Raw genomic sequence first — 96302 nt, 5'->3', positions numbered from 1 at the left:
TTCTACAAGTTGATTGGAAACATTGACCGTCTCCTTGCCTTTGATGGCCTCTACATCCTGCGCAAAAGCTGTCATTTTTCAGCTGTTCCTCGATTGTTGCCCTGCTGGAAAAAATCCAAGAAAAATGTGTCGATACTTGGGCGCAGACAAGCCCCGCCCCGACTCGTTGCACACGAAATGAAAAACGCCGCGATGCGTGTGACATCGCGGCGCGCATAAAATGATGGAAGAGCCTTCAGCCCTGCTTGGTCACCTGGGTAAAGTCCAGCTCGACCGGGGTTTCGCGACCGAAGATCGAGACCGAAACCTTCAGCTTCTGGTTCTCTTCGTCCACGCCTTCGACCATGCCGTCGAAATCCTCGAACGGGCCGTCGTTGACCTTGACCTTCTCGCCCACCTCGAAGCTGATGAGGGTGCGCGGCGCTTCTTCGCCTTCCTGCACGCGGTTGAGGATCTGGTTCACCTCGGCGTCGCGCATCGGCATCGGGCGGCCCTGCGGGCCCAGAAAACCCGTGACCCGGTTGATCGAGTTGATCAGGTGATAGCCCTTGTCCGACATTTCCATGTGGACCAGAACGTAACCGGGCATGAAGCGGCGCTCGGTCGTGACCTTCTTGCCGCGGCGCACCTCGATCACCTCTTCGGTGGGAACCAGAACCTCGTCGATCTCGTCCTCAAGGCCCTGTTCGGCCACAGCCGTGCGGATCTGCTCTGCGATCTTCTTTTCGAAATTCGAAAGAACGCTGACCGAGTACCACCGTTTCGCCATGAACCTGCCGTCCTTGTTTGCCTTTGGCGCGCCGCGTCAAAGGGCGCACCGGAATTGAAATTCTGTCGCGGCCCCGCCGCGTGATCCGGAATAAAAAGCGGCGCGCAGCCCGAATCGCCGCACGCCCATCCCGTAAGGTACCGCGTCACCTAAACCGACATCGCACGCTGTGCAAGAGGGCAGTGCGCCAAGAGGGCGTTATGACGGGATCTCCTGCGCGGCCCCACCCGCGTGGTCAGACCTAGTTGAACGCACCCAGGATCAGTTGCAGCCCGCCGCGGATGCCCAGATCGACCAGCGCGAAGAACACCGCGGTCAGCGCCGCCATGATGAACACCATGACCGTGGTCAGCAGCACCTCGCGCCGGGTCGGCCAGACGACCTTCGAGACTTCGGCACGGACTTGCTGAATGAACTGGATGGGGTTTGTGGTGGCCATGAGGCATGATCTCTCTGCTAGCGAATGGGCCGGACATAGCCGGGCATTGCGGCAATTTCAAGGGCCGCCGACGGGACCGTCACGGCTTGGGGTGATCATCCCACTGGTTGCTCAGGATGCGGCGGGCGTCGCCCTCGGGGTCATCATACTGGTTGGTGCGCACGGTATAGATGAAGGCCACAAGGCCAACGCCGCCCAGAAACAAGGAAATCGGAATCAGATAAGCCAGCACTTCCATTCAGGTCACCTCAGGCGCAGGGCGTTCAGGGATACGGTAATCGACGAGGTCGACATCGCCAAGGCCGCGATCAGGGGCGTTGCCAGGCCGGCCACCGCCAGCGGCACGGCGATCACGTTGTAGATGGTCGCGATCCGGAAGTTTTCGCGAATCCGCTTCGTTGCCTTTTCAGCAGTCCGACAGGCATCGGCGATCGGCGACAGATCGGTGCCCAGCAGCACGATATCCGAGGCCACACGCGCCGCGTCCAGTGCCGAGGCTGGCGAGATCGACACATGCGCCGCCGCCAGCGCCGCCGTGTCATTCAGCCCGTCACCCACCATCAGAACGCGATGGCCCTGATCAGTCAGCTTCTGGATGTGGGCCGCCTTGTCCTGCGGCAGGGCCCGGGCGATCCAGCTCTCGATACCCAGCTTCTCGGCCAAAGCCTGCACGGCACTCGACGTATCGCCCGAGATCAGGATGACATTCTTGCCGCCGTCGCGCAGGGCGCGCACTGCCTCGGCCGCTCCGGGGCGCAGACTGTCGACAAACCGGAAGGCAACGGGCGCGCGGCCCCCCACCGCCAGCCACGCCGTGGTCTCAGCGCTGTCCGGTGCACCCACCCATTCTGCCCGGCCCAAACGCACCCGTTGTCCGGCATGCTGACCCTCGGCGCCAAAACCCGGAACCTCGGCGATCTCGGAGATATCCGCCGGGGTGATCCCCGCATCCCGCGCCGCGCGCGCCAAGGCAACCGACAAGGGGTGCGCCGACGCCTCGGCCAGCGCCAACGCAATGGCCAAATCGTTCCGGGCGATTTCAGGCAGGTTCACCAGATCCGGCGTACCTGCGGTCAGAGTGCCGGTTTTGTCGAACACGACCGTGTCGACCTCGGCCAGACGTTCCAGCGCCGTGGCGTGCTTGATCAGCATCCCCTTGCGGAACAGGCGCCCTGATGCCGCCGTCGTCACCGCCGGAACCGCCAGCCCCAGCGCACAGGGACAGGTGATGATCAGCACTGCGGCGGCGATGTTGAGCGCCGTACGGATATCGCCGGAATAGAGGTACCAGCCCACGAAGCTGAGCGCCGACAGAATATGCACGCCGGGCGCGTAAAGCTTGGCCGCCTTGTCAGCCAGCGAGGTATAGCGCGACCGCCCGGATTCGGCGATGGCCACCAGATCGGCCATCCGGTGCAGCGAGGTGTCCTCGCCCACCGCCGTGGCGCGGATGGTCAACGGGCCGGTCAGGTTCACCTCGCCGGCGCTGACCTGCGTGCCGGGTTGCGCGAATACCGGCAGCGTCTCGCCGGTCAGCAACGACCGGTCCAGCTCGGACCGGCCCGACACGATCTGGCCGTCCACGGGCATGCGGGCGCCGGGGCGCACCAGTATCAGGTCGCCCACCTTCAGCGCCGCGACGGCGACCTCCTCCTCGGCCCCGTTGCGCAGGCGAATGGCGCGGGGGACCTCGAGCGCCGTCAATTCCTCGGCCGCCGAGCGGGCGGCGGCACGGGTGCGGTAATCCAGATACCGCCCCGCCAGCAGAAAGAAGGTGAGCGTCAGCGCCGCATCGAAATAGGCATGCTTACCGCTCAGCGCGGTTTCCCACAGCGAAGTGACCAGCGCCAGCAGGATTGCCAGCACGATCGGCACGTCCATGTTCAGGCGGCGCACGCGCAGCGCGCTCCAGGCGTTTTCGAAAAAGGGCTGGGCCGAGAAGGCGATCGCCGGCAGTGTGATCGCCGCCGAGATCCAGTGGAACATGTCGCGTGTCGCGTCCGTGGCCCCGGACCAGACCGACACCGACAGCAACATCACGTTCATCGAGGCAAAGCCGGCAACCGCCAACCGCATCAGCAGATCTCGCCCGGCCTTGTCGGTCTGGGTGGCGGACAGCGCGCCGGCGTCCAACTCGTGCGCCTCGTATCCAACCCGTTCGAGCACCGGGATCAGATCGGCGGCACGCAGATTCGGTGCGGCCTTGATCAGCGCCCGCTTCAGCGTCAGGTTCACGCGCGCGTCCTGCACGCCGGGCACGGCGTTCAGGGCCTGCTCGACATTCGCCATACAGGCTGAGCAGTGAATGCCGGGCAGCGACAACGCGATCTGTGCATCCGGCGGAACCGGACGGGCCGCATCAGCCGGGGCGGCAATGCACCCGGGACAGGCTGCAGCAGTCGGCGTGATCTGCCCGCTCATCGGATTACCCCTTCACATACAGCGGAATGCGGCGGGAAAACTCGGCTCCGTCATTGTCACGCGCCACCAGCCGGATGTTCCAATTGCCCGTGGCCAGAGTCGCCGGGGCGGAATAGGCCACACCGTCAAAGGTGAAATCCGGCGTGAAATCGTCGCGCACATGGGTGGCACGCCCCACGACGGCCTGCAATTCGGCCACGCGCACCGGATCGCCCTGCGCGTCGGTGATGCGGAGGATCAACAGCCCGCCCTTGGTCTCAGCCGTGGCGTCCCAACCCAGCGCCTGCTGTTCGCGCAGACGTTCGTTGAACTCCTGGCTGGCCACGTACGAGTTCTTGACCTCGAGTCCCGGGAACGTCTTGACCGCGCTGTAGGCCAGAACGAGGTTGACCGCGATGATGACGCCAAACGCCCCCACGAATACGGCCAGAGCATGTTTGCCGGTGAATTGCCGTTCGCTCATGTCTCAGTTCCCCCGCCCATTGAAAGTGGTGTCCTTGTAGGCCCGCTCGCCGCTGGCCAAATCCTCGACCCAGATGCGGACTGGTGTCGTGTCCGCCGCCGCCGGAGCCGAATCCTTGTCGGCGACAATATACACGCGCGTCAAATGCGCGGTATCGGCCGGGACGTTCACGGTATCCAGCGGCGTACCTTCGATCTGCAGCTTCATCGCGGGATCGCCCACCAGCGACAGCTTGAACAACCGGTCCTCGCCGTGCTTGTTGCGCAGCCGCACGTCATAGGTATTGCGGATTGAGCCGTCGGACATGGTCACGAAGGTCGGGTTGCGCACCGGCGCCACCGTCAGGTCGATGTCCGAACGGATGAACAGGGCGAACAGCAGGGCAACCCCCACCGCCGACCACAGCGACGAATACAGGATCGTGCGCGGACGGAAGATATGCTTCCAGATGCTCTTGGGCGGATGCCCTGCGCGTTCGCGCTGCTCGTCGCTGAGCGCCATGTAGTCGATCAGGCCGCGTGGCTTGCCGACCTTTTCCATCACTTCGTCGCAGGCATCGATGCACAGGGCGCAGGTGATGCATTCCAGCTGCTGCCCGTCGCGGATGTCGATCCCCATCGGGCAGACGTTGACGCAGGCATAACAGTCGATGCAGTCGCCCAGGCCTTCGCGGTTCTTGCCCTTGCCGCGGGGTTCACCCCGCCACTCGCGATAGCCCACGACCAGCGTGTCCTCGTCCATCATCGCTGCCTGGATGCGCGGCCAGGGGCAGGCATAGATGCAGATCTGTTCGCGTGCGAATCCACCGAAGAAAAAGGTCGTGCCGGTCAGGATCAGCATCGTTGTATAGGCGATCGGGTGGGCATTGCCAGTGATCAGATCGCGCGCCAGCGTCGGCGCATCGGCAAAATAGAAAACCCAAGCCCCACCCGTGGCCAGACCGATCAGAAACCAGGCCGTCCATTTCGACAGGCGCAGCCGCGCCTTGTGGAAGTCCAGCTTTTTCTGCCTGTGCAGACGCAGGCGGGCGTTGCGGTCGCCCTCGATCCAGCGCTCGACCAGGATGAACAGATCGGTCCAGACCGTTTGCGGGCAGGCATAGCCGCACCACACGCGCCCAAGCGCCGAGGTGAACAGAAACAGCCCGAGACCAGCCATGATGAGCAGACCCGCGACGAAATAGAATTCGTGCGGCCAGATCTCGATCCAGAAGAAATAGAACCGCCGGTTCGCCAGGTCCAAAAGTACCGCTTGGTCCGGCAGGCTGGGGCCACGGTCCCAGCGGATCCACGGCGTCACATAATAAATGCCGAGCGTGACTGCCATGATGATCCATTTGAGGTCGCGGAACTTTCCTGACACGCGTCTGGGAAAGATCGGCTCTCGGGCGGCATAAAGGCTGGGGGCGGGATTGGAATCGCTCACGGGCTGGCTCCGGATCAGGCTGTTTTCTGGCGACTTGTTCCAGATCATGAACGCGTTAACTTTGACATGGGTCAAAAGCGCATCGTACAGACATCTTTTGTCACACCTGAACCCGACACTATCGCATTGCCGCCGTTTCGGCGAAACCTTACTGCCGGGCAGAGTCATAAACGCGCCGGATCTGGCATGTCTCAAAATAGGCGCCAACCGGTCGTGTATCATCATCGACGAAATGCCGCAGGCAGCCGGGGCGATGCGCGCAACTGCCGCGCCAAATTCTGGACCGGCGCCGCGACACGCACTAGGTTTGGAAAAATGGTGCCGGCTGTTCAGGAAACGCGCGAACAGATGGAACAGCCGGCACCTAGGCCTTCGGGCGGCGAACCGCCCGAAGGTTTTCTTGTGTCTACTGACCGCCACCCAATTGGTGGACGTAGAGCGAAACCGCGCGAATCTGCGCTTCGCTGAGACGGTTTTGCCAACCGGGCATGACGCCGAAGCGGCTGTTGGTCACGGTGTCGGTCAGGGTGTCGTAGTCGCCGCCATAGAGCCAGATCGCGTCCGCTAGGTTCGGCGCGCCCTGGTCGCGGTCGCCTTCGGCGTTTTCGCCGTGGCAGGAGGCGCAGTTGTCGGCATAGACGACGGATCCGGCCTCGACCAGCGCGGGATCGTTCGGCTCTCCGGAAAGCGACATGACATAGTTGACGACTTGCGAGATCTCCTCGGTCGTCAACAGCTCGTCGCGACCGAAGGCGGGCATCTCGGAATAGCGCGCCTCGTCATATTCCTCGTTGCGGATGCCGGCGGCGACGGTGTGATAGATCGATTCCAGATCTCCACCCCAGAGCCACGAGTCGTCCAGGAGGTTCGGATAACCGACGGCGCCCGCCGCGCCCGAACCGTGGCACTGAGCGCACCAAGTCCGGAACACCGCCGCGCCAGAGGATACCGCGAAACTGCTGAGGTCGGGATCGGCAGCGATGTCGATCAGTTCGGCCTGCTCAAGGCGTGCGGTGATCGGTGCATTCGCCTCCTCCACCGCGGCGATTTCCGCATCCACGTTGGCGCGCGACGACCATCCCAGAACACCGGCCGTCGCGTGGTTCACCAGCGGCCAAGCCGGATAGAGGATCGTGTAGATGACGCCCCAGAAGATCGTGACGTAGAAGGTCCACAGCCACCAGCGCGGAAGCGGGTTGTTGAACTCTTCGATGCCGTCCCATTCGTGGCCGGTCGTACCGGGATCGCCCGGCTTCTTTTCGGGTGCTTTGCTCATTTCCGCGCCTCCTCGGATGTGGCGGGTTTGTCTTCATGCCGAAACGGTATGCCGGCAGTATCCTCGTATTGCTTGCTGGCACCGGGCCGAAACACCCAGATCACCACGCCGATGAAGAAGGCGAAGAGGGCCAGCAGCATCCAACTGTCGGCGAATTGCCGAAGGATCGTGTATTGCTCCATGACAGCCCCCTTACCGGTTCGCGTCCGGGGTGAAGGTCGAGAAATCGACCAGCGTCCCCAGCATCTGCAGATAGGCGATCAGCGCATCCGCTTCAGTCAGCTCGGGCTGGCCGTCAAAGTTGCGCACGTTCACCTTGTCGCCATAGCGCTCCAGCAGACCGTCATAGTCGCTGTCGGGATCGGCCTGAGCGCGGAAATCCGCCTCCGCGTTCTCCAGCATCTCGTCGGTATAGGGCGTTCCGACCGCGGCGTTCGCCGCCATGATGTCGCCGATATACTTTCCGTCCAGCTTGCGCCGTTCGAGGAAGCCGTACTTCGGCATCACCGATTCCGGCACCACCGATTGCGGATCACGCAGATGGTCCACGTGCCATTCGTCCGAGTAGCGGCCGCCGACGCGGGCCAGGTCCGGCCCGGTGCGCTTGGAGCCCCACTGGAACGGGTGGTCGTACATCGACTCGGCCGCCAGCGAGTAGTGGCCATAGCGTTCGACCTCGTCCCGCATCGGGCGGATCATCTGGCTGTGGCAGACATAGCAGCCTTCGCGGAGGTAGATTTCCCGTCCCGCCATTTCGAGAGGGGTGTAGGGGCGCATGCCCTCCACCTTCTCGATGGTGTTCTCAAGGTAGAACAGGGGCGTGATCTGCACGATGCCACCGATGGTCACGACCAGGAAGCTGAAGATCAGCAGGAGGGACGCGTTGGTCTCGAGGATCTTGTGTTTGTCAAGAATTGCCATTGCTCCGGCCCTCCTTATTCAGCCGGGACCGCGACGGTCAGGCTGGCCTCTTTGGCCGGCGCCTTCCGGACGGTCATCCACAGGTTGTAGCACATGATCACTGCACCCGCGACGTACAGCACGCCGCCCAAGGCACGCACCACGTACATTGGGAACTTGGCCGCCACAGTGTCGGCGAACGAGTTCACCAGGAAGCCGTTGGCATCCACTTCACGCCACATCAGGCCTTCCATGATGCCGGTCACCCACATCGACGCGGCGTAGAGCACGATGCCGATGGTGGCGAGCCAGAAGTGCCAGCTGACCATCTGCAGCGAGTACAGGCGCTCACGTTTCCAAAGAACCGGCACCAGGAAGTACAGCGCACCAAAGGTGATCATGCCGTTCCAGCCCAGCGCACCCGAGTGCACGTGGCCGATGGTCCAGTCGGTGTAGTGCGACAGCGAGTTTACCGCACGGATCGACATCATCGGGCCTTCGAAGGTGGACATGCCGTAGAAACCGACCGAGATGACCATCATGCGGATGACCGGGTCGGTGCGCAGCTTGTCCCATGCGCCCGAGAGCGTCATCAGACCGTTGATCATGCCACCCCACGAAGGCATCCACAGCACGACCGAGAACACCATGCCCAGCGTCGAGGCCCAGTCAGGCAGCGCGGTGTAGTGCAGGTGGTGAGGACCGGCCCAGATATAGATGAAGATCAGCGCCCAGAAGTGGATGATCGACAGCTTATAGCTGAAGACCGGGCGTTCGGCCTGTTTCGGGATGAAATAGTACATCATGCCCAGAAAGCCTGCGGTCAGGAAGAAGCCCACGGCGTTGTGGCCGTACCACCACTGGATCATCGCATCCTGCACGCCCGACCAGACGATCACGGATTTCGAGCCCCAGATGCTGACCGGCAGGGTCATGTTGTTGACCAGGTGCAGCATCGCGACGGTCACGATGAAGGACAGATAGAACCAGTTGGCCACGTAGATATGCGGCTCTTTCCGTTTCACGATCGTGCCCAGGAACACGGCCAGATAGGCCACCCAGACGATGGTCAACCACAGATCGACATACCATTCCGGCTCGGCATATTCCTTGGACTGGGTGCCGCCCAGCACATAGCCGGTCGCGGCCAGCACGATGAACAGCTGATAGCCCCAGAACACGAACCAGGCGAGGTTTCCGCCCCATAGACGTGCCGCGCTGGTGCGTTGCACCACGTAGAAGGACGTGGCGATCAGCGCGTTGCCGCCAAAGGCGAAGATCACGGCCGAGGTGTGCAGCGGACGCAGACGGCCAAAGTTCAGGTATCCTTGGGCCCATTCGAAATTGAGCACCGGGAAAGCCAGTTGAAATGCGATGAACGTACCCGCGAGGAATCCGACGACGCCCCAAAAGGCGGTTGCGATCACGCCATAGCGGATCACGCCGTCCATGTATTCCCCCGAGCGATCGACAAGAATGTCGGGCTCGTCGGTGTTGCGAAGCGTCCAGATGAACAGGCCACCGGCGATCAGCATCACCAGTATCGCATGCACCTGATACGCCAAATCCCGCGCATAGTTGGCCCCGATCGCTGCGAACAGCGTGACCAGGCCAAGCGCGATCAGCTTGATGTAATTCGACATATTGCGTCCCTTTGCCATGCCGCACGCGATTCTCTTGCCGCGCGCGGCTTTTTTGACTGCCTGCTGTATCGGCCAACCGCGGGCCCTACTGCTTTGATCTGTATCAAGACAATAGAGTGAAAACTGTGACACGCATAACCAAATGAATGACCTGCTCGAAACCGCCGCACCGAGCAATGGAACAATGAGGTCAAGATGGCTTACAAATCGCTTCTCTCAGTCGTGACGGAAACAAAATTCGCAAAAAAGGCGCTGGAGCAGATGGCTGCTTTGGCCGAAGCTCAGGATGCCCATGCCGAAGCGCTGTGTCTGGGCGTCGATCGCAGCCAGACCGGATACTACTATGCCGGGGCCAATGCGCTGATCTTGCAGGAAACCCTGAACCGGGCCAATGCCGAGGCTGAGGAGAACCTGAAATTCGCCGAAGAATTCCTGGGCAAGTCCGGCGTGCGCTGGTCGGCCGAAAGCGGCGTCGCGCAGATCGCAGATCTGGGCCGGCATGTCGCCCACAGGGCCCGATTCTCGGATCTGGTGGTGCTGCCGCAACCCTATGGCGAAGGCCGGGGCGCCGAGGCCGAGCCCATCATCGAGGCCGCGATGTTCGACGGCCACGCCCCGGTTCTGGTGGTGCCGGATAACGCGGAAATCGTGTCTCGGCCGCGCACCGTTCTGATCGGGTGGAACGAAAGTGTCGAGGCGATGCGCGCTATCCGGTTCGCCCTGCCGTTCCTGATGGCGGCGGATCTGACCCGGATCGTCGTGATCGATCCGCCGACCCACGGCCCTGATCGGTCGGACCCGGGCGGGCTGTTGTCGCAAATGCTGGCCCGGCACGGGGTGAGATGCGAAATCGACGTGCTCAGCAAGACGATGACCCGCGTGTCGGACATTCTGAACCGCCATGCCGAGGACACCGCGGCCGACATGATCGTAATGGGGGCCTACGGACATTCCCGCTTCCGCGAGGCCATTCTGGGCGGCGCCACGCGGAACATGCTGGAAAAATCCGCCGTGCCGGTTTTCATGGCGCATTGACGGGAAACAGGGTCGGCCGCCTCGGGTTGGGGCGGCCCACTGGCTCAGACCTTCTTGACCAGCCCGATCAGGAACAAAAGGATCACCGCCCCGATCGTGGCGAAGAAGATCGACGAGAAAATCCCGCCGCCTACGGAAAATCCAAGCGCCGGAAAGATCGTCCCCGCCAGAAACGCCCCGACGACACCGACGATGATGTTGCCGACCAGGCCAAACCCGCGGCCGGACATGATCTTGCCCGACAGCCACCCGGCAATCGCGCCGATGAACAACATCGCTAATATACTGCTGAATTCCATGACCGCTCCCTGACTTGGGTTGATGCGCCCTTAGTTAGAGCACGGACGCGCCTTGGCGTCACGCATCAAGATCGCCGGGCACTGTGCTGTCAGATATGCCCTCAGACCAGAAAGCCGCCATCAGCGTCGTCGCCGGCTTCTTCCATCAGGCGCCCGATATCCGGCACGGTGACGTGGCGCTTGCCTTCCAGCAGGATCACCTCGTCCTTTTTCAGGGCCGATATCTGACGGCTGACCGTTTCCAGCGTCAGGCCCAGATAGTCGGCCATCGCCTCGCGCGTCAGCGGCAGATCGAACACGATCGGTCCCGAAAGCCCCTTTTGGCTGACCGAGGCGTCCCGACGGGCGATGATCGACAGCAGGCTGGCGATCTTCTCGCGCGCGGTCTTGCGGCCCAGGACCAACATCCATTCACGCGCGGCGTCGAGTTCGTCCAGCGTCATCTGCAGCAGACGCTGCGCGATATGCGGCGTTCTGTTCATCAAGTCTTCGAACGGTTTCTTGCGGAAACAGCACATGACCACGTCGGTCGTGGCCACCACGTCATAAGGCGCCGACTCGCGCCCCGGGCGGCCGACGAAATCGCTGGGCAGCAGCAAGCCCACCATCTGGGTGCGCCCGTCCTCCATGGTTTGCGTCAACGATGCAATTCCAGACACCACCGAGCCGACGAAATTCATCTGGTCGCCCGACCAGATGATCGTCTGCCCCGCCTCGAAGCTGCGATAATACTTGATCTCTTCCAACGCGACCAACTCGTCCGCGTCACAGCGCGCGCACACCGCTCGGTGACGAATTGGACAGTCTTCGCAGTTCGAATGGTCAACGAGTGTAGTCAGGGTCATGCGCGCGTCCACTTGATCTCGGTCAAGGTCTTCTGGTTTCCGAGCCTATACCGGTGTCGCCATGATAGTAAAACCTCAATTGGCAAAGCTTGGACTATTTGACGCGAAGGTACCGCGTTATACCAGCTATCCGACCGCCCCCCACTTCAGCAATGACGTGGGGCCCGACATGTTCAGCGACTGGATTTCCGCCATCCGGCCGGGCAGTTCGATCTCGCTCTATGTTCATGTGCCGTTCTGCCGCCGGCTGTGCTGGTTCTGCGCCTGCCGCACCCAGGGCACCCAGACCGACAACCCGGTCATCGCCTATGTCGATGTCCTCAAGGCCGAACTGGACCTGCTGGCCGCGCGCCTGCCCAGCGGGGTGACCCTGTCGCGCCTGCATTGGGGCGGGGGCACGCCCACGCTGCTGAACCCCGACCTGATGCGCGAACTGGCCGCGCATATTCTGGGCATCGTCCCACTTGGACCCAACGCGGAATTCTCGGTCGAGATCGACCCCAACGAGGTGGATGCCGCCCGTCTGGATGCGCTGGCCGAGGCCGGGATGAACCGCGCCTCGATCGGGGTTCAGGATTTCGACGACGAGATCCAGAAGACGATCGGGCGCATCCAGAGCTATGACACCACCCGCGAAGCGATCGACATGATCCGCGAGCGCGGTGTGCCCAGCCTGAACGCCGACATCCTGTACGGACTGCCGCACCAGACCAAGGCGCGGATGACCGAAAGCGTGCAAAAGCTGCTGTCGCTAAGCCCCGACAGGGTGGCATTGTATGGCTATGCGCATGTACCGTGGATGGCGAAACGCCAGCAGCTGATCCCGTCCGACGCCCTGCCGACGCCGGAACAGCGGCTTGAGCTGTTCGACACCGCCCGCCGTCTGTTCCTGTGGGACAATTACGAAGAAATCGGCATTGACCATTTCGCCACCAAGGATGATGGGCTGACCCACGCGCTGAAAGCCGGACGGCTCAAGCGGAACTTCCAGGGCTATACCGACGATCAGGCCGAGGTTCTGATCGGCGTCGGCGCCAGCTCGATCTCGCGCTTCCCACAGGGTTATGCGCAGAACGCACCGGCCACTTCGGCCCATACCAACGCGGTGCGCGAAGGCCAATTCTCGACCTCGCGCGGGCATCTGTTCAAGGGTCAGGACATCCTGCGCGCCCGCCTGATCGAGGCCCTGATGTGCGAATTCCGCATCGACACGGCCGAGATCCTGCGCGACCACGACATCTCGGCGGCCGAGCTGACGGCGATGTACCAGCGCGCCAATGACGCCTTCGACGGGTTGTTGCAGATCACCGATGACGGGCTGTTGATCCCGCCCGAAGCGCGCGCCCTGACCCGGATGATCGCCCGGACCTTCGACGCCTATGACCTGAGCAAGGCGGGCCACAGCTCGGCGATCTGACGACAGGCGGCAGGCCGCAAGCCGGCCAGTCGCCACAACGCAAAAAAGCGGGGGGTTGACGCGCGCGGTGGGTTTTCCCCACACTCGGAAGGCGGGCGGCAGGCCGCCCGACGCCGAGGCAGGCCATCATTCAGACAGACTCGCCGGCGCATCCGCGTTCGACAGCTCCTTTCGTGCAACCACTCTGCAACTTGACGAAGGGACAGCACCCATGCGCGTTTTTACCGTCCTCGGCCCCAGCCAATCGGGCAAGACAACACTGGTCGAGGCCATCAGTCGCCTTGATGGCCGGCCCACCACATTCGACCTGTCCGGAACCGTGCATCTGCACGGTTTTTCTTATCTGGACGAACCGTGGTGCGCGATCGACGTGGATGGCGGGGGCGATGCGCTGGCCTATGCCGGACCCGCCATGGCCATTTCCGACGCGGCCGTGGTAGCGGTTCCGCCGGACCCGGACGCGGCGGTTCTGTGCGCCCCTTATCTGCGGCTGGTCGAGGAGGCGGGCATTCCCTGCTTTCTGTTCATCAACCGGATGGACAACCCCAACGGCCGCATCCGCGACATCATCGCCGCGCTGCAGACCTATTGCAGCCATCACATCACCCTGCGACAGGTGCCGATCCGTGAAGGCGAAACCATCGTCGGCGCCGTCGACCTGATCTCGGAGCGCGCGTGGAAATATCAGGAAGGTCAGCCCTCGGCGCTGATCGAACTGCCGCAATCGGTGGCCGATCGCGAGGCCGAAGCCCGCACCGAACTGCTCGAAACCCTGTCGGATTTCGACGATCACCTGCTTGAGCAGCTGATCGAGGACAAGCAGCCGCCAAGCGCCGAGATCTATGACCTGGCCGCGCAGGTGTTGCAGAACCACCAGCTGATCCCGGCCTGTCTGGGCGCGGCCAGCCATGGCAACGGGCTGACCCGCCTGATGAAGGCCCTGCGGCACGAGGCGCCCGAATTCGACATCGCCGCCGACCGGGACGCGGCGCCCGAGGCCGCCCGCGCCATCGCCGGGTTTGCCGACGTCAAGAAGCACATCGGCAAGATCACCGTCCTGCGGGGGCTGGGCGACGGGATCAAGGCGCATGACCCGCTGGGCGGCGAAACCGTTGGCAACCTGACCGCGCTGGACGCAAAGACCCAAATCGACGGGCTGAAGGCCGGCGAGATCGGGCTGGCGGTGAAATCCGATCACCTCAACCCCGGCAATATCTATGACAGCAGCGGCTCCACGCAGCTGCCGGATTGGGCCACGGCTCATCCGGTCGCCTATCGGCAGGTGGTGTCGCCGGCCCATGAACGCGACGACGTGCGCCTCTCCAACGCGCTGTCCCGGCTGGTCGAGATCGACCCGGGCCTGACGCTGGAACAGGACGAGCTGAGCGGCCACGCCGTTCTTGGTTCCCAAGGGCCGCAGCACATGCGGCGGGTGGTCGCCAAGCTGGCCGAGGATTTCGGAATCGAGATCGAGACCTCTCCGGTCGAGACTGCCTATCGCGAGACCATTCGCGCCACGGTCGAACACCGGCACCGCCACCGCAAGCAATCCGGCGGCGCGGGGCAGTTCGCCGATGTGGTGATCTCGGTCGCGCCGCTGCCGCGCGGATCAGGTTTTCAATTCGACGAGGTGGTCAAGGGCGGCGCGGTGCCCAAGAACTATATCCCTTCGGTCGAACAAGGCGCGGTCGATGCGTTGGCGCAGGGCCCCGAGGGCTTTCCGGTGGTGGATGTGAAGGTCACCCTGCATGACGGCAAGCATCACAACGTGGACAGTTCCGATTTTGCCTTCCGGACGGCAGGCAAGAACGCCGTGCGCGAGGCCTTGCCACAGGCCAAACCCGTCGTGTTGCAGCCGATCCTGAACGCCGAGATCCACGTTCCGTCGGCCTTCGTGGGCGATCTGGTACCCACGATCAGCTCGCTTCAAGGGCAGGTTCTGGGGTTCGAGGGCAACCCGAACGCGCCGGGCTGGGAGATCTTCAACGCCCAGCTGCCCGCCGTGGCCGAGGACGAACTGCACCGCACGCTGGCCAGCGCCACGCGCGGCACCGGCTGGGTCAAGCTGCAGTTCGACCACTATGAAGAGCTGCGCGGCCCGGTGCCGAAATCGGCGGCGCGCGAAGCGGCCAACGCCTAACCCGCCGCAGCGATCAGTTCGCGGGTATAGTCATCACGGGCGTTGACGAACAGGTCTTCGGCAGCGCCCATTTCAACCACGTCTCCGTTGCGCATGACGATCACCTTGTGCGACATCGCCCGCACCACCTTCAGGTCGTGGCTGATGAACAGGTAGGCCAACCCGTATTTCTTCTGCAGGTCGCGCAGCAATTCGACGATCTGCACCTGCACCGTCATGTCCAGCGCACTGGTGGGTTCATCCAGCACCAGCAGCTTGGGCCGCAGCACCATGGCGCGGGCGATCGCGATGCGCTGGCGTTGCCCGCCCGAGAATTCGTGCGGGTAGCGGTCCATGGCCGCCGGGTCCAGGCCCACCTCGGTCATCACCTCGGCCACCAACTCGCGCGGGGCACGGTGCGGATCGACCTTGTGGATCGCCAGACCCTCGGCGATGATCTGCTGGCAGGTCATACGCGGGCTGAGGCTGCCGAACGGGTCCTGGAACACGATCTGCATGTCCTTCCGCAGGCGGCGCAGTTCACGCGTGGACCAGCGGCGCACATCCTGCCCACGGAAGGTGATCCCGCCCTCGGAAGCGATCAGACGCATGATCGCAAGCGCAAGCGTGGTCTTGCCCGAGCCGCTTTCGCCCACGATCCCTAAGGTCTCGCCTGCCCGCACGCTGAGCGTAGCGTCGTTCACCGCCTTCACATAGCCGACCGTGCGTTTCAGGAACCCGCGCTGGATCGGGAACCAGACCTTCAGATGCTCGGTCCGGGCCACTTCTTCGGCCGCGGGGTCTATCGGATCGGGAATGCCTTTGGGTTCGGCCGCCAGCAGCTTGCGGGTATAGGGGTGCTGAGGGTTGTCGAAGATCTCGGCCACCGGGCCGGTCTCGACGATCTCGCCATCCTTCATCACGCAGACCCGGTCGGCGATGCGCCGCACGATGCCCAGATCATGGGTGATGAACAACATCCCCATGTTTTCCGATTTCTGCAGCTCGACCAGCAGCTCGAGGATCTGCGCCTGAATGGTCACGTCCAGCGCAGTGGTCGGCTCGTCAGCGATCAGGATATCGGGCTGATTGGCCAGCGCCATGGCGATCATCACCCGCTGCCGCTGTCCGCCGGACAGCTGATGGGGATAGGCGTCCAGCCGTTCCTCGGGGTCGCGGATGCCGACCTTGTTCAACAATTCGACGATCCGGGCGCGCGCCGCGTCGCCCGTCAGACCCTGGTGCAGGGCCAGCGATTCCGCCATCTGCTTCTGGATCGTGTGCAGCGGGTTCAGCGAGGTCATCGGCTCCTGAAAGATGAAGCTGATGTCATTGCCGCGCACCTCCATCAGGCGCTGCTCCGAGGCGCCGATCATCTCTTGACCGTCATAGGTGACCGACCCTTCGACGATCGCGCTGTCGCCCAGCAACGACACGGTAGACAGCGCGGTGACCGATTTGCCCGAGCCGGATTCGCCCACCAGCGCCACGGTTTCCCCGCGATCGACATGGAACGACACGCCCCGAACCGCCGTGGTCACCTGCCCGTCCTGGCGGAACGAGACCCTGAGGTTTTTCACATCCAGCAAGCTCATGAGAAGGTCTTTCGCGGGTCGAACGCGTCACGCACGCCTTCGAAGATGAAGACCAGCAGCGACAGCATGATGGCAAAGGTGAAAAAGGCGGTGAAGGCCAGCCACGGGGCCTGCAGGTTTTGCTTGGCCTGCAGGGTCAGCTCACCCAGAGACGGGGCCGAGGACGGCAGCCCGAAGCCAAGGAAATCGAGGCTGGCCAGCCCCCCGATCGTGCCGGTCACGATGAAGGGCATGAAGGTCAGCGTGGCCACCATCGCGTTGGGCAGCATGTGGCGGAACATGATCGTCAGGTTGCCCACGCCCAGCGCCTTGGCCGCGCGCACATATTCCAGGTTGCGGGCGCGCAGGAACTCGGCCCGCACCACGCCCACCAGCCCCGTCCAGGAAAACAGGATCATCAGGAACACCAGCAGCCAGAAACTTCGCCCCAGCACCGCGAACATGATGATGATGACGTAAAGCGAAGGCGTCGCTGACCAGATCTCGATGATGCGTTGGAAGATCAGGTCCAGCCAGCCGCCGAAAAAGCCCTGCAGCGCGCCGGCGAATATACCGATCAGGCTGGCCGCACCGGTGACGATCAGGGTGAACAGGATCGACAGGCGGAAGCCATAGATGACACGCGCCAGAACGTCGCGCTTGGTGTCGTCAGTGCCCAGCAGGTTCTGCCCGTTAGGCGGCAGGGGTGCTGCGCCGGGGCGGTCGACGCTGGTGTTGTAGGAATAGGGGATCGGCGGCCAAATCGCCCAGCCCCGCTCGAAACCTTCGGCCTGGAATGTTCCCGCTTCGATCTGCTCGATGATGCCTTCGGGGTCGTCGAAACACTCCTCCAGCCCGCCGCTGTCGATCAGGCACTGAACCTCGGGGTCGCGGTAAATCGCCTCGGTCTCGAAATCGCCGCCGAACTCGGTCTCGGCGTAGAAATTGAAGATGGGCGTGTAGAACTCGCCCCGGTACTTCACCAGGATCGGTTTGTCATTGGCGATGAATTCCGCAAACAGTGACAGGCCGAACAGCACCGAGAAGATGATCAGCGACCAAAAGGCCCGGCGGTTGCGGCAGAAATTGCGCCAGCGGCGCTGGTTCAGAGGAGAAAGCGCCATTTACCCCTCGCGTTTCTCGAAATCGATGCGCGGATCGACCAGCACATACATCAAGTCGCTGATGATGCCGACGACCAGCCCGAGCAGACCGAAGATGAACAGCGTCCCGAAGATCACCGGATAATCGCGCGCCACCGCGGCCTCAAAGCCCAGACGGCCCAAACCATCCAGCGAGAATATCGTCTCGATGATGATCGACCCGCCGAAGAACACGCCGATGAACACCGCCGGAAAGCCGGCGATCACGATCAGCATCGCATTGCGGAATACGTGGCCGTACAAAACCCGCCGTTCACTCAGGCCCTTGGCGCGGGCAGTCATGACGTATTGCTTCTTGATCTCGTCCAGAAACGAATTCTTGGTCAGCAGCGTCAGCGTGGCAAAGGCCGAGATTGTCAGCGCGATGGTCGGCAGGGCGATGTGCCAGAAATAGTCGGCCACTTTGCCCAGCAGGCTGAGGTCTTCCCAATTATCCGAGGTCAGCCCTCTGAGCGGGAAGATCTGCCAGTAGGACCCGCCCGCAAACAGAACCAGCAGCAGGATCGCGAACAGGAAGCCCGGAATGGCATAGGCCACGATGATGGCAGCGCTGGTCCAGGTGTCAAAGCGTGAACCATCCTTGACCGCCTTGCGGATGCCCAGCGGGATCGAGACCAGATAAGCAATCAGCGTCGACCAAAGGCCCAGCGAGATCGAGACCGGCATCTTTTCCAGCACGAGGTCAATCACCGAAACCGAGCGGAAGTAGCTTTCGCCGAAATCCAGCGTCAGATAGTTGCCCATCATGTTCAGGAACCGCTCGATCGGCGGTTTGTCGAACCCGAACTCTTTCTCCAGTTCGGCGATGAATTCCGGCGGCAACCCGCGGGCGCCCACGTATTTGTCATCGAAGACGCCGCCGCCGGGTTCGGCACCGGCCCCGGCATCGCCCGATCCGGCAAAACCCGCGAACACATCGCCCTGCCCTTCGATCTGGGCGATAATCTGTTCGATTGGCCCGCCAGGCACGAACTGCACCAGCGTGAAGTTGACGATCATGATGCCCAGAAGGGTCGGAATGACCAGCAACAGGCGTCTAAGGATATAGGCGCCCATGTTACCGCAACGCGCCTGCCGCTTTCAGGGCCGCTTCCTTTTCCGGGTTGATCCACCACAGATCCAGATAACCCAGCGAATAGGGCGGCAGCTGTTCGGGATATTCATACATGTCGTAGTAGGCCGTCCAGTATTCCGCGATATACCCGTCGGGGATGATGAAGAACTCGTACCGCAGGGCCCGGTCAAGCGCCATCAGCGCCGCGTCCTGCTCGGTCTGGTTGGTCGTGGCGAAAGACGCCTCGATGATGGCGTCCACCAGGGGGCTGGCAAGTCCGGCCGGGTTGAACAGGCTGAACGCGGCCTCTTTCGAGCCGTACATCTGGCTCAGCCCGCCGCCGGTGGACAGGAAAGCGCTGTAGCGGGTGGAATACACCATGTCGTAGTCACGTTCGCGGCTGCGCAGCGTATATTGCGCCGGGTCGACCTTTTCCGCCGTCGCGTCCACGCCGATGGCCTGTAGGTTCTGCACGAAGGTCTCGATCATCGTGGCCGTCGAGGTCGGCAGGTTGGAGGGGTACGGGATGTTCACCCGCAAGGTTTGACTCTGGGCGTTGCGGCGCACGTTGCCCTCGCCCACGGGCCATCCGGCCTCGTCCAGCAGCTTCGCGGCCTTGCGCAAGTTGCGCCGGTCGTTCAGCCGTGCCGGGTTCGATTGATGCACCGTTTCCACCGGCTGGATGAGCAGTTCCGGCGGCACCACGCCGCCCAGCGACTTCAGAAACTCCAACTCGGGACCCTGCGGGACATCCTTCGCCTCGAGCGGGGTGCCTTCGATGAAGGAATCACGCGGCGAGTTCAGACCGTACAGGAGCGATTCATTGGCCCATTCGAAATTGAACGCCAGCGCCAGCGCCTTGCGCACATTCTTGTCGGCGAATTGCGGGCGCGCCAGATTGAACACGAAACCGGACGGATTCGGCGGACTGCCGTCGGGGATCGCATCCTTCACCACATAGCCCTGCGCGACCTTGGGAAAATCATACCCGGTCGCCCACAGCTTGGGGTCGCTTTCGATGCGGAACGTGTATTCGCCGGCCTTGAACGCCTCGAAGGCCGCGGTCTGATCCGCAAAATACTCGACCCGGATGCTGTCATAGTTGAACCGCCCCTTGTTGAACGGCAGGTCCTTGCCCCAATAGTCGTCGCGCCGCTTGTAGACGATGCGCCGGTTGATGTCGTAGCTGTCCAGTTTGTAGGGTCCCGACCCCACGGCGACCTCAAGCCGCGGCTCGTCCAGGCGACGCGACGGGTCGGCCTCGAACCAGGCCTTCGAAAACACCGGGGTGGACCCCACCGTCTCGATCCGGCTGCGGGCGGTCAATTCAGGATTGAAGGTGAATTTCACCGTGTGGGTGTCCAGAGCTTCGGCGCCAGTGACCATGCGGCCCACGGCCTGCGCATAGGATGGCAGGCCCTGCTCGATGAACAGGCGGTGGCTGTAGACGACGTCCTCGGCCGTGACCGGTGTGCCGTCCCAGAAGGTCGCCTCGGGGCGCAGATGGAAGATGACCCAGTTGCGGTCGGCGTCATATTCCAGGCTTTCGGCCAGCACGCCGTAATACTGGCCAATGCTGTCATCCGAACTGTCGATCAACCGGTCGTATTGCAACGTGGTCAAAGCACCGGCCCGCCCCTTGCGGGAATAGGGGTTGAGCGAATCAAACGTCCCCGACGCCGCCAGCGACAGCTCGCCCCCCTTGGGCGCATCGGGGTTCACATAGTTCAGATGCGCATAGTCGGCCGGATAGTCCAGGTTGCCGAAATACGAATACCCGTGGCTGCGGATGATGTCGCCCTCATCTGCCACGCCCGGCACTGTCTGCAGCGCCATGATCGCCGCCGAAAGCCCCAACGCTGACGCCCAATGCCCAATACTCAGTACACGCGCGCCAGGTAAAACGGGTTTCATGCAGGTCATCCTTCGCGTTCGTCTCGGTTCCATGTCTGTCCACGCTAGCTAACGGGCCAGCGATGGCAGTTGCAAGTTTAGACTGCGTGAGCGCTTTGTGAAGATTTGTTGATACGAAAAAGCCGCTGCACATCGGCAGCGGCTTTCGCAAGTCACGGACCCTGACCAATCAGCCGCCGATCGTCTGCAGATAGGCGATCAGATCGGCACGGTCTTCAGGTTTTTTCAGGCCCGCAAAGCTCATCGAAGTGCCTTGGATATAGCCTTTCGGATTGGCCAGGAAGGCATCCAGTTCCTCGGGCGTCCAGTTGCCGCCATGCGACTGCATCGCGGCGGAATACCCGCCGAACCCTTCGGCCGATGCGATCGGACGGTTCACGACGGCGTACAGGTACGGGCCGGTGCCGTTCGCGCCCTTCTCGAGCTTGTGGCAGGCCGAGCACTTGCGGAACACCTTGGCTCCCTTTTCAGGATCGGCCGCGGCCAGCAGATCGGCAAAGACCACTTCTTCGCCGTCAGCGCTTTCGCCGGCGCTTTCCGTTTCGATCACATAGGCGGCCATTTCACCATGCGCGTCCGTGCTATACAGAACGTCAGCCCCCCATTTCGCCAGGAGGAAGAAAAGAAAGGCACCGAACAGGCCGGCTGCGGCCTTGGTAACTGTCATCGTGTCAAACATTGATCGCGAGTCCATTTCAGCTGTCTGCGGGGTGTCTAAGGCTTCCCCTTGCAAGAGGCAAGGTATAGACACCGCGACCAAACGCCCAATTCTGTAACTTGTTGCACGGAATCGACCAAATGACCAATCGCATCGCATTTCAGGGCGAACCCGGCGCCTACAGCCACGAAGCCTGCCGCATGGCCCGCCCCGACATGGAGCCCCTGCCCTGCCGCACCTTCGAGGACGTGATCGAATCGGTCCGGTCGGGCCAGGCCGATCTGGCGATGCTGCCGGTCGAGAACACCACCTATGGCCGCGTCGCCGACATCCACCGTTTGCTGCCGCACAGCGGGCTGCACATTATCGACGAAGCCTTCGTGCGTGTGCACATCAACCTTCTGGCGGTCCCCGGCGCAACGCTTGAAGACATTACCGAGGCGCATTCACACCTGGTCCTGCTGCCGCAATGCGCGGGCTTTCTGCAGGAACACGGCATCCGGGGCCGGGTCAGCCCCGACAATGCCCGCGCCGCGCGCGAGGTTGCCGAGGCCGGAGACAAACACTCGGCAGCCCTTGCCAGCGAACTGGCGGGCGAGATCTATGGGCTGAACGTTCTGGCTCGGCATATCGAGGACAATGACGACAACACCACCCGGTTCCTTGTCATGTCGCGCGAAGTGGACGAGACGCGCCGGGGTGCGCATGGCATGATCACCAGCTTCGTCTTCCAGGTCCGCAACATCCCGGCGGCGCTGTACAAGGCGCTTGGCGGGTTCGCGACGAACGGCATCAACATGACCAAGCTGGAAAGCTACATGGTCGACGGTTCCTTCACGGCGACGCAATTCTATGCCGACATCGTCGGCCATCCCGACGACCGCAACGTGCAGTTGGCGATGGACGAGTTGCAGCATTTCACCACGAATGTCGAAATACTGGGGGTCTATCCCGCCGCGCGGCCTCGGGGCTAGCGACTTGCGGCCGGGCGCCGTCAGCCCCCGTGCGCGTACCGGGTTTCCATTTCGCGGGCGAAATCACCCAGCCGCAACTGGAACTGGCGGCGAAACCGAGTTTTTCCCAGCTTGAACGATTGCAGCAACAGCCGTGCGGGCAAAGTCTGGGCGGCCAGCGACATTTCGATGGACAACCTCGTGTGCCGCTGCGACAGCGGCAGCAACTCGACCGTGGTCAGGCTGGTCATGCCCTTACCCGCGGCCACGAACCGCATCAGCGACGGGCGTTCGAACTCGGCCAGTTCGACCGACATGCGGCGCGTTCGACCGCGCACCTTGAATTCGGCATCCCAACAGGCGCCGACCCCGGGGGAAGGCGTATCGAAGGTCCGCCGCACCTCGGTCCCGCGCCGCAGGGCCATGCGTTCGAAACGCCCGAAATCCGCGACCATCTCGAAAACGTCCGAGATGGGGACCTGAATGTCTTCCTGTGCCGAAAACTGCATGTACGCCTTGATCGTTCGGTATTTTTGCCAGTGTCTCGCTAGTCCAGTGTATCCGCAAGCCAGTTGCGCAGAAGAAAATGCGCGATCGCGCCTTTTCGCGCCGGCATCAACCGCGGGTGTTCCCCGGCAAAGGCCTGCATCATGTCAGCGCGCGACACCCAGATCGCGTCTTCGATCTCGACCGGATCGATCATCAGCCGCTGCGACAGGGCCTGTGCCGCACATCCAAACATCAGCGAAGCTGGAAACGGCCAGGGCTGGCTGGCCAGATAGCTGACCGCACCGACCGGCACGCCGGCTTCTTCCATGACCTCGCGTCGCACGGCGGCCTCGAGCGTTTCGCCCGGTTCGACGAATCCGGCCAACAGTGAATACATCCCCTCGGGCCAGCCGGGCGAGCGCCCCATCAGCACTGCGTCGCCAAAGGTGACCAGCATGATGACCACCGGATCGGTGCGCGGGAAGTGCTGGGCGCCACATTCGGGGCAAGCCCGCTGCCAGCCGCCCTGTGCCGGGGCGCTGCGGGTTCCGCACCGGGCGCAGAACCGATGGGTTTCGTGCCAGCCGATCACCGCCTTCGCCGTCGCGGCGATTTCGGCATCGCGGGGCGACAGACGGGTCATGATGCGACGCAGCTCGGCAAAGACATGACCGGTGGGCAGGTTCGGATGCTGCTGCTCGGAGCGATCGACAAAGGCCCCGACTCCAGACAAGTCCAGCCCGTCGGCCGGCCAATCAGATATGTCGGCGGCAAACAAGGGCGCGCCCGCGTCGGACTTCCCCATGAAAACGGGCTGTTCGACGGCCCCCCCGGGGCCGCTCTGCACCAGAGCGTGGGTCATCGGCACCCAGGCCAGCTGATCCAGATCGCCGCCCTGCACCAAGATCTTGCCCCGCCACAGCAACAGGCAGCGCGACATCGGGTCCCTGCGGGCCGCCTCCAGTTCTTCGCCGTTGGCGCGAATATCAGCGGCACGGTGCAGCCCCGATCCGCCGAATGTAACCTGCTCTGCCCGTTTCATGTCCATGCTCCTGCGATTGGCTCAAGGGCTGCCACGACTGTCGGCCCAGCGCAATGCCCAAGCCAAGGCCGCCGTTCGGCACCGCCTGCAAAAAAGACACATGGATGCCCGGCAAATAAACGGATATTCTACCTTTCGGCGAACACGCATTTCAAACAACGCACAAAAGCAGAGCAGTTGAAAACAAAAACCTTGGCGCACCAAGCGCATGGCCAAGCGATCCAATCCGTCCTTCGCATCCTGGCGACGACGGACCTGCACATGAATCTGACCAGCTTCGACTATTACGCCGACCAGCCGGACCAGGCCATCGGGCTGACCCGCACGGCCAGCCTGATCCGCGCCGCCCGGCAAGAGGCCCGGCAGTCGGGCGCCGAAGTACTGCTGTTCGACAACGGCGACGCGCTGCAAGGCACGTTGCTGGGTGATTGGGCCGCCGACCAGCCCGGCCCTCAGCATCCGCTGTTGTCGGCTTTCGAGAAACTGGGCTATGACGCAATCGCGCTTGGCAACCACGATTTCAGCTTCGGGCTGCCCGTTCTGGAAGCCATCGTCGAACACGCGCCGTTTCCGGTGCTGTGCGGCAATCTCCGGCGCATTGGACGGGCGCAGGCCTGGCAGCCCTGGGTCGTACTAACACGTCGGATGCGGGTCGGCGGCCAAGAGGTTCCGCTGCGCGTCGGCGTTTTTTCGATCCTGCCGCCGCAGACCGCCCGGTGGGAAGCACACCATCTGGACGGGCAGGTCGAGGTCGCCGATTCGATTTCCACCGCCCGGACCTGCATTGCCGAACTGCGCGACCGCGGCTGTGACCTGGTGATTGCCCTTGCCCATTGCGGCCTTGGTGACGCCGAACCTGCCCCCATGTCCGAAAACGTGGTGATCCAGTTGGCCGCTCTGGCCGGCGTGGATGCCATCGTGGCCGGGCACACGCACATGCTGTTTCCCGCAGACGTCCCGGACCCGGTGGCCAGCATGGACCTGCAAAACGGTCTGATCCACGGCAAGCCCGTGGTCATGCCCGGAACCGCCGGAACGCATCTGGGCGTGATCGACCTGACGCTGGAGCGAGATGCGACAAGGTGGAAAATCGTCGCGAAATCCGGCCGACTCCGCTCTGTTCAGCCTGCGCAGCCGGATGCGGGGCCTGTGCCCGAAGACCCCGAGATGATGCAAGTGTTTCAAACCGGACACGCACGGACACGCCGCCGTGCGGCATCGCCGGTCGGGCGGACGGAGCAGGCCATGCACAGCTATTTCACTTTCTGCGGGCTGGATCGCGGCCTGGCCTTGGTCGCCGCCGCCCAGGCCGCAGCGCTGCGGCCGGTTCTGAAAGAGTCGAAGTTGGAAAACCTTCCGCTGCTGTCGAGCGTAGCACCGTCCAAATTCGGGGGTCGGGCCGGGCCACGCCATTTCACCGATGTTCCGCGGGGCGACGTGTTCCTGCGCCACGTGTCGGATCTGCATGTGTTTCCCAATGAGTTGCGCGCGGTCGTCGTTACCGGTGCGCAGTTGCGGGATTGGCTGGAAATGTCGGCAGCAGTCTACCGGCAAATCGACGGCGCCCGCGAAGCAGACCTGATAGACCCGCAGGCGACCGGGCACAATTTTGACGTTCTGCACGGGGTGACCTACAAAATCGATCCGTCATGCCCGCCGCGTTTCGACCTTGGCGGACACCGGACCGGTAACGAGAATGGGCGGATACGAAACCTTTGCCATCACGGCACCCCGGTTACGCCGGAACAGGCCTATGTCGTGGCCGTCAACAACTATCGGACCAATGGCGGTGGCAATTTCCCGATCCTGCGGCAAAATCCGGCGATCCAGATGCCGCGTATGAATATCCGCGCGATCGTCCGGGATTACCTGTCCGGAGCGCTGGAACGCGATCCGCTCGAAGATGCTCCGGCCAGCTTTTCCCTGACCGGTTTCCACGGGCGTGCGGCCGTGCTGCGCACCGGACCGGGCGCCGAGAAATACCTGGATGAACTGGCCGCTTTCAGCCCCGAGCCGCTTGGGTTGGACGACCAGGGCTTTCTCCGGATCCGGCTGTGGCCGTGACGGGTTGCCAAGCGCCTGCGTGATGCCTATATCGGCGGTCGAGAGGTTGGCGCGGGCAAGCGCCTCGCCAACCTGGTCAGGTCCGGAAGGAAGCAGCCACAACGAGCCCCGCTTGGGTCGCTGTCCAACCTCTCACTTGATGCCGTCATGGCACACTGTTTTCCGATCATTCCCTGATGCAGGGCCGCCGGACTGGTCGTCAGGCAATCAGCCGCGGCCAGATTGCGCGGCTGCGCCGGGCGAAGGCGCCGACATGGCCGACCTCGCGCAGGCCGAAGGCGGCCGGGGTCAATAGATGACGCCGCGCCGCAGGCCCGTACAGCTCGGCCAGCCGCCAGACCGCCGGCGGCGGAACCGTCTGATCATCCTCCAGGGCGATGACGTCCACCGGGGTCGTCATTCGGCCCCAATCGGCCGGCGGAAGCGTGTCGCCCAGTTCCGGCAGATAGCTGTCGGGTGACGTACACCACTTCCGCCACTGCCAATAGACCCCGGATGGCAGGTCGGACCCGAACCCAAGCATCCGCCCCGGCAGATAGCCCACCAGACGCACCAGAGGCGGCACATGACCATACCAGAACAGGCTCGCCAACCCTTTGTAGGGCCAGGGATGATCGGCCAGGGTCACCAGCCCCGAACACACGCAGATCATCCGGTCGATCCGGTCGATCCCGGGCTGAAGCGGCCCCAGCATCCCGCCGACCGAATGACCGATGACCCAAAGCTTGGCATCGGGATAGCGCCGCCGCATCTCGGCCTGCGCCGCCGGCATGTCCTTCAGCGCCCAATCGGCCATCGTGGCATCCGAGTCTTTCAGGCGCCGTTTCAGAGATGTCCCGAAATCGCGATAGTCATAGGTCAGGCAGGCCATGCCCCGTTCAGCGGCCAGCCACCGCGCGAAATGCTGGTAGTAGTCCCGCGGCACGCCGGTTGCCCCGTTCAGTACGACCGCGATTTCCGGCATGGCCATCGGTGCATAGAGCCGCGCCGACAGGTTTGCCTCGCTCGCCAAAAACTCGAAATCCTCGACTTTCACGGTCTGCTGCGAATCCAACATCCATGCCTCCAAGCGCTCTGGACCGATTGGTCTAATAATTTCATCTGGACCGATCGGTCCAGCCCTGTCAAGATGCGTGCAAGATGACCCGACGTCCGCAAAACACCCGCGATCGCCTGACCCAGACCGCCGCCCGGCTGTTCCAGCGCTCGGGCTACAACGGTGTCGGCCTGACCGAGATCCTGACCGAGGCCCGGGCGCCCAAAGGCTCGCTGTACCACCATTTTCCAAAGGGAAAGCAGGATCTTGCCCTCGCTGCGGCCAGCTGGGCTTCGGACGGGATGCGCGACATGATCGCGGCGGCGTTCAACGACGCGCAGGATTTCCGCGCAGGAGTCACCACCCTTTGCCACAAGATCGCGAAAATGTTCGACACCTCGCCGCAATGGGAGACCTGCCCGATCGCCGCCACCCTGTTCGAAAGCCCCGACAACCGGGCCTTCCGCGACCATGCCGACCGGCTGTACGAAAGCTGGATCGACGAGGTGCGCGGCCACGCGGAACGGTTCGGCGTCGCGCATCCTGACATGGCGGCCGACACCCTGTTCATCATGATGCAGGGCGGTTGGCAACTGGCGCGCGCGCGTCGGGATTCGAATGTACTGCGCCGGTTGCCCGAGCATGTCCCGTGGGACCGGTTCCAGCCGCGCGACTGAATGCGGCTTGACACGGCCCGACCCTGACCGCTAGCGATTGGGTGATGGTTCCCGCGCCTTCAGCCGGGATGAAAAGGGAACACGGTGCGGCCCCCCCGGGACAATCGGAACGGGCCAATGCCGGGACTGCCCCCGCAACTGTAGGCGGAGAGCGATGCCGAGATACCACTGACCGCAAGGTTGGGAAGGTCGGCAAAGCAACGACCCGCAAGTCAGGAGACCTGCCATCAAACGTGAAACCGAAACTCGGACGGGGTGTCCGGGCAGGGTCTGGCCGTGAAATCGGCTGTCCGCCCCGGTCCGCCCCGCCCAGCGCGCGGAGGGCGCATCATGATCTGGAAGACCAACACGCACGAATTTTCCGCAACCGTCTGCCAACGCACGGGCAGGACCTGCCCAGCGCTGGCGCATCTGGCCCGGTCGGTCGCGCAGGCGGTCGCGGCGGCCGACGCGGCAACCTCGCCCGATTTCCGGGTGGAAGGCAGCAGCGAACTGACCCATTGCACGCCGGGCTGCATGGCCCGCTTTGACGCTCGCGCCGACCTGATCCGGGTGTATTGCGGCGCACGCGCAGGGGCAGATACGCAAAGCCTGGACGCCTATGCCGACCTGATGTTCAATGATCAGGCCGATGCCTGCCCCGCGCAGGGGCTGGACACGTCACCCTGCGCGATGCTGCAGGCGGTCGCGCTCGATCCCACCACCCTGGCGGAACACGCCTTGCCGGCAGTCATCTGACGGTCAGTCCGGGGTAGCAACCCGAGCCGGCGCCACGGCCCAGAGCAACTGCGCCTCGGTTTCCACGGCGCAGGGGCGAACGGCCCGCAGGCGTTTGAGCGCCGGTTCCGGGGCTTCGCCACATTCGATCATCAGGCGCAGAACGGCCATGCCGGATCGTCCACAGCCCCCCCGGCAATGCACCAGAACTCGCCCGCCGCCGCTCAGCGCATGGCGGGCGGCGGCGCTGACTGGCGGCCACTGGCCGTCAAATTCATCCCCCGGCGCCGAAAAATCGGCGACCGGCAGATGCGCCCAGCGGCTAGCACGCCCTTGGATGTCCGATCCGAAATCGCCCGCCCCCACGGCGACCATCTCGGCCAGAGTCGTCATCGAGATCACAAGACCCGGCGCCCAGCCCCCGATCAGGTCCAGGTCGCCGCGGTAGTCGCCGCCTCCGCCGGGTATCGAGGTCAGGGCAAGCGAACCGCCCCCGACCTGCAGGGCATGAACAACCAGATTGGACATCGAAACCACCCCTCGGGAAACGCATCACTGAAAACTATTGGTCCAGTATGGCCCAACCAGCGCCACCGCCAAAGCGAAAAACCTGCACCGGCGCTGTGGACGCGGGGCACCGGGAACTCTACCCTGCATCGTCAGTACGAATCCGTCAGAGCAGACATGACCACACAGTCCAGCCCCGCCTATCAGGTTCTCGCCCGAAAATACCGCCCGGAAACCTTTGCCGACCTGGTCGGTCAGGATGCCATGGTGCGCACGCTGAAAAACGCGTTCGAGGCGGACCGGATCGCGCAGGCCTTCATCATGACCGGCATCCGTGGCACCGGCAAGACAACCACGGCCCGGATCATCGCCAAGGGCATGAACTGTATCGGCCCCGACGGCAATGGCGGACCAACGACCGAACCCTGCGGCCAGTGCGAGCATTGCGTGGCCATCATGGAAGGTCGCCATGTGGACGTGCTGGAAATGGACGCCGCCAGCCGCACCGGCGTGAACGACATCCGCGAGATCATCGACAGCGTGCGCTATCGCGCCGCCAGCGCGCGGTACAAGATCTATATCATCGACGAAGTCCACATGCTGTCGACCAGCGCCTTCAACGCGCTGCTGAAAACGCTGGAAGAGCCACCCGAGCATGTGAAGTTCATCTTTGCCACGACAGAGATCCGCAAGGTTCCGGTCACCGTGCTGTCGCGCTGCCAACGGTTCGACCTGCGTCGGATCGAGCCCGAAGTGATGATCGGCCTGCTGCGCAAGATCGCCACCGCCGAGGGCGCGGAAATCTCGGATGACGCGCTGGCCTTGATCACCCGCGCCGCCGAAGGCTCGGCCCGGGATGCGACCTCGCTGCTGGATCAGGCGATCAGCCATGGCGCCGGCGAAACCACCGCCGATCAGGTGCGCGCGATGCTGGGGCTGGCCGACCGGGGCCGTGTGCTGGACCTGATGGACATGATCCTGCGTGGCGATGCGGCCGGGGCCCTGACCGAACTGGGTGCGCAATATGCCGAGGGCGCCGACCCGCTGGCAGTGCTGCGCGATCTGGCCGAAATCACCCATTGGGTCTCGGTGGTGAAGATCACCCCTGACGCGGCAGAAGATCCGACCGTCTCACCCGATGAGCGCATCCGCGGACAGCAGATGGCCGAGGCGTTGCCGATGCGGGTGCTGACCCGGATGTGGCAGATGCTGCTGAAGGCGCTCGAGGAAGTCTCGGCCGCCCCCAACGCCATGATGGCCGCGGAAATGGCGGTGATCCGCCTGACCCATGTGGCCGATCTGCCCAGCCCGGAAGAGTTGATCAAGCGCCTTCAGGACAGCCCTCCGCCGCCCGTCGGCGGGCCGGGGGGCGGCGTTCCGGTCGCCGGAAACAGCGCCCCGCCCGTGACCGCGACGGCCTCGGCCCATGCGCCGGCCCCGCGTGGCGTGGGCGGCGCGCCGACGGCGGCGTTGGCCCAGGACGTGCAGACCGCGCTGGCGCGTTATCCAACTTTTGAGCATGTGGTCGAACTGATCCGCGCCAACCGCGACGTAAAACTGCTGGTCGAGGTCGAAAACGGCGTCCGCCTCGTCTCGTACCAGCCGGGACGGATCGAATTCACGCCCACCGAAAAGGCCCCCACCGACCTGGCCGCGCGGCTCGGGTCCGCGCTGCAGCGCTGGACCGGCAATCGCTGGGCGGTCTCGATCGTCTCGGACGGGGACGCGCCCACCATCGCCGAACTGCGCGACGCGGCCGAGCTGGCGCTGAAGGCCAAGGCCGAAGAACACCCTTTGGTTCAGGCGGTTCTGACACAGTTCCCCAAGGCCCGCATCACCCGGATCGAAACCCCTCAGGACCGCGCGGCCAAGGTCGAAACCGAAGCCCTGCCCGAGGTCGAGGACGAATGGGATCCATTCGAGGAAGACTAATCACCCGCGCAGAAGGCGCGCTGCCCTTGTGAAGGACGCAGACGGCCCGTATTTAGGCCGCAATTCGAATGACAGGAGACATACAGATGCTCAAAGGACTCGGCGGTCTGGGCGACATGGCCAAGATGATGAAATCCGCGCAGGAACTGCAGACCAAGATGGCGCAGATGCAGGAAGAGCTGAACACCATCATGGTCGTCGGCGAATCCGGCGCGGGCCTGGTCAAAGCCACGGCCTCGGCCAAGGGCGAGCTGAAAGGTCTGGACATCGATCCGTCGATCTTCAACAGCGACGACAAGGAAGTAGTCGAGGACCTGATCCTGGCCGCCATCAAGGATGCGCAGACCAAAGCGGCCGAGCGGTCGCAGGAAGAAATGGCCAAGCTGACCGAAAGCATGGGTCTGCCGGCGGACATCAAGCTGCCGTTCTGATCTTCGCCACTCAAACCCCCGCCGCCAAAGCCACGCAGGACAGGCCATGAGTTCGAACAGTGACATCGACGCCCTGATCGACCTGATGGCCAAGCTGCCGGGGCTGGGGCCGCGCTCGGCCCGGCGGGCGGTGCTCCACCTGATCCGCAAACGCGCCCTGCTGCTGACGCCGTTGTCGGACGCCATGCAGCAGGTCGCCGCCACCGCGCGCGAGTGCCTGAACTGCGGCAACGTGGGCACCACCGACATCTGCGACATCTGCAATTCCGAAGACCGCGCCACCGGTGAGCTGTGCGTGGTCGAAGACGTGGCCGACCTGTGGGCGATGGAACGCGCAGGGGTATTCAAAGGCCGCTACCATGTGCTGGGCGGAACGCTCTCGGCACTGGACGGCGTCGGCCCGGATGACCTGCGCATCCCCCGCCTGCTTGACCGGGTGACTGCCGAAAACATCACCGAAGTGATCCTGGCCCTGAACGCCACCGTCGACGGGCAGACCACGGCCCATTACATCGCAGATCAGCTGGAAGGACAGGTCCGCCTGACCTCGCTGGCGCAGGGCGTGCCGATCGGGGGCGAGTTGGATTATCTGGATGACGGGACGATCACCGCAGCGCTGCGGGCGCGGAAGGAACTGTAAGGCTTCGAAATCCGTGCACTTTCTTCGTGGGCGATGACCCGACGTTACGTCATCTGGATTTTCATCCATCATCCCACTAGACGACCGGTCTATTAACTGCCATCTCGTGACCCATGAGCACGCAACGCAAGGATACCCGGAAACAGATTCTGGCCGTGGGCCGCCGGCTGACCGCCGAACGTGGGTTTGTCGGCGTCGGCCTGAGCGACCTGCTGAAAGAGGCCGGAGTTCCCAAGGGCTCGTTCTACCATTACTTCGCCTCGAAAGAGGATTATGGCTGCGCGCTTCTAGAAAGTTTTGCCGACGATTACCGACAAGGGCTGGCGGACACGCTGAACAACCCCTCGCTGAACGCGCATGATCGATTCCTTGCCTATTTCCAGGGCTGGATCCGCAAACAGACCGGGCAGAACCCCGAAGAGCGCTGCCTGGTCGTCAAGCTTGCGGCCGAGGTTTCGGACCTGTCAGACAGCATGAGCGGTGTTCTGCAAAACGCCGTGGACGGCATCGTCGAGGCCCTGACCCAGACCCTGCGCGACGGCATCGCCGAAGGTTCGGTGGCCCGGCTCGAGGACCCGGCACTGACTGCGCGCGCGATCTATCACCAGTGGCTCGGCGCCAGCCTGGTCGCTGGCCTCTCCGGATCGGTCGAGCCGCTGGAATCGGCCATGAAATCAACCGCATCCGCGATACGCCCCATGTAAAAAATTTTGACCATATACTAGACGACCGGTCTATTAGAAAGCCGAAAACAGGAGCCTGCCCATGAAAATTCTCTACAAAACATCCGCAACGACCACCGGTGGCCGGTCGGGGGTGACCGCGCTGGATGACGGCTCGTTGTCGATTCCGATGGTGCGTCCGGGTTCTCAGGCCGACGGCCACAACCCCGAACAGCTTTTTGCCCTTGGCTATGCCGCCTGTTTCGACAGCGCCATGGATTTGATGGCGAAATCGCTGGGGCTGGATGCAACCGGCGCCAGCACCACGGTGGCGGTCAGTTTGGGGCAGCGGTCGGATGGTGGCTATGGGTTGGACCTCGACATCACCGCGCATCTGCCCGGGCTGTCCGATGAAGACGCCCGCAAGCTGGTCGAGGCGACGCATCAGGTCTGCCCATATTCCCGCGCTACACGCGGAAATATCGACGTGCGCCTGCATGTCGATACCAACGCGTGATCACGCACTCAACGCAATCCACAGGACCGACACGACATGTCTGACACCAGGAACCGCCAGATCGTTCTGGCCGAACGCCCCAAGGGCGAACCCGACACCAATACGCTGCGCATGGTCGAAACGGATATCCCCGAACCGGCCGAGGGGCAGATGCTGCTGCGCACGGTTTACCTGTCGCTGGACCCCTATATGCGCGGACGCATGAGCGACGCCCCCTCCTATGCACCGCCGGTCGAGATCGGCGGGGTCATGGTGGGCGGCACCGTGGCGCGCGTGGTCTCCTCGAAGATCGACGGGTTTTCCGGAGGTGACTGGGTGCTCAGCTTCAATGGCTGGCAGGACTATGCTCTGTCGGACGGCGAGGGCGTGCTGAACCTCGGCCAGGCGCCCTCGCATCCGTCCTGGGCGCTTGGGGTGCTCGGCATGCCGGGCTTTACGGCCTGGGCCGGCCTGACGCAGATCGGCGCGCCGAAACCCGGTGAGACCATCGTGGTCGCCGCGGCGACCGGGCCGGTCGGGGCCACGGTCGGCCAGATCGGCAAGATTCTGGGCTGCCGCGTCGTTGGTGTGGCCGGTGGCTCCGAGAAATGCGCCCATGCGGTGGACGAGCTGGGTTTCGACGCCTGCATCGACCACAAGGCCCCTGATTTCGCCGAGCAGCTCGGCCAGGCCGTTCCGGACGGCATCGACATCTATTTCGAGAATGTCGGCGGCAAGGTGCTGGACGCGGTGATCCCAAACCTCAACCCCAAAAGCCGCATCCCTGTGTGCGGGCTGGTATCGCAATACAACGCCACCGCGCTGCCCGAAGGGCCGGACCGGATGAACTGGTTTCTGGGTCAGGTCCTGCGCAAGCGGATCACGGTGCAGGGGTTCATCATCTTCGAGGATTTCGGCCACCTCTACCCCGACTTCGCGGCTCAGATGGGTGACTGGGTCAATTCCGGCCGCGTCAAGTACCGCGAGGAAATGATCGACGGGCTGGAAAACGCCCCCAAGGCGCTGATCGGCCTGCTGCGGGGCGAGAATTTCGGCAAACGCGTGATCCGCGTTGCGCAAGACTGACAGCTTCAGACAAGCCAAACGAAAGGAAAAGCAATGAAGATCCTCATGGTTCTGACGTCTCATGACCAACTCGGCGACACGGGCCGCAAGACCGGCTTTTGGCTGGAAGAGTTCGCGGCCCCCTATTACGTGTTTAAGGATGCCGGGGCCGAGATCGTGTTGGCCTCGCCCAAGGGCGGGCAACCGCCCATCGACCCGGCCAGCGACGAAGACGCCGCGCAGACCGATGCCACCCGGCGTTTTGCGGCAGACACGGACGCGCAGGCCCAGCTGGCATCGACCCGGCGCCTGTCGGAAATCGACGCCGAAGGCTTTGACGCAATCTTCTATCCGGGCGGCCACGGCCCGCTGTGGGACTTGGCCGAAGACGCGGACAGCAAGCGCCTGATCGAAACCTTCGTCGCGACGGATCGCCCGGTCGGCGCCGTCTGCCACGCGCCTGCGGTCTTCAGGCACACCACCGCCCAAGACGGAAAGCCGCTGGTCTCGGGACGCCGCGTCACCGGGTTCTCGAATTCCGAAGAGGCGGCCGTGGGACTGACCGACATCGTACCCTTCCTGCTCGAGGACATGTTGAAGGCCAATGGCGGGCATTACGAAAAAGCCGACGATTGGGCCCCGTTGACGGTGAGCGACGGGCGCCTTGTCACGGGCCAGAACCCGGCCTCATCCGTGGGGGCCGCCCAAGCCGTCCTGACCCTGTTGAACGGAAACTGACCGGAGCACCGCCCCTGCGGCAAATGCGCTGCGGGGGCGGGCATTCGTCGGGCAACCCTGCCTTAGCCGTGCTGCGGGACCGTCGGACCGGGCGCTGGTGCCGAGCGGCTCTCGGGCGCGAATTCCTGCGGTCGTTGTGCGGCGAAGGCGTGTTGGGGCGTTGCGCGAATATCTGCCCAGCCCGGCGCACGCGAAAAGCCCGGCGTTCTGAGAACCAGACACAATACCGAACTGCCCTCGGCATGGATCAGCCCGGCGCGCTGTAACCGTTCAAGGGCCTGCTCGACGGCTTTGGCGTCGTACCTGCCCATCAACCGCTTGTGCAACAGATCGACCCCCATGATCGTCGGGCACAGGTCCAGAATGGATCGTTCGACCTCGGACAGGGTATGGGTGACCGGGCGTTCGGGACGACGGGAATCCACGACACGATCGCCATCGAAATAAAGCGCCGCCGCGCTGGCCTGCCAATCCTTCAGGCTGTGCAGCACCGGCTGCGCGCGCTGATCTGCCGGGGCTGAACCGTCCGCGAGAATGTCGAAATGATAGGCATGATCCCACAAATCTTCGGCCGGAACCGCATAGACATGCGCATAGGGCTTTGCCGGCGCGACCTTGATGCCAAAGGCTTCGGGGCGTTCGAAATAGGGGCTGAAACGATCCGCCCGCACCGGCCCGACCGAACCCGGCGGCTGCAGGTGCGCAAGCAACGGGATCAGACGGGACAGGTTGTGGAACGTCTCGGCGGTCTCGCAGGGAAAGCCGTACAGAAAGCACCATTCGACGAACACGCCCGCCTCGGCGCACAGCTTGAGCGTCTGGATGTTCTGAATCCCGGAAACGCCCTTTTTCATGTGCATCAGGGTTGCCGTGTCAAACGTCTCGATCCCCGGCTGGACCTTGCGTATGCCGGCATCGGCCAAGGCTGCTATCACTGACGGGGACAGGTTCGACTTCACCTCGTAATGCAGCAGAAACGGGCGTTCGTCGCGCGCAAGCCGCGGGATCAACGTCTTGAGATAGCGATGGTCCAGAATGTTGTCGACGACCACAATGTCGGGCCCGTACAGGTCGGCGAGGTGGCGGAACTCGGCAAGCGCCCGGTCCGGGGACTTGCTGCGATACGCCATCGTCTGACCGTTCAGGCCGCAGAACGTGCAATGGTGCTTGGCGCCCCACCAGCACCCGCGTGATGTCTCGATCGTGGCCGAAGGCGTCAGGATGTCGGACAATCCCGGTGTCTGTTCGAACCGATCGAAGAACGCGCTGAAATCCGGGATCGGCAAGGCATCGAGATTTGCCGTCAGAAGTGGCGGCTGCTCGGGGCGGTCATACCGCAGGTCCGAGCGCGTCAACATCCCGCGAACGGCGGGCAGGTCGCGCCGGGTTCGCACCTCGTTGAGAAATTCGGCAAAGGCTTGCTCGCCTTCGCCCTGGCACACGGCATCCAGTTCGTGGTGTGCCCGCAAAAGCGCCTTGCCCAGCGACCCCTCGCAATTGGCACCCCCCATGACGATCACCAGGTCGTCGGATCGTTTTCTGAGGGCTCGCACAAGCGCGACCGACGCCATCACCTGCTGGAACGAGGATGTGATCCCGACCACGGTCGGAGCGCATGCCATCACCTCGTCGGCGCACCGCTCCACAAAATCCCGCGTCAGTTTTCTGGCTGCCAACGCGCTTTGCACATAGGTCAGCCACTCGACCCCCTCGACATGGTCGCCCAGGACATCCAGCAGATAGGCCATCGCATCCGGCTCGGGGCGCGGATAGACCAGATCACTGAACAACCACTCTCCCAAGAGGGCCTGATAGACCTTGCCGTCCGACAGCAGGAAATAGTCGTCAAGGCCGATGGTTTCGGCAAAGTCGAAGCTGAAGTATTTTTCCGTGGTCGCGACCCCGGCGTCCCTGGCCATGGTCGCCAGCAGCGATATCCCCAGCGCGGGATGCTGCAGCGACGAAAACGGCATCGACACCAGGCACAGACGATGAAGCGCCGCAGGTTGCGACGTCACACGACCCGGCGGCGTCTCGCTCATGCGGGATTACGCGCAGCGGGGGCGAAGCACACCGTCGGATGTCTGTTCGTAGGCCGCCTTGATGTCCTGCATCGCGGTCTTCAGATCCGATTCTCCGGCAAAGACCGAACTGATGGCGCCCAGAAGCTTGCGCGCGTGATCGTCCTGATCCAGCGTGATACCAAGACGGTCCACGACCTCTTCGGGGTTCTTGATGAACGCGTTGCGAAACGCCTCGTCCAGCACCCCGCGCCCGATGATGGTCTGGACGTCTTCCAAAGTCAGTCCGCGAGTATGGTGATCGGTCATTTCTGTCCCCAATTTCTTAAAACCATGGGCAACTCGTATAGTGTTATTGGAGAAAATTCAATGATTAAGCACCATGCGCCCTCCTCCGATCCCAGAGGCGACTGCGCCGCTGATGTAAGGTCGGCCGTACGGATCGGGCTGGATTAATCCGGGCGGACCAGACATACTCACGTCCGACCGGGGGAGCCTTCGAGAATGCGGAGTCGAGTACAGATCGAGCCGACCGAGCGCCGAATGTGTTCGGTTCTTTTTGCTGACATCGTGCGTTCGACCATGATCATCGGCGATCTGGACCCCGAAGATGCGGTCAGCCATCTGGGGCCAGTGATCGAACAGATCATGACCATCTGCGAAAAGCACGGCGCGACCACGCTGTTCACAGGGGACGGCGCGCTGGCGGTTTTCGGCTCGCCCCAGGCCGACGAGGACCACGCCGCAAAGGCGATTGCCAGCGCGCAGGAGATCATCCGCCAGATCGCCGGGAAGGGAGATCAGAGCCCCGACGTCCGCATCGGAATCCACGCCGGCGAACTGCTGGTCAGCGATCTGCAGCACACCCAGGGACACGAGCAGGCCTTTCTCGGGCCGGTCATGAACATCTCGAGCAAAATCGAGGCCGCAGCCCGCAAGAACGTGGTGACGGTCTCGGAAACGGTCATCCAAAGCGTCGGAACCCTTTTCGACCATGAACCCGCCGGCGAATTACAGATCGACGGACGCAACAAGACGCTGAAACTGTTCGAGATCAAGGCCCGAAACGAACAACGGTCCCGGTGGGCATCGCTGGCGCGTCGCGACCGCTCGCCCCTGGTCGGGCGCGAGGCCGAAATGGCCCGGTTGCGCGAAGCCTGGTCCAAGGCCTGCCAGGGTGAAGGCAACTCGGTCCTGCTGCTTGGCGCGGCGGGGGTCGGAAAGTCGCGCCTGACCCACGAACTTGTGGAAAACATCGCGCCCGAGGCGTTCGACCTATGGGAGTTCAATTGCTTCTCGCTGGATCAGACGGCCGCCTATCTGCCAATCATCCGCGCATTGAACGCCCGCATGAAACTGTCCGACTGCCAATCCGACACCGAGTTGGAAGCGAAGCTTTCAAAGGGGATCGGCAACACCAGATTCCTGGACAAACACACCAAACAGGCCCTGTTTTCGATCTTTCGCCGCGCCCGGACCGAAGTCGAACAGGCCGCCGGCGACCCGTCGCGCCGGCGCCGCAAGCTGAACGACATCCTGTCCAGGATGATCCTGTCGACCCGGAAAGAGAAGCCGCTTCTTCTGTTGTTCGAGGATCTTCACTGGGCGGACCAGGGCACATTGGACGTGGTTCAGGAGTTGCTTTCAAGCATCTCCTTCCTGCGGGTTCTCGTGGTGCTCACTTCGCGCAACGCGACGCCCTTCACAAGCGATCAGAAAGGCAGGCTGCAGCTGCTTCCGGTCCCCCCGCTCGGCGAGGACGACTGCCGGGAATTGATTTCGCGCCTGTTGGGGCCACGAGGCGACGACGGCCGCTTGCGCGACTTCGTCGACACCATGAGCGGTCGCACCCCGTTGTTCGTCGAGGAATTCGCCCACCATCTGCGAAACCGTCTGGACCGGACACAAGGCAACGAAAGCCTGCACCGCAACCTTGCCGATCTGGAAGTACCGGCCCGCGTCCAGCCTCTCATCGCGTCCAGGATCGACACGCTGGACAGTGAGAACAAAAAGGCGCTGCAGGTTGCCGCAGTCGGCGGTCTGCGCTGGACATGGAGTACGCTGACCGAGACACTTCAACGACTGGGCTTTGAAGCCCGGCCTCGGCTGACGGCCCTGATCGAAGGCGGTTTTCTGGAAACCTACGGCCCTGCGGAAAACCAGCAGATCCGGTTCAGTCACGCGCTGGTGCAGAAAGTCAGCTATCGCAGCATTCCGCGACTGCGCCGATCGCGCCTGCACCGGGCCATCTTTGAGGCCCTGCACGCCGGTGCAGACACCGATGATCTGGAAATCGCCCAGGCCATCGCCCGCCATGCCGATCAGGGTGAGCTGTGGCAGGAAGCAACCGAAGCCTATCTGCGCTGCGGCGAGCTTGCCAGCCGACTGTTCTCGTTCGAGGCGGCGGTTTCGTATTTCGACAACGCGCTGCGTTGCGTCGGCAGGCTGAAGGCCGAGACCGGGTCTCAGAACGTGTACGAGCTTGAATTGCGGGTTCGCCGGGGCCTGCGCGTCTCGCTGGTGGCCAGCGGTAATTTCCGCCGCATTCTCGAGATCTCGCACGAGGCAGAGAAATTGTGCGATGACGCGGGGGACAGGGTCTCGAAGATCACGTCGCAGATCGATCAGGGGATCATGACGACGATCCTGTTCGATATTCGTGACGCGCGCCGAATTTCGCAACGCGCTCTGGACAGCGCGACCGAACTGGGCGATGCCCGGCTGCAGGCCAACGCGGCCTTTGCCTTGGCGCAGGCCGCCTGGTTCCACGGGGATTACGAAAGCGCGAAAGCGGCGATCGACCATCATGCCGGTCTTTTCAAGAATGAGTTCCGCACCGTCGAAACCGGAACGACCGGATCGATTTCAGTGCTGGGAATCGCAACGCGGGCAAACGCCCTGAGCATGATGGGCCAATTCGACAAGGCCGAGGACGACATCCACGAAGCGCTGGAAATCGCGGGCGAGACAGGCAAGGTGTATGACCGCAGCTTCGCCCTGATCGCGCGCGGGATCAATTGCTGGAAAGCAGAAAACGACGCGCGTGCGGCAGAGGCATTGCGCACGGCACTAAAGATTTCCATTGAGGCCGGGATCGATGTTTTGAGTTGCTTTGCAGCAGCGCCGCTCGCCCGTGTGCTGGCCCGAAACAGAGACTTCGCGAATGCGCGACTTGTCCTGACCAAAAGCCTCGGCCTTGCACGGGAAATGCAGATGGAAGCATTCGTCGCCTGGCTGTTGAGTGCCGAGATTCGGGTTTTGCAGGAAGACGGTCAAGGCGGCGAAGCCGAAGAGGTTGCCGCTGAACTGGCTGACCTTTGCCGACAGAACGGATATTTCGGATGCGACCCAACCTTGCTTCCTTGACGGGGTTTAACCAGTGTCATGCGCTCCACATGGTGATCCTCCACTGAAGTGGTCCACCGCTATGTTTGGGATAACTGAGGATGGAGTTCACACCGTTCCTGGTCCGGTGAATGCTGACGTCAGACAGCCGGGTCGATCGATGGGCCTCTAGCCGCCACTGGCTATCCAGACTGCCAGAAGCACGGCCATCAGAGCGACATGCCGCGAGCCGTTTCCGAGAAGGCCGAGGCGGCGCTCCCGTCCGTGTTCCGCGCGACCGAGATCGAGGAATAAACCCGGCAGTGCATCGCGACCTTTAGGAGGCGATTCTGGTGGCACCGGGTATTGCACAGCAGATCCAGGTCTCGGCGAGACAGGTCTGCCCGTGCGTTGCCCCGAGATGCACCACGTGGATTTGTTGCCCCAAGTCGCGTTTTGACCAATACCAGCACTGAAGCGCAGCGCTCAAAGTGGCAGATTTCTGTTTTATTTCATAGGTTTGAAATGGTACCCGGGGGCGGAATCGAACCACCGACTCGAGGACTTTCAATCAAGTTTCCAGACTTAATTTCAATGGGTTATAACAAAATGCATCACTTTGTGTATAACTTCTGAATATCGCAGAGGCGAATTTAGCTTAAGGTATTGAAAATTAAATTAATAATCCTGGGCCAAAGAAAGATTTGAATACTTGTTCAGTCGCCCATCCTGCCTCCATCAGTCCACCGAGAACATTCACCTAACAATACTCCCATAACTGCTTTGATTTCAGTTACTGCTTTCGGCCCGCATCAGAAAACGATCCGGGTTCTTAGACCGAACAATGTAATGTTATCCTGATCAGGGTTCAGAAGCGGGTTGGATATGAATTGTATCGACGGTGTGATCTGCAGTCCGGGTGAGATTGAAAAGCGATAGAATGCTTCAAGCGTGAACTGATCGCCGTCTATGCCTCTTGCCTCAGCCCAGTTCAGACCCAGCCCTGCCAAATCGGTATTGCGACCGTAATAGCCGACACCGGCAGAAATGGACCGATCATAGAGTGCTGCCGTACCTTTTGAAGCCCCAGCCCGAAAGAATGGCATCCACTTATTGTCAACAAACCATGCGGCAGAAAACGCGGCGCCGTAATCTTCTGGACGGCTACCATCATCAGCCGCATCCGCATGCCAGAGTGTCAGATGGATATTGTCGAAGTAGATGCGATCAAAGCCAGAAGTGTAGCCGATTTCGAGTGATTTGAATAAATTTCCATCGCTGAACACATCAAAGTTTGGATCAGACGGGTCGGCATTTGCGTCTGAGACGCTCGCGACGGCGTACAGGTTATCGCTCAGCTTTATCCCACCGGCAATGCCAATGCCTTGGTTGGGCGTGTTAATCGTCGGGTTGGTGTTGAAGGACAGGTTTTGGAAACCACTATAGGGGCTTACCAACCCGTAAATATCCACAAAGTCGGTTACATCAATCTGCCCGACTTGCAGCGTCCACGAACCGTTCTCGGCCCTTTGGGTCCAGAACAGGTTGGTCAACAATAAACCATTATCGTTGAAGGCTGTCCCTGTGATCGAAAGCGCTCCGCCATCCAGCCCAAGAAACTGTGGGGCAACATCGGTATAGCTGTGCCGGTCTTCGATCTTGAATGTCAGAGAACCCCGTTCAGTTGCCTGCCAACTGCCGTAGAAACGAGCGATTCCACTTGCGGCTTCACCAGTTCCCAAATCAGCATTCGTGGTTTGGCCCAATGCCAGGTAATCCAAGTTGAACCGGAACCCACCCTCAGCAAGCCGCTCTTTCCACTGAAACCAGCCCGGCGCGATATTGCGCGGAAAATCGGAACGATATTGTGGGTCGGTCAGCCCATCTCCGGGCTCCAGATCAGCTTCGACCGAAGAAGGCCCGGACAGTCCTTGCGCCGAGGCAGCGCCAGCAACCGCAACACTCAATGCGACAACGAGAAGTCTTATCATTCCGACGCCTTTGCCCCGCCGGTCTTGCGATGACCCGCTGCTAAGATGCGACCAGCAATCGATGCCGCCCAATCATTTGTTGTTGGCGTGCTGGCCATCAGGTCTCGCATCGTTTCAGTCTGCGAGACCTCCAAAACATAGCTGGAGCTCATTGGCACATTGCCGTCTACGATGCGGAATGTATAGTTTGTTTCTTCAATTGACAGTTTGCCTGTCAGCCGCACCGGTTCGTGCATAGTGCTGGGGCTCCAGTCGTCAACTACTCGCGCCCGGATCATCTGATTGGCGTTTGGCGGTGGGGTATGGCTGCACATGCCGCGTATGGGAACGAGGTAGACAACAGTGGTCCCGTCCGCTTCGACAGGCGCTGGGATAGCGTAACCCGCCAATGTAACGATTTGTCCATCAAGCTTCGGATTAGCCGCTGTTGCTGCTTTCTTGCGCCGGTCGGCAACGATCCAGCGTTGGTCGATCAGCCAATCTGCATCAATCCCGTCTTCAGACAGTTCCTTAAGTGCCGCATTGATTTTTGCGGCACCGTCGGCCATCTGAGCCTCGCTGAGAGTGGCGTCGTTCAGCAGCTCTCTGTTTCGGACGATCGTCCGCAAGGATTCGATCTGTTGATAGTTTAAATCCTCAAAAGGATCCTCATAGGTTTGCGCCGACGGATCGATCAGATCCTCCCAAGCGATCTGCTCAGCCGTAGCGGGCGCGGCGAGCGGAACAAACAGCGTCAGAAAGCTCAAAGTCAGCAAACGATGCATCTCTTTCTCCAAAAATGTTTCGCTGGGCGGCCGAGGTAAAAAAGCCGCGGAAGATCATCAGTTCAGCGTGTTTTTATAAATAACGCCGTCCTTCATGATCAGTCTTATTGTCGGGATGTCACGGGGACGCGGCTCGGCGTCGTACCATTTCTCGTTTCCGCCGATCACACCTATGTCTTCGAGGGGATTTCCATCGACAATCAGGATGTCGGCGTATGCGCCTTCTTTGACAACGCCAAGTGGACCCTCAAGATACGGATTTGCCTTGCCGGAAAACGCCATGAGCTCGCCAGCCGAGGATGTCGCGGCAACCAGCATTGCGTGATTGCCGAAAAGCTCAGCGTGAAACCACTTCTCATAGTCGAGTTGCGTCCTTAGCAACTCGCCCGTCGCGAACACGACATCAGTCTGGAAAGCCATCTTCGGTCGGATCGCCTTGACGTTCTCGACAAAGTCCTTGGCTAGGTCGGTCGCGAGCGCCAGCTTTGCCTGGTTCTCCGGGCTCTGCAACCCAGGGTTTTGTTCGAGATACGGTGATATTCCGGTCATCTGCGACACAAGGAATACGTCATTTTCCTTCATCAGCTGCAAGGTCTCACGGCTCGCAAAAAAACCATGCTCGATACTTCGCACACCGGCATTTACAGCTCGACGGATCCCCTCGTCGGAGAAGACATGCACCGCGACATAAGTATCCCAGTCGGCGGCGGCCCGGACCGCCGTTTCGATCTCTTCAGGAAGAAACTGAAGCGTATGCAGGGGATCAAGAATCGACGCAACGCCGCCCCCCGCCATAAGTTTGATTTGGGTTGCTCCTTGGGACAGGTTTTGCCGGACCGCTGCGAGGACGGCATCTTCGCCGTCGGCCACAGTCGTGATGCCGAGGCGCTGAGCGTTGCTGTCATTCGGAAAAGGAGGCAGGTTCGGGTTCCGCTGCGAGCCGAAGCGCAAATCTCCGTGGCCGGATGTCTGCGACACGAATGCGCCGCTCGGGTAAATCCTCGGTCCTTCGACGAGGCCGGCATCGACCGTCTTCTTCAGGCCAGAGCCGCCACCGCCCATCTCACGAACGGTTGTAAAGCCACTGTAGAGATATTCGTTGGCCATATGTGCGGCGCGCGGGCCGATCTCGTCCCACATGCCACTCTCCATACCAGCGACACCGCCGGGCATATTCATGTAAAGATGAGTGTGCGCGTCGATCAGGCCGGGCATGAGGGTGCGGCCTTCACAATCAATGACTTCGGCACCCACGGCCGAGAGCGACGCATCCCCGATGGACGCGATAAGATTTTCTTCGATCAACACGTTGCGGCCTTTGGCGAGGCTGTCCGCGACACCGTCGAACACGTTGCAATTAGTGAACAAAAGCTGTCGCGGCTCATCTTGAGCGATCGCGCCTGAGGCGAGTGCAAACGACAGTACGACAATGAGAGGTTTTCGCATTGCGGTCCCCTGCAAATTTTCTGTTGAGCTTCTTTTGACCGCGGGGCGGCCGAGGTAGAAACCGCCCCGCGCGATCCAGATCAGATGATCATGGATAGACTTGCGGCTCACGAACCGCCGGGCGGTACATAATGCTGTCGCTCTCGACCAGCGTGTTCTTGTAGGCGCGACCATCCTTCATCACGAGTTGCAGCTTGCTCTCATCGAGGATCAGGTTGATGTCTTCCAAAGGATTACCGTCCCAGATCAGGATGTCGGCATAGCTGTCCGGCGCGATCCGGCCGAGGTGATAGGTCGGATAGGGATCTTTGGGCCCGGACCATTTCAGCACGATACCCGCGTTGCCCGTGTAGTGCTTCAGCGCCTGTGCCGGGCTGAACCCGACCGACGTGGGGCACACGATGTCCTCCTTGATCTTCTCAACCAGGCCGGGGCTGAACATGTCCGAGCCTCCGATGATGAACATGCCATAGTCGTTCATCCACTTGGACATGGCGCGTACGCCTTCGCCAACCGCCACGCCCTTGAGTTTCTGCTCGTGCGTGAAGAAGGCCGGCATGCTCTCGTAGGAGCCGAAGGTATTCACGCTGACATAACACTGGAAACTCCAGACGATGTCTTTCGTTTCGTTGTATTTCGCCACCATGCGCTTGACCATGTCCTCCGAGATCAGGAAGCCATGCTCGAACGAGCGGGTGCCGAGCCGCAGGTGCCGGTCGTAGCTCTCGTCGTGATAGGCATGCACGGCGACATAGGTGCCATTGTCCCTGGCGATCTCGACGGCCCGGGCGACCTCGTCCTCGGCAAGCCCGAGGATCTCGAGCGGATCGAATTCGCTGGCCACGCCGCCGCCGCCCATGACCTTGAGAAACGCAGCGCCGCGCCGGAAGTTCAGGCGCGCCGCGCGGGTCACATCATCGACCCCATCGGTCACCCATGTATTCGACGTCAGCTGCCCCATGTCCTGACCGTTCTCGAGCGTGGCCGGCGGCACGTTGCGCCCCGCCCAGTCGCTGTGGCCGCCGGTCTGGCCGATGGCGCCGCCCGACGAGTAGACACGCGGCCCCCGGACCAGGCCCATGTCGATGGCCTTGGCAATATCCAGAGGATCGCCGGCGATGTCCCGAACCGTGGTGATCCCCTTCATCAGCATGTGATCGTTCATGTACTGAAGCGCGATGGCGCCGCCCGCCGCATCGTCCCAGCGGGTCTGATAGGCGGCCGTCCCCTCCGGCGGGTTCAGCATCACGTGCTGGTGCATGTCGATGAAACCGGGCGTCATCGTCTTGCCACCGACATCGACGACAAATGCGTTCGGCGCATCGATGGGGTCGGTCGAAACCTGCGTGATCGCGTTGCCTTCCACCAGCACGTTCGCCCCCATGATCAAATCGGGGCTGAAACCGTCGAACACGTTTGCATTGGTGAACAGAATCGGCGGCGGCGTATTTTCCTGCGAAGCCGCAGGTGACGCGATCGCCAGCACTGCAACGACCGCCGTTGCGGTTATTGTCTTGGACATGATTTGTCGGACTCCCCTGGTCTTGTTTCGGCATGTGGGAGCCTCGGCCGATCATCGATTACTTTTTTTGAGTGTCTCGCGCACAGAAAAATCATAGGCGGCAATGTTAGCTCCTCGCACGAAAAGCGTACTAGGCGTGAAAGAGGCCGCCTAACAGTTTTTCGGTTTCAGGATGAAATGGTAAATTTGAGGTCGCAAAATGGTAAATGCCTTGCGATACTACGTCGTGTGCGCTCTGATGATGGCGGAAGGTATTGGTCGCAGTCGTAAAACTTAGGTACGCGCTGAACTTCGCGATTGCCTGCGAAGACGCTGGCTGTGACCCAATGAAACTCCTGCAAGCTGTCGATATCGACGAACGTATGATACAAGAACCGGAGCTGATGATCGCGGAGCACCAGCTCTGGACAATCGCAAGCGAAGCCGCGACGAGCACCGGAAAATTCGACATCGGCTTTGATGCCGGATCCGTTTCCAGCGTGCAGATGCATGGCGCCCTGCGGCAACTTTATGATCAGAAAACACTTTTCGAACGCTTGGTCACCTTCTGCAAAATGGCGAAGCTGGAATACAGCAGAGCCGATTTCTTTGTTCGACCGGTCTGGAATGGTCTGGTTTTCGGCCGCAACGCCATTGCCGGCGATCGCGAGCAGGTCCGGCAGGTTGAACTCTATGTCCTTCAACTCATGCTAGAAACCATCCGGAGTGCACTGGGACCGTCCTGGGCTCCGAAGCGGCTGAACCTACAGTCGGATCATCACCCCGACCTCGAATGGCTGGCCCAATCCGCGGAAGAAAGACTTCGGTTTGCTCAGCCGGTCACGGAAATCCACATCGAACGCGGGGAAATGGTTTCAGAGGCGGTCATTTTGCCCGATCCTGACACACATGATCAGATGGTTCCCACGACGCGCGCCATTGCCGCACTGGTCTGCACCTACCTCTACGATCCACGCTTGTCACTACAATTCATCGCACGGTTGCTTGGCCTAAGTGACCGTCACCTGCAGCGCGATCTTCAAAAAGAAGGGACCAGCTTTTCTGAAATTCTGTCCCGGGAACGGACAAAAGCCGCAATAGACATGCTGAAGGTGCCGGAGTTAACGATATTTGAGATATCGAAATCCTTGGGTTACTCCAACCAGGCGCATTTCACGCGAGCTTTCATCAGAAGCACAGGAATGACACCATCTCAATTTAGGAGAGGCGTCTAAACTCAAAACATCTCTGCAACCAAGATCTGAAATTTCATTGGTTGGCAATGAGCTACGATTTTTTTGGGCTGAATGCAGCAATTGAGCGTGCACCGAATGCGGGCTCCGCATGATCGATGTTGGAGCTGCAATTTGGCTCTTAGGAAAAATTTTACCTTGCGAGCTTTTTCTGCCCTCAAGCCGATCAAACATACAACGCGTTTCCACAACTGGTGCTGACGAAGGGAGTAATTGGAAACAAAAGCAGACACCCGTCTACCGCAAACAATTGACCTGTTCGTCCGCATCTTGCTCGTTCGCCAATCTGACGCGCAATGTCAGATGACAAACAGTCACGCCCCCACATGACTGGAGCCACAACGCACCTCAGCAAAACCTGTTGCCCGCTGCTCCAAGAAATCCGAAGCCTTCTACAACAAACGCTGGTTTGTCGTTTACGGAGAAGGCAAGGCATGGCCGAGTATGTTGTTTTATAACGGGTTTCGACCGAACGGCAGGGGCGATCCGGCCTCGGGCTGGAAGCGCGGCGGACTATGGTGGAACAATTCCTGACACCCGCTGATCAGGTCATAGCCGAGTGTCTGACCGCGAGGGTTATGTGTCCAGCCGCATGGCTAGGGGCACCACTGCGGCAGGAAAGAAACCGACAAAGGCGACAGCTCTCGCTGGTTCAACTTGATGACTACTGTCGCTGAGACCGTTGGCGATATTTGGGTTCACAAGGACGGGGACGAGCTTTGGTGGACGACCTCTCGAAGTGACGCACCTTCTTTCGAAAGGAAGACGGAACCCATCGAACGTGGGCGTGACGTGGTAATTTGCCATAAGCCCCGGGAGCCTTGGTCGAACAAGTCGAAGAAGGGCGTTCCACTGAGGTGGAACGAACTGCACCCCAAGGCGAAAGACTTCTTGTCTACTGAAGCCACGCTACAGTCTCTCAGTCCTTTGTACCGAGACTACACGTTGGCGTTGATCGCCGGAGATGACCTAAGCCAGTGGCACGATACTCCACAAGGGCGAAACGAAGCGAAACCGCCAAGAAGGGGTATGCCCCGATCAAGTACGGGACGCAGGCGGATAAGATTGCGTACCAGCGAGCTTCGGAGCTCTTCGAAGCGGCAGATGCCGCTGAACGCATGGCCCGTAGGAGCGACAACGGCAGCTGTGCTGGGCGTTTTGCTTATTCCGTTGACCAGTTGAATAGCTCAGAAGCTTTGTGGTCGAACCACGCTAAAAAACGCTGTCTTCGAGTGTGTTCCAAAACACGGTGGGGCAAAGACTGTGTTGGGATTGCTGTGGTCAACACATTGATTCCAAACACTGTGTCCAATACAGCTTTTCAACCCGCAAACCCCTCAATCAACGCACTTCAAAACTGTGCGAGTACTAGTGTTCTGATTTTGCTTTAAAAAGTGGTGCCCGGGGGCGGAATCACTTTCTTCATCATCCCCCCCCTTTAACCCATTGTTTTTGTGTGATTTATAGAAGCTACGAACAAATGATTGTGTAGCAAAATGCGTAGCAAATTCTGGAGCGCAGCGTGGGTATAGCCGGGAAGAAAACGCCGTCGAATATGAGCCTCAGAAACGGAACTTGGCACCTTCGGATGAGAGTTCCCGCCCGTTACAAATTGGTGGAGCCAAAAACTGAACTTCACCGCACGCTGGGCACCGGCGATTTGGATGAAGCGATTGCCCGTAGAGGGGTCGTCAAGCGGCAGCTATTGGCGGAAATCGACGCCAAGCTCGCAGGGAGAAACCCATCGACAGCAAGCCACTATGAAGCTATCGCCGAACTGGCGACCTCTCGCAATTTTTCTTACCGAACTGCTGAAGAACTACAGACTTCGGGTCCGGCAGCAATCATGGAGCGCGTCCTTGATTTGATAGCCCACAAGGACACCCCTCAATCTGCGGCCGCAACCGCACTCCTGGGGGGAGTCGAGAGACCGAAACTTACGATCACTGAAGTCGCCACCAAAATGGCCGAATGGTATCCGGAAAACGTCAAGAACAAGGCGCCCAAAGCAAAGAAAACCTGGAAAGCACAATGGACAAGACCCGCCTCGAAAGTCGTGGCCCTTTTGGGTTTTGACCCAGTCTTTCAAGAGATTTCGCGGGCTGATGCGGTAGCGTTGAGAGACGCCCTGAAGGATCGCGTTATCGATGAAGATATGCTGGGAAAATCGGCCCAGAAAGAACTCCGACTTCTGAATACTCTTTGGGAAAAATACCACGACCACCTTGGAATCGATGAGCGCGTCATGCCCCCGTCGCCATTCTATAATCTTGGAAAAGGATTTGGGGCACTTGATGACGAAGATGGTAGAAAACTCGAAGTCCCTATAGACATCATTAGAAATCAAATTGTTGCGCCCGGCGCTCTCGATTTTCTGAACGACGAGGCGCGGGACATCACGCTTGCCTTGGTTGAAACCGGAGCACGGCAGTCCGAGATCACCGACATCCCGCCACATTCCATCTTTCTTGATGAACCAATCCCATACATTTGGATCCGCCGGGAAACGGGGGAATGGGCAAGGGAAGTCAAAAACCGGCCCAGCAAGAGAAAAATCCCGCTCGTCGGTGTCGCATTGGAAGCTTTCCAGCGACATCCGGAAGGGTTCCCGCGATATCGCTACAAAGGAACCTATTCCGCAGCCGCGAACAAAGCGCTCCACAGCCACGGAATTTTGCCTGAGCACATAACCATCGGGGGGCTTCGCCATTCCTTCGAAACGCGATTGAAGGCGGCGGGTTTTCCGAACGATACCCGTGCAGAGATGATGGGACACTCAGTCAAGAAGGCGCGGGGGCGTGAGGTGTATGGCGACGAGATGCCTCTTGATGAAAAGCTCGAGGTGCTTCACGCAATCATGTTCACGCCGCAAGTTGCGTAGGTCTTCTTGCAAGGCGCTGAAGAATGCGGGCCTTCACTTCGTCTTGGGCGCGTAGCGAGTTAAGCTCGATCTCGAGGGTTTCGTAGAGGCCGAGATACCTATCGCCATCATCGCGACTGGCAACCATTGTCCCGATGTAGTCGAGCGCTTGCTCGATCTGCTCGATCTTCTTGTTTCTGGGGAGAGCTTCGTAATTTCCTGTCATTCCTGACCTCCGATCTTGGGAGGTCGGGAATTGGGTTCATGTCGGAAAACGCAGAAAATCGGGGGCTGCAGGTTTGAATCCCTACATTTTGAACCCTGCTTCACAGCTGAGAACCCGGACTCAGATCTGCGCCAGCAGCCTTTCGGTCTCCCGGATCGCTGCGAGCTTGTCTTCGAGCTCGCGCTGAGCCGCACGGAACTGGCGCCAGCGCCAGGCCAGGTTGATCAGGTCGATGGCCTTCACATCGAAGATGTGCTCGGTCTCCAAATCTGTCTCCAGGGCACGATCCCCCAGTCCCTCACGGTATCCGTTAATGAACCGGCGGATCTGGTCACCCAGCATCCTGACGCGTTCTTCATCCATTTCCTGAAGCCCGTGGCGTTCTCGTAAACTGTCCAGAAGTCCGAGAACGAAGGGCTTAGTGGCACCTTGCGGCACAAGGCCAATGTCACTCCACTCTTGGGCCAGGAGCCGCCCCTGCGAGATAACGTTGAGCACGAGTTCATGCGTTTCGCGTTCAGTATTTTCATCCACCATTTTGGATCCTCCAAATTGCAGAGCCACCCAACGTGGCTCTTCAAGACGCCGGCAGGGGAGGATGCTGCCAGCGTTTGCGACTACGAGACTCGTGCCAGGTCCGGGTAGTCGTCTAAGCGCACCATCATGTCCATGAGCGCCTCAGACAGAAGGCAAATATCTTCGACGTATGGTGCTGCAGGGTCGAGATCCGCGAAATACGCAGCTTCTGGCCGATTGGAATTGTGCACATGTTCGAGCGAAAGCAACTCGTGCAGCCGCACCAACCGTTGTTTCTGGCCGCGGCTGAGCACTTGAGTGCTACAGACCTCTTCGATGAGCGAGTTGGTCGCATTCAACGCCGGTTTTCCACCGAGGAGGAGTGAGGCGTTCTGGAGAGCTTCAGAGTGAAAGCGCAGAAAGCCCTGTAATTCTTCGTGGGCCGAGAAAGAATAGTCGAACATGGCTGTTCTCCTAATTTTGCCGGACGCCCAATGCGCCCGGCTTCAAGACCCAGGTGGATCGCGAAATCTTCAATCTGCTCATTCTGGGTGTTTCAGAACCCCTCCATCAGGAGAGATACTTTGCTCTGCGCAGGAAGGCTTGACGTTTCCGTTCTCGCCCTCGACGCAAGGGGCGTGAACGGAAACGTCAAGCGCTGCAGGCTTTTTCGTGTTCGTCTCGAGCGCGCCAGGCCATTGCGGCGGACAAGTCGTAGTCTGCCGCCGCTGGCGCGAGGCTGTCCGCGTGTCGCGCCGTGTGTCGAATGCGGCAGCATGTGCCGCTGGGGAGGTGGGTGGGGCTCGATTTTATGCCTGGCTGGGCGCCAGGCGGGCTGGCTACGCCCCTGAGGCGGGCACGCACCTGTCCGCACTATGCGGCGATCAACTCAGGAAGCAAACCTTCGCGCTTCAGCTCGTAGTATTTAGTTCTGCCAATGCCGAGGGCAGTCCACGGCTTTTCGCGCGAAGCGTTGTTCTTTGCCAGATACTCTTCTCGTGTCATTGCGCCTTTCGCTGCACGTCGCCGCCGCTCTGCTTCGGCTTTGCGGCGCTTTCGCTCGTTTTCAGGGATGACTTGTTTCAATCCCAAGTTTCGCGCCATATCTGACGTGACACCCAAACGTTCTGCGATTGTAGCGCCTTTGTAGTGATATCGGCCGTCGCTCAACACCGATGAGCTCCGGTTGAGCGCCGTTTTCTCCGCAGCCTGCCTGGCAATTGCCTGCACTTCGGCCGGCGGCAATCCCGGCGTGGCGGTTTTTGCAGCTTCCCAGATCTTTCTGTCTATGTCCAAGACGTCAGGAAGATGCGTGAAACAAGTCGCAAAGAAGTGCAGCCACGTATTGCGCATGCCAGTGGGAATTGTCCCGCCATGAAAGCAACGAATGATCTCAAGATCATCAAGGATCAGCCTGAAACGCTGCGCCTGAGTGAGCCCGCGCGGCATTGACTTGCCGTTCTCGTTCTTCGCCTCCTTCTGTTTCCTACGTTGTTCGAGATCTGAGCGAGTTGGTCTCCCGCTGGCTGTGAATATCTGATCAGACAAGGCGTCGAATCTGTGCCTTTGTCCGGTGCCGCCGCTGACTCGCACCAGGCCTCCTGATTTTTCGTTGACCGTGCCCGGTAGCCGAAAGACGCGAGAGGCGTCTTTGCATGCTCGGTCAGCACCGAAAGGTGCAGAAAGCTCGATTAGTGCTGTCATCGCCGCTTGCCAACGCTTCAGTGCGGACACGGGCGTTTCTTCGATCAGCCAAATCACTGCGATGCCACGACCTGTATGCAAAAAGATGGAGGGATTCGGCAGGCCGGCGGTCAGAAGTTGCCCGGAGTATGCAGCCTGCACGTCATCTGGGGTTTTGCCCTTCCATCGCGGCGTATTGAAAAAATCGAGGTCCACATAGAGAGCATTCAGCGCTGCCAGCGATTTTCCCTTTCGACCACGCCAGAACCGGTTCAAGGTGACAAAGCTTGTCAGGTCGACAAACAGAGGCATCTGCATGATGAGCGCGTCGTGTTCGAGCGAATGGCTTTCTACCTCGTCGTCACCGAGCTTGCATAGAACCGTTGCGCGCCCGCGGGACTCTTCAGGATGCAGCAACCGAAAATACTCCTCAGCCGTGAGGTCAAGAATCTGGTCAAGCGAAGAAAAGTTACTGGGATCAAAGTGTTTCATCCCAGGGAATTACGTCCGGGACGACATTCACGGAAAATTCCGGGAAAATTGAGTTTGTGGGCTGAGCGCAAGCCCGACTTGAGCCAGTTTTCACGCTATCTGCGTCGAGCCTCGCCGATCGGATTTCTCCCAAGAGTTTAGGGATGATCTACCGACTGCGAGACCCTCGAACTCGAGTGAGTTGCGGTTCGAGAACCGGTTCTGCCTGAGGTCTCCCGCGCGGCGGCTCATATTTTTCGAGGTCAATCTTTTCTGAAAATTCGCAACACTCGCGATACGGGTCATTCCCTCCCTCGCGGGCCCACCTCAGTGCTGCAGTCAACGCAGAGCCAGACTTGAGGCTGTCGAACTGTGTGGCGCCGGCGATGGCAGCTTCTGCTTCTTCGATCGTGTGAGCGCTTTGCAGGTGTTTACTCTCATCCGCAGCCCTTTTCTTTCGCTCCTGCTCCCGTTTGTGTGCGACCTGTGCTGCGGAATGCCTGTCTCTTTCGCGCTCGAGAGCCCTGAGCACGAGCCAAGACTGCCAGACCGCAGCATTGTGGTGTTGGACCGCCGCGCGCCGCCGTCCTGCTATGCTGATGTCGCTTCCGTTCTCTGCAAGACGACGGGACCGCGCTGCCCGGCGCGGACCCTGATGATTTTGGGCAATCAAGCCCTCCGGGGCATCTCCTGCCCTTGCCATGTCTTTGTATGATCGTAGATCGACGCGCGCGGATGATCCAATGCGCCGGAGGGCTGCGTTCGTTCGCTTTTCCCACTCTTGACGGATACGAAAGATCTCGGCCGGGCCAGATTTTTTGTCGTCAAGTATCCGGGTCTTCGCTCCAAATTCACCAGTTTCTGGGGAAACCTTGCGGGTTGTCATCAGGATGTGAGCATGAAAATTCCTGTTGGTCCGAGCTGGATCGAACAATGCCGCCACGTATTCGTCCTGGCTCACTGCCAGCTTGCCAGCTTGATGCAGCTTCTCCTCGCTCGGATCCAAGAAGCGAGGTGCGTGGATATCCGCTTGTATCGCGACTCCGAATTCATCGCGAAGCCATAGACTGAAACCACGAACAAGCCTGATCTGCTCGGCGAGTGGTAACTCAGCTGGCAGAGAAGGGCGCAGTTCCCTTAAGACGCGGGCATTGCCGCGGGTCTCGGCACTTTCCGCAACGCTCCAGAGGTCTTCGGCGGTGCCCTTCCAGTTGATGATCTCGTGAGAAAGTAGTCCACCCGCCTTGTTCGCTCGAAATCGTCGCCCCGACCGCGCGTCCCGGTAGGTAGCGCGCGCGGTATAGGCGGCGGATTTGACTGCGTTTCGGCCGTCGGCGCGGGAGTGGACAACAACTTCGAGTCGGCTTGCAGGGTGTATCATGAAAAGGATATCGGGCCTGCGTCCGAAATCTGCTCCCCAGCCACGCCGGCGAGGCGCGCAGTCAAACTTTAGTTTGCGTAACTGCGCGCATCACCCTTCACGGGTGTGCGGGGGCCGCGCATCGCGCGGCCGGTTGAAACCATCTTGTTGCTCACGGGAGCTGTCGTGAAGCTGGGGAGCCATTTCCTGTTCGACCAGCATCGCAAAAGGAGCAACGACATGGCTGATTTGGACACGCAAATTGAGCAGGCCCGTCAAAGGCTGCGAGACCTTCAAGCCAGGGCACAGAAACAGAAGCGGAAGGATGAAACCCGGAGAAACATCATCTACGGTGCCGCCGCTCTGTCCTTGGTGCGCGACCTTAACCCGGAGAAAAGTGCAGCAACGCTTCAGAGGCTCCATGAGCGAGTTACCAGGAATTGCGATAGAATCTTCCTTGGATTGGAGCCTCTGAAAACGAATAGGCGAGAAGATCAGATGTTAGAAAGCCGACCTGAGAACAAGAACAAAACAAGAATATCTTAGTGACTCATTGGCGATTAGACTGCTATTACTGCCCTGGACTGACCGGATGCACCCAGATATAGTAGGCAAAAAATGGATGAGACCAAGATGGGCCAGGGCTTCACTTTCATTGATCTATTTGCGGGAATCGGTGGCCTACGCCAAGCGATGGAAAGCATTGGCGGGCACTGTGTCTTCACAAGCGAGTGGGACAAGTTCTCAAGACAGACCTACGAAGCAAACTACCGAGACAACCGGCCAATCGCGGGAGATATCCGCGATGTGGACGCCGCCGACATACCGCCGCACAACGTTCTTTGTGCAGGATTCCCCTGCCAACCGTTTTCTCTGGCGGGTGTTTCAAAGAAGAATTCCCTTGGCAGAGAACATGGATTTCGCTGCGAAACGCAGGGCACACTGTTTTTTGACGTTGTGCGCATACTTGAACACCACCGCCCGGAGGCGTTCCTGCTGGAAAATGTCAAAAACCTGAAGAGCCATGACAGAGGTCAGACCTTCGAAATCATCATGGGATCGCTCAGAGAGCTTGGCTACTCGGTTACAGCGGAAGTCATTGACGCACAACATTTTGTTCCCCAGCATCGCCAGCGGATCGTCATTGTTGGCTTTAAGGAAGAAACTGGGTTTACTTTTGATGACCTGAAACTGAAGCCGAAGGGCAGCGTTAAGCTTGCCTCCATCCTCCATCCCCAAGACGGAACCGAGAATCCAGAACCTCCCTATACTGAAGGTCCTGAAGCAAAGGTGAACCCGAAATACACGCTTTCAGATCACCTCTGGGGTTATTTGCAAAACTATGCAGCCAAGCACAAAGCCGCGGGCAACGGATTTGGTTTTGGGCTGGTCGGGCCTGAAGATGTTTCTCGCACTTTGTCCGCTCGATATCACAAGGATGGTTCCGAGATCCTGATTGACCAAGGTCCCACCGTGAACCCTCGAAGGCTCACGCCTCGCGAGTGCGCGCGCCTGATGGGCTATTCGGATAACTTCAGGATACCAGTGTCGGATACGCAGGCCTATCGTCAGTTTGGAAACAGCGTCGCTGTTCCAGTTTTCAAAGAAGTTGCAAGGATCATGGCCCCACATCTCACTCAAGTCATGGACAGTAACCTAAAGGAGGCTGTCTCTGTCTGACGTCCACAATTCCGCTACTCGTAGTCGGAACATGGCTGCGATCCGGAGCAAAAACACGAAGTTGGAACTTATTATTCGCCGCGGTCTCCATGCCCGCGGCTTTCGCTTTCGCCTTCATGACAAAACGCTCCCGGGGACACCTGACATTGTCTTCCGCCGATACGGCGCTCTGATTGATGTAAGGGGATGCTTCTTCCATGGTCATGACTGCGACCTTTTCCGGATTCCACGCACACGACCAGAATTCTGGGAGAGCAAAATATCCTCAAACAGAAAGCGCGACATCAGAACAGTAAGCGAGCTTCAGGATATGGGATGGAGGGTCGCAATTGTATGGGAGTGCGCGCTACGCGGCCCACAGAAATTCACTTCGGAAGCCATTATTGACTCCCTTTCCCAATGGCTGTCTTCTGACGAAAAGTTGTTTGAAATCAGAGGCGTCGTCTCATGTTCACCTCCCTGAGAGATCTAATTCGCGCAATGCAAGACGTCGGCGCGAACCGATTTTATGCGAAACGCCTTGCTCCCAACGACAACTCAAAAAACCAGATATACCTCGGTGGAGGCTTTGATGCTCTCAACATCATCCCCCATGGCGACATTGAAACAGATTTTTCTCAGAAGGCAGGATCTGTTCGACGGCGCGACAAGGCGCCAGTAGAATTCTATTGGATGGATAGCCAGGGGACCGCGAGAGCGCCCCATGCTCAACTGATTCTCTACCCGAAATATCCAGAAGTCAGGATGTCGGGTATCTTGAAGAACGCTCAACGTGCACCAAGGGGCCTCATGAATTCCCGCGATGAAGGGAGAGTGATGTTCTTCGGGGTTTCTCCTGATGGGCGGGTATTCGGTTATGTGGGCGCCTTTGACGCTGACATAGTCGCCGAGTTTGATGCTCAGGGTGAGTTCCCTTCGGAAGGTGTGTTCTCGAATATTACGCGGATGGCTACTACAGCCAGCCGCAATCCTCGTGAGATTCTTCTGGAAACACTAAGGGATATTCACAAAAAGGGTTGGATTCCCGGACAGCGAATGCACTCCGATGGGGTAGTCAGAGCGTATTCTGCACAGAATGGTGGTGGATACACACTCGAAGCCGAACTGGGGATTATCCCGAATGGGATCGCAGAACCTGATTTTTTGGGATGGGAGATCAAGCAGTATGCTGTCCGAGACTTTATTAGATTTCGGGCGACCTCTCCAGTTACATTGATGACTCCTGAGCCTACTTCAGGCGTGTATGCCGAAAATTTCCCATTGTTTATTAATGACTTCGGCTACAACGACACCAAAGGCCGGCCGGGACGTAGAAACTTTGGCGGAATATACAGGTGCGGAGCCAAAGCGCATCCGCGCACTTTAGTTCGGATGATCGTTGAGGGATACGACCAAAAGAAAGGCAAGATCGACGACTTGGGTGGAAGCATCTTATTGGTGGCCCCCGATGATCGAGTTGCCGCAGGGTGGGAGTTCAAGAATCTACTTAACCACTGGAACCGAAAACATGCTCAGGCAGCCTACCTCCCTTCCCTGTCGTCCGGTAGCCCGAAGAAATATCACTACGGTAACTTAGTTAAGCTCGGCCAAGGGACCGACTTCTTTAGGTTCATGCGGCTCATCAGCCAAGGCGGTGTCTATCTTGATCCCGCTGTGAAGGTAGAGAATGGCAAACAGAAGAAGAGAAATCAATTTCGAGTGAACCACGCCGATCTCCCCAGTCTCTATCAAACCTTCGAGACATTGCAGCTTGTGCCGTAGTTCCGCCGGGGCTCCGCTCAGCAGGTCTTGACTCCAACCGCATCAGCAGAATGAAACAGGAACGGTCTCTACATCTACACGGCCCAGATCAAGGGGCTGGGTCATGGGTCACTCCCAGCCAGATCTCACGCCGAATGTGGAGCATCTTGTGTAGCAAAATGCGTAGCAAACGCTCAGGGGAATTCACTGGAAAGCGAAAAAGGTCCAAGTTTTCCACACAAAAACAATCGATTAAACGATTTCTGTCTTGAGGAAAGTGGTGCCCGGGGGCGGAATCGAACCACCGACACGAGGATTTTCAATCCACTGCTCTACCCCTGAGCTACCCGGGCACGGGAACGGCATTTGCCGTTGGGTGCAGGCCTTCTATGACTTGCCAAACGCGGTGTCCAGAGGCTTTTTCAGATTTTTTCAGTGCGGGCGATCCTTAATTTCGACACCATCCTGAATCTCACCATCAAGGTCTTCCTCGCGCTGCGACGGAACCGCATAGGAGCCGTTCAGCCACTTGGCCAGATCAATGTCCGCGCAGCGTTTCGAACAAAATGGACGAAACCGTTGGACCGTATCTTCTCCGCAAATCGGACAGCTCATTTCAGGACCTCCGACAATGGAATGCGGCCACGTTTGCGCTGCAACTCGAAATGCCCCAGCGGTGTCCAGCCGGCAAGAACGGTTTCTTCGCTGTCTGCCCTAAAGGCAGCGCGGAGTGCGGATTCGAATCCGCGCCGGTCTTTCTTGGGCATCGGCGCAAGGTCCAGCGTGATCTGCCCGCCCAGCCCCCGCACGCGCAGGGCACGCGGCAGTTCCTTGGCGCAGGCGAAATTGGCCTTTGTTCCCGCCGCCAGCGAGCTATCCGAACCGGTGTTCACGTCCACGGCCACCAACGCCCGGGTGGGCTCGATATACATATGCGCCCCACCCATCAAGGGATGGGATGCGCCGCGTGCGGTGTCCAAAGCCTCGAGTACGCCATGGTCCGCGAACCCGCCCGCCTGGGTCGAGACCTCGGCCGGCTCCACCCATTCGCGCCAAGCGAGGACATGCGGTCCGTCGCCCTCAGACAGCGTTTCCAACGCGATTCCGGTGTCGTTCACGACCTGCTCGGCCAGCGCTCGCATGGCGGCGATGTCTTCAGCGATTTCATCGGCATCCGCGCCTTGGCAACCGGAGCGCAGGATCAGACCGAAGGGGCTGCCGTCCATCTGCTCATGCGCGATCACCAGCAGCCGGTCGCGCTCCTCGTCATCGCGGATCGAGCGGGAGATGTTCAGCCCGGGTGCATCCGGCGTGACGATGGCATAGCGGCTTTTGAACAGGATCCGGTTTGTCACCGGCAGGGCCTTGCCCGGCTCGGCATAACCCGTGACCTGCACCAGCAGCATTTCGCCCGGCGCCAACCCTTTGACCTGCCGAAGGAAAGCCGGACCATCCGGGGTGCTCAGGAACATTCCGCCCTGCCCCTTGACTGGCCGCTCGGCCCGGGCCCGATAGATAGTCCCAGGGGCAGGCGCATCGGCGGCGATCAGGAAATCATCCAGTTTGCCATCCACCATCAACGCGGCGGCTTCGCGGCCCTGAATGTGATCCAGGATGATCGTTCGACCTTTCATGATGCCTCGCGATACAGAGGGTAGCCGATGCCTTGCAACAGCCCGGCGGTTTCCGCCAGGGGCAGCCCGACGATCCCGGTGAACGAACCCGAGATCCATGGAATGAACGCACCCGCGGGACCCTGAATGGCATAGCCACCCGCCTTGCCCTGCCAATCGCCGGTGGCGAGATAGGCGTTGATTTCCACGTCCGAAAGACGCTTGACCTTGACTTGGCTGACAACGTCGCGTTGCAGCACCCGATCACCGCGACGCACCGCGACCGAGGTGATCACTCGGTGGCGACGTCCCGACAGGGCAAGCAGGAACTCGGCGGCCTGGCCGGCATCTTCGGGCTTGCCCAGTATGCGTCGGCCCAGCGCAACCGTCGTGTCGGCGCACAAGACGATATCGTCCGGGTTCGCCTGCACGGCATGCACCTTCTCGCGGGCAATACGCGCGCAATACCGCAAGGGCAATTCCCCCTTGCGCGGCGTCTCGTCGATGTCGGGGGCATCAATCGTATCGGGCTGCAAGCCAAGCTGCGCCAGCAGGTCCAGCCGTCTGGGGCTGCCCGATCCCAGGATGAACGCCATTGCGGCAGGCGTTACTTGAAGCGGTAGTTGATCCGACCCTTGGTCAGATCATAGGGGGTCATCTCGACCTGAACACGGTCGCCGGCCAGAACGCGGATGCGATTCTTGCGCATCTTGCCTGCCGTATGTGCGATGATTTCATGGCCGTTTTCCAGCTCGACCCGAAACGTCGCATTGGGCAGGAGTTCCTTCACGACACCGGGAAATTCGAGCGTATCTTCCTTGGCCATGTTGTCTCCATTGTTGCGTTTTCCCGCGGAATCCGCAGATGTGCGCTTAAATGGTCCCCTTTTGCCAATTTTTCAAGGGCGGAATCGCCTAAAGGCGCGACAATGTGACCGATTGGACGCGGGGATCCTGTTCCGACCAGTGTGACCGGTTCAGAACCCCGCCATCAGCCCGCACATGGGCGATCGCGTCCAGATCGACCTCGGCATAGGTCCAGCCCGGCTGGTTCAGAGCGCCTTCCGCCAGAACGCCGGTCTCGGGGAAACCCACGTCGGGAGGGCCGAACACACCGCCCATGCCGGTGTTCTTGTCGACCGCCTCAGACCAGTCATTGTCGCCGACCAGCGAGGCCATCGCGGTCACACATTGGTTTTCCAACGCCCGCGCCATCGCACCGATGCGAACGCGCCAATAGCCCGACAGGGCCTCGGTGCAGGACGGAACAAGGATAAGGTCCGCCTCGGACAGGGCGCGGCCGAGTAGAGGAAACTCGCTGTCATAGCAGATCAGAATGCCGATCTTGCCCAACGCCGTGTCGAACAGTTTCAGCGGCCCTCCCGGCGCGATTTTCCAAGGGGTGCGCTCGAACCGGGTCATGATCTGCTTGTCCTGGTGGTCGTGGCCACCGGCGGGCGAGTAGAACGCGGCCCGGTTCACGGGGCGGCCCTGCCCTGCATTCACCGGTGCGGACGCGCCCAGAATGTACGCATTGTACTCGACAGCAAGGCGCCGGTGCAGGGTGTGGACTTCCTCCATCCGGTCGGAAACGGCCTGGATCGAGCGCTCCAGGTCGCCGGCCACCTCAGCACCATCCAGAGTTGACAGCTCCATTGCACCGTATTCCGGGAACACCAGCAACTGCGCGCCCTGCCCCGCGGCCTGCGCAACCCAGTCGGCCAGCTTGTCTTCATACTGCGCCCAACTATCCAGCCAGCTGAGAGGGTATGCGGCGGTGGCAAGTTTCATCCTGCGGGTCCTGTCCAACGAATTCGCACGAACTCTATGGGCGGGATTGCCGGGTGTACAGGTCCTTCGGCAGGGCGAAAGGTCCCGGATCGAGTCGCGATCCGATTGAAATCTGACGATACTTCTCTAACCTGCGGGTCTGAACCCTGTTTGCCCGGAGATTCCGACCATGACCCGCGTCATCGCGCTCGTTCTTGCCGCCTTCACCGCCACCTCCGCTTGGTCACAGCAGTTGATAGACAAGGGGTTCGTCGAAGGCTGGAACATCATGATGGATCCCAATCTGGGTAACGGCTGCCTGATCCAAACGGTGTATCAGGACCTGTCGGTGGTGCGTCTGGGCTATGACGCGCTGGACAATCGGGGCTATTTCACCGTTTTCCACAAGGGTTGGGGCGACATCGAGCCCGGCAAATCCTATCCGATTCGGTTCGAGTTGGATGGCAAGAGCTTTGACGCCACCGCCATCGGCTTCAAGCAGGATCGTGTGCCCGGTGCGACCGTTTTCTTCACCGACCGGAACTTTGTTACCGCCATCGCCCGGAACAAGACGATGACGGTCTACAATCCGGCAGGCGAGCGGGTTTTGGCGATCGACCTGAAAGGCACCGCCAAGGCACTGGACTATGCCCGCGACTGCCAGAACAAGAAGCTCTAGCGAATCGGATCGAACACCGCGTCCGAGGCGGTACAGTCCCGGATCACGTCCCGCCCGCAGGGCACCGGGTCCAGTTCGCGCGACAGGCAGATTCGTACTTCTTCGATGTATCCGCTGTTGCAGGTGACGGTGATCATGTCGGGTTCCAGCCCCGGGTTGGCTTTGACAAAGGCCTCCTCGACCACGCGCGCCGGCAGTTTGACCGGCTTGTCCAGCTTGCGGAACACCGCGGGGCGGTTGATGCGCTCATAGGCCTGCCGCGACAGCGCGTAATAATCTGCCGCGGACAGGCCCGAACAGGTGCCGTGTTTCTTCCACTGATGCCAGGCAAGGCCGGAACTGCCCTGAATATCCTGCATTTCACGGGTCTTCCCGCGAGAGGGCGGCGCTTTGGGCGTGGGGCAATACGACGGCCAGCCTTGGTGATATTGCGGCCACAGCCCGTGCAGGATCCAGCCGTGATCGTGGCGCGCATCGCATTGGTCGGACCCGCGCGCGTCACCCTCGCGGGCGCACCAGTTGGGCGACCAACTCAGCGACAACACGTAATAGTCGAATTCCCCTGCCTTCTCGCCCTCGGCTAGCGCGGCCACCGCACTGAACGCCCACAGAACCACCCAACGCATTCGCCTCTTCCCTTCCGGCTTTTGCGCGACTATATACGCCCCGAGTTCCCCGACAACGGAAACCTGCCCCAAGACCTCGGGGCCGCCGAATTCCGGCGACGGGACAGATGTATTCAAAGGAGACGGGCTCATGGCAAAACCCCTGATGGCCAAGGCGACCGCCGTGTGGCTGGTGGACAATACCACGATCAGCTTCAAGCAGATCGCGGATTTCGTGGGCATGCACGAGCTGGAAATTCAGGGCATCGCCGATGGCGATGTGGCCGCCGGCGTCAAAGGGTTCGACCCGATCGCCAACAACCAGCTGACTCAGGACGAGATCGACAAGGCCGAGAAGGATCCGCTGCACAAGCTGAAGCTAAAGTTCAACCCGGCCGCAGCCGGCGAGGAAAAACGCCGCGGGCCTCGCTACACCCCGCTGTCCAAGCGGCAGGACCGTCCCAACGCGATCCTGTGGCTGGTCAAGTTCCACCCCGAACTTTCCGACGGCCAGATCTCGAAACTGGTCGGCACCACCAAGCCGACGATCCAGTCGATCCGCGAGCGCACCCACTGGAACATCGCCAACATGCAGCCGATCGATCCGGTGGCTCTGGGCCTGTGCAAACAGTCCGAACTGGATGCAGCCGTTCAGAAGGCCGCTGCGAAGAAGGCCGCCGAAGGTGGCGTGATGAGCGATGACGAGCGCCGCAAGCTGGTCTCGACCGAACAGTCGCTGGAGATGGACGCCGCGCCCAAGATCCCCACGGCAATCGAGGGGCTGGAAACCTTCTCGTTGTCCGATGACGACGAAGAAGAAAAGGACGCGGAACCGATCGTCGATGCCGACAGCTTCTTCAACCTGCCCAAGGGCGGTGCCGAAGAAGACGATGAGGATGACCATCGCAACTAATCAGATTTGGGCCCCGACCGCGCAGGTACGGGGCCTTTTTCATCGGAACGGATTATGCTGAACATACTGTCCAAAGTCGTCGGGCCGCACCGGGCGGTCTCGATCTACGCATTCATGAAAACCAAGGGACTGGTCATTCTCGGTGGCGTCAGCGTCATCGGAGTGGCGGCGGCCCTGCTGTTGCTGAGCGGTGATGGCAGGCATGAACACGAGGCCTTCCTGACCGTGCCGGTCCTGTCGGCGACGCCGATCAACGGTGACCTGAAGAACGGGGTGATTGCTTCGGTGCGCCTGCCGGATGGGTCTGCCGCTTCGATCACGGCGACCGAGGCCCCGATCGCGCAGACCGTCGGCACGACCGCCTGCATTGAAAAGCGCGTCTACATGGATAGCGGCGAACCGCGATACCGGTTCAAGCTGCCGAAATATTGCGCGGGCAGTTGATCGGCCGGCGGGCTACGCCACCCGGACCGTCGCCGGGTGGCATGCGTTTCACAGCATCTGGAACAGGAAACCTGCCGCGATCGCGCCGCTGATGCCAAGGCCCAGGTAGGCCGCAAAGACACGTGCTTTGACCAGCGACCACACCGCAGCCATGGCCGGGATCGAGCTGACCGCGCCCGCGATCATGAACGACATGGCCGCGCCGGCGCTCATCCCCTGTTCCATCAGCCCGGCCAGCAGCGGCGGCGCGACATACGAGTTCAGATAGGCGGGCATGCCCACGAAGGCCGCGATCACGATCGGAACCACGCCCTCGCCCCCGACCGCGCGCGCGATCAGGTCCGCCGGAACATAGCTGACCAGCAGCGCCTCGAGCACATAGGCAAAGGCCATCCATTTCAGAAGGAACAGGGCATTCTGCACGAATTCGGCCCGGAACCGGGCGCGGCGCTCGGGCACCTGCCAGAACTTCCACACGGGCTTCTCGTTTTGCTTCGGGGCGCAGCCACAGCATCCGGCCGGCTCGTACCGGCGCAACGGCCGGGCGAACGCCCCGCGACGCATCAGAAAGCGCACGGCAAAGCCTCCGAACAGGCCCAGGGCCACCGCGGCCGCGGCCTTGCCTATGGCAAAGGGCCAGCCCAGCGCACCGGCGGTGATCAGCAGGGTCGGCGGGTCGATCAGAGGCGAGCTGAGCCAGAACGCCATCACCGCCGACAACGGCGCGCCAAGGGCCAGCAGGCCGGCGATGAACGGAATTACCTCGCAGGAACAGAACGGCGCCAGCCCGCCGAACAGGGCGGCCAGAAAGATCATCCGGGCTTCGCGCCCCTCAAAGGCGCGGGCCACCATCGTTTCCGCTCCCGTGGCCTTGAGATACGAAAGCAACAGAACCGCAAACAGGATGTACTGACCGGTATGCGCCAGCGCCCTTCCCGCGAAGCTGACGACAGCGACCCAATTGCCCGGGTCCAGCACGGCAACCAAGGCAAGGATCGCCACAATCGGCGCCCAAGGGGTCTTGAGATAGTCGGTCAGGCGCTTGCCAGCCGCCTTTGGGGTCTGCGTCAACTCAGCCATCGTTGGCGGCCTTTCCTTGCTGGTCCGCGCAGCATTCGCTGAGAATGAACTGCGCGAGGTTCTTCAGTTCGTGGAAACAGGCCCGGTTGATCGTGCTGCGCCCCACTTTTTCCTGTTCGACCACGCCGCCGGCGGCCAGAAACCGCAGGTGATGGGCCAGGGTCGACGGGGCGATGCCGGTCCGGCTCTGGATTTCTCCGACGCTCAGCCCGTCTTCGCCGGCGCGCACCAAGGTCTTGAGCACCTGCAATCGGGCTTCGGACCCCATGGCCGAAAACCCTGCTGCCGCTTTTTCCCACATGCTCTACCCTCCATTAAACTAAATTTCTAGTTTTATAGAATTATTATCAGAGACATGTCAATGCCGGAAGAGGGTGATCAAGGATAAGTCCAGATTGCCCGCACCTTAGGTCCACCCTATAACGAGGTATGGGGATTTCAGTTGACACCTTCTTTCTGAAGCCGGACGGGCAAGGCACGCTGCAGGCGCAGATCCAGCAGATGATCGCCGAGGGCATCCTGTCGGGGCGATTTCACGTGGGCGAAAAGCTGCCCTCGTCACGCAAGCTGGCCGCACATCTGGGCGTCAGCCGCATCACCGTGACGCTGGCCTATACCGAGCTGCTGGCGAATGACTATCTGACGGCCAGGGGGCGATCGGGCTATTATGTGTCCGAGAACGCGCCGGTTCCGCCGAAATACACGCCGGTCCAGCGCGGCGCCGAGACTGTCGACTGGGACAGGGCGCTGGCCCGCCGGTTTTCGGACGGCGACGTTCTGACCAAACCGCAGGACTGGCGGGACTACCGCTATCCGTTCATCTACGGTCAGCCCGACCGCACCCTGTTCGACCATGCCAACTGGCGGCTGTGCGCGGTGCGAGCACTGGGGCACAAGGATTTCGACTCACTGACCGGCGACTATGTGGATCAGGACGACCCGCTGCTGGTCGAATTCATCGCCCGCCACACGCTGCCCCGCCGTGGCATCGCGGCCCGGCCCGAGGAAATCCTGATCACGCTGGGCGCGCAGAACGCGCTGTGGCTGACCTCGCGCATCCTTCTGGGACACGGGCGCAAGGCAGCGATCGAAGATCCCAGCTATTACGCGCTGCATGAATTGCTGCGCTGCTCGGATGCCACCATGGCGGCGCTGCGCGTCGATCAGGACGGGCTGCCGCCCGACGCCATCCCCGATGACACCGATGTCATCTACACCACGCCCAGCCACCAATGCCCCACCACGGCGACCATGCCCGTGGCGCGGCGCCACGACCTGCTGGAACGCGCCCGCGCGCTGGACGCAATGATCGTCGAAGACGACTATGAATTCGAGATGGCCTTTCTGGGCGCCCCCTCCCCGGCGCTCAAGTCCTTGGACAAGGACGGCCGCGTGATCTATGTCGGCAGTTTCTCCAAATCGCTGTTTCCGGGTCTGCGGCTGGGCTACATGGTCGGGTCCGAGGCCTTCATCCGCGAGGCGCGCGCCCTTCGGTCGCTGGTGTTCCGGCATCCGCCGGGCCACATCCAGCGCACCGCGGCCTATTTCCTGTCGCTGGGGCACTATGACGCCCAGATCCGCCGCATGTCCAAAGCCCTGTTGCACCGCCGGCAGACCATGGAAGAGGCCATCCAGCGGCACGGGCTGACCGTCGCCGGACGCGGGGTGTTCGGCGGTTCGTCGATGTGGATGCGGGCCCCCGACCATGTCGATACCGCCGAACTGGCGCGGCAGTTGCAGAAACAGGGTGTTCACATCGAACCGGGCGCGCCGTTTTTTTCCGGCCCGAACCGTCCACGCAACTTCTACAGGCTGGGCTATTCCTCGATTTCGTCCGACCGCATTCCCGACGGGATCGCCAGGATCGCCGGGGCGATTCAGGCAACCTGACCGCCCTCTGGACCTAAGCCGACTTCCCGACTGGCCCTAACCCGGTGGCCGGCATTGCGCCAAAACCTATGGCGACCCAGGCGGCCCGCCTGCCTGTTTTCACCCCTGTTCGGAGATCGCCCAGATGAAAATGACCACGGAAGAGGCCTTTGTAAAAACGCTGCAAATGCACGGGATCGAACATGCGTTCGGGATCATCGGTTCGGCCATGATGCCGATCTCGGACCTGTTCCCCAAGTCCGGAATCATGTTCTGGGACTGCGCTCACGAAGGATCGGCTGGCATGATGGCCGACGGCTACACCCGCGCCACCGGAAAGATGTCGATGATGATCGCCCAGAACGGCCCCGGCATCACCAACTTCGTCACTGCCGTCAAAACCGCCTACTGGAACCACACACCGCTGCTGCTGGTCACGCCGCAGGCCGCGAACAAGACCATCGGTCAGGGTGGCTTTCAGGAAGTCGAGCAGATGAAACTGTTCGAGGACATGGTCGCCTATCAGGAAGAGGTCCGCGACCCGTCGCGCGTGGCCGAGGTGCTGAACCGGGTCATCATGAAGGCCAAGCGCGCCAGCGCCCCGGCCCAGATCAACATCCCACGTGATTTCTGGACCCAGGTGATCGACATCGAACTGCCCGCCATCGTCGAGTTCGAGCGCCCCTCGGGCGGTGAAACCGCCGTGGCCCAGGCGGCCGAGCTGCTGTCGAAGGCGAAGAACCCCGTTATCCTGAACGGTGCCGGCGTGGTTCTGTCCAAGGGCGGGATCGAAGCCTCGAAGGCGCTGGCCGAGCGTCTGGATGCCCCGGTCTGCGTCGGCTACCAGCACAACGACGCCTTCCCCGGCAGCCACCCGCTGTTCGCCGGTCCGCTGGGCTACAACGGGTCCAAGGCTGCAATGGAGCTGATCAAGGAGGCCGACGTTGTGCTGTGCCTCGGCACCCGCCTGAACCCGTTCTCGACCCTGCCGGGCTATGGCATGGAATACTGGCCAGCCGACGCCAAGATCATCCAAGTTGACATCAACCCCGACCGAATCGGCCTAACCAAGACGGTCACCGTGGGCATCGTGGGTGACGCGGCCAAGGTGGCGACCGGCATCCTGAACCAGCTGAGCGACACCGCGGGCGACGAAGGTCGCGCCGAACGCAAGGCGAAGATCGCCGAAAAGAAATCGCGCTGGGCCCAGCAGCTGACCAGCATGGACCACGAGGACGACGACCCGGGCACCACCTGGAACGAGCGCGCCCGTGCCGCCAAGCCCGACTGGATGAGCCCCCGCATGGCCTGGCGCGCCATTCAGGCCGCCCTGCCGAAAGAGGCCATCATCAGCTCGGACATTGGCAACAACTGCGCCATCGGCAACGCCTATCCGTCCTTCGAGGCGGGCCGCAAATACCTCGCGCCGGGCCTGTTCGGCCCCTGCGGATATGGCCTGCCGGCCATCGTCGGCGCCAAGATCGGCTGCCCGGACGTGCCGGTCGTGGGCTTTGCCGGTGACGGCGCATTCGGCATCGCGGTGAACGAACTGACCGCGATCGGCCGCGAGGAATGGCCCGCCATCACCCAAATCGTTTTCCGCAACTACCAGTGGGGCGCCGAAAAGCGGAACTCGACCCTGTGGTTCGACGACAATTTCGTCGGCACCGAACTGGACACCAAGGTCTCGTATGCCGGCATCGCGCAGGCCTGCGGCCTGAAGGGCGTGGTGGCCCGCACCATGGATGAACTGACCGCAGCCTTGGCACAAGCGATAGAAGATCAGAAAAACGGCATCACCACCCTGATCGAAGCCTTGATCAACCAGGAACTGGGCGAACCGTTCCGCCGCGATGCGATGAAAAAGCCGGTGGCGGTGGCCGGCATCAGCCGCGACGACATGCGGCCGCAGACCGGCGCCTGACGCGACCGGGCGCCTGAAACCCGATCATCGCCCGGGCCACGGGCGGTGATCCGCACGTCGACGCACCGGCCTGAACGGCGCAAGCCTCTGGATCGGGACGGGGAATTGCCTAGAGTAGCGTCAAGATAGAACCGCCTGCGCAACATTGGCGGCCATGAGCCACAGGGAAACACATGAGCCAACCAAAGCTGGATACGTCACCCGAAGTTTCGGACGAGGTACGCAAGACCACCTGCTACATGTGCGCCTGCCGCTGCGGGATCAACGTGCACCTCAAGGATGGCAAGGTCGCCTATATCGAGGGCAACCGCGACCACCCCGTGAACAAGGGCGTGCTGTGCGCCAAGGGCAGCGCGGGGATCATGCAGGTGAACGCCCCGTCCCGGCTGCGCAAACCGCTGCGTCGCGTCGGGCCGCGTGGCTCGGGTGAATTCCGCGAAATCGAGTGGGACGAAGCGATCAGCACCGCCGTCGGCTGGCTGCACGAACTGCACGAAACCGCACCTCAGAAACTGGCGTTCTTCACGGGTCGCGACCAAAGCCAAAGCTTCACCTCGTTCTGGGCCCAGAATTTCGGCACACCAAACTATGCCGCGCATGGTGGGTTCTGTTCGGTCAACATGGCGGCAGGCGGAATCTATACGATGGGGGGTGCTTTCTGGGAATTCGGACAGCCCGACTGGGACCATACCAAGCTGTTCATGCTGTTCGGGGTGGCCGAGGACCACGACAGCAACCCCATCAAGATGGGGATCGGCAAGATCAAGGCGCGCGGCGCACGCGTGATCGGCGTGAACCCGGTCCGCTCGGGGTACAACGCGGTTGCCGACGACTGGGTGGGGATAACTCCGGGCACCGACGGGCTTTTCATCCTGTCGCTGATCCATGTGCTGATGAAAGCCGGCAAGATCGATTTGGACTATCTTAGCCGCTATACCAACGCACCCGTTCTGGTGAATGCCCAGGAAGGCCCGGAAAAGGGTCTGTTTCTGCGCGACGCTGACGGCAAGCCGCTTGTGATCGACCGCATTACCGGGCAGCCTGCGGCATTCGACAAACCCGGCGTGCGCCCCGACCTGTCGGCGCAATACACACGCGATGGCGTCACCCACAGGCCGGTCTTCCACCTGATGGCCGAACGTTACCTCAGCGACGAATACGCGCCGGAAGCCGTTGCCGACACATGCGGCATCCCGGCCCAACGCATCCGGGCCATCGCCGCCGAACTGGCCCGCGTCGCCTTTGACGAGGCGTTCGAGCTGGACCAAGAATGGACCGACTTCCGCGGCGAGACGCACAGCAAAATGGTGGGGCGGCCGGTCAGTTTCCATGCCATGCGCGGCATTTCGGCCCATGCCAACGGGTTTCAGACCTGTCGTGCGCTGCACAGCCTGCAGATCCTGCTGGGCACGGTCGAAGTTCCCGGCGGCTTCCGGTTCAAACCGCCCTATCCCAAACCCGTCGAGGCCCACCCTACACCACATGGCGATCGCCGCCCCGGCCGACCGCTGGATGGTCCGCATCTTGGCTTTCCCCGCGGCCCCGAGGACCTTCTGCTGGACGACTGCGGCACGCCGCAGCGCATCGACAAGGCCTTCACTTGGGAAAACCCCATGTCAGCCCACGGGCTAATGCACATGGTGATATCGAATGCGGCGGCGGGTGATCCCTACAAGATCGACACGTTGTTCATGTACATGGCGAACATGTCGTGGAACTCGACCATGAACACCAGCGGCGTGATCGAGATGCTGACCCGCCGGAACGAAGACGGCAAATATGCCATCCCGCGCATCATCTACTCCGATGCCTATTCCTCGGAAATGGTAGCTTATGCCGACCTGATCCTGCCCGACACCACATATCTCGAGCGTCACGACTGCATTTCGCTGCTCGACCGCCCGATCTGCGAGGCCGACGCCGCCGCCGACGCGATCCGCTGGCCGGTCATCGAACCTGACCGCGACGTGCGTGGCTTTCAATCGGTTCTGATCGAACTGGCCAACCGCATGAAACTGCCGGGCTTCACCAACGAGGATGGAAGCCCGAAATGGACCGACTATGCCGACTACATGGTCAACCACCAGCGCAAACCAGGCATCGGCCCGCTGGCCGGCTTCCGCGGCGCCGATGGCTCGCAGGTGGGGCGCGGCGATGTGAACCCCGACCAGCTGAACCGCTACATCGAAAACGGTGGGTTTTTCGTCGAGCACATTCCCGATGCGGCGCTCTACTACAAACCCTGGAACACTGCGTATCAGGACTGGGCGGTGGGAATGGGCCTGTATGACAGCCCTCAACCCTACCTGTTCCAACTCTATTCCGAGCCGATGCGCAAATTCCAGCTGGCCGCTGAAGGTCACGGCGACCGCCAGCCGCCCGACCACCTGCGCGACCAGATCAGACACAAAATGGATCCACTGCCCATCTGGTACGAAACCGACCAGACCGGCAACGAAGGCTACACCATCAACGCCCTGACCCAGCGCCCGATGGCAATGTATCACAGCTGGGGCAGCCAGAACGCGTGGCTGCGCCAACTGCATGGACGCAACCCGCTTTATGTCCCCACCAAACTGATGCGGGAGCACGGGCTGAAAGACGGCGACTGGGCCCGCGTCACCTCCCCACACGGCGAAATCACTGTGCCGGTCATGGAGATGGCCGCGCTCAACGAAAACACCGTCTGGACGTGGAACGCCATCGGCAAACGCAAGGGCGCCTGGGCCCTGCAGCCCGACGCGCCCGAGGCGAACAAGGGCTTCCTGCTCAACCACCTGATCCACGAACTGCTGCCGCCCAAGGGCGACGGCCTGCGCTGGGCAAATTCCGACCCGATCACGGGACAGGCCGCCTGGTTTGATCTGAAGGTCAAGATCGAAAAAGCCGAAGCACCGGCAGACGCCCAAAGCCAACCGGAATTCCCGCCAATCAAATCTCCGGTCGGCACCGGCCCCAAGGATCTTGCGTGGAAGGTCGGCAAATGACCCTGCCCCGTCCTTCATCTGGCCCGAAATATACCGGGGGTGAATTAAGCCGCCAGGCTCAAGAGGGGGCTGGCACCCTCACCTCTCCCGGCCCGGAACACGAGCAGACACTATGACCCAACTCCCCCAATCCACCGAACGAAAGATGGGCCTGGTCATCGACCTGGATACCTGCGTCGGCTGTCATGCCTGCGTGATCTCCTGCAAGGGCTGGAACACCGAGAACTACGGCGCCCCCCTGTCCGATCAGGACGCCTATGGCGCCAACTCCTCGGGCACCTTTCTGAACCGGGTACACTCCTACGAGGTGCAGCCGGCGGAAGGTGCCGCCCAACTGATCCATTTCCCCAAATCCTGCCTGCATTGCGAGGATGCGCCCTGCGTCACCGTCTGCCCAACCGGCGCCAGCTACAAGCGGGTCGAGGACGGGATCGTGCTGGTCAATGAAAGCGACTGCATCGGTTGCGGCCTGTGCGCCTGGGCCTGCCCATATGGCGCGCGCGAACTGGACGCCGCAGAGGGCGTCATGAAGAAATGCACCCTGTGTGTCGATCGCATCTACAACGACAACCTGCCCGAGGAAGACCGCGTTCCCGCCTGCGTGCGGACCTGCCCCGCGGGCGCCCGTCATTTCGGCGACCTGGGCGACCCCGACAGCGCGGTCAGCCAACTGGTGGCCGAGCGCGGCGGCATGGATCTGATGCCTGAAATGGGCACCAAACCCATCAACAAATACCTGCCACCCCGCCCCAAGGACACAGTCGAAGACCAGATCGACATCCTGGCGCCCCTGCTGGCGCCGGTCGCCGACGAGCCGAAGGGCTTCCTTGGCTGGCTGGACAAGGCATTGGAGAAGCTCTGACATGCATCCCGCACCCTCTGTCATCGTGTTCACAACCCTGTCGGGGCTGGGCTTCGGCCTGATGTTTTTTCTGGGGCTGGGCTTGCCGAATGTCTCGGGTTGGGTGGCGTTCGTGTTCTTCGCCATCGCCTATGCGCTGGCGGTGGGCGGGCTTCTGGCCTCGACCTTTCACCTCGGCCATCCCGAACGCGCGCTCAAGGCGTTCACCCAATGGAAGACCAGTTGGCTCAGCCGCGAGGGCTGGTGCGCGGTTCTGGCCCTGATGGTCATGGGGCTCTATGCTATCGGCGTGATTTTCCTCGGCCAGCGTTGGGCCGGGCTGGGCCTGCTGGGATCGCTGCTGTCGCTGGCGACCGTATTCACGACTGCGATGATCTACACGCAGCTCAAGACGATCCCGCGCTGGAACATGAAGCTGACCCCGGCCATGTTTCTCAGTTTCAGCCTGGCGGGCGGGGCGCTTTTGGCGGGGCAGACGGCCCTGGCCATTCCACTGCTGCTGATCGCGGCCCTGATCCAGATCCTGTACTGGCGTCAGGGCGACCAAGCTTTCGCGAATGCGGGCACCACGCTCGCCACGGCCACCGGTCTGGGCGACCGCGGCACTGTGCGCGCCTTCGAGCCCCCGCATACGGGCACCAACTATCTACTGCGGGAGTTCGTGCACGTTGTCGGACGCAAACATGCCGAAAAGCTGCGGGTGATTTCCTTTGGTCTGGCCTTCGTGCTGCCGGTGCTTCTGCTGGCGCTACCGTTCAACCACCTGTTCGCCGCGCTGGCGGTGCTGTCGCACCTTGCTGGCGTGGCCGTTTCCCGATGGCTGTTCTTTGCCCAGGCCGAACATGTGGTCGGCCTGTACTACGGCAAGCGCTGACGAGAGACCCCCGGCCGCTCACTCCCGGAGGCAGGCGGGCGGACAGCCCGCGCCGGATCAGAGAAGGCCCGCGTGGCGCATCGCCGCGTCGATGGCCTGCTTTGTGCCGTCCTCCAGCGTCGTCAGCGGCGAGCGCACCTCTTCCGAGCACAGGCCCAGCTTGCTGAGGGCATATTTGGCACCGACAAGGCCGGGTTCGATGAAGATCGCCTCGTGCAGCGGCATCAGGCGGTCCTGGTACTCCAGCGCCGTGGCGTAATCGCCCGCCAGTGTTGCCTGCTGGAACTCGGCACACAGTTTCGGCGCCACGTTCGCGGTGACCGAGATGCAGCCGACCCCGCCATGGGCGTTGAAGCCCAGCGCCGTCGCGTCCTCGCCCGACAGTTGGATGAAATCGGTACCGCAGGTGGCGCGCTGCTGGCTGACCCTGGCCAGATCGCCGGTGGCGTCCTTGACGCCGACGATCCGCGGCAGCTGGGCCAGTTCGCCCATCGTCTGCGGGGTCATGTCGATGACCGACCGGCCGGGGATGTTGTAGATGATGATCGGAATGTCGGCGCAGTCGTGCAAGGCGCGGAAATGGGTCAACAGCCCCCGTTGGGTGGGCTTGTTGTAATAGGGCGTCACGACCAAAGCGGCATCGGCGCCGACCTTCTGCGCGAATCGCACGAACCGGATCGCCTCGACCGTGTTGTTCGACCCGGCCCCGGCAATTACCGGCACGCGCCCCGCGGCGGCCTTGACCACCTCGGCCACCACGGTTTCGTGTTCCTCGTGGCTCAGCGTCGGGCTCTCGCCGGTCGTGCCCACCGGCACCAGACCGGTCGACCCTTCGGCAATCTGCCATTCCACCAATTGTTTGAGCGTATCCAGGTCCAACTCGCCGTTGCGGAACGGGGTGACAAGAGCTGGCATCGAGCCTTTGAACATGGAACGCTCCTTGAGGTTCAATCGTGTGATGTGCGTCGCGGGCCGATACGAATTTAGGTTTCTTGAGTTGATCCCGGCGGCGCAAGGTTTATCCTGAATGGCTGTATCCACGGTTGGTCGGGAAATGCAAGGGATGACACGGATTCTGGCGCTGATTGCCACGGCGATTCTGGCGATGACGGTGCAGATCGGAAACGCGCGCGCCGACAGCGTGGCCGACCTGCGGGCCGGACTGGCGGAAATGCGTGCCGGAGATTGGAACGAAGCCCTACGCGTCGCAGGCGCGCGCGGCTCGGTTTCGCGCGACATCATCGTGTGGCACTGGCTGCGCCAAGGGTTCGGCAGTTCGGGCGACGTTCTGGTATTTCTTGACCGGCGACCCGACTGGCCCGGACTGGCCTGGTTGCGCCGCAAAAGCGAGCCGACCTTCACCGGCGCCGACCCCGACCGGGTTCTTAAATTCTACCGGGACACCCCTCCGCAAACGGCCGAAGGCGCCCTGAACCATGCCATCGCATTGATGGCGAAGGGACGGGTCGGCGACGCGCAGGCCGATATCGTGACTGCGTGGCGCACCATGCCGATGGGAGAGGGCCTGCAAAAGGACTACGTTGAAAACTTCGGTAAACTGCTGAAACCGCATCATCAGGCCCGGCTGGACCGGATGTTGTGGGACGGGCACCTGATCAGCGCGGCTCAGATGCTGCCGCTTGTGGGCAGCGACTATCGCAAACTGGCCGAGGCCCGGATCGCGCTGCAAAAGCGCGCGCCCGGCGTGGATGCCAAGATCGCCGCGGTGCCCAAAGCGCTGGCCGATGATCCGGGGCTGGCCTTCGACCGTTTCGTATGGCGTGACCGCAAGGAACTGGACGACAGCGCCATCGACCTGATGCTGGCCCGCTCGACCAGCCCCGAGGCCCTGGGCGAGCCCGACAAATGGGCCGAGGGGCGGCGTCGGCTGGCGCGGCTGGAGATGCGTCAGGGCGATGCGAACCGCGCCTATGCCATTGCCGCCAACCACCACATGACCCCCGAGATGGGCTATGGCTATGCCGACCTCGAGTGGCTGTCGGGGTTTCTGGCCCTGCGCAGGCTGAACGATCCCGACACGGCGGTGCGGCATTTCCAGAATTTCCTCGGCGCGGTTCAATCGCCGATCTCGATGGGTCGGGGCGGGTATTGGCTGGGCCGGGCCTATGCCGCGCAGGGCAACGCCGAGAAAGCCTATGAAGCCTTTGCCTTGGGGGCGGACTATCAGACGTCGTTCTACGGGCTGCTGGCGGCCGAACAAATCGGCCGCCCGTTCGACGACGATTTGGCCAACCCGCGCCGGGCGCCACATTGGAAACAGGCCGATTTCGCGAATTCCAGCGTTCTGCAGGCCGGGTTGCTGCTGCTGCGCGCGGGCGAACGCGACCTTGCCGAACGGTTCCTGACCCATCTGGTCGAGGGGCTGGACCCGGTACAGGCCGGCCAATTGGGCGACCTGGCTATCGAGTTGAACGAGCCGCACCTGGCCGTGATGATCGCCAAGCGCGCGGCGACCGAAGGGGTCGTTCTGCCCGCGGCCTATTACCCGATGCACCCCGTGGCCGACATGCGCCTGCCGATGGCCGAAGAGATGGTTCTGGCCATCGCCCGCCGCGAAAGCGAGTTCGACCCGGTAGTGGTCAGCGGCGCGGGTGCGCGCGGCCTGATGCAGGTGATGCCCGCCACCGCCAAGCTGGTGGCGCAGGAATTGGGCATTCTAAGCGGGCACAAGACCCCTCGGCTGACCGCGGACTGGCAGTACAACGCCAAGCTGGGGGCCAATTACCTTGCCAAACTGGCGGCCGATTTCGACGGAAACGTCGTGATGATGGCCGCCGGCTACAATGCCGGACCGAACCGGCCGATCTCGTGGAGGGAACGCTACGGCGACCCGTTGCGCGGTGAGGTGGACATGATCGACTGGATCGAGACCATCCCGTTTTCCGAGACCCGCAACTATGTGATGCGGGTGACGGAAAGCCTGCCCGTCTATCGCGCGCGGCTGGGCAAGCCGGCGCTGCCTATCCCGTTTTCGAGGGAACTGACCGGATCAACCCTGGCGGCGTTCGCGCCATAGGGTGAACAGCCCCGCGGCCACCACCAGCGCAGCGCCCGCCACCACGGCAGGGCGCAGGGTTTCGTCAAAGATCGTGATCCCCAGGATGGCGCTCCACATCAGGTGGAAATAGGCAAAGGGCTGCACCGCGCTGGCCTCGGCCATCTCATAGCACTTGATCAGCAGCCAGTGCCCCAGAACCCCGGTCACGCACAGCAGGCCCATCCACAGCCAGTCGCGCGGCACCATCGGCTCCCAGAACCACAGGCCGATCGCGGTCATGAACACGGCGCCCACCACGCCGGTCCAAAAAAAACTGGTGGCGGTGCTGTCCTGACGCGCCACATAGCGCGTCAGCAACCCGTAAACCGCGAACATCAACGCCGAGATCAGCGGGATTACCGCCCAAGGGTTGAACACGCCCATCCCCGGCTGAAGGATGATCAGAACGCCGATGCACCCCACCCCGATCGCGGCCCACCGGCGCCAGCCGACCGTCTCGCCCAGAACCGGCCCGCTGAGCGCGGCCACCAGAAGCGGATAGCAGATGAACACCGCCTGGCTTTCGATCAGACCTAGGATGGTGAACCCATAGACCGCCACGCAGATCTCGCCCGCCAGCAGCAGGCCGCGCAGGATCTGCAACCCCGGCTGCCGGGTCCGCGCCGCAGCGGCCAGACCGCCCGGCGCCCGCGCCGCAAGCGCCAGCACGAAAAGCGCGAAGAACCAGTATCGGATCATCACCACCATGTAGGTGTTGTAGGTGCCCGCCAGGTGACGCGAGATCCCGTCCTGCAGGGCAAACACGATGGTCGCGCCGACCATCAGGGCAATGCCGGCCTTCACGTTGTTCTGCTGGCTCATGGCTTGACCGCCCGGGTCATGTGCCGCTTGCGGCCATAGCCCGGTGCGCGGGCAACCTCGAACCCGGCCTCCTGCAGGCCGCGGCGCACGAATCCGGCCGCCGTGTAGGTGGCCGCCGTGCCGCCGGGGGCAGTGTGATCGGCCACCTGCCGCATCAGGTCTGGCTGCCACAACTCGGGGTTCTTGGCCGGTGAAAACCCATCGAGAAACCACGCATCCGCCTGGCCGGCCCAACCCGGAAGCGTCGCGCGGGCATCCCCTTCGATCACCGTCAGGCGCAACGACCCCAGGTCACAGGTCCCGCCCTGCCACGCGTCCAGAAACCGGCCTGCCCAGGGCGCGATCCGGGGAAAAGCCGCCAGCGCGCGCGCCATGTCGGACGGGTCCATCGGAAACGCCTCGAAACTGGTGAAGGTCAGCGGGCCGCTCTGCCCCGAGGTCTCCCACGCGGCCCAGGCCGTCAGCATGTTCAGCCCGGTGCCAAAGCCCAGCTCGGCGATGTGAAAGCCGGGGGCGAACCGGGCCGGCAGGTCATTGCCCGCCAGAAAGACGTGGCGGGTCTCCTCCAGCCCGTTTTGCAGGCTGAAATAAGGGTCGTCGAACCGGTTCGACACCGGGATGGTTTCGTCCGTCCACGACAATTCGGCGCGCTGGTCTGCCATGAGGGAATCCTGTAGCTAGGCGGCGCGACACTGAACAAGGGAAAGAGGTTTGGCAATGGTCGATGTGACGATCCGCGGCGCCGGGATTTTCGGCCTGTCCATCGCCTGGACCTGCGCCCGGCGTGGTGCCAGGGTTCAGGTCGTTGACCCGTTCGGCCCGGGCGCCGGCTCCAGCGGCGGGCTGGTTGGGGCGCTGGCGCCGCATGTGCCGGAAAACTGGAACGACAAGAAGGCGTTTCAGTTCGAAAGCCTGCTGATGGCCGAACCCTTCTGGACACAAGTCGAGGCCACCGGCGGCGTGTCGCCCGGCTACGCCCGGTTGGGGCGGCTGCAGCCGATCGCCGATCAGCGCGGGCTGGACCTGGCGCATCAACGCGCCGAGACCGCCCGCAGCCTGTGGCAGGGCCGCGCCGATTGGACGGTGCGGCGGGTCGAGGAGGTCGGCGCCTGGTGCCCGCCCAGCCCCACTGGATTTGTCATTCACGACACGCTCAGCGCGCGGATGCACCCGCGCCGGGCCTGTGCCGCGCTGGTGGCCGCCCTGGCCACGATGGGGGTCGAGGTCGCTGCCGAAGCGCCCGACCGGGGCCGGGTGATCCATGCCACCGGCGTGGCCGGGCTGCTTGAGCTGTCGCGGGCCTTCGGCAGGACCGTCGGCAGCGGCGTCAAGGGGCAGGCGGCCTTGCTGCGCTTCAACGCGCGCGACGTGCCGCAGCTGTTTGCCGATGCGATCCACATCGTGCCCCATGCCGACGGGACGCTGGCAATCGGATCGACGTCCGAGCGCGACTATGATGACCCCACCAGCACCGATGCTGCCCTGGACGACGTGATCGAACGCGCCCTGCGCGCGGTGCCGGTGCTGCACGGGGCCGAGGTGATCGAACGCTGGGCCGGTGTGCGCCCCCGCAGCAAAAGCCGCGCGCCGATGCTGGGCGCGCATCCACTGCACAAGGGTCAGTTCATCGCCAATGGCGGGTTCAAGATCGGGTTCGGCATGGCCCCCAAAGTGGCCCAAGTCATGGCCGATCTGGTTCTGGAAGACCGCGACACCATCCCCGAGGGTTTCCGACCCGACGCGTCACTCTGACTGCGCGACGGCGCAGGCCTGCATGCACTGCCGTCCGTCCGGCCCACGCACCCAGAGGTCATTCCCGTTGCGGCACAAATTTGCCGGTTCGAAATGCATCAGCGGCGACGAGGCCCGAAACGAGAACTCAGCCAGCGGCCCCAGCAGATCGGTCGCCAGCAGCATCAGATGCTGCGCCAGCAACGGGCCATGCACGACCAGCCCGTCATAGCCTTCGACATCGCGGGCATAGTCCAGATCATAGTGAATGCGGTGGCCATTGAAGGTGAGCGCCGAGTAGCGGAACAGCAGCGTCGAATCGAACGTGACGGTGCGCGCATCGGTCTCGTCGGTCCGCGCGACAGGCGGAATCGGCTTACGCGCATCCGCTGCGGGGTCCTGACGATAGACCAGATCCTGCCATTCGGTCAGGCACAGGGTTCCGCCCTGACGGATCTCGTGGCGCAGGGTGACGAAGCCCAAAGGCCCGGTGCGTCCAGTTTTCGTGGTGGCCTGCTCAAGCAACGAGCGGCGCTCGGCCATGGCGCCTGCGCGCAGCGGCGCGTGAAAACGCAGCCGCCCGCCCGCCCACATCCGGCGCGGCAGCCCAAGATCGGGGATCAGCCCATCCCCTATGGCCGGGTGCCCGTCGCGCCCAAGCTCGGCCGGCGGGCGCGGAGACCAGAAATACAGCTGGTGAAAGAAGGGCGGCAGCGCTGAGCCGGCCTCGATCGATGCGGTTTGACCCAACGCAATCTGCAAGGCCGCGGCGCGGGCAGGGTCTATCACGTCGGTTTGGGTTTCGGCGGAACGGTCGGTCATGGCGGCACCCTAGGCCGCGCCCATCCGGCCGGCAAGATGGCCCATCGGCCTAAAACCCGGCTTCGGCCCGCAACTTCTGCATCAACTCGCGCAGCGTCGCCTCGTATCGGTCGCTGATCAGTCGTCCCTGATCGTCGAATTCGTTCGAACTGTCGGCCAGGTGCAGTTCCGGCCCTGCCAGAACGCGCGGCTGAAACGGCACCATGAACGCCCGCAGGATCATCTGCGCCCGTTCGCCCCCGGCCCGGCCTGCCGCCGCCGACATCACCGCCACAGGCTTGTCGGCCCAGGGCCGCCCCTTGGTGCGGCTGACCCAATCCAGCGCGTTCTTCAGCACGCCCGACGGCCCCTTGTTGTATTCGGGCGTCGAGATGACCACCGCATGCGCCTGGGTGATCTGATCCGCCAGCAATTGCACCTTGTCCGGTATCCCGGCGCTGTCTTCGAGGTCGCCATCATAGAGCGGCAGGTTCAGATCAGCCTCGATGAACGTGCCAGGATTGAACAGCCGGGCGGCCTCTCGCAGCAGCCTGCGGTTCGTGGCGTTCTTCCGCAACGAGCCGGACAGGCCCAGAAGGATAGGGTCGGACATGGGGAAACTCCATCATCGTGTCTGGTTGCAGTTTAGCCGTTCCAGCCGCTAACCATAGCGCGCTTGACGCGCAGTCAATGTGCAAAAAGAAAGGGTCGCGCGCCGCGACCCCATCGTGTTGTCTGTCGCGTGTCAGGCGTTCCCGCTGGGCACGATCACGATCTCGACCCGTCGGTTCTGTGCCTTGCCCTCGGGCGTCAGGTTCGAGGCGATCGGCTGATTTTCACCCCGCCCGATGGTCGTGATGCGCGCATAGCTGACCCCGTTGGCCTGCAGGATGTCGGCGACCGCATTGGCGCGACGTTCCGACAGGGCTTGGTTGTAGCCCGCATCGCCGTCGCTGTCGGTATGGCCGATGATCTGCACATTGGACTTGGGGTAATTCACAAGGTTCTGACCGACCCGCACCAGATCGGCCCGCAGCGCCGGACGGACAGTGGCGCTGTCGGTGTCGAAGGTGATGTCGTTGGGCACGGTGACGATCAGCCGGTCACCGGCATTCACGATGGTGATGCCGTCATTGGCCAGTTGCTGGCGCAGCTCGGCGGCCTGTTTGTCCAACTGGTTGCCGATCAACCCGCCCCCAGCAGCACCGATAGCCGCCCCGGCCAACGCGCCCAGTCCGGGGTTGGAATCATTGGCGATGGCCCCCACACCAGCCCCGATCAGGCCACCCAGAATGGCGCCCTGCTTGGCGTTCTGGTTCGGGTCGCCCTGCACTCGCAGGGTCCCCGGATCGGTACACGCGCCCAGAATAAGGGCAGCGCTCAGTCCCAGCGGCAGCGCGAATCTGGAAATCGTCATGGAATCACCTTCTGCTCCTGTACCCGTTTTTCGGGCTACTTCGTTGACGACATTTTATCATACCAGCAGCAATACGGCTCAAGCGACAAAATGGCGAGATCGGCGAATACCTGCCCGCCGGGGCAAAGAGGGTCAGAAATCGGGCGCGGAGCGGAATTTCATCGACACGCCATCCTCGGGGTGTTTGACGCGCAACTCCTCGGAATGCAGCATCAGGCGCGGAAAATTCCGCGCGGGCCCTTCGGCATAGAACGGATCGCCCAGAATCGGATGGCCAAGCGCCTGCATGTGGACCCGCAGCTGGTGCGAGCGCCCGGTCTTGGGAAACAGGCGGATGCGGGTCGTGTCGCCGTCGTGCCGGACCACGCGCCAATCGGTCACCGCGGGCTTGCCGGTTTCATGGCAGACCATCTGCCGCGGCCGGTTCGGCCAATCCACGATCAATGGCAGACCGACGGTTCCGGCCTTGGGTTCGACCCGCCCCCAGACCCGCGCGACATAGGTCTTGCGGGTCTGCCGGTTCTCGAACTGCTGGCCCAGGTATTTCTGCGCATGCGGCGTCTGGGCAAAGATCATAACCCCCGATGTGTCGCGGTCCAGCCGATGCACCAGCAGCGCCTGGGGAAAGGCCGCCTGAACGCGGGTCAGCAGGCAATCGGCCAGATGCGCCCCCCGCCCGGGCACCGACAGCAAACCCGCCGGTTTGTTCACGACGATTACCTGCGCGTCCTCGTGCAGCACGTCCAGCGGGGTTTGGGGCGGATCATAGGTATCGCTCATGCGCGCTGCCTATCGCAGGGCGTGGGTTCTCGCAACGTCGTCCTTGCGATGGGGGTGCTGTTCGCGCAACTCTCACCCCCAAGCGGAGGAGACGAGATGCACCCGACGATCGAACGCATACAGGAGGTGGTTGCCAAGGGCGACGAGAGCCTGATCCACGAATTGCTGGCCGAAGATGTGCGGTTCATGCCGCCGACCTACTACAGCACCTGGACGGGACGCGCGCCGGTGGCGGCGGTGCTGGCCCATGTAGGCCAGGTGTTTTCCCAGTTCCGCTATCGCCGGATCATGGGCGCGGGCAAGGACTGGGCGCTGGAGTTTCAGTGCAAGGTCGGCGATCTGGACGCGGTGGGCGTGGACCTGATCACTCTGAACGACGACGGGCTGATCCAGACCTTCGAGGTAGTCATGCGCCCATACAAGACCATCGGCGCGCTGCGCGAGGCGATGATGGCGCGCGTGATGACCGACGCCCGTTTCCTGGAATTCAAGTCAGCGTTGGGCTGACCATGGCTGCCCCCGTCGGCGTGGACCAGATCGCCCGACTGCCTCTGCTTCCGCTGCTGGCGGTGCAGGCCTTACTGGTGCGCCAACGCGCGCTGCGACTGCCCGAGCCATCCGGCCCGCGCGAGGGGCGTCATGGAAAAGGCCCCCGGCTACGCCTGCTGATTGCCGGCGACAGCTCGGCGGCGGGCGTCGGCGCCGGCACCCAGGATCAGGCGCTCTCGGGGCAATTGATCCGCCAGCTTGCACCGCATTTCAGCGTCGAGTGGCGCCTGATCGCGACCACCGGTCACACCACGCGGGACACGATCGAGGCACTGAGTGACATGACCGATTCCTTCGACGTTGCCGTCACCGCGCTTGGGGTGAATGACGTGACCCGTGGTGCGACGGTCAAACAGTTCCAGAAACACCAATCCGATCTGTTTGACTGCCTCACCCGCGACCTGGGTGTCCGTCGTATCATCGCAACCGGCGTCCCACAGATGGAGCGTTTTCCGGCCTTGCCGCAGCCTTTGGCCTGGGTGTTGGGCCGACAAGCGGCGCGTCTGGACACCGGGTTGCAAAAGGCCATGAGCCGGTATCCGCAAGCGCGACACCTGGCCCTGAACCTGCCGGACGATCCGGCCCTGGCGGCACCGGACGGGTACCACCCCAGCCCCAAGGCCTATGCTCTCTGGGCGCAGCAAGTGGCTCGGTTGATCCTCGATCAGGCCTGACCGCGCACCTGCCGGATCATCGGCAGTGAATACACCACCAGCGCCGACCAGATCAGCGGAAATGCAATCATCCGTCCCCGGTCGACCTGCTCGCCGAAAACGGTGATCGCGGTGATGAAGATCATCGTTGGCGCGATGTACTGAAGGATGCCCATGGTCGACAGCCGCACCATCTTGGCCCCGTTGGCATAGACCAGCAGAGGCACCGCCGTGACGATTCCTGCGCCCGCCAGAAGCAAAGTGTCGCTGGCCACCAAACCAAAATGCCCTTCGCCCATGGCACCCAGCCAGGTCACATAGGCCAGCGCCGGCACCAACAGGATCAGCACCTCGAGCAGAAAACCCTGGTTCGGCCCGATGGGCAGAGACCGCTTGAAAAAGGCATAGAACCCCCAGCTGATCATCAGACCCAAGGCGGCCCAAGGCAGGCGCCCGGCCTCGAGGATAAGAACCAGCACGCCCAGGGCCGCCAGACCAACAGCGATCTTTTGAGTGCGCGTCAAAGATTCCCGCAACAGGATCGCCCCCAGCGCAATGCTGAACAGTGGGTTGATGTAATACCCCAGCGCCGCATCCAAAGCGTTGCCGCTGGCAATGGCCCAGACATAGATAGCCCAGTTCACCGAGATCAGCGCAGCAGTCAGGCAAGCCATTCCCAGCATGCCCGGATCACGCAGAGCAGCCTTCAGATCGCCAGTCCGGCCCAGCGCGATCAGCAGCAGCCCCGCAACAGGCACCGACCAAATAATCCGATGGGCCACCACTTCGACCGGAGAAATATGCGCCATGGCCTTCATGTAAAGCGGCAGGAACCCCCACAGCAGATAGGCCGTGACGGCGAGGGCCAGCCCCTTGGGCGTGTCCCCAGAGTCGGTGGTGAATGCGGGCTGCGCCATTCAGGTTCTCCGAGCGTTGTACCCGGTTCATATGGCAGGTTGCGCCGCGAAGGAAATACGGAATTCTGTTGCGTCGGCCATCACGGGTCTTGATCGGACACGACACGTCCCACCTTGTTTGAAGAATATTTTGCGAGGCTCTGCCTCGCGCTCCGGGATATTTGGGGCCAGATGAAGAAGGGGAGAGCCCACTTCATCTGGCTGAAAATATCCCGGGGGAGACGCCGAAGGCGGCGGGGGCAGAGCCCCCACCAATCCGGCAGGTCACACCTTCACCCGTTCGGATTTCGGGTCATACATCGGCTTGAGCGACGCCTCGGCCCGGACTTTCGTTCCGCACACGTCGATCTCATAGGTCGAAGCCAGCACGTCCGCAGCCTTTTCCCCCTCGCAGGGCACGTAGCCCAAACCGATGGCACCGCCCAGCGTGTGACCATAGTTGCCCGAGCTGAGATAGCCCACATACTCGCCATCCCGGATGATCGGTTCGTTGTGGAAAAGCAGCGGCTCGGGATCGGTCAGGCGGAATTGCACCAGGCGCGATTTCGGGCCGCTTTCCTTGCGGGCGATCACCGCTTCGCGGCCGATGAAGTTACAACCCTTGTCCACCTTGACGGCAAAGCCAAGCCCGGCATCCACCACGTGATCCTCGCAGGTGATGTCATGGCCGAAATGGCGGAAACCCTTTTCGATCCGACAGCTGTCCATCATGTGCATGCCGCAGAGTTTCAGCGCCATCTCCTGCCCCGCTTCGTGCAGCGTTTCAAAGACGTGGCCCGCCATGTCGGACGAGACGTAGATCTCCCAGCCCAGCTCGCCCACATAGGTGACGCGGTGGGCGCGGGCGAGGCCCATGCCGATCTCGATATCCTGCGCGGTGCCGAAGGGGTTTGCCGCGTTCGAGAAGTCGTTGGGCGATACCTTTTCCAGCAAGGCCCGTGAATTCGGCCCCATCACCGCCAGAACGCCTTCGGCCGCGGTGACATCAGTGATGACCACGTTGTAGTTCCCTGCGTGGCGCATCATCCACGTCTGGTCCGCCAGACGCGTCGCCGCCGGGGTGACCACCAGATAGGCTGTCTCGGAAAGGCGGGTGACGGTCACGTCGGCCTCGATCCCGCCGCGGCGGTTGAGAAACTGGGTATAGACGATCTTGCCCACGGGCACCGCATAGTCGCCGCCGCCGACATAGTTCAGGAACTTTTCGGCATCAGGGCCTTCGACCCGGATCTTGCCGAAGGAGGACATGTCGTACATGCCCACGTTCTCGCGCACCGCACGGTGTTCGGCGGCCGAATTCTCGAACCAGTTCTGGCGCTTCCAGCCGTAGCGGTATTCGCGCTCCTGCCCTTCGTTCGCGAACCAGTTGGCGCGCTCCCACCCTGCCAGTTCACCGAACACTGCCCCGTGTTCTTTCAGGTGGTGGTGGAACGGCGTCCGGCGCACACCGCGCGCTGTGGCCTTCTGACGATAGGGGTAGTGGTCGGCATAAAGCAGACCCAGCGTTTCCTTGGAGCGTTCGAACAGGTATTTCCTGTTGCCCTGGAAGGGCTGCATCCGGCTGATGTCCACATCGCCCAAGTCAAAAGGTTTCTCGCCGCTGTCCATCCATTCGGCCAGCGACATGCCCGCGCCGCCCGCCGATTGGATCCCGATCGAGTTGAAGCCGGCGGCGACCCAAACGTTGTCCATCTCGGGCGCAAGGCCCAAGTGATAGGCATCGTCGGGCGTGAAGCTCTCGGGGCCGTTGAAGAAGGTGTGGATCCCCGCCTCGGCCAGCATCGGCATGCGGTTGCAGGCGGCCTCGAGGATCGGTTCAAAATGGTCAAAATCCTCGGGCAGCTGGTCGAACTCGAAACTGTCGGGGATGCCGTCCATCGCCCAGGGCTTGGCGCTGGGCTCGAAGGCGCCCAGCAGGATTTTCCCGGCGTCTTCCTTGTAATAGGCGCATTCGTCCGGCACCCTCAGCACCGGAAGCTGGGTCAGGCCCTCGATATTCTCGGTAACGATGTAGAAGTGCTCGCAGGCGTGCAGCGGCACGTTCACGCCCGCCATGCGGCCGACCTCATGCCCCCACATGCCGGCGCAGTTGACCACCATGTCACACTCGATATGGCCCGAGGCGCTGCCATCATCAGCCACCCAGTCCACACCCGTAACGCGGCGGCCCTGTTTGGCGATGTCGGTGACCTTTACCCGCTCCTTGACGATGGCGCCGCGCTGACGCGCGCCCTTGGCCAGCGCCAGCGCGATGTTGGCCGGGTCGCCCTGCCCGTCCAGCGGCAGATAGACCGCACCCTTGACCCCATCCAGATTGAGATGCGGATACAGTTCGGCCACCCGCTCGTTCGAGATCTCCTCGACCTCGACTCCGAAGGCGCGGGCCATTGCGGCCTGGCGATAGATCTCCTCCCTGCGCTCCTCCGTCAGCGCCACGGTGATCGAGCCGCAGCGTTTGAAGCCGGTGGCGACGCCGGTTTCCTCTTCGAGTGAGCCGTAGAGTTCCTGGCTGTATTTCGCCAGCTTGGTCATGTTGGCGGTGGCGCGCAGCTGGGCGATCAGGCCCGCCGCGTGCCAGGTGGTGCCGCTGGTCAGCTGCTTGCGTTCCAGCAGCACCACGTCTTTCCACCCTTTCTTGGTCAGGTGATAGGCGACCGAGCATCCGATCACGCCGCCGCCGATGATGACCACGCGGGCCTTGCTGGGAAGATCAACCATTCCGATGTCTCCGAATCTTGGGTCTTGCGCGAAGTCTGCCACGGGAAGGCGGCAGGAAATCCATCAAAAACGTCACGAAACCGGCGATAATCACCGTGAGCCGGGCGTGCGCCTCTGACGGCGCATGACGAAGGGGGTAACGCCGTAGACGCTTTTGTAGATGGTCGAGAACCCGTTCGGGAACCCGCAGGCCAGCCCGATCTCGCGCACGCTCATGGTGGTGTTCAGCAGCAGGTTGTTGGCCTTGGCCAGCCGCATTTCGCGATAGAATCCGTTGGGCGTGGCGCCGAGATAGGTCTTGAACTTGCGCTCCAGCGAGCGGTTCGACAGGCCGAGGGCCGCGACGATCTCGTTGATCGGCACCGGGTCTTCGATATTGGCCTGCATGATCTTGATGCACTGGTCCAGCTTGTCGTCGCCGGTGGTGGTCGCATTGACGCCCGAGAAGGGCTGCATCGAGCCGAAATCGCGGATGTTTTCATGCAGCATGATGTCGGCGACGGTCATCTTGGCCGCGCCCGAGACATGCCGGCCGATCAGCGCCAGCGTCACATCCACGGTCGCGCCCATTCCGGCGCAGGTGACGACGGGGCCATGTTCCGTCGCGATCGAGAACTTGGCGTTGAATCCCGCCCCGCGTTCGCGCAGGAACGAGGCGTTTTCCCAATGCGTCGCGTGATCCTCGGCGCCCTTGTCCTTGATGTAGCGGCTGGCGGCCTCGGCCAGCAGAAAGACCTGCGCGCCGCGGTGGGTATAGTCCGAGATCACCCGCGCCAGCGACAGGTCGGGGTGGTCCGGGTCGGTGTTGCCGATGACGAAGAGGTAATCCGCAGTGGGCTGCCGGATCACCGGCTCGGTCTCGACATAAGCCCCGGCGCGGCAGGCGATCGTGCCGCCCCTGAGCGAGCGGTAGGTATAGGTGAAGGGCGGCACCGGGCAGACCCGGTTGGCGATACGCAGCACGTCGGCCACCCCGGCCAGTTCAGTCAGCACGAACCCGTCGGCGACGAGGATGTCCACCTGCCATTGCCGTTCGGGAAAGGGTGCCGTCCGCTCTGCCAAGCCTTCCCCCTCAGACGATCCGGTGACCCGCCGCGCGCAGGTGGCCCGCCAGTGCCTCGATGTGATCGGGGCCGACCTCGCAGCAGCCGCCGACGATCGTGGCCCCCTGCGCGACCCAGCCCATCGCGTGATCGGCGTAGGCCTCTGGGCCCAGATCCTGCCGCTGCTCCAGCGCGTCCACGGTGGGCGCGTCCTTGAGAAACCCCTCGGAGATGCGGGTGAAGCCGTTGGCATAGGCGCCGAAGGGCCGCCCGAAGCCCTTGATGATGTCGAGCGCCGCCGGGATCGCCTCGGGGCGCGAGCAGTTGATCAGAACCGCCTCGGGGTCGTAGCGGTCCACCAGGGGCGCGATGTCGGCCAAGGGCTCGCCCGAGCGCAGGCGGGCGCCGTCGTCATCCATCACGGTCAGCGCCAGCCAGACCGGTTTGCCGCAGCCTTGGGTGCCGCGCAGCGCGCCCTCGGCCTCCTGCACTGACGAGACGGTTTCGATCAGGAACAGATCGACGTGGTCGGCCATCATCTGCACGAGCTCGCGGAATTTTTCCGCCGCCTCAACCGGGTCGGGGTTCAGATCTGGGCGGTACGAGGCCAGCAAAGGGCCGAGAGAGCCCGCGATGCGGCCCTGCGGGAACCCGGCGCGGGCGCGTTCGGCTTGGGCCAGCGCGGTGTCGATCAAGGCGGGCAGCTGGTCTTCCATGTCCACCCTCACAAGGCGCGAGCGGTGCACGGCGTAGGTGTTGGTGGTCGCGATAGTGGCGCCGCGCCGGAAATAGTCGGCATGGACTTCGCCCACAAGGTCGGGGTGGTCGATCATCACCCGCGTGGACCAGAGAGGCGTCGCCCGGTCGCCGCTGCGTTTCACCAGTTCCTGCCCGATCGAGCCATCCAGCAGCGTGATATCGCTCATATGCAACTCCTTAGGGTATTAGCACCAGTTTGCCCGGAAAGGCCTTGGACTGGAAATCCTCCTGCGCCTTGGCGATGTTACGCAGGGGGTAGGTTTTCGCCACCAGCGGCCGGATCCGGCCTGCGTTGATCATCTCGACCAGCCGGCCAAAGACCTCGAAGGCCTGATGGGTGCAGCCGTGGATGGTGATGTCGCGCAGGTAGATCTCGCGCAGGTCGGCCTGCACGATCGGCCCGGCGATGGCGCCGGACACAGCATAGTGACCGCCCGGTTTCAGCGCCCGGATCAGGCCGGGAAAGGCCGGGCCGCCGACCACGTCGATCACCACGTCGAACGCGTCGCGCGGCAGCGGTGCGTCGCGCTCGAAGGTTTCCGAAGCGCCCTGCGCCCGGACGGTATCCACCTTGGCCGCGCTGGTGACGCCCGCGACCGAGGCCCCGCGCAGGGCGGCCAGTTGCACCGCCGCCAGCCCGACGCCGCCCGAGGCGCCGGTGATCAGCACCTTCTGCCCTGCGGTCACGCCTGCGCGGTTCAGCAGGTTTTCGGCTGTGCCGAACGCGCAAGGGATGGCGGCGATTTCCACGTCCGACAGGGGCGAGGCGGTGACGTCATAGAGGTCGTCTGCCTCGAGCAGGCAATACTGCGCAAAGGCTCCGTCGATTTCCGAGCCCAGCGCGATGAACCCGGTCGGGTTGCCGGGCCGGGGACGCGGCAGGTTGATCGGGCAGGTCACGCGCTGGCCCGGTTTGAACCCGGCACCGGGGCCGACCTGTTCGACGATGCCGCACAGGTCGCCGCCCTGAATGCGCGGGAACGAAAGGGCGCCGCCCCAGCCTCCGGCCTCGACATCCTGATCGACCGCATCTGTTGCCCCGGTCACCTCTGGCGCATACCAGCCGATGCGGGTGTTGATGTCGGTGTTGTTGACGCCGGCCGCGGCCACGCGGACCAGCACCTGCCCCGGCCCTGGGACCGGAACAGGGATGTCTTCGCGCCATTCGAGCGCCTCGGGCCCGCCGTGCCGGGTCAGATAGACACCCTGCATGGTCTTGCTCATTGGTCTTGTCCTTTCGACAACGGCGGGCCGGGCCAGAGGTCAGGCTCGCAGGCGTTCGTTTTCGGGGTCCCAGAGGGGTTTGTCCTCTTGAACCACGGCGCGACACTTCTCGCCATAGATTTCGACCTGAAGCTCGGTGCCCGGCACCGCCAGATCGCTGCGGACCATGCCCAGCGCGATCGAGGCGTTCACGCGATAGCCCCAGTCGCCCGAGGTGGTCTCGCCCACGATCTCGCCATCCTTCCAGATGCAGGACATGTAGGGCGCGTCGCAGTCTCCGGCCTCGACGATCAGGGTGACGAAGCGTTTCTTGACGCCCTGCTGCTTTTCCGCCAGCAACGCGGCCTTGCCCGGGAAATCCTGCGGCTTGTCGAACTTGATGAAACGTTCAAGCCCACCTTCGAGCAGCGAGTAGTCGGTACTGAGATCGCCCTTCCACGCGCGATACCCCTTTTCGATGCGCAGGCTGTTCAACGCATACATGCCGAACGGCTTGGCCCCCGCGGCGAGGATCGCGTCATAGATCGCGGGCATGTGCTCGTTCAGCGCATGCACCTCCCAGCCCAGCTCACCGGCGAAGGACACGCGGATCAGGTGGGCGGGTTGCCCGGCCACGGTGGCGGCCTGATGGGTCAGCCAGCCCAGCGAGAGGTCGGCATCGGTCAGGCCCGACAGGATCTGTCGCGATTTTGGCCCGGTCACAATCAACGTGTCGCGGGTGGTGGTCACGTCCTCGACCGTGACGCCCGCGGGCATCGCGTTCACAATGATGTCGCGGTCGTGCCATTGCGCGGTGGCGGCGGTGATCATCACGAAGTCATCCTCGCCCAGACGCATGCAGGACATCTCGGTCAGGATGCGGCCGCGATTGTCGGCGATGTAGACCAGGTTGATCCGCCCCACCTTGGGCAGGCCGCCGGTGATCAGCCCGCGCAGCGCCTCGGCCGCGCCCTCGCCCTTGACGACGAAGCGCGAGAAACCCGGCAGGTCAAGCACGCCGCAATGGTCGCGCACGGCCACGCATTCTTCCTTGATCCGCTGCTCCCACGGGCCCGAACGGCCCCAGGTGTGGGTGCTTTCCTCGGAAGTGTCGTCGCCCGGCTGCGCGAACCAGTTGGCGCGCTCCCAGCCGTTGTAGACGCCCATGACGCCGCCCAGTTCCTTGACCTTGGCATGCAACGGCGACAGCTTCTTGTCGCGCGCGGCGGGCCATTCGTGACGGGGGAAGTGCATGGCGTATTCGTTGCCATAGACCTCCATGCCTTTCTGGTTGCAGTAGTCCTGATCGGTGTAGTCGGTATAGCGGCGCGGATCGACGGCCCACATGTCCCATTCGGTGGCGCCATCCACGATCCACTCGGCCAGCACCTTGCCTGCACCGCCGCCCTGGGCAATGCCGAAGGTGAAGGTATGCGCCTCGAACGCGTTCTTGACGCCGGGCATCGGGCCGATCAGCGGCAGGCCGTCGGGCGCATAGGGGATCGGCCCGTTGATCACGCGGCCCACGCCCGAGGTCGCCATCAGCGGCACCCGCTCCATCGCGTCGGTCACGATGTCCTCGATCCGGTCCAGATCGTCGTTCCACAGCTGAAAGCTGAAATCCTCGGGCATCGGGTCGTCCTCGGTCATCCAGTGGCCCTTGCAGTTGGGCTCGTAGGGGCCGAGGTTGAAGCCGTTCTTTTCCTGCCGCAGGTAGTAGGACACATCCACGTCGCGCAGCAGCGGCAGCTTGCCACCGTTTTTCTTGGACCAGGCCTCGATTTCTGGGATTTCCTCGGTCAGCAGATACTGGTGGCTCATGACCATCGCGGGCACGGTGCGGCCGCCAAAGGGCTTGAACCATTCGCCCACGCGCTGCGCGTAATAACCGGCGGCGTTGACGACATAGTCGCAGTCGATGTCGCCCTTCTCGGTATGCACGGTCCAGGTGCCGTCGTCATGCTGGGTCACGCCGGTGGCCGGGCAGAAGCGGATGATCTTCTGCCCCATGTCGCGCGCGCCCTTGGCCAGCGCCTGGGTCAGCTGCGCCGGGTCGATATCGCCGTCGGTCGGGTCGTACAGAACCCCGACCAGATCGTGCAGTTCCAGAAACGGGTACCGCTCCTTGGCCTGTTCCGGCGTCCAGATCTCTATCGGGATGCCCTGATAGCGGCCCATGGCGGCGGCGCGCTCGAATTCCTGCATCCGCTCCTTGCTGTGGGCCAGCCGGATCGAGCCGGTGACGTGGTAGTTCATCGGGTAGTCGACCTCGTCTGCCAGGCGCGAATACAGCTGGGTCGAATAGCGCTGCATGTTCATGATCGCCCACGAGGTCGAGAAGGTCGGCACGTTGCCCGCCGCGTGCCAGGTCGAGCCGGCGGTCAGCTCGTTCTTTTCCAGCAGAACGCAGTCGGTCCAGCCCTTCTTGGCCAGATGATACAGCGAGGAGGTCCCCACCACGCCGCCGCCGATGATGACCACGCGGGCCTTTGTCGGAAAATCACTCATAGGTTTTTGCTCCCTGTCAGACTGCCGCGAGCGGCATCACGTTTTGCCTGCCGGGGTCGCGCTGGTGCCCAGCAAGACCCCGTAGATGATGAAACAGGTGGCCATGACCCGGCGCACCCATGTGTTGAACACCGCCCCCAGCGCCGCCTTGCCCATCAGTGCGCCCAGCAGGGTAAAGCCCGTGTAACTGAGCGTGGTGATGGTCAGCGCGGTCGGCACGATCACGGCCATCTGCTGCCAGATCGGCACGTCGGGCTGCACGAATTGCGAAAACGCAGCCAGATAGCCCGCGACGCTTTTGGGGTTGATCGTCGCCACCGCCAGCGCGTGCAGATAGACATGCCGCGCCGGACGCTCGGCGGCGGGCGCGGGCCTGCCGGCATTCATCCAGCCGCGCACGCCGAGCCAGATCAGGAACCCCGCCCCGATCAGCTTGGCAATGAAGAACCCGGTGGGCGAGGCCGCGATCAGCGCCGTCACCCCCAGCGCCGAGAGGATCAGAAAGGCGCTGGCCTGTGTCAGGATCGCCAGCACCCCCAGCATCGCCTTGGGAAAAGGCAGGCTCATCCCGTTCGAGATGCAGTTGACCGCGTTCGGCCCCGGCGTGGTGACGAACACCACCCAGAACAGCGCGAATATGGTCCAGGCCTCGAAGCTCATCAGTAGACCGGCGGGGCGATGACCCAGATGGCCACCGCTGGCTCATCATACGGGTTCGACCAGTGATAGGGTTCGTGCTTGATGCGGAAACTGTCGCCCGGCCCGACGGTGAAGCTGCGCCCGCCAATCGTCAGGTCGAGGCAGCCCGAGATCATGTAGCCCACCTCTTGCGTGGGTCGGTCGGCCGGGGTCTGCATCCGCGAGCGAGGCTGAAAGGTGGAATGCACCATCTCGAAATCGTCGGTGAGATCGGGCGAGAGCAGTTCCTCGATCAGCCCCTCCTCGCCCGAGCCCATCGGGCGGCGCGATCCGGCGCGTACGACATAGCCCAGTTCGTCCGGCGTTACGCCGGTGTGCGCGAACAGCATCGACATCGGCACGCCGAGGCACTCGGCGATCTGGCGCAGGTCGGAAATCGACGGCTCGGACAGATCGCGCTCGACCTGGCTGAGCCAGCCGACCGACCGATCCAGCCGCTTGGCCACATCCGTCAGCGTCAGCCCGCGCGATTTGCGCAAGGCCCGGATGTCAGCCCCCAATGTCGCCCCGGTCTGACCCTGATCGTCCACGTCACCCTCGTGAAATTTTTGCGCATATTTTCACGATGACCCGAATCGATGAAAAAACCAAGCGGTTTTTCACTTCCGAACATGTGGCCACTCGGGTAAAGCGCGGACATGTGGATCGCTATCGCATATCTCTGGGCCATCAACGGGCTGACCTTGGTGGTTTTCGGCTGGGACAAGCTGCAGGCGCGCCGGCGCAGGCGGCGTGTGCCCGAGCGGTGGTTGCTGCGGCTGGCCCTGCTGGGCGGCGGTCCGGGTGCGCTGCTGGGCAGTTGGGTGTTCAACCACAAGACCCGCAAATCGCGGATCAGGGTCAGCCTGTATGCCATCGTGCTGCTGCAGGTCGCCGCGGCGTGGCTGTATATGACGCAGGGCGCGGCTTGAACTGGCAATCGCGGGCCGGATCGGGCAAAGCTGCGGCATGATCGACAGAACATCCTCCCAGTCGCTGGCCATCGGGTCGGTGGCCGTTGCATTGCTGGTGCTGGCGCTCAAGATCTGGGCCTGGCGACTGACCGGTTCGGTCGCGTTGTATTCCGACGCGATGGAGTCGCTGGTCAATGTCGTGGCCGCACTGCTGGCCTGGTTTGCCATCCGCATGGCCGAGCGCCCGGCCGACACCAACCACCCGTTCGGGCACCACAAGGCCGAGAATTTCTCGGCCATCGCCGAGGGCACCCTGATCGTGCTGGCCGCGATCCTGATCCTGCAAGAGGCATGGGGCGCGCTGTTCGCCCCACATCTCGATCAGCTTGGGCCGGTCGGGCTGGCGGTCAACGCCGCGGCCATGGTGTTGAACCTGATCTGGGCGCGGGTGCTGATCGCAGCGGGCGAGCAGCGGCGGTCACCGGCCATGACGGCGAACGGACGTCACCTGATGACCGATGTCTGGACCTCGGCCGGGGTCTTGCTGGGGCTTGTGCTGGTGCTGCTGACCGGCTGGGTCGTTCTCGATCCGCTGTTGGCCATTCTGGTCGCCGCCAACATCCTGCGCGAGGGCTGGAAGGTCATCTTTCATTCAGCCGGCGACCTGATGGATTCGGCCGCGCACAGCGACGACACGGACATCATCAAAGAGGCCGTGCGCAACTCGTCCCGAGGCGCGTTGCAGATCCACGACCTGCGCACGCGCCGGGCCGGCAAGGCGGTGTTCATCGAATTCCACCTGGTGGTGGACCGCAACATGTCCGTGGGCGAGGCGCATGACATCTGCGACGCGATCGAGGACGCCATTGCCGAGAAGCTGCCCGAGGCCCGCACTATCATCCACGTGGAGCCGGACACCAAACTGGAAGCGACGGGCATCGAGCCGGAGTAAGCCTCAGATCCGCCCGAAGACCTGCGCGAGGATTTGCGACAGCGCATCCGCATCGGCCTGGGTGAACGCATCGGGCTGGTCGCTGTCGATATCGAACACGGCGATGATCCGGCCCGCGCCGTCCCGCACCGGTAGAACCAGTTCCGACCGGGTCGAGGACGCACAGGCGATATGCCCGTCGAACGCGTCCACATCCGGAACCAACTGCACCTCGCCGGTGCGCGCCGCGGCCCCGCAGACCCCTCGCGAGAACGGGATCACCAGGCATCCGTGGCCGCCCTGATAAGGCCCGATCTTCAGCACTCCGGGTTCGGTGACGCGGTAGAAACCGGTCCAATCAAAGCGGTCGTCGGCATGATGAACCTCGCAGGCGACCGTGGCCATCAGCGCGATCGGATCGGTCTCGCCTTCGGTCAGCGCGGCGATGGTCTTGGCAAGAGTGTCATAATCTGCGGTCATGGTCGGGCCTGTCGTAAACGAACTGCAGGGGGCGCCGCCCCCTGCCGAGCCTGCGGCTCAAATCACCTACGCACTATTTGCAAACGGGAGAAGGGTCAAACCCGTTCGATGGCAATCGCGGTGCCTTCGCCCCCGCCGATGCAGATGGCCGCTACACCGCGCCGCAGGCCGCGTTTTTCCAATGCGTTGAGCAGCGTGACCATGATCCGCGCGCCCGAGGCTCCGATGGGGTGACCCAGCGCACAGGCCCCGCCATTCACGTTCACCTTGTCGCGTGGCAGCCCCATTTCGTGCATGAAGGCCATGGGAACTACGGCAAAGGCCTCGTTCACCTCCCACAGGTCCACTTCATCCTTGCTCCAGCCGATCCGCTCCAGCAGCTTCTGCGCGGCCGGAACCGGGGCGGTAGTGAACAGGCCCGGAGCCTGGGCGTGGCTGGCATGGCCCAGAATGCGCGCGCGCACGTTCAGGCCGCGAGCCTCGGCCACATCCGCCGACGCCAGAACCAGCGCCGCGGCGCCGTCCGAGATCGACGAAGAATTGGCCGCCGTCACGGTGCCGTCCTTGCGGAAGGCGGGCTTGAGCGTCGGGATTTTCTCGGGGCGGGCCGATTTGGGTTGTTCATCCGCGTCCTGAGTGACTTCGCCCCTGCGGGTCTTGACCGTCACCGCCGCGATTTCACCGTCAAACGCACCGCTGGCCTGCGCCTCAAGCGCGTTCGACAGTGATTTCAGCGCGTATTCGTCCTGCGCCTCGCGGGTGAACTGATAGGCTTCGGCACAATCCTCGGCAAAGGTGCCCATCAGGCGGCCCTTGTCATAAGCGTCCTCGAGCCCGTCCAGAAACATGTGGTCGATCACCTGGGAATGTCCGATCCGCGCGCCGCCGCGCATCTTGGGCAGCAGGTAAGGCGCGTTGGTCATGCTCTCCATGCCGCCGGCGACCATGAGGTCGGCATGACCCAGCGCGATCTGGTCAAACGCCATCATGGCGGCCTTCATGCCCGACCCGCACATCTTGTT

93 protein-coding genes, 1 tRNA gene, 1 other RNA gene and 1 riboswitch (1 of these 96 only partly in view) are annotated in these 96302 nt (G+C 62.2%); of the genes, 36 read left to right on the top strand and 59 right to left on the bottom strand.

Features of this window, described 5'->3' with window-relative positions; all coding sequences use genetic code 11:
* Positions 1–219: hypothetical protein (locus AC2FME_RS07830; protein WP_496800108.1), on the top strand; the 219-nt coding region annotated here is incomplete at its 5' end.
* 16 nt (positions 220–235) lie between these two features.
* Here the strand turns inward: AC2FME_RS07830 and nusG are convergent.
* The 10 genes from nusG to ccoN form a co-directional block, all read right to left on the bottom strand.
* On the bottom strand, positions 236–769 hold the full coding sequence (gene nusG, locus AC2FME_RS07825; RefSeq protein WP_496689162.1) for a transcription termination/antitermination protein NusG: 534 nt from the start codon (positions 767–769) through the stop codon (positions 236–238).
* Between the two features lie 241 nt (positions 770–1010).
* A complete protein-coding gene (gene secE, locus AC2FME_RS07820) occupies positions 1011–1208 on the bottom strand; it encodes a preprotein translocase subunit SecE (protein ID WP_138842374.1) in 198 nt (65 codons plus the stop codon).
* 79 nt (positions 1209–1287) lie between these two features.
* Complete coding sequence (gene ccoS, locus AC2FME_RS07815; protein WP_496682852.1) at positions 1288–1446, bottom strand: cbb3-type cytochrome oxidase assembly protein CcoS; 159 nt, start codon at positions 1444–1446, stop codon at positions 1288–1290.
* Positions 1447–1451: 5 nt separating this feature from the next.
* Positions 1452–3629, bottom strand: coding sequence for a heavy metal translocating P-type ATPase (locus AC2FME_RS07810; protein ID WP_496800107.1), 2178 nt, complete (start codon positions 3627–3629; stop codon positions 1452–1454).
* Positions 3630–3633: 4 nt separating this feature from the next.
* A complete protein-coding gene (locus AC2FME_RS07805; protein WP_496800106.1) occupies positions 3634–4092 on the bottom strand; it encodes a FixH family protein in 459 nt (152 codons plus the stop codon).
* A gap of 3 nt (positions 4093–4095) precedes the next feature.
* The gene (gene ccoG, locus AC2FME_RS07800; protein WP_496710690.1) at positions 4096–5517 is read right to left on the bottom strand and encodes a cytochrome c oxidase accessory protein CcoG; all 1422 of its coding nucleotides are present in this window, start codon (positions 5515–5517) and stop codon (positions 4096–4098) included.
* Positions 5518–5923: 406 nt separating this feature from the next.
* Positions 5924–6793: a cytochrome-c oxidase, cbb3-type subunit III gene (gene ccoP / locus AC2FME_RS07795; RefSeq protein ID WP_496682860.1), complete on the bottom strand. Its 870-nt coding sequence runs from the start codon at positions 6791–6793 to the stop codon at positions 5924–5926.
* Positions 6790–6975, bottom strand: coding sequence for a cbb3-type cytochrome oxidase subunit 3 (locus AC2FME_RS07790; RefSeq protein WP_496682863.1), 186 nt, complete (start codon positions 6973–6975; stop codon positions 6790–6792). Before AC2FME_RS07790 ends, ccoP begins: the two co-directional genes overlap by 4 nt.
* Positions 6976–6985: 10 nt before the next feature.
* Positions 6986–7714: a cytochrome-c oxidase, cbb3-type subunit II gene (gene ccoO / locus AC2FME_RS07785; protein WP_496682866.1), complete on the bottom strand. Its 729-nt coding sequence runs from the start codon at positions 7712–7714 to the stop codon at positions 6986–6988.
* Between the two features lie 14 nt (positions 7715–7728).
* Positions 7729–9336 (bottom strand): cytochrome-c oxidase, cbb3-type subunit I, encoded by a 1608-nt coding sequence (ccoN, locus tag AC2FME_RS07780; protein ID WP_496682869.1) that lies wholly within the window; start codon positions 9334–9336, stop codon positions 7729–7731.
* Positions 9337–9531: 195 nt separating this feature from the next.
* Between ccoN and AC2FME_RS07775 the strand changes: the two genes are divergently transcribed.
* Positions 9532–10371 carry a universal stress protein gene (locus AC2FME_RS07775; protein WP_496682871.1) on the top strand — a complete coding sequence of 280 codons (840 nt, stop codon included), beginning with the start codon at positions 9532–9534 and terminating at the stop codon, positions 10369–10371.
* 44 nt (positions 10372–10415) lie between these two features.
* Here AC2FME_RS07775 and AC2FME_RS07770 read toward each other — a convergent pair whose 3' ends face one another.
* Complete coding sequence (locus tag AC2FME_RS07770; protein ID WP_496682874.1) at positions 10416–10670, bottom strand: GlsB/YeaQ/YmgE family stress response membrane protein; 255 nt, start codon at positions 10668–10670, stop codon at positions 10416–10418.
* Positions 10671–10771: 101 nt separating this feature from the next.
* On the bottom strand, positions 10772–11515 hold the full coding sequence (gene fnrL / locus AC2FME_RS07765) for a transcriptional regulator FnrL (RefSeq protein WP_496682877.1): 744 nt from the start codon (positions 11513–11515) through the stop codon (positions 10772–10774).
* A gap of 61 nt (positions 11516–11576) precedes the next feature.
* Between fnrL and hemN the strand changes: the two genes are divergently transcribed.
* On the top strand, positions 11577–12932 hold the full coding sequence (hemN, locus tag AC2FME_RS07760; protein WP_496800105.1) for an oxygen-independent coproporphyrinogen III oxidase: 1356 nt from the start codon (positions 11577–11579) through the stop codon (positions 12930–12932).
* Between the two features lie 211 nt (positions 12933–13143).
* The gene (locus AC2FME_RS07755; RefSeq protein WP_496800104.1) at positions 13144–15072 is read left to right on the top strand and encodes an elongation factor G; all 1929 of its coding nucleotides are present in this window, start codon (positions 13144–13146) and stop codon (positions 15070–15072) included.
* Here the strand turns inward: AC2FME_RS07755 and AC2FME_RS07750 are convergent.
* From AC2FME_RS07750 to AC2FME_RS07730, 5 genes are all read right to left on the bottom strand, one after another.
* Positions 15069–16646 carry an ABC transporter ATP-binding protein gene (locus tag AC2FME_RS07750; protein WP_496800103.1) on the bottom strand — a complete coding sequence of 526 codons (1578 nt, stop codon included), beginning with the start codon at positions 16644–16646 and terminating at the stop codon, positions 15069–15071. The genes AC2FME_RS07755 and AC2FME_RS07750 overlap by 4 nt on opposite strands.
* Positions 16643–17749, bottom strand: coding sequence for an ABC transporter permease (locus AC2FME_RS07745; protein WP_496680459.1), 1107 nt, complete (start codon positions 17747–17749; stop codon positions 16643–16645). Before AC2FME_RS07745 ends, AC2FME_RS07750 begins: the two co-directional genes overlap by 4 nt.
* Positions 17750–18844, bottom strand: a complete 1095-nt coding sequence (locus AC2FME_RS07740) for a microcin C ABC transporter permease YejB (RefSeq protein ID WP_496710696.1) — start codon at positions 18842–18844, stop codon at positions 17750–17752.
* A 1-nt stretch (position 18845) separates the two neighbouring features.
* A complete protein-coding gene (locus tag AC2FME_RS07735; RefSeq protein WP_496800102.1) occupies positions 18846–20756 on the bottom strand; it encodes an extracellular solute-binding protein in 1911 nt (636 codons plus the stop codon).
* 169 nt (positions 20757–20925) lie between these two features.
* A complete protein-coding gene (locus tag AC2FME_RS07730; RefSeq protein WP_496680455.1) occupies positions 20926–21435 on the bottom strand; it encodes a c-type cytochrome in 510 nt (169 codons plus the stop codon).
* Between the two features lie 119 nt (positions 21436–21554).
* Here AC2FME_RS07730 and AC2FME_RS07725 point away from each other — a divergent pair, with 119 nt between their 5' ends.
* Complete coding sequence (locus tag AC2FME_RS07725) at positions 21555–22388, top strand: prephenate dehydratase (RefSeq protein ID WP_490360572.1); 834 nt, start codon at positions 21555–21557, stop codon at positions 22386–22388.
* A gap of 20 nt (positions 22389–22408) precedes the next feature.
* Here AC2FME_RS07725 and AC2FME_RS07720 read toward each other — a convergent pair whose 3' ends face one another.
* The gene (locus AC2FME_RS07720; protein WP_496800101.1) at positions 22409–22876 is read right to left on the bottom strand and encodes an SRPBCC family protein; all 468 of its coding nucleotides are present in this window, start codon (positions 22874–22876) and stop codon (positions 22409–22411) included.
* 38 nt (positions 22877–22914) lie between these two features.
* On the bottom strand, positions 22915–23898 hold the full coding sequence (nudC, locus tag AC2FME_RS07715) for an NAD(+) diphosphatase (RefSeq protein WP_496800100.1): 984 nt from the start codon (positions 23896–23898) through the stop codon (positions 22915–22917).
* 177 nt (positions 23899–24075) lie between these two features.
* On the opposite strand from nudC, the gene AC2FME_RS07710 reads away from it, so the two are divergent.
* Positions 24076–25962: a bifunctional 2',3'-cyclic-nucleotide 2'-phosphodiesterase/3'-nucleotidase gene (locus AC2FME_RS07710; protein ID WP_496800099.1), complete on the top strand. Its 1887-nt coding sequence runs from the start codon at positions 24076–24078 to the stop codon at positions 25960–25962.
* Between the two features lie 40 nt (positions 25963–26002).
* Positions 26003–26099: signal recognition particle sRNA small type (gene ffs, locus AC2FME_RS07705), an RNA gene on the top strand.
* A gap of 62 nt (positions 26100–26161) precedes the next feature.
* On the opposite strand, the gene AC2FME_RS07700 is transcribed toward ffs, so the two are convergent.
* Entirely contained in the window at positions 26162–27019 is an 858-nt protein-coding gene (locus tag AC2FME_RS07700) for an alpha/beta hydrolase family protein (protein ID WP_496800098.1), read from the bottom strand.
* An 83-nt stretch (positions 27020–27102) separates the two neighbouring features.
* On the opposite strand from AC2FME_RS07700, the gene AC2FME_RS07695 reads away from it, so the two are divergent.
* Positions 27103–27675 carry a TetR/AcrR family transcriptional regulator gene (locus AC2FME_RS07695; RefSeq protein WP_496800097.1) on the top strand — a complete coding sequence of 191 codons (573 nt, stop codon included), beginning with the start codon at positions 27103–27105 and terminating at the stop codon, positions 27673–27675.
* A gap of 28 nt (positions 27676–27703) precedes the next feature.
* Positions 27704–27918, top strand: a riboswitch (cobalamin riboswitch).
* An 87-nt stretch (positions 27919–28005) separates the two neighbouring features.
* Positions 28006–28413: a hypothetical protein gene (locus AC2FME_RS07690; protein WP_496797099.1), complete on the top strand. Its 408-nt coding sequence runs from the start codon at positions 28006–28008 to the stop codon at positions 28411–28413.
* Between the two features lie 3 nt (positions 28414–28416).
* On the opposite strand, the gene AC2FME_RS07685 is transcribed toward AC2FME_RS07690, so the two are convergent.
* Positions 28417–28920 carry a protein-tyrosine phosphatase family protein gene (locus AC2FME_RS07685; RefSeq protein WP_496800096.1) on the bottom strand — a complete coding sequence of 168 codons (504 nt, stop codon included), beginning with the start codon at positions 28918–28920 and terminating at the stop codon, positions 28417–28419.
* 156 nt (positions 28921–29076) lie between these two features.
* On the opposite strand from AC2FME_RS07685, the gene AC2FME_RS07680 reads away from it, so the two are divergent.
* From AC2FME_RS07680 to AC2FME_RS07650, 7 genes are all read left to right on the top strand, one after another.
* On the top strand, positions 29077–30831 hold the full coding sequence (locus tag AC2FME_RS07680) for a DNA polymerase III subunit gamma/tau (protein ID WP_496800095.1): 1755 nt from the start codon (positions 29077–29079) through the stop codon (positions 30829–30831).
* Positions 30832–30917: 86 nt separating this feature from the next.
* Entirely contained in the window at positions 30918–31262 is a 345-nt protein-coding gene (locus AC2FME_RS07675) for a YbaB/EbfC family nucleoid-associated protein (protein WP_005980576.1), read from the top strand.
* Between the two features lie 46 nt (positions 31263–31308).
* Entirely contained in the window at positions 31309–31902 is a 594-nt protein-coding gene (gene recR / locus AC2FME_RS07670; RefSeq protein ID WP_496680442.1) for a recombination mediator RecR, read from the top strand.
* 113 nt (positions 31903–32015) lie between these two features.
* On the top strand, positions 32016–32606 hold the full coding sequence (locus AC2FME_RS07665) for a TetR/AcrR family transcriptional regulator (protein WP_496680441.1): 591 nt from the start codon (positions 32016–32018) through the stop codon (positions 32604–32606).
* Between the two features lie 61 nt (positions 32607–32667).
* Positions 32668–33081 (top strand): organic hydroperoxide resistance protein, encoded by a 414-nt coding sequence (locus AC2FME_RS07660; protein ID WP_496800094.1) that lies wholly within the window; start codon positions 32668–32670, stop codon positions 33079–33081.
* 36 nt (positions 33082–33117) lie between these two features.
* A complete protein-coding gene (gene curA / locus AC2FME_RS07655; protein WP_496800093.1) occupies positions 33118–34146 on the top strand; it encodes an NADPH-dependent curcumin/dihydrocurcumin reductase in 1029 nt (342 codons plus the stop codon).
* 33 nt (positions 34147–34179) lie between these two features.
* The gene (locus AC2FME_RS07650; RefSeq protein ID WP_496680435.1) at positions 34180–34863 is read left to right on the top strand and encodes a type 1 glutamine amidotransferase domain-containing protein; all 684 of its coding nucleotides are present in this window, start codon (positions 34180–34182) and stop codon (positions 34861–34863) included.
* 62 nt (positions 34864–34925) lie between these two features.
* On the opposite strand, the gene AC2FME_RS07645 is transcribed toward AC2FME_RS07650, so the two are convergent.
* Both AC2FME_RS07645 and AC2FME_RS07640 read right to left on the bottom strand, forming a co-directional pair.
* Positions 34926–36905, bottom strand: coding sequence for a RiPP maturation radical SAM C-methyltransferase (locus AC2FME_RS07645; RefSeq protein ID WP_496800092.1), 1980 nt, complete (start codon positions 36903–36905; stop codon positions 34926–34928).
* Between the two features lie 6 nt (positions 36906–36911).
* Positions 36912–37193, bottom strand: a complete 282-nt coding sequence (locus AC2FME_RS07640) for an Os1348 family NHLP clan protein (protein WP_149776248.1) — start codon at positions 37191–37193, stop codon at positions 36912–36914.
* A 195-nt stretch (positions 37194–37388) separates the two neighbouring features.
* On the opposite strand from AC2FME_RS07640, the gene AC2FME_RS07635 reads away from it, so the two are divergent.
* Positions 37389–40250, top strand: a complete 2862-nt coding sequence (locus AC2FME_RS07635) for an ATP-binding protein (protein WP_496800091.1) — start codon at positions 37389–37391, stop codon at positions 40248–40250.
* Positions 40251–41020: 770 nt separating this feature from the next.
* Here AC2FME_RS07635 and AC2FME_RS07630 read toward each other — a convergent pair.
* The 4 genes from AC2FME_RS07630 to AC2FME_RS07615 form a co-directional block, all read right to left on the bottom strand.
* Complete coding sequence (locus tag AC2FME_RS07630) at positions 41021–42199, bottom strand: carbohydrate porin (protein WP_496742635.1); 1179 nt, start codon at positions 42197–42199, stop codon at positions 41021–41023.
* Complete coding sequence (locus AC2FME_RS07625) at positions 42196–42963, bottom strand: DUF3299 domain-containing protein (RefSeq protein ID WP_496800090.1); 768 nt, start codon at positions 42961–42963, stop codon at positions 42196–42198. The genes AC2FME_RS07630 and AC2FME_RS07625 overlap by 4 nt, the downstream gene beginning before the upstream one ends.
* Before the next feature lie 57 nt (positions 42964–43020).
* A complete protein-coding gene (locus tag AC2FME_RS07620; protein ID WP_496800089.1) occupies positions 43021–44409 on the bottom strand; it encodes a metal-dependent hydrolase family protein in 1389 nt (462 codons plus the stop codon).
* Positions 44410–44497: 88 nt separating this feature from the next.
* Positions 44498–45931, bottom strand: a complete 1434-nt coding sequence (locus AC2FME_RS07615; RefSeq protein WP_496800088.1) for an amidohydrolase family protein — start codon at positions 45929–45931, stop codon at positions 44498–44500.
* Between the two features lie 326 nt (positions 45932–46257).
* On the opposite strand from AC2FME_RS07615, the gene AC2FME_RS07610 reads away from it, so the two are divergent.
* Positions 46258–47145, top strand: a complete 888-nt coding sequence (locus AC2FME_RS07610) for a helix-turn-helix domain-containing protein (protein WP_496798815.1) — start codon at positions 46258–46260, stop codon at positions 47143–47145.
* Between the two features lie 1573 nt (positions 47146–48718).
* Positions 48719–50044, top strand: coding sequence for a DUF6538 domain-containing protein (locus AC2FME_RS07605; RefSeq protein ID WP_496800113.1), 1326 nt, complete (start codon positions 48719–48721; stop codon positions 50042–50044).
* On the opposite strand, the gene AC2FME_RS07600 is transcribed toward AC2FME_RS07605, so the two are convergent.
* From AC2FME_RS07600 to AC2FME_RS07575, 6 genes are all read right to left on the bottom strand, one after another.
* Complete coding sequence (locus tag AC2FME_RS07600; protein ID WP_496800087.1) at positions 50025–50249, bottom strand: hypothetical protein; 225 nt, start codon at positions 50247–50249, stop codon at positions 50025–50027. The two genes, AC2FME_RS07605 and AC2FME_RS07600, sit on opposite strands and share 20 nt — an antisense overlap.
* 120 nt (positions 50250–50369) lie before the next feature.
* Positions 50370–50786 (bottom strand): hypothetical protein, encoded by a 417-nt coding sequence (locus AC2FME_RS07595; protein ID WP_496800086.1) that lies wholly within the window; start codon positions 50784–50786, stop codon positions 50370–50372.
* A gap of 80 nt (positions 50787–50866) precedes the next feature.
* The gene (locus AC2FME_RS07590; RefSeq protein ID WP_496800085.1) at positions 50867–51229 is read right to left on the bottom strand and encodes a hypothetical protein; all 363 of its coding nucleotides are present in this window, start codon (positions 51227–51229) and stop codon (positions 50867–50869) included.
* Positions 51230–51638: 409 nt separating this feature from the next.
* Complete coding sequence (locus AC2FME_RS07585; RefSeq protein WP_496800084.1) at positions 51639–52940, bottom strand: DNA-primase RepB domain-containing protein; 1302 nt, start codon at positions 52938–52940, stop codon at positions 51639–51641.
* Positions 52941–53088: 148 nt separating this feature from the next.
* On the bottom strand, positions 53089–54300 hold the full coding sequence (locus AC2FME_RS07580; protein ID WP_496800083.1) for a MobA/MobL family protein: 1212 nt from the start codon (positions 54298–54300) through the stop codon (positions 53089–53091).
* Between the two features lie 90 nt (positions 54301–54390).
* Positions 54391–54702, bottom strand: coding sequence for a hypothetical protein (locus AC2FME_RS07575; protein WP_496800082.1), 312 nt, complete (start codon positions 54700–54702; stop codon positions 54391–54393).
* Positions 54703–54897: 195 nt separating this feature from the next.
* Here AC2FME_RS07575 and dcm point away from each other — a divergent pair, with 195 nt between their 5' ends.
* The 3 genes from dcm to AC2FME_RS07560 are packed head-to-tail and all read left to right on the top strand — an operon-like array spanning position 54898 to position 57720.
* Positions 54898–55959, top strand: a complete 1062-nt coding sequence (dcm, locus tag AC2FME_RS07570) for a DNA (cytosine-5-)-methyltransferase (RefSeq protein WP_496800081.1) — start codon at positions 54898–54900, stop codon at positions 55957–55959.
* Between the two features lie 31 nt (positions 55960–55990).
* Entirely contained in the window at positions 55991–56422 is a 432-nt protein-coding gene (locus AC2FME_RS07565) for a very short patch repair endonuclease (protein WP_496800080.1), read from the top strand.
* Complete coding sequence (locus tag AC2FME_RS07560) at positions 56407–57720, top strand: MvaI/BcnI family restriction endonuclease (protein ID WP_496800079.1); 1314 nt, start codon at positions 56407–56409, stop codon at positions 57718–57720. Before AC2FME_RS07565 ends, AC2FME_RS07560 begins: the two co-directional genes overlap by 16 nt.
* Before the next feature lie 257 nt (positions 57721–57977).
* On the opposite strand, the gene AC2FME_RS07555 is transcribed toward AC2FME_RS07560, so the two are convergent.
* The 6 genes from AC2FME_RS07555 to AC2FME_RS07530 all read right to left on the bottom strand — a co-directional run bounded on the left by AC2FME_RS07555 (position 57978) and on the right by AC2FME_RS07530 (position 61102).
* A tRNA-Phe gene (locus AC2FME_RS07555) sits at positions 57978–58052 on the bottom strand.
* A 79-nt stretch (positions 58053–58131) separates the two neighbouring features.
* On the bottom strand, positions 58132–58314 hold the full coding sequence (locus tag AC2FME_RS07550) for a DNA gyrase inhibitor YacG (protein WP_496800078.1): 183 nt from the start codon (positions 58312–58314) through the stop codon (positions 58132–58134).
* Positions 58311–59333 (bottom strand): ribonuclease E/G, encoded by a 1023-nt coding sequence (locus tag AC2FME_RS07545; RefSeq protein WP_496800077.1) that lies wholly within the window; start codon positions 59331–59333, stop codon positions 58311–58313. The genes AC2FME_RS07550 and AC2FME_RS07545 overlap by 4 nt, the downstream gene beginning before the upstream one ends.
* Positions 59330–59908 (bottom strand): Maf family protein, encoded by a 579-nt coding sequence (locus AC2FME_RS07540; protein ID WP_496800076.1) that lies wholly within the window; start codon positions 59906–59908, stop codon positions 59330–59332. The genes AC2FME_RS07545 and AC2FME_RS07540 overlap by 4 nt, the downstream gene beginning before the upstream one ends.
* Before the next feature lie 11 nt (positions 59909–59919).
* A complete protein-coding gene (gene infA / locus AC2FME_RS07535; RefSeq protein WP_005620785.1) occupies positions 59920–60138 on the bottom strand; it encodes a translation initiation factor IF-1 in 219 nt (72 codons plus the stop codon).
* 88 nt (positions 60139–60226) lie between these two features.
* A complete protein-coding gene (locus AC2FME_RS07530) occupies positions 60227–61102 on the bottom strand; it encodes a carbon-nitrogen hydrolase family protein (RefSeq protein ID WP_496800075.1) in 876 nt (291 codons plus the stop codon).
* Between the two features lie 169 nt (positions 61103–61271).
* Between AC2FME_RS07530 and AC2FME_RS07525 the strand changes: the two genes are divergently transcribed.
* Positions 61272–61760, top strand: coding sequence for a hypothetical protein (locus AC2FME_RS07525; RefSeq protein ID WP_496710720.1), 489 nt, complete (start codon positions 61272–61274; stop codon positions 61758–61760).
* On the opposite strand, the gene AC2FME_RS07520 is transcribed toward AC2FME_RS07525, so the two are convergent.
* The gene (locus AC2FME_RS07520) at positions 61757–62386 is read right to left on the bottom strand and encodes a ribonuclease T2 family protein (RefSeq protein WP_496680417.1); all 630 of its coding nucleotides are present in this window, start codon (positions 62384–62386) and stop codon (positions 61757–61759) included. The two genes, AC2FME_RS07525 and AC2FME_RS07520, sit on opposite strands and share 4 nt — an antisense overlap.
* Positions 62387–62516: 130 nt before the next feature.
* On the opposite strand from AC2FME_RS07520, the gene AC2FME_RS07515 reads away from it, so the two are divergent.
* Positions 62517–63278 (top strand): DUF1013 domain-containing protein, encoded by a 762-nt coding sequence (locus tag AC2FME_RS07515; protein WP_496680415.1) that lies wholly within the window; start codon positions 62517–62519, stop codon positions 63276–63278.
* A 54-nt stretch (positions 63279–63332) separates the two neighbouring features.
* Entirely contained in the window at positions 63333–63722 is a 390-nt protein-coding gene (locus AC2FME_RS07510; RefSeq protein WP_496689224.1) for a hypothetical protein, read from the top strand.
* Positions 63723–63770: 48 nt separating this feature from the next.
* Here the strand turns inward: AC2FME_RS07510 and AC2FME_RS07505 are convergent, their stop codons facing one another.
* Both AC2FME_RS07505 and AC2FME_RS07500 read right to left on the bottom strand, forming a co-directional pair.
* Entirely contained in the window at positions 63771–64802 is a 1032-nt protein-coding gene (locus AC2FME_RS07505) for a permease (protein WP_496797437.1), read from the bottom strand.
* Positions 64795–65103 (bottom strand): ArsR/SmtB family transcription factor, encoded by a 309-nt coding sequence (locus AC2FME_RS07500; RefSeq protein ID WP_496680411.1) that lies wholly within the window; start codon positions 65101–65103, stop codon positions 64795–64797. Before AC2FME_RS07500 ends, AC2FME_RS07505 begins: the two co-directional genes overlap by 8 nt.
* A 128-nt stretch (positions 65104–65231) precedes the next feature.
* Between AC2FME_RS07500 and pdxR the strand changes: the two genes are divergently transcribed.
* The 5 genes from pdxR (at position 65232) to AC2FME_RS07475 (ending at position 73318) form a co-directional block, all read left to right on the top strand.
* Positions 65232–66692: a MocR-like pyridoxine biosynthesis transcription factor PdxR gene (gene pdxR, locus AC2FME_RS07495; protein ID WP_496800074.1), complete on the top strand. Its 1461-nt coding sequence runs from the start codon at positions 65232–65234 to the stop codon at positions 66690–66692.
* 124 nt (positions 66693–66816) lie between these two features.
* Complete coding sequence (xsc, locus tag AC2FME_RS07490) at positions 66817–68595, top strand: sulfoacetaldehyde acetyltransferase (RefSeq protein ID WP_496800073.1); 1779 nt, start codon at positions 66817–66819, stop codon at positions 68593–68595.
* Between the two features lie 173 nt (positions 68596–68768).
* On the top strand, positions 68769–71582 hold the full coding sequence (locus AC2FME_RS07485) for a molybdopterin oxidoreductase family protein (protein ID WP_496800072.1): 2814 nt from the start codon (positions 68769–68771) through the stop codon (positions 71580–71582).
* 112 nt (positions 71583–71694) lie between these two features.
* The gene (locus tag AC2FME_RS07480; protein ID WP_496800071.1) at positions 71695–72444 is read left to right on the top strand and encodes a 4Fe-4S dicluster domain-containing protein; all 750 of its coding nucleotides are present in this window, start codon (positions 71695–71697) and stop codon (positions 72442–72444) included.
* A gap of 1 nt (position 72445) precedes the next feature.
* The gene (locus AC2FME_RS07475) at positions 72446–73318 is read left to right on the top strand and encodes a dimethyl sulfoxide reductase anchor subunit family protein (RefSeq protein ID WP_496680401.1); all 873 of its coding nucleotides are present in this window, start codon (positions 72446–72448) and stop codon (positions 73316–73318) included.
* Positions 73319–73375: 57 nt separating this feature from the next.
* Here AC2FME_RS07475 and dapA read toward each other — a convergent pair whose 3' ends face one another.
* Positions 73376–74248, bottom strand: a complete 873-nt coding sequence (gene dapA, locus AC2FME_RS07470) for a 4-hydroxy-tetrahydrodipicolinate synthase (RefSeq protein WP_496680399.1) — start codon at positions 74246–74248, stop codon at positions 73376–73378.
* A 133-nt stretch (positions 74249–74381) separates the two neighbouring features.
* Between dapA and AC2FME_RS07465 the strand changes: the two genes are divergently transcribed.
* Complete coding sequence (locus tag AC2FME_RS07465) at positions 74382–76355, top strand: lytic transglycosylase domain-containing protein (RefSeq protein ID WP_496800070.1); 1974 nt, start codon at positions 74382–74384, stop codon at positions 76353–76355.
* On the opposite strand, the gene AC2FME_RS07460 is transcribed toward AC2FME_RS07465, so the two are convergent.
* Positions 76329–77198 carry a DMT family transporter gene (locus AC2FME_RS07460; protein ID WP_496689616.1) on the bottom strand — a complete coding sequence of 290 codons (870 nt, stop codon included), beginning with the start codon at positions 77196–77198 and terminating at the stop codon, positions 76329–76331. The two genes, AC2FME_RS07465 and AC2FME_RS07460, sit on opposite strands and share 27 nt — an antisense overlap.
* Positions 77195–77860 carry a tRNA (5-methylaminomethyl-2-thiouridine)(34)-methyltransferase MnmC2 gene (gene mnmC2, locus AC2FME_RS07455; protein ID WP_496800069.1) on the bottom strand — a complete coding sequence of 222 codons (666 nt, stop codon included), beginning with the start codon at positions 77858–77860 and terminating at the stop codon, positions 77195–77197. The genes AC2FME_RS07460 and mnmC2 overlap by 4 nt, the downstream gene beginning before the upstream one ends.
* Before the next feature lie 55 nt (positions 77861–77915).
* Here mnmC2 and AC2FME_RS07450 point away from each other — a divergent pair, with 55 nt between their 5' ends.
* The gene (locus AC2FME_RS07450; RefSeq protein ID WP_496800068.1) at positions 77916–78950 is read left to right on the top strand and encodes an NAD(P)/FAD-dependent oxidoreductase; all 1035 of its coding nucleotides are present in this window, start codon (positions 77916–77918) and stop codon (positions 78948–78950) included.
* On the opposite strand, the gene AC2FME_RS07445 is transcribed toward AC2FME_RS07450, so the two are convergent.
* The 4 genes from AC2FME_RS07445 to AC2FME_RS07430 all read right to left on the bottom strand — a co-directional run bounded on the left by AC2FME_RS07445 (position 78942) and on the right by AC2FME_RS07430 (position 81927).
* Positions 78942–79751, bottom strand: coding sequence for an HTD2 family dehydratase (locus AC2FME_RS07445; protein ID WP_496800067.1), 810 nt, complete (start codon positions 79749–79751; stop codon positions 78942–78944). The two genes, AC2FME_RS07450 and AC2FME_RS07445, sit on opposite strands and share 9 nt — an antisense overlap.
* 49 nt (positions 79752–79800) lie before the next feature.
* Complete coding sequence (locus AC2FME_RS07440; RefSeq protein WP_496800066.1) at positions 79801–80343, bottom strand: NADPH-dependent FMN reductase; 543 nt, start codon at positions 80341–80343, stop codon at positions 79801–79803.
* Positions 80344–80475: 132 nt separating this feature from the next.
* Positions 80476–81147: a YiaD family glycine zipper/OmpA-like lipoprotein gene (locus AC2FME_RS07435; RefSeq protein WP_496800065.1), complete on the bottom strand. Its 672-nt coding sequence runs from the start codon at positions 81145–81147 to the stop codon at positions 80476–80478.
* Positions 81148–81279: 132 nt separating this feature from the next.
* The gene (locus tag AC2FME_RS07430) at positions 81280–81927 is read right to left on the bottom strand and encodes an RluA family pseudouridine synthase (protein ID WP_496800064.1); all 648 of its coding nucleotides are present in this window, start codon (positions 81925–81927) and stop codon (positions 81280–81282) included.
* Positions 81928–82023: 96 nt separating this feature from the next.
* Between AC2FME_RS07430 and AC2FME_RS07425 the strand changes: the two genes are divergently transcribed.
* Together AC2FME_RS07425 and AC2FME_RS07420 are read left to right on the top strand one after the other, a co-directional pair.
* Positions 82024–82434 (top strand): nuclear transport factor 2 family protein, encoded by a 411-nt coding sequence (locus AC2FME_RS07425; RefSeq protein WP_496680383.1) that lies wholly within the window; start codon positions 82024–82026, stop codon positions 82432–82434.
* Positions 82435–82436: 2 nt separating this feature from the next.
* The gene (locus AC2FME_RS07420) at positions 82437–83150 is read left to right on the top strand and encodes an SGNH/GDSL hydrolase family protein (protein ID WP_496800063.1); all 714 of its coding nucleotides are present in this window, start codon (positions 82437–82439) and stop codon (positions 83148–83150) included.
* Here the strand turns inward: AC2FME_RS07420 and rarD are convergent.
* The 8 genes from rarD to AC2FME_RS07380 form a co-directional block, all read right to left on the bottom strand.
* Positions 83141–84046 carry an EamA family transporter RarD gene (gene rarD / locus AC2FME_RS07415; protein ID WP_496680381.1) on the bottom strand — a complete coding sequence of 302 codons (906 nt, stop codon included), beginning with the start codon at positions 84044–84046 and terminating at the stop codon, positions 83141–83143. The genes AC2FME_RS07420 and rarD overlap by 10 nt on opposite strands.
* A gap of 264 nt (positions 84047–84310) precedes the next feature.
* Positions 84311–86764: a GcvT family protein gene (locus tag AC2FME_RS07410; protein ID WP_496800062.1), complete on the bottom strand. Its 2454-nt coding sequence runs from the start codon at positions 86762–86764 to the stop codon at positions 84311–84313.
* A gap of 90 nt (positions 86765–86854) precedes the next feature.
* Positions 86855–87826, bottom strand: a complete 972-nt coding sequence (locus AC2FME_RS07405) for a GlxA family transcriptional regulator (RefSeq protein WP_496689602.1) — start codon at positions 87824–87826, stop codon at positions 86855–86857.
* A 10-nt stretch (positions 87827–87836) separates the two neighbouring features.
* A complete protein-coding gene (locus AC2FME_RS07400) occupies positions 87837–88733 on the bottom strand; it encodes a homocysteine S-methyltransferase family protein (RefSeq protein WP_496800061.1) in 897 nt (298 codons plus the stop codon).
* Between the two features lie 10 nt (positions 88734–88743).
* On the bottom strand, positions 88744–89790 hold the full coding sequence (locus AC2FME_RS07395; protein ID WP_496800060.1) for an alcohol dehydrogenase family protein: 1047 nt from the start codon (positions 89788–89790) through the stop codon (positions 88744–88746).
* A 39-nt stretch (positions 89791–89829) separates the two neighbouring features.
* Positions 89830–92277: a GcvT family protein gene (locus tag AC2FME_RS07390; protein ID WP_496800059.1), complete on the bottom strand. Its 2448-nt coding sequence runs from the start codon at positions 92275–92277 to the stop codon at positions 89830–89832.
* A gap of 36 nt (positions 92278–92313) precedes the next feature.
* Positions 92314–92937 (bottom strand): LysE family translocator, encoded by a 624-nt coding sequence (locus tag AC2FME_RS07385; RefSeq protein WP_496800058.1) that lies wholly within the window; start codon positions 92935–92937, stop codon positions 92314–92316.
* Positions 92937–93506 carry a helix-turn-helix domain-containing protein gene (locus tag AC2FME_RS07380; protein WP_496742456.1) on the bottom strand — a complete coding sequence of 190 codons (570 nt, stop codon included), beginning with the start codon at positions 93504–93506 and terminating at the stop codon, positions 92937–92939. The genes AC2FME_RS07385 and AC2FME_RS07380 overlap by 1 nt, the downstream gene beginning before the upstream one ends.
* A gap of 108 nt (positions 93507–93614) precedes the next feature.
* On the opposite strand from AC2FME_RS07380, the gene AC2FME_RS07375 reads away from it, so the two are divergent.
* Positions 93615–93887 carry a DUF1294 domain-containing protein gene (locus tag AC2FME_RS07375; protein ID WP_496680369.1) on the top strand — a complete coding sequence of 91 codons (273 nt, stop codon included), beginning with the start codon at positions 93615–93617 and terminating at the stop codon, positions 93885–93887.
* Positions 93888–93924: 37 nt separating this feature from the next.
* Positions 93925–94821 carry a cation diffusion facilitator family transporter gene (locus tag AC2FME_RS07370; RefSeq protein ID WP_496800057.1) on the top strand — a complete coding sequence of 299 codons (897 nt, stop codon included), beginning with the start codon at positions 93925–93927 and terminating at the stop codon, positions 94819–94821.
* A 3-nt stretch (positions 94822–94824) separates the two neighbouring features.
* Here AC2FME_RS07370 and AC2FME_RS07365 read toward each other — a convergent pair whose 3' ends face one another.
* Together AC2FME_RS07365 and AC2FME_RS07360 are read right to left on the bottom strand one after the other, a co-directional pair.
* Positions 94825–95280, bottom strand: coding sequence for a GAF domain-containing protein (locus AC2FME_RS07365; protein ID WP_496710743.1), 456 nt, complete (start codon positions 95278–95280; stop codon positions 94825–94827).
* Between the two features lie 95 nt (positions 95281–95375).
* On the bottom strand, positions 95376–96302 hold the 3' portion of the coding sequence (locus AC2FME_RS07360; protein ID WP_496800056.1) for a thiolase family protein. The gene runs 246 nt beyond the window's last position; 927 of the gene's 1173 nt are visible here — the last part of the coding sequence; the start codon falls outside the window, past its right edge; its stop codon occupies positions 95376–95378.

Source organism: Ruegeria sp. BHSC026 (genome assembly GCF_059613065.1).
This window is presented reverse-complemented; position numbering and strand designations above follow the sequence as displayed.

Bases quoted from the DNA above. Each gene is read 5' to 3' on its own strand.
- nusG (WP_496689162.1), bottom strand. From the start codon at position 769: ATGGCGAAACGGTGGTACTCGGTCAGCGTTCTTTCGAATTTCGAAAAG.
- secE (WP_138842374.1), bottom strand. From the start codon at position 1,208: ATGGCCACCACAAACCCCATCCAGTTCATTCAGCAAGTCCGTGCCGAA.
- ccoS (WP_496682852.1), bottom strand. From the start codon at position 1,446: ATGGAAGTGCTGGCTTATCTGATTCCGATTTCCTTGTTTCTGGGCGGC.
- AC2FME_RS07810 (WP_496800107.1), bottom strand. From the start codon at position 3,629: ATGAGCGGGCAGATCACGCCGACTGCTGCAGCCTGTCCCGGGTGCATT.
- AC2FME_RS07805 (WP_496800106.1), bottom strand. From the start codon at position 4,092: ATGAGCGAACGGCAATTCACCGGCAAACATGCTCTGGCCGTATTCGTG.
- ccoP (WP_496682860.1), bottom strand. From the start codon at position 6,793: ATGAGCAAAGCACCCGAAAAGAAGCCGGGCGATCCCGGTACGACCGGC.
- AC2FME_RS07790 (WP_496682863.1), bottom strand. From the start codon at position 6,975: ATGGAGCAATACACGATCCTTCGGCAATTCGCCGACAGTTGGATGCTG.
- ccoO (WP_496682866.1), bottom strand. From the start codon at position 7,714: ATGGCAATTCTTGACAAACACAAGATCCTCGAGACCAACGCGTCCCTC.
- ccoN (WP_496682869.1), bottom strand. From the start codon at position 9,336: ATGTCGAATTACATCAAGCTGATCGCGCTTGGCCTGGTCACGCTGTTC.
- AC2FME_RS07775 (WP_496682871.1), top strand. From the start codon at position 9,532: ATGGCTTACAAATCGCTTCTCTCAGTCGTGACGGAAACAAAATTCGCA.
- AC2FME_RS07770 (WP_496682874.1), bottom strand. From the start codon at position 10,670: ATGGAATTCAGCAGTATATTAGCGATGTTGTTCATCGGCGCGATTGCC.
- fnrL (WP_496682877.1), bottom strand. From the start codon at position 11,515: ATGACCCTGACTACACTCGTTGACCATTCGAACTGCGAAGACTGTCCA.
- hemN (WP_496800105.1), top strand. From the start codon at position 11,577: ATGATAGTAAAACCTCAATTGGCAAAGCTTGGACTATTTGACGCGAAG.
- AC2FME_RS07755 (WP_496800104.1), top strand. From the start codon at position 13,144: ATGCGCGTTTTTACCGTCCTCGGCCCCAGCCAATCGGGCAAGACAACA.
- AC2FME_RS07750 (WP_496800103.1), bottom strand. From the start codon at position 16,646: ATGAGCTTGCTGGATGTGAAAAACCTCAGGGTCTCGTTCCGCCAGGAC.
- AC2FME_RS07745 (WP_496680459.1), bottom strand. From the start codon at position 17,749: ATGGCGCTTTCTCCTCTGAACCAGCGCCGCTGGCGCAATTTCTGCCGC.
- AC2FME_RS07740 (WP_496710696.1), bottom strand. From the start codon at position 18,844: ATGGGCGCCTATATCCTTAGACGCCTGTTGCTGGTCATTCCGACCCTT.
- AC2FME_RS07735 (WP_496800102.1), bottom strand. From the start codon at position 20,756: ATGAAACCCGTTTTACCTGGCGCGCGTGTACTGAGTATTGGGCATTGG.
- AC2FME_RS07730 (WP_496680455.1), bottom strand. From the start codon at position 21,435: ATGTTTGACACGATGACAGTTACCAAGGCCGCAGCCGGCCTGTTCGGT.
- AC2FME_RS07725 (WP_490360572.1), top strand. From the start codon at position 21,555: ATGACCAATCGCATCGCATTTCAGGGCGAACCCGGCGCCTACAGCCAC.
- AC2FME_RS07720 (WP_496800101.1), bottom strand. From the start codon at position 22,876: ATGCAGTTTTCGGCACAGGAAGACATTCAGGTCCCCATCTCGGACGTT.
- nudC (WP_496800100.1), bottom strand. From the start codon at position 23,898: ATGAAACGGGCAGAGCAGGTTACATTCGGCGGATCGGGGCTGCACCGT.
- AC2FME_RS07700 (WP_496800098.1), bottom strand. From the start codon at position 27,019: ATGTTGGATTCGCAGCAGACCGTGAAAGTCGAGGATTTCGAGTTTTTG.
- AC2FME_RS07695 (WP_496800097.1), top strand. From the start codon at position 27,103: ATGACCCGACGTCCGCAAAACACCCGCGATCGCCTGACCCAGACCGCC.
- AC2FME_RS07690 (WP_496797099.1), top strand. From the start codon at position 28,006: ATGATCTGGAAGACCAACACGCACGAATTTTCCGCAACCGTCTGCCAA.
- AC2FME_RS07685 (WP_496800096.1), bottom strand. From the start codon at position 28,920: ATGTCCAATCTGGTTGTTCATGCCCTGCAGGTCGGGGGCGGTTCGCTT.
- AC2FME_RS07680 (WP_496800095.1), top strand. From the start codon at position 29,077: ATGACCACACAGTCCAGCCCCGCCTATCAGGTTCTCGCCCGAAAATAC.
- AC2FME_RS07675 (WP_005980576.1), top strand. From the start codon at position 30,918: ATGCTCAAAGGACTCGGCGGTCTGGGCGACATGGCCAAGATGATGAAA.
- recR (WP_496680442.1), top strand. From the start codon at position 31,309: ATGAGTTCGAACAGTGACATCGACGCCCTGATCGACCTGATGGCCAAG.
- AC2FME_RS07665 (WP_496680441.1), top strand. From the start codon at position 32,016: ATGAGCACGCAACGCAAGGATACCCGGAAACAGATTCTGGCCGTGGGC.
- AC2FME_RS07660 (WP_496800094.1), top strand. From the start codon at position 32,668: ATGAAAATTCTCTACAAAACATCCGCAACGACCACCGGTGGCCGGTCG.
- curA (WP_496800093.1), top strand. From the start codon at position 33,118: ATGTCTGACACCAGGAACCGCCAGATCGTTCTGGCCGAACGCCCCAAG.
- AC2FME_RS07650 (WP_496680435.1), top strand. From the start codon at position 34,180: ATGAAGATCCTCATGGTTCTGACGTCTCATGACCAACTCGGCGACACG.
- AC2FME_RS07645 (WP_496800092.1), bottom strand. From the start codon at position 36,905: ATGAGCGAGACGCCGCCGGGTCGTGTGACGTCGCAACCTGCGGCGCTT.
- AC2FME_RS07640 (WP_149776248.1), bottom strand. From the start codon at position 37,193: ATGACCGATCACCATACTCGCGGACTGACTTTGGAAGACGTCCAGACC.
- AC2FME_RS07635 (WP_496800091.1), top strand. From the start codon at position 37,389: ATGCGGAGTCGAGTACAGATCGAGCCGACCGAGCGCCGAATGTGTTCG.
- AC2FME_RS07630 (WP_496742635.1), bottom strand. From the start codon at position 42,199: ATGATAAGACTTCTCGTTGTCGCATTGAGTGTTGCGGTTGCTGGCGCT.
- AC2FME_RS07625 (WP_496800090.1), bottom strand. From the start codon at position 42,963: ATGCATCGTTTGCTGACTTTGAGCTTTCTGACGCTGTTTGTTCCGCTC.
- AC2FME_RS07620 (WP_496800089.1), bottom strand. From the start codon at position 44,409: ATGCGAAAACCTCTCATTGTCGTACTGTCGTTTGCACTCGCCTCAGGC.
- AC2FME_RS07615 (WP_496800088.1), bottom strand. From the start codon at position 45,931: ATGTCCAAGACAATAACCGCAACGGCGGTCGTTGCAGTGCTGGCGATC.
- AC2FME_RS07610 (WP_496798815.1), top strand. From the start codon at position 46,258: ATGAAACTCCTGCAAGCTGTCGATATCGACGAACGTATGATACAAGAA.
- AC2FME_RS07605 (WP_496800113.1), top strand. From the start codon at position 48,719: ATGAGCCTCAGAAACGGAACTTGGCACCTTCGGATGAGAGTTCCCGCC.
- AC2FME_RS07600 (WP_496800087.1), bottom strand. From the start codon at position 50,249: ATGACAGGAAATTACGAAGCTCTCCCCAGAAACAAGAAGATCGAGCAG.
- AC2FME_RS07595 (WP_496800086.1), bottom strand. From the start codon at position 50,786: ATGGTGGATGAAAATACTGAACGCGAAACGCATGAACTCGTGCTCAAC.
- AC2FME_RS07590 (WP_496800085.1), bottom strand. From the start codon at position 51,229: ATGTTCGACTATTCTTTCTCGGCCCACGAAGAATTACAGGGCTTTCTG.
- AC2FME_RS07585 (WP_496800084.1), bottom strand. From the start codon at position 52,940: ATGAAACACTTTGATCCCAGTAACTTTTCTTCGCTTGACCAGATTCTT.
- AC2FME_RS07580 (WP_496800083.1), bottom strand. From the start codon at position 54,300: ATGATACACCCTGCAAGCCGACTCGAAGTTGTTGTCCACTCCCGCGCC.
- AC2FME_RS07575 (WP_496800082.1), bottom strand. From the start codon at position 54,702: ATGGAGCCTCTGAAGCGTTGCTGCACTTTTCTCCGGGTTAAGGTCGCG.
- dcm (WP_496800081.1), top strand. From the start codon at position 54,898: ATGGATGAGACCAAGATGGGCCAGGGCTTCACTTTCATTGATCTATTT.
- AC2FME_RS07565 (WP_496800080.1), top strand. From the start codon at position 55,991: ATGGCTGCGATCCGGAGCAAAAACACGAAGTTGGAACTTATTATTCGC.
- AC2FME_RS07560 (WP_496800079.1), top strand. From the start codon at position 56,407: ATGTTCACCTCCCTGAGAGATCTAATTCGCGCAATGCAAGACGTCGGC.
- AC2FME_RS07550 (WP_496800078.1), bottom strand. From the start codon at position 58,314: ATGAGCTGTCCGATTTGCGGAGAAGATACGGTCCAACGGTTTCGTCCA.
- AC2FME_RS07545 (WP_496800077.1), bottom strand. From the start codon at position 59,333: ATGAAAGGTCGAACGATCATCCTGGATCACATTCAGGGCCGCGAAGCC.
- AC2FME_RS07540 (WP_496800076.1), bottom strand. From the start codon at position 59,908: ATGGCGTTCATCCTGGGATCGGGCAGCCCCAGACGGCTGGACCTGCTG.
- infA (WP_005620785.1), bottom strand. From the start codon at position 60,138: ATGGCCAAGGAAGATACGCTCGAATTTCCCGGTGTCGTGAAGGAACTC.
- AC2FME_RS07530 (WP_496800075.1), bottom strand. From the start codon at position 61,102: ATGAAACTTGCCACCGCCGCATACCCTCTCAGCTGGCTGGATAGTTGG.
- AC2FME_RS07525 (WP_496710720.1), top strand. From the start codon at position 61,272: ATGACCCGCGTCATCGCGCTCGTTCTTGCCGCCTTCACCGCCACCTCC.
- AC2FME_RS07520 (WP_496680417.1), bottom strand. From the start codon at position 62,386: ATGCGTTGGGTGGTTCTGTGGGCGTTCAGTGCGGTGGCCGCGCTAGCC.
- AC2FME_RS07515 (WP_496680415.1), top strand. From the start codon at position 62,517: ATGGCAAAACCCCTGATGGCCAAGGCGACCGCCGTGTGGCTGGTGGAC.
- AC2FME_RS07510 (WP_496689224.1), top strand. From the start codon at position 63,333: ATGCTGAACATACTGTCCAAAGTCGTCGGGCCGCACCGGGCGGTCTCG.
- AC2FME_RS07505 (WP_496797437.1), bottom strand. From the start codon at position 64,802: ATGGCTGAGTTGACGCAGACCCCAAAGGCGGCTGGCAAGCGCCTGACC.
- AC2FME_RS07500 (WP_496680411.1), bottom strand. From the start codon at position 65,103: ATGTGGGAAAAAGCGGCAGCAGGGTTTTCGGCCATGGGGTCCGAAGCC.
- pdxR (WP_496800074.1), top strand. From the start codon at position 65,232: ATGGGGATTTCAGTTGACACCTTCTTTCTGAAGCCGGACGGGCAAGGC.
- xsc (WP_496800073.1), top strand. From the start codon at position 66,817: ATGAAAATGACCACGGAAGAGGCCTTTGTAAAAACGCTGCAAATGCAC.
- AC2FME_RS07485 (WP_496800072.1), top strand. From the start codon at position 68,769: ATGAGCCAACCAAAGCTGGATACGTCACCCGAAGTTTCGGACGAGGTA.
- AC2FME_RS07480 (WP_496800071.1), top strand. From the start codon at position 71,695: ATGACCCAACTCCCCCAATCCACCGAACGAAAGATGGGCCTGGTCATC.
- AC2FME_RS07475 (WP_496680401.1), top strand. From the start codon at position 72,446: ATGCATCCCGCACCCTCTGTCATCGTGTTCACAACCCTGTCGGGGCTG.
- dapA (WP_496680399.1), bottom strand. From the start codon at position 74,248: ATGTTCAAAGGCTCGATGCCAGCTCTTGTCACCCCGTTCCGCAACGGC.
- AC2FME_RS07465 (WP_496800070.1), top strand. From the start codon at position 74,382: ATGACACGGATTCTGGCGCTGATTGCCACGGCGATTCTGGCGATGACG.
- AC2FME_RS07460 (WP_496689616.1), bottom strand. From the start codon at position 77,198: ATGAGCCAGCAGAACAACGTGAAGGCCGGCATTGCCCTGATGGTCGGC.
- mnmC2 (WP_496800069.1), bottom strand. From the start codon at position 77,860: ATGGCAGACCAGCGCGCCGAATTGTCGTGGACGGACGAAACCATCCCG.
- AC2FME_RS07450 (WP_496800068.1), top strand. From the start codon at position 77,916: ATGGTCGATGTGACGATCCGCGGCGCCGGGATTTTCGGCCTGTCCATC.
- AC2FME_RS07445 (WP_496800067.1), bottom strand. From the start codon at position 79,751: ATGACCGACCGTTCCGCCGAAACCCAAACCGACGTGATAGACCCTGCC.
- AC2FME_RS07440 (WP_496800066.1), bottom strand. From the start codon at position 80,343: ATGTCCGACCCTATCCTTCTGGGCCTGTCCGGCTCGTTGCGGAAGAAC.
- AC2FME_RS07435 (WP_496800065.1), bottom strand. From the start codon at position 81,147: ATGACGATTTCCAGATTCGCGCTGCCGCTGGGACTGAGCGCTGCCCTT.
- AC2FME_RS07430 (WP_496800064.1), bottom strand. From the start codon at position 81,927: ATGAGCGATACCTATGATCCGCCCCAAACCCCGCTGGACGTGCTGCAC.
- AC2FME_RS07425 (WP_496680383.1), top strand. From the start codon at position 82,024: ATGCACCCGACGATCGAACGCATACAGGAGGTGGTTGCCAAGGGCGAC.
- AC2FME_RS07420 (WP_496800063.1), top strand. From the start codon at position 82,437: ATGGCTGCCCCCGTCGGCGTGGACCAGATCGCCCGACTGCCTCTGCTT.
- rarD (WP_496680381.1), bottom strand. From the start codon at position 84,046: ATGGCGCAGCCCGCATTCACCACCGACTCTGGGGACACGCCCAAGGGG.
- AC2FME_RS07410 (WP_496800062.1), bottom strand. From the start codon at position 86,764: ATGGTTGATCTTCCCAGCAAGGCCCGCGTGGTCATCATCGGCGGCGGC.
- AC2FME_RS07400 (WP_496800061.1), bottom strand. From the start codon at position 88,733: ATGAGCGATATCACGCTGCTGGATGGCTCGATCGGGCAGGAACTGGTG.
- AC2FME_RS07395 (WP_496800060.1), bottom strand. From the start codon at position 89,790: ATGAGCAAGACCATGCAGGGTGTCTATCTGACCCGGCACGGCGGGCCC.
- AC2FME_RS07390 (WP_496800059.1), bottom strand. From the start codon at position 92,277: ATGAGTGATTTTCCGACAAAGGCCCGCGTGGTCATCATCGGCGGCGGC.
- AC2FME_RS07385 (WP_496800058.1), bottom strand. From the start codon at position 92,937: ATGAGCTTCGAGGCCTGGACCATATTCGCGCTGTTCTGGGTGGTGTTC.
- AC2FME_RS07375 (WP_496680369.1), top strand. From the start codon at position 93,615: ATGTGGATCGCTATCGCATATCTCTGGGCCATCAACGGGCTGACCTTG.
- AC2FME_RS07370 (WP_496800057.1), top strand. From the start codon at position 93,925: ATGATCGACAGAACATCCTCCCAGTCGCTGGCCATCGGGTCGGTGGCC.
- AC2FME_RS07365 (WP_496710743.1), bottom strand. From the start codon at position 95,280: ATGACCGCAGATTATGACACTCTTGCCAAGACCATCGCCGCGCTGACC.